The sequence below is a fragment of the Rhodococcus erythropolis NBRC 15567 genome (assembly GCF_001552595.1).
In the GTDB taxonomy this organism is placed as follows: Bacteria; Actinomycetota; Actinomycetes; order Mycobacteriales; family Mycobacteriaceae; genus Rhodococcus_F; species Rhodococcus_F erythropolis.
In genome coordinates this window covers 56,967-168,543 of sequence record NZ_BCRM01000018.1, presented here as the reverse complement: position 1 = coordinate 168,543, position 111,577 = coordinate 56,967, and the positions used below count along the sequence as shown (strand labels likewise).

Annotated in this window: 109 protein-coding genes; 54 read left to right on the top strand and 55 right to left on the bottom strand. The window is 62.2% G+C overall.

Going from position 1 to position 111,577, the window contains the following annotated elements:
* Positions 1-72 precede the first annotated feature (72 nt).
* The 3 genes from RE4_RS21650 to RE4_RS21640 all read left to right on the top strand — a co-directional run bounded on the left by RE4_RS21650 (position 73) and on the right by RE4_RS21640 (position 3,395).
* On the top strand, positions 73-843 hold the full coding sequence (locus RE4_RS21650) for an ABC transporter permease (protein WP_019744508.1): 771 nt from the start codon (positions 73-75) through the stop codon (positions 841-843).
* A gap of 132 nt (positions 844-975) precedes the next feature.
* Positions 976-2,430, top strand: coding sequence for a M20/M25/M40 family metallo-hydrolase (locus RE4_RS21645; RefSeq protein WP_019744507.1), 1,455 nt, complete (start codon positions 976-978; stop codon positions 2,428-2,430).
* Positions 2,431-2,543: 113 nt separating this feature from the next.
* Positions 2,544-3,395 (top strand): adenylate/guanylate cyclase domain-containing protein, encoded by an 852-nt coding sequence (locus tag RE4_RS21640; protein ID WP_019744506.1) that lies wholly within the window; start codon positions 2,544-2,546, stop codon positions 3,393-3,395.
* A gap of 4 nt (positions 3,396-3,399) precedes the next feature.
* Here the strand turns inward: RE4_RS21640 and thiD are convergent, their stop codons facing one another.
* Both thiD and thiC read right to left on the bottom strand, forming a co-directional pair.
* A complete protein-coding gene (gene thiD / locus RE4_RS21635) occupies positions 3,400-4,242 on the bottom strand; it encodes a bifunctional hydroxymethylpyrimidine kinase/phosphomethylpyrimidine kinase (protein ID WP_003945044.1) in 843 nt (280 codons plus the stop codon).
* Positions 4,239-5,870, bottom strand: coding sequence for a phosphomethylpyrimidine synthase ThiC (gene thiC, locus RE4_RS21630; protein ID WP_081098412.1), 1,632 nt, complete (start codon positions 5,868-5,870; stop codon positions 4,239-4,241). The genes thiD and thiC overlap by 4 nt, the downstream gene beginning before the upstream one ends.
* Positions 5,871-6,118: 248 nt before the next feature.
* Here thiC and RE4_RS21625 point away from each other — a divergent pair, with 248 nt between their 5' ends.
* On the top strand, positions 6,119-6,550 hold the full coding sequence (locus RE4_RS21625; protein ID WP_223257849.1) for a GNAT family N-acetyltransferase: 432 nt from the start codon (positions 6,119-6,121) through the stop codon (positions 6,548-6,550).
* A 44-nt stretch (positions 6,551-6,594) separates the two neighbouring features.
* Here RE4_RS21625 and RE4_RS21620 read toward each other — a convergent pair whose 3' ends face one another.
* The 3 genes from RE4_RS21620 to RE4_RS21610 are packed head-to-tail and all read right to left on the bottom strand — an operon-like array spanning position 6,595 to position 8,966.
* A complete protein-coding gene (locus RE4_RS21620) occupies positions 6,595-7,395 on the bottom strand; it encodes an exodeoxyribonuclease III (RefSeq protein ID WP_020906690.1) in 801 nt (266 codons plus the stop codon).
* A 16-nt stretch (positions 7,396-7,411) separates the two neighbouring features.
* On the bottom strand, positions 7,412-8,353 hold the full coding sequence (locus tag RE4_RS21615) for an N-acetylglutamate synthase, CG3035 family (RefSeq protein WP_194273543.1): 942 nt from the start codon (positions 8,351-8,353) through the stop codon (positions 7,412-7,414).
* A gap of 10 nt (positions 8,354-8,363) precedes the next feature.
* Complete coding sequence (locus RE4_RS21610; protein ID WP_060939315.1) at positions 8,364-8,966, bottom strand: peptide deformylase; 603 nt, start codon at positions 8,964-8,966, stop codon at positions 8,364-8,366.
* A gap of 244 nt (positions 8,967-9,210) precedes the next feature.
* Here RE4_RS21610 and napA point away from each other — a divergent pair, with 244 nt between their 5' ends.
* The 5 genes from napA (at position 9,211) to RE4_RS21585 (ending at position 13,695) form a co-directional block, all read left to right on the top strand.
* A complete protein-coding gene (gene napA / locus RE4_RS21605) occupies positions 9,211-9,561 on the top strand; it encodes a nucleoid-associated protein NapA (protein WP_007730120.1) in 351 nt (116 codons plus the stop codon).
* 53 nt (positions 9,562-9,614) lie between these two features.
* Positions 9,615-10,211, top strand: coding sequence for a LytR C-terminal domain-containing protein (locus RE4_RS21600; protein WP_021333972.1), 597 nt, complete (start codon positions 9,615-9,617; stop codon positions 10,209-10,211).
* Positions 10,212-10,306: 95 nt separating this feature from the next.
* Positions 10,307-11,008 carry a superoxide dismutase[Cu-Zn] gene (gene sodC / locus RE4_RS21595; protein ID WP_007730117.1) on the top strand — a complete coding sequence of 234 codons (702 nt, stop codon included), beginning with the start codon at positions 10,307-10,309 and terminating at the stop codon, positions 11,006-11,008.
* An 89-nt stretch (positions 11,009-11,097) separates the two neighbouring features.
* The gene (locus RE4_RS21590; RefSeq protein WP_003945034.1) at positions 11,098-12,222 is read left to right on the top strand and encodes a glutamate--cysteine ligase; all 1,125 of its coding nucleotides are present in this window, start codon (positions 11,098-11,100) and stop codon (positions 12,220-12,222) included.
* A 105-nt stretch (positions 12,223-12,327) separates the two neighbouring features.
* Positions 12,328-13,695: a phosphatase PAP2 family protein gene (locus RE4_RS21585; protein ID WP_060939314.1), complete on the top strand. Its 1,368-nt coding sequence runs from the start codon at positions 12,328-12,330 to the stop codon at positions 13,693-13,695.
* Here RE4_RS21585 and mnhG read toward each other — a convergent pair.
* Genes mnhG through RE4_RS21555 form a run of 6 tightly spaced genes read right to left on the bottom strand, consistent with a single transcriptional unit; the run spans position 13,661 to position 20,000 of the window.
* Positions 13,661-14,005 carry a monovalent cation/H(+) antiporter subunit G gene (gene mnhG, locus RE4_RS21580; protein ID WP_003945045.1) on the bottom strand — a complete coding sequence of 115 codons (345 nt, stop codon included), beginning with the start codon at positions 14,003-14,005 and terminating at the stop codon, positions 13,661-13,663. The genes RE4_RS21585 and mnhG overlap by 35 nt on opposite strands.
* A complete protein-coding gene (locus tag RE4_RS21575; RefSeq protein WP_003945061.1) occupies positions 14,002-14,271 on the bottom strand; it encodes a monovalent cation/H+ antiporter complex subunit F in 270 nt (89 codons plus the stop codon). Before RE4_RS21575 ends, mnhG begins: the two co-directional genes overlap by 4 nt.
* Positions 14,268-14,840, bottom strand: coding sequence for a Na+/H+ antiporter subunit E (locus RE4_RS21570; protein WP_003945063.1), 573 nt, complete (start codon positions 14,838-14,840; stop codon positions 14,268-14,270). The genes RE4_RS21575 and RE4_RS21570 overlap by 4 nt, the downstream gene beginning before the upstream one ends.
* Entirely contained in the window at positions 14,837-16,537 is a 1,701-nt protein-coding gene (locus tag RE4_RS21565; RefSeq protein ID WP_029254784.1) for a Na+/H+ antiporter subunit D, read from the bottom strand. The genes RE4_RS21570 and RE4_RS21565 overlap by 4 nt, the downstream gene beginning before the upstream one ends.
* A complete protein-coding gene (locus tag RE4_RS21560) occupies positions 16,534-17,166 on the bottom strand; it encodes a Na(+)/H(+) antiporter subunit C (RefSeq protein ID WP_019744495.1) in 633 nt (210 codons plus the stop codon). Before RE4_RS21560 ends, RE4_RS21565 begins: the two co-directional genes overlap by 4 nt.
* The gene (locus RE4_RS21555; RefSeq protein WP_019744494.1) at positions 17,163-20,000 is read right to left on the bottom strand and encodes a Na+/H+ antiporter subunit A; all 2,838 of its coding nucleotides are present in this window, start codon (positions 19,998-20,000) and stop codon (positions 17,163-17,165) included. The genes RE4_RS21560 and RE4_RS21555 overlap by 4 nt, the downstream gene beginning before the upstream one ends.
* Positions 20,001-20,190: 190 nt before the next feature.
* Here RE4_RS21555 and RE4_RS21550 point away from each other — a divergent pair, with 190 nt between their 5' ends.
* Positions 20,191-20,616: an NUDIX hydrolase gene (locus RE4_RS21550; RefSeq protein WP_007730102.1), complete on the top strand. Its 426-nt coding sequence runs from the start codon at positions 20,191-20,193 to the stop codon at positions 20,614-20,616.
* On the opposite strand, the gene RE4_RS21545 is transcribed toward RE4_RS21550, so the two are convergent.
* Genes RE4_RS21545 through RE4_RS21530 form a run of 4 tightly spaced genes read right to left on the bottom strand, consistent with a single transcriptional unit; the run spans position 20,573 to position 25,484 of the window.
* Positions 20,573-21,952, bottom strand: coding sequence for a hypothetical protein (locus tag RE4_RS21545; protein ID WP_238077088.1), 1,380 nt, complete (start codon positions 21,950-21,952; stop codon positions 20,573-20,575). The two genes, RE4_RS21550 and RE4_RS21545, sit on opposite strands and share 44 nt — an antisense overlap.
* Positions 21,953-22,000: 48 nt before the next feature.
* The gene (locus RE4_RS21540; RefSeq protein WP_060939313.1) at positions 22,001-23,413 is read right to left on the bottom strand and encodes a hypothetical protein; all 1,413 of its coding nucleotides are present in this window, start codon (positions 23,411-23,413) and stop codon (positions 22,001-22,003) included.
* 13 nt (positions 23,414-23,426) lie between these two features.
* Positions 23,427-24,839, bottom strand: coding sequence for a hypothetical protein (locus RE4_RS21535; protein WP_060939312.1), 1,413 nt, complete (start codon positions 24,837-24,839; stop codon positions 23,427-23,429).
* A gap of 9 nt (positions 24,840-24,848) precedes the next feature.
* A complete protein-coding gene (locus RE4_RS21530; RefSeq protein ID WP_060939311.1) occupies positions 24,849-25,484 on the bottom strand; it encodes a TetR/AcrR family transcriptional regulator in 636 nt (211 codons plus the stop codon).
* A gap of 128 nt (positions 25,485-25,612) precedes the next feature.
* Here RE4_RS21530 and RE4_RS21525 point away from each other — a divergent pair, with 128 nt between their 5' ends.
* Genes RE4_RS21525 through RE4_RS21515 form a run of 3 tightly spaced genes read left to right on the top strand, consistent with a single transcriptional unit; the run spans position 25,613 to position 28,702 of the window.
* On the top strand, positions 25,613-26,881 hold the full coding sequence (locus RE4_RS21525; RefSeq protein WP_020906700.1) for a cytochrome P450: 1,269 nt from the start codon (positions 25,613-25,615) through the stop codon (positions 26,879-26,881).
* A 46-nt stretch (positions 26,882-26,927) separates the two neighbouring features.
* Complete coding sequence (locus RE4_RS21520) at positions 26,928-27,680, top strand: isocitrate lyase/PEP mutase family protein (protein WP_007730096.1); 753 nt, start codon at positions 26,928-26,930, stop codon at positions 27,678-27,680.
* A 2-nt stretch (positions 27,681-27,682) separates the two neighbouring features.
* Positions 27,683-28,702: a DUF2804 domain-containing protein gene (locus RE4_RS21515; protein WP_060939310.1), complete on the top strand. Its 1,020-nt coding sequence runs from the start codon at positions 27,683-27,685 to the stop codon at positions 28,700-28,702.
* A gap of 88 nt (positions 28,703-28,790) precedes the next feature.
* Here the strand turns inward: RE4_RS21515 and RE4_RS21510 are convergent, their stop codons facing one another.
* Positions 28,791-30,029, bottom strand: coding sequence for an HNH endonuclease signature motif containing protein (locus tag RE4_RS21510; protein WP_060939309.1), 1,239 nt, complete (start codon positions 30,027-30,029; stop codon positions 28,791-28,793).
* A gap of 198 nt (positions 30,030-30,227) precedes the next feature.
* Here RE4_RS21510 and RE4_RS21505 point away from each other — a divergent pair, with 198 nt between their 5' ends.
* A complete protein-coding gene (locus RE4_RS21505; RefSeq protein ID WP_060939319.1) occupies positions 30,228-30,380 on the top strand; it encodes a hypothetical protein in 153 nt (50 codons plus the stop codon).
* 90 nt (positions 30,381-30,470) lie between these two features.
* Here the strand turns inward: RE4_RS21505 and RE4_RS21500 are convergent, their stop codons facing one another.
* From RE4_RS21500 to RE4_RS21470, 7 genes are all read right to left on the bottom strand, one after another.
* Complete coding sequence (locus tag RE4_RS21500) at positions 30,471-32,093, bottom strand: amidohydrolase (RefSeq protein ID WP_060939308.1); 1,623 nt, start codon at positions 32,091-32,093, stop codon at positions 30,471-30,473.
* A 9-nt stretch (positions 32,094-32,102) separates the two neighbouring features.
* Positions 32,103-34,280 carry an AAA family ATPase gene (locus RE4_RS21495; protein ID WP_003941536.1) on the bottom strand — a complete coding sequence of 726 codons (2,178 nt, stop codon included), beginning with the start codon at positions 34,278-34,280 and terminating at the stop codon, positions 32,103-32,105.
* A gap of 21 nt (positions 34,281-34,301) precedes the next feature.
* The gene (locus RE4_RS21490) at positions 34,302-35,132 is read right to left on the bottom strand and encodes a CDP-alcohol phosphatidyltransferase family protein (protein WP_060939318.1); all 831 of its coding nucleotides are present in this window, start codon (positions 35,130-35,132) and stop codon (positions 34,302-34,304) included.
* Positions 35,133-35,191: 59 nt separating this feature from the next.
* A complete protein-coding gene (locus RE4_RS21485) occupies positions 35,192-35,905 on the bottom strand; it encodes a phosphatidylserine decarboxylase (RefSeq protein WP_003941540.1) in 714 nt (237 codons plus the stop codon).
* A gap of 72 nt (positions 35,906-35,977) precedes the next feature.
* Positions 35,978-36,997, bottom strand: a complete 1,020-nt coding sequence (locus RE4_RS21480; RefSeq protein WP_060939307.1) for a DNA polymerase III subunit beta family protein — start codon at positions 36,995-36,997, stop codon at positions 35,978-35,980.
* Entirely contained in the window at positions 36,987-37,439 is a 453-nt protein-coding gene (locus RE4_RS21475) for a hypothetical protein (protein ID WP_019744481.1), read from the bottom strand. Before RE4_RS21475 ends, RE4_RS21480 begins: the two co-directional genes overlap by 11 nt.
* A 34-nt stretch (positions 37,440-37,473) precedes the next feature.
* Positions 37,474-37,944 (bottom strand): SRPBCC family protein, encoded by a 471-nt coding sequence (locus RE4_RS21470; RefSeq protein WP_003941500.1) that lies wholly within the window; start codon positions 37,942-37,944, stop codon positions 37,474-37,476.
* A gap of 189 nt (positions 37,945-38,133) precedes the next feature.
* Between RE4_RS21470 and RE4_RS21465 the strand changes: the two genes are divergently transcribed.
* Complete coding sequence (locus RE4_RS21465; RefSeq protein ID WP_019744479.1) at positions 38,134-39,525, top strand: amino acid permease; 1,392 nt, start codon at positions 38,134-38,136, stop codon at positions 39,523-39,525.
* Here the strand turns inward: RE4_RS21465 and RE4_RS21460 are convergent.
* Both RE4_RS21460 and RE4_RS21455 read right to left on the bottom strand, forming a co-directional pair.
* Entirely contained in the window at positions 39,497-40,750 is a 1,254-nt protein-coding gene (locus RE4_RS21460; RefSeq protein WP_007733715.1) for an NAD(P)/FAD-dependent oxidoreductase, read from the bottom strand. The genes RE4_RS21465 and RE4_RS21460 overlap by 29 nt on opposite strands.
* 156 nt (positions 40,751-40,906) lie before the next feature.
* On the bottom strand, positions 40,907-42,052 hold the full coding sequence (locus RE4_RS21455) for a PucR family transcriptional regulator (RefSeq protein WP_021333987.1): 1,146 nt from the start codon (positions 42,050-42,052) through the stop codon (positions 40,907-40,909).
* Between the two features lie 82 nt (positions 42,053-42,134).
* On the opposite strand from RE4_RS21455, the gene RE4_RS21450 reads away from it, so the two are divergent.
* From RE4_RS21450 to RE4_RS31325, 9 genes are all read left to right on the top strand, one after another.
* Entirely contained in the window at positions 42,135-42,920 is a 786-nt protein-coding gene (locus tag RE4_RS21450) for an HAD-IIA family hydrolase (protein ID WP_060939306.1), read from the top strand.
* A gap of 81 nt (positions 42,921-43,001) precedes the next feature.
* On the top strand, positions 43,002-43,559 hold the full coding sequence (locus tag RE4_RS21445) for a DUF6764 family protein (RefSeq protein WP_019744475.1): 558 nt from the start codon (positions 43,002-43,004) through the stop codon (positions 43,557-43,559).
* A 273-nt stretch (positions 43,560-43,832) separates the two neighbouring features.
* Complete coding sequence (gene groL, locus RE4_RS21440) at positions 43,833-45,458, top strand: chaperonin GroEL (protein WP_003941476.1); 1,626 nt, start codon at positions 43,833-43,835, stop codon at positions 45,456-45,458.
* A gap of 744 nt (positions 45,459-46,202) precedes the next feature.
* The gene (locus RE4_RS31070) at positions 46,203-46,901 is read left to right on the top strand and encodes a hypothetical protein (protein WP_127159971.1); all 699 of its coding nucleotides are present in this window, start codon (positions 46,203-46,205) and stop codon (positions 46,899-46,901) included.
* A gap of 714 nt (positions 46,902-47,615) precedes the next feature.
* Positions 47,616-47,747, top strand: a complete 132-nt coding sequence (locus RE4_RS31670; protein WP_255246887.1) for a hypothetical protein — start codon at positions 47,616-47,618, stop codon at positions 47,745-47,747.
* 867 nt (positions 47,748-48,614) lie between these two features.
* Positions 48,615-50,075, top strand: a complete 1,461-nt coding sequence (locus RE4_RS21430; protein WP_019744470.1) for a wax ester/triacylglycerol synthase domain-containing protein — start codon at positions 48,615-48,617, stop codon at positions 50,073-50,075.
* Between the two features lie 136 nt (positions 50,076-50,211).
* Positions 50,212-51,657 carry a wax ester/triacylglycerol synthase domain-containing protein gene (locus RE4_RS21425; RefSeq protein ID WP_060939305.1) on the top strand — a complete coding sequence of 482 codons (1,446 nt, stop codon included), beginning with the start codon at positions 50,212-50,214 and terminating at the stop codon, positions 51,655-51,657.
* Positions 51,658-51,869: 212 nt separating this feature from the next.
* On the top strand, positions 51,870-52,055 hold the full coding sequence (locus RE4_RS21420) for a hypothetical protein (protein ID WP_223304379.1): 186 nt from the start codon (positions 51,870-51,872) through the stop codon (positions 52,053-52,055).
* A 63-nt stretch (positions 52,056-52,118) separates the two neighbouring features.
* The gene (locus RE4_RS31325; protein ID WP_003941503.1) at positions 52,119-52,262 is read left to right on the top strand and encodes a hypothetical protein; all 144 of its coding nucleotides are present in this window, start codon (positions 52,119-52,121) and stop codon (positions 52,260-52,262) included.
* A gap of 94 nt (positions 52,263-52,356) precedes the next feature.
* Here the strand turns inward: RE4_RS31325 and RE4_RS21415 are convergent, their stop codons facing one another.
* Complete coding sequence (locus tag RE4_RS21415; RefSeq protein ID WP_003941534.1) at positions 52,357-52,560, bottom strand: PspC domain-containing protein; 204 nt, start codon at positions 52,558-52,560, stop codon at positions 52,357-52,359.
* A gap of 145 nt (positions 52,561-52,705) precedes the next feature.
* Here RE4_RS21415 and ppk2 point away from each other — a divergent pair, with 145 nt between their 5' ends.
* The gene (gene ppk2, locus RE4_RS21410) at positions 52,706-53,620 is read left to right on the top strand and encodes a polyphosphate kinase 2 (RefSeq protein WP_024487730.1); all 915 of its coding nucleotides are present in this window, start codon (positions 52,706-52,708) and stop codon (positions 53,618-53,620) included.
* Positions 53,621-53,671: 51 nt separating this feature from the next.
* Positions 53,672-54,505 (top strand): alpha/beta hydrolase family protein, encoded by an 834-nt coding sequence (locus RE4_RS21405; protein WP_020906717.1) that lies wholly within the window; start codon positions 53,672-53,674, stop codon positions 54,503-54,505.
* Positions 54,506-54,509: 4 nt separating this feature from the next.
* Here RE4_RS21405 and RE4_RS21400 read toward each other — a convergent pair whose 3' ends face one another.
* The 3 genes from RE4_RS21400 to RE4_RS21390 form a co-directional block, all read right to left on the bottom strand.
* Complete coding sequence (locus RE4_RS21400; protein ID WP_060939304.1) at positions 54,510-56,561, bottom strand: prolyl oligopeptidase family serine peptidase; 2,052 nt, start codon at positions 56,559-56,561, stop codon at positions 54,510-54,512.
* 84 nt (positions 56,562-56,645) lie between these two features.
* On the bottom strand, positions 56,646-57,662 hold the full coding sequence (locus tag RE4_RS21395) for an alpha/beta hydrolase (protein ID WP_060939303.1): 1,017 nt from the start codon (positions 57,660-57,662) through the stop codon (positions 56,646-56,648).
* Between the two features lie 255 nt (positions 57,663-57,917).
* Positions 57,918-58,967, bottom strand: a complete 1,050-nt coding sequence (locus RE4_RS21390) for an alpha/beta hydrolase (RefSeq protein WP_060939302.1) — start codon at positions 58,965-58,967, stop codon at positions 57,918-57,920.
* Between the two features lie 344 nt (positions 58,968-59,311).
* Between RE4_RS21390 and RE4_RS21385 the strand changes: the two genes are divergently transcribed.
* From RE4_RS21385 to RE4_RS21375, 3 genes are all read left to right on the top strand, one after another.
* On the top strand, positions 59,312-60,187 hold the full coding sequence (locus RE4_RS21385; RefSeq protein ID WP_488175587.1) for a dipeptidase: 876 nt from the start codon (positions 59,312-59,314) through the stop codon (positions 60,185-60,187).
* Positions 60,188-60,236: 49 nt separating this feature from the next.
* Entirely contained in the window at positions 60,237-61,640 is a 1,404-nt protein-coding gene (lpdA, locus tag RE4_RS21380) for a dihydrolipoyl dehydrogenase (RefSeq protein ID WP_003941477.1), read from the top strand.
* 183 nt (positions 61,641-61,823) lie between these two features.
* Complete coding sequence (locus tag RE4_RS21375) at positions 61,824-62,816, top strand: iron-siderophore ABC transporter substrate-binding protein (RefSeq protein ID WP_060939300.1); 993 nt, start codon at positions 61,824-61,826, stop codon at positions 62,814-62,816.
* On the opposite strand, the gene RE4_RS21370 is transcribed toward RE4_RS21375, so the two are convergent.
* Positions 62,792-63,241, bottom strand: coding sequence for a winged helix-turn-helix transcriptional regulator (locus RE4_RS21370; protein WP_007735410.1), 450 nt, complete (start codon positions 63,239-63,241; stop codon positions 62,792-62,794). The genes RE4_RS21375 and RE4_RS21370 overlap by 25 nt on opposite strands.
* 118 nt (positions 63,242-63,359) lie before the next feature.
* On the opposite strand from RE4_RS21370, the gene RE4_RS21365 reads away from it, so the two are divergent.
* Positions 63,360-64,211 carry an SDR family oxidoreductase gene (locus RE4_RS21365; RefSeq protein WP_029254805.1) on the top strand — a complete coding sequence of 284 codons (852 nt, stop codon included), beginning with the start codon at positions 63,360-63,362 and terminating at the stop codon, positions 64,209-64,211.
* A gap of 52 nt (positions 64,212-64,263) precedes the next feature.
* On the opposite strand, the gene RE4_RS21360 is transcribed toward RE4_RS21365, so the two are convergent.
* Positions 64,264-65,865 carry an MFS transporter gene (locus tag RE4_RS21360; protein ID WP_060939299.1) on the bottom strand — a complete coding sequence of 534 codons (1,602 nt, stop codon included), beginning with the start codon at positions 65,863-65,865 and terminating at the stop codon, positions 64,264-64,266.
* Between the two features lie 68 nt (positions 65,866-65,933).
* Between RE4_RS21360 and RE4_RS21355 the strand changes: the two genes are divergently transcribed.
* Complete coding sequence (locus RE4_RS21355; protein ID WP_019744460.1) at positions 65,934-66,509, top strand: TetR family transcriptional regulator; 576 nt, start codon at positions 65,934-65,936, stop codon at positions 66,507-66,509.
* 3 nt (positions 66,510-66,512) lie between these two features.
* Here the strand turns inward: RE4_RS21355 and atzF are convergent, their stop codons facing one another.
* From atzF to RE4_RS21325, 6 genes are all read right to left on the bottom strand, one after another.
* Positions 66,513-68,222 (bottom strand): allophanate hydrolase, encoded by a 1,710-nt coding sequence (gene atzF, locus RE4_RS21350; protein ID WP_060939298.1) that lies wholly within the window; start codon positions 68,220-68,222, stop codon positions 66,513-66,515.
* A gap of 17 nt (positions 68,223-68,239) precedes the next feature.
* A complete protein-coding gene (locus RE4_RS21345) occupies positions 68,240-68,941 on the bottom strand; it encodes a GntR family transcriptional regulator (protein ID WP_024487732.1) in 702 nt (233 codons plus the stop codon).
* Between the two features lie 76 nt (positions 68,942-69,017).
* Complete coding sequence (locus RE4_RS21340; protein ID WP_060939297.1) at positions 69,018-69,551, bottom strand: carboxymuconolactone decarboxylase family protein; 534 nt, start codon at positions 69,549-69,551, stop codon at positions 69,018-69,020.
* Positions 69,548-70,354, bottom strand: coding sequence for an SDR family NAD(P)-dependent oxidoreductase (locus RE4_RS21335; protein WP_060939296.1), 807 nt, complete (start codon positions 70,352-70,354; stop codon positions 69,548-69,550). The genes RE4_RS21340 and RE4_RS21335 overlap by 4 nt, the downstream gene beginning before the upstream one ends.
* Before the next feature lie 97 nt (positions 70,355-70,451).
* Positions 70,452-71,648, bottom strand: a complete 1,197-nt coding sequence (locus tag RE4_RS21330) for an MFS transporter (protein WP_060939295.1) — start codon at positions 71,646-71,648, stop codon at positions 70,452-70,454.
* A 9-nt stretch (positions 71,649-71,657) separates the two neighbouring features.
* A complete protein-coding gene (locus RE4_RS21325; protein ID WP_020906723.1) occupies positions 71,658-72,647 on the bottom strand; it encodes an LLM class flavin-dependent oxidoreductase in 990 nt (329 codons plus the stop codon).
* A gap of 227 nt (positions 72,648-72,874) precedes the next feature.
* On the opposite strand from RE4_RS21325, the gene RE4_RS21320 reads away from it, so the two are divergent.
* The 3 genes from RE4_RS21320 to RE4_RS21310 are packed head-to-tail and all read left to right on the top strand — an operon-like array spanning position 72,875 to position 74,748.
* Positions 72,875-73,504, top strand: coding sequence for a SipW-dependent-type signal peptide-containing protein (locus RE4_RS21320; protein ID WP_019744453.1), 630 nt, complete (start codon positions 72,875-72,877; stop codon positions 73,502-73,504).
* A 7-nt stretch (positions 73,505-73,511) separates the two neighbouring features.
* Positions 73,512-74,129, top strand: a complete 618-nt coding sequence (locus tag RE4_RS21315) for a hypothetical protein (protein ID WP_020906724.1) — start codon at positions 73,512-73,514, stop codon at positions 74,127-74,129.
* Positions 74,130-74,139: 10 nt separating this feature from the next.
* Complete coding sequence (locus RE4_RS21310; RefSeq protein WP_021333892.1) at positions 74,140-74,748, top strand: signal peptidase I; 609 nt, start codon at positions 74,140-74,142, stop codon at positions 74,746-74,748.
* 352 nt (positions 74,749-75,100) lie between these two features.
* Here RE4_RS21310 and RE4_RS31065 read toward each other — a convergent pair whose 3' ends face one another.
* The 8 genes from RE4_RS31065 to urtA all read right to left on the bottom strand — a co-directional run bounded on the left by RE4_RS31065 (position 75,101) and on the right by urtA (position 81,676).
* Positions 75,101-75,322 carry a hypothetical protein gene (locus tag RE4_RS31065; protein ID WP_125461331.1) on the bottom strand — a complete coding sequence of 74 codons (222 nt, stop codon included), beginning with the start codon at positions 75,320-75,322 and terminating at the stop codon, positions 75,101-75,103.
* A gap of 267 nt (positions 75,323-75,589) precedes the next feature.
* Complete coding sequence (locus tag RE4_RS31060; protein ID WP_127159972.1) at positions 75,590-75,967, bottom strand: hypothetical protein; 378 nt, start codon at positions 75,965-75,967, stop codon at positions 75,590-75,592.
* Between the two features lie 190 nt (positions 75,968-76,157).
* A complete protein-coding gene (locus RE4_RS21300) occupies positions 76,158-76,847 on the bottom strand; it encodes a GntR family transcriptional regulator (RefSeq protein ID WP_020906727.1) in 690 nt (229 codons plus the stop codon).
* Position 76,848: 1 nt separating this feature from the next.
* Positions 76,849-77,541 (bottom strand): urea ABC transporter ATP-binding subunit UrtE, encoded by a 693-nt coding sequence (gene urtE, locus RE4_RS21295; RefSeq protein ID WP_060939293.1) that lies wholly within the window; start codon positions 77,539-77,541, stop codon positions 76,849-76,851.
* 3 nt (positions 77,542-77,544) lie between these two features.
* A complete protein-coding gene (urtD, locus tag RE4_RS21290; protein WP_019744448.1) occupies positions 77,545-78,381 on the bottom strand; it encodes an urea ABC transporter ATP-binding protein UrtD in 837 nt (278 codons plus the stop codon).
* Entirely contained in the window at positions 78,378-79,484 is a 1,107-nt protein-coding gene (gene urtC / locus RE4_RS21285; protein ID WP_060939292.1) for an urea ABC transporter permease subunit UrtC, read from the bottom strand. The genes urtD and urtC overlap by 4 nt, the downstream gene beginning before the upstream one ends.
* Positions 79,481-80,365 (bottom strand): urea ABC transporter permease subunit UrtB, encoded by an 885-nt coding sequence (gene urtB / locus RE4_RS21280; protein WP_003941514.1) that lies wholly within the window; start codon positions 80,363-80,365, stop codon positions 79,481-79,483. Before urtB ends, urtC begins: the two co-directional genes overlap by 4 nt.
* Before the next feature lie 54 nt (positions 80,366-80,419).
* The gene (gene urtA, locus RE4_RS21275; RefSeq protein WP_019744446.1) at positions 80,420-81,676 is read right to left on the bottom strand and encodes an urea ABC transporter substrate-binding protein; all 1,257 of its coding nucleotides are present in this window, start codon (positions 81,674-81,676) and stop codon (positions 80,420-80,422) included.
* Positions 81,677-81,943: 267 nt separating this feature from the next.
* On the opposite strand from urtA, the gene RE4_RS21270 reads away from it, so the two are divergent.
* The 9 genes from RE4_RS21270 to RE4_RS21230 all read left to right on the top strand — a co-directional run bounded on the left by RE4_RS21270 (position 81,944) and on the right by RE4_RS21230 (position 91,336).
* Positions 81,944-82,738 carry a TetR/AcrR family transcriptional regulator gene (locus RE4_RS21270; protein ID WP_060939291.1) on the top strand — a complete coding sequence of 265 codons (795 nt, stop codon included), beginning with the start codon at positions 81,944-81,946 and terminating at the stop codon, positions 82,736-82,738.
* Between the two features lie 126 nt (positions 82,739-82,864).
* Complete coding sequence (locus tag RE4_RS21265) at positions 82,865-84,049, top strand: ABC transporter substrate-binding protein (RefSeq protein WP_019744444.1); 1,185 nt, start codon at positions 82,865-82,867, stop codon at positions 84,047-84,049.
* A 15-nt stretch (positions 84,050-84,064) separates the two neighbouring features.
* Positions 84,065-84,940, top strand: a complete 876-nt coding sequence (locus RE4_RS21260; RefSeq protein ID WP_046378187.1) for a branched-chain amino acid ABC transporter permease — start codon at positions 84,065-84,067, stop codon at positions 84,938-84,940.
* Between the two features lie 68 nt (positions 84,941-85,008).
* Positions 85,009-85,968, top strand: a complete 960-nt coding sequence (locus tag RE4_RS21255) for a branched-chain amino acid ABC transporter permease (protein WP_223257992.1) — start codon at positions 85,009-85,011, stop codon at positions 85,966-85,968.
* Positions 85,965-86,738, top strand: coding sequence for an ABC transporter ATP-binding protein (locus RE4_RS21250; RefSeq protein ID WP_046378188.1), 774 nt, complete (start codon positions 85,965-85,967; stop codon positions 86,736-86,738). Before RE4_RS21255 ends, RE4_RS21250 begins: the two co-directional genes overlap by 4 nt.
* A gap of 1 nt (position 86,739) precedes the next feature.
* Positions 86,740-87,444, top strand: coding sequence for an ABC transporter ATP-binding protein (locus RE4_RS21245; RefSeq protein WP_020906733.1), 705 nt, complete (start codon positions 86,740-86,742; stop codon positions 87,442-87,444).
* Positions 87,445-87,453: 9 nt separating this feature from the next.
* A complete protein-coding gene (locus RE4_RS21240) occupies positions 87,454-89,094 on the top strand; it encodes a class I adenylate-forming enzyme family protein (RefSeq protein ID WP_020906734.1) in 1,641 nt (546 codons plus the stop codon).
* Positions 89,095-89,162: 68 nt separating this feature from the next.
* Positions 89,163-90,182 carry an alpha/beta hydrolase gene (locus RE4_RS21235; protein ID WP_060939290.1) on the top strand — a complete coding sequence of 340 codons (1,020 nt, stop codon included), beginning with the start codon at positions 89,163-89,165 and terminating at the stop codon, positions 90,180-90,182.
* A gap of 131 nt (positions 90,183-90,313) precedes the next feature.
* Entirely contained in the window at positions 90,314-91,336 is a 1,023-nt protein-coding gene (locus tag RE4_RS21230) for an alpha/beta hydrolase (RefSeq protein ID WP_060939289.1), read from the top strand.
* 5 nt (positions 91,337-91,341) lie between these two features.
* Here the strand turns inward: RE4_RS21230 and ramB are convergent, their stop codons facing one another.
* The 4 genes from ramB to RE4_RS21215 all read right to left on the bottom strand — a co-directional run bounded on the left by ramB (position 91,342) and on the right by RE4_RS21215 (position 95,220).
* On the bottom strand, positions 91,342-92,754 hold the full coding sequence (gene ramB, locus RE4_RS21225; RefSeq protein ID WP_019744436.1) for an acetate metabolism transcriptional regulator RamB: 1,413 nt from the start codon (positions 92,752-92,754) through the stop codon (positions 91,342-91,344).
* A 121-nt stretch (positions 92,755-92,875) separates the two neighbouring features.
* Positions 92,876-94,135: a formamidase gene (fmdA, locus tag RE4_RS21220; protein ID WP_019744435.1), complete on the bottom strand. Its 1,260-nt coding sequence runs from the start codon at positions 94,133-94,135 to the stop codon at positions 92,876-92,878.
* 94 nt (positions 94,136-94,229) lie between these two features.
* Positions 94,230-94,517 carry an FmdB family zinc ribbon protein gene (locus tag RE4_RS30800; RefSeq protein WP_081098410.1) on the bottom strand — a complete coding sequence of 96 codons (288 nt, stop codon included), beginning with the start codon at positions 94,515-94,517 and terminating at the stop codon, positions 94,230-94,232.
* A gap of 79 nt (positions 94,518-94,596) precedes the next feature.
* A complete protein-coding gene (locus RE4_RS21215) occupies positions 94,597-95,220 on the bottom strand; it encodes a hypothetical protein (RefSeq protein WP_020906738.1) in 624 nt (207 codons plus the stop codon).
* A gap of 504 nt (positions 95,221-95,724) precedes the next feature.
* Here RE4_RS21215 and aceA point away from each other — a divergent pair.
* From aceA to RE4_RS21195, 4 genes are all read left to right on the top strand, one after another.
* On the top strand, positions 95,725-97,014 hold the full coding sequence (aceA, locus tag RE4_RS21210) for an isocitrate lyase (RefSeq protein WP_003941533.1): 1,290 nt from the start codon (positions 95,725-95,727) through the stop codon (positions 97,012-97,014).
* Positions 97,015-97,198: 184 nt separating this feature from the next.
* Entirely contained in the window at positions 97,199-98,095 is an 897-nt protein-coding gene (locus RE4_RS21205) for a 3-hydroxybutyryl-CoA dehydrogenase (protein WP_003941541.1), read from the top strand.
* A gap of 91 nt (positions 98,096-98,186) precedes the next feature.
* Positions 98,187-100,493: a 5-methyltetrahydropteroyltriglutamate--homocysteine S-methyltransferase gene (gene metE / locus RE4_RS21200; protein ID WP_019744430.1), complete on the top strand. Its 2,307-nt coding sequence runs from the start codon at positions 98,187-98,189 to the stop codon at positions 100,491-100,493.
* Positions 100,494-100,565: 72 nt separating this feature from the next.
* A complete protein-coding gene (locus RE4_RS21195; protein ID WP_060939288.1) occupies positions 100,566-101,606 on the top strand; it encodes an NAD(P)-dependent alcohol dehydrogenase in 1,041 nt (346 codons plus the stop codon).
* Between the two features lie 37 nt (positions 101,607-101,643).
* Here the strand turns inward: RE4_RS21195 and RE4_RS21190 are convergent, their stop codons facing one another.
* A complete protein-coding gene (locus RE4_RS21190; protein ID WP_020906739.1) occupies positions 101,644-102,438 on the bottom strand; it encodes an RNA polymerase sigma factor SigF in 795 nt (264 codons plus the stop codon).
* On the bottom strand, positions 102,435-102,866 hold the full coding sequence (locus tag RE4_RS21185; RefSeq protein WP_020968899.1) for an ATP-binding protein: 432 nt from the start codon (positions 102,864-102,866) through the stop codon (positions 102,435-102,437). The genes RE4_RS21190 and RE4_RS21185 overlap by 4 nt, the downstream gene beginning before the upstream one ends.
* A 391-nt stretch (positions 102,867-103,257) precedes the next feature.
* Here RE4_RS21185 and RE4_RS21175 point away from each other — a divergent pair, with 391 nt between their 5' ends.
* Positions 103,258-103,701 carry an STAS domain-containing protein gene (locus tag RE4_RS21175; protein WP_020968900.1) on the top strand — a complete coding sequence of 148 codons (444 nt, stop codon included), beginning with the start codon at positions 103,258-103,260 and terminating at the stop codon, positions 103,699-103,701.
* 71 nt (positions 103,702-103,772) lie between these two features.
* Here RE4_RS21175 and RE4_RS21170 read toward each other — a convergent pair whose 3' ends face one another.
* On the bottom strand, positions 103,773-105,041 hold the full coding sequence (locus tag RE4_RS21170) for a glycosyltransferase (protein WP_020906742.1): 1,269 nt from the start codon (positions 105,039-105,041) through the stop codon (positions 103,773-103,775).
* A 120-nt stretch (positions 105,042-105,161) separates the two neighbouring features.
* Between RE4_RS21170 and RE4_RS21165 the strand changes: the two genes are divergently transcribed.
* Positions 105,162-105,575, top strand: a complete 414-nt coding sequence (locus RE4_RS21165; protein ID WP_003941464.1) for a DUF6292 family protein — start codon at positions 105,162-105,164, stop codon at positions 105,573-105,575.
* A gap of 22 nt (positions 105,576-105,597) precedes the next feature.
* On the opposite strand, the gene RE4_RS21160 is transcribed toward RE4_RS21165, so the two are convergent.
* Positions 105,598-106,167 carry a DUF2231 domain-containing protein gene (locus RE4_RS21160; protein ID WP_060939287.1) on the bottom strand — a complete coding sequence of 190 codons (570 nt, stop codon included), beginning with the start codon at positions 106,165-106,167 and terminating at the stop codon, positions 105,598-105,600.
* A gap of 114 nt (positions 106,168-106,281) precedes the next feature.
* On the opposite strand from RE4_RS21160, the gene RE4_RS21155 reads away from it, so the two are divergent.
* Entirely contained in the window at positions 106,282-106,503 is a 222-nt protein-coding gene (locus RE4_RS21155; protein ID WP_020968904.1) for a hypothetical protein, read from the top strand.
* Between the two features lie 16 nt (positions 106,504-106,519).
* Here the strand turns inward: RE4_RS21155 and RE4_RS21150 are convergent, their stop codons facing one another.
* A complete protein-coding gene (locus RE4_RS21150; RefSeq protein WP_019744420.1) occupies positions 106,520-107,374 on the bottom strand; it encodes a polyphosphate kinase 2 family protein in 855 nt (284 codons plus the stop codon).
* 57 nt (positions 107,375-107,431) lie between these two features.
* Positions 107,432-108,166, bottom strand: coding sequence for a TetR/AcrR family transcriptional regulator (locus RE4_RS21145; protein ID WP_003941527.1), 735 nt, complete (start codon positions 108,164-108,166; stop codon positions 107,432-107,434).
* 170 nt (positions 108,167-108,336) lie between these two features.
* On the opposite strand from RE4_RS21145, the gene RE4_RS21140 reads away from it, so the two are divergent.
* The 4 genes from RE4_RS21140 (at position 108,337) to RE4_RS21125 (ending at position 111,440) form a co-directional block, all read left to right on the top strand.
* Complete coding sequence (locus RE4_RS21140; protein WP_046378191.1) at positions 108,337-109,617, top strand: DUF445 domain-containing protein; 1,281 nt, start codon at positions 108,337-108,339, stop codon at positions 109,615-109,617.
* Positions 109,618-109,720: 103 nt separating this feature from the next.
* Positions 109,721-110,227, top strand: a complete 507-nt coding sequence (locus tag RE4_RS21135; RefSeq protein ID WP_019744418.1) for a helix-turn-helix domain-containing protein — start codon at positions 109,721-109,723, stop codon at positions 110,225-110,227.
* Positions 110,220-111,047: a heparin-binding hemagglutinin gene (locus RE4_RS21130; RefSeq protein ID WP_019744417.1), complete on the top strand. Its 828-nt coding sequence runs from the start codon at positions 110,220-110,222 to the stop codon at positions 111,045-111,047. The genes RE4_RS21135 and RE4_RS21130 overlap by 8 nt, the downstream gene beginning before the upstream one ends.
* A 96-nt stretch (positions 111,048-111,143) precedes the next feature.
* Entirely contained in the window at positions 111,144-111,440 is a 297-nt protein-coding gene (locus RE4_RS21125; RefSeq protein ID WP_003941505.1) for a DUF2516 family protein, read from the top strand.
* The last annotated feature ends 137 nt before the right edge of the window (positions 111,441-111,577 follow it).

Here is a 111,577-nt window from a genome sequence, read left to right as displayed (position 1 = left end):
TCCGGGTGCTGGTGCACACCATGCAAATACGCAGCAGGCAAACACACAGCAGGCTATGGGAGGTGCACTGTAATGGCTGTTCTCAGTGCTGAACGTATCAAGATCACCACGACCAAGTCGCCGCTCTGGTGCTCGGTCATCATCGTCGTGCTCGCTCTCGGCTTCGCGGCCATCATGGGCGCGGTTGCCAAGTCGGCTCTGACGTCCTCCGACGTCCAGGGAGCACCGGACCTCGACACCGCCGTTGCCACGGCCGGCATCTCGGGTTTCGGAATCATGGTTCTCATGATCATGGCGGCCCTCGCGGTCACCAGTGAGTACCGCTTCGGGACCATCCGCACCACGTTCCAGGCAGTTCCGAACCGTGCCTCGGTTCTCATCGCCAAAGCCGGCCTCATCGGTGCCTTCGGCGCGGTGCTGACGTTTGTCCTCGCCTTCGGGTCCTATGCGGTGGCCAAAGCCATGGCCGGTACCGAGGCCAGCACGGGCCTGACCCTGTCGACCGGCGATGACTGGCGTGCGATTTACGGCATCCCGGTGTACGCCTTCCTCTGCGTGATTCTTGCTGTCGGCGTCGGATCGATCATCCGCCAGTCGGCGGGCGCTATTGCGTTGCTCCTGCTCTGGCCGCTGCTCATCGAGAGCCTGTTCGGACTGTTCGGCAGTGTCGGCGAGAAGATCACCCCGTTCCTGCCGTTCGCGAATGCAAACCACTTCCTCAGCCCTGGCGGCGGAAGCCTTGATTTCCACTGGGGACCCTGGGGCAGCCTGATCTACTTCGCGGCCTTCGTTCTGGTGATTTTCGGAGCAAGTATTGTCATCGTGAATCGTCGCGACGCCTGATCTTGTCGCTCCCTCGGTAGGTGTTGTCGGGAGACCTACCGAGAACGCGGAGTGACAGCAGAGTAGGGACCCAGTACGAAAAACCATTCGTACTGGGTCCCTTTCCTGTGCTCCGGCCGATATCCTCCGAAGATGAGACTCTTCGGTGTGGTTGTGGTCGGAATGGCTGGAGCACTCGTGGTGAGTGGATGCTCGTCGTCGGGAAGTGAAGCAGCCGTCCCGGCAGATCCGGTGGCATTCGCCGAGACCGTCACGGTCGACGCCGTGACCGGGCATCTGGAGCAACTCGAGAAGATCGCCGGTAACAACGACGGCAATCGATCGGCCGGAACCCCCGGCTACGACGCCAGTGTCGACTACGTGGCAAACCTGCTCGAAGACAAGGGCTTCGACGTCAGTACCCCGGAATTCGACTTCAGCTCCTTCGATCCCGGCACCGAATCCCTGAAAGCTACTGACGGCTCCGATGTTCCGGTGCGGGCGTTGACATATTCCCCCTCCACGGGACCGACCGGAATCACGGCACGCCTGGTGGTGATTCCCGCCGACGAGACACCAGGTTGCGAGGCCACCGACTACGACGGCCGTGACGTGAATGGTGCAATCGTGCTGGTCACCCGCGGAGTGTGCCCGTTCGGCGACAAGCAGAAGATCGCCGCTGACCGCGGCGCGGCAGCGTTGTTGGTTGCCAACAACGAGGACGCGATGCTGGGCGGGGCAACCTTGGGTGAACCCGAAGACGCCCGCATCCCGACCGGCGGGGTGAGCAAGGCGTCGGGCGAGGCTCTTGCCGTAGCGCCCGGAGACCTCACGCTGATTCTCGACACGTCGACGGAAACGACGAAGTCGCGCAACGTGATTGCACAGACCAAGACCGGCGCGACCGACAACGTGGTTGTCGTGGGCGCCCACCTGGACAGTGTGCCGGAAGGTCCCGGAATCAACGACAACGGAAGCGGCACCGCAGCCGTGCTGGAAACCGCGCTGCAGATGGGAAGCTCACCGAGCATCGAGAATGCCGTGCGTTTCGCTTTCTGGGGAGCGGAAGAAGTGGGATTGGTCGGCTCCACCCGTTACGTGGAAGGTCTGAGCGATCAGGAACGGGCCGACATCGCCCTGTATCTGAATTTCGACATGCTCGGTTCGCCCAATGCCGGATACCTGGCTTACGACGGTGACAACTCGGATGCCGTCGGGGAGGGGCCAGGGCCCGAGGGGTCGGCGGGCATCGAGCGCACCTTCGTCGATTTTCTCGCCGGGCGAGGGATTGCGGCGGACGGAACTGACTTCGACGGGCGTTCCGACTACGGCCCGTTCATCGAGATCGGAATCCCGGCGGGCGGAGTGTTCAGCGGCGCGGACGAACGCAAGACGCCGGCTCAGGCCGAGAAGTGGGGCGGCGAAGCGGAGGAGACCTTTGACCCGAACTACCACAGTGCACAGGACAACCTCGCGAACATCGATCGCGAAGCGCTCGCGGCCAACGCTTCTGCAGTAGCCTTCGGAGTTGCGACGTATGCCCAGGATTTGAGCGGGCCGAACGGCGTTCCCGTCGGCGATGCTCGAACGCAGGCCAGAACCGAATGATCGACTGACCGAATGATCGACTGACCGAATGATCGACTGTGCGAGCGACCAGGAGGCCACTGTGCGAGAACGGCGGCAGCACACTGTCTGTAACTCTGAGTTACGCTTGAGTTATGGCTGATCTGTCCCCGGAGGGCACCGACACGACAGGTGCTCCTTCCTCCTCGGTTCGAGGCGTCGTCGACGTCGTCTTGAACTCTGCGGCAGAACTGAACCGTCGGCAGCAGCTCATCGACGCGCTACGACGGCTGAGGCGGGCACTACCCGGTGATCCCGGGTTCGGAGACCCGCTCTCGCTGGCAGGTCCTGGCGGTGCCCGCGCCGTGGCCCGCGTCGCTGACAGATTGCTCGATCAGAAGCCGGCAGCCACTCGCGAAGTGAGCCTCGGAGCACTGCAGGTGTGGCAGGCGGCGCTGGAAAAGATGGGCCGCGGCCGCGGTGATCAAGAACTGACCATCGTCTTCACCGATCTGGTTGGCTTCTCCACCTGGTCACTCGAAGCCGGTGACGGCGCCACGCTGACGCTCCTGCGTGCCGTGGCGCAGGCCGTGGAAACCCCGATCACCGACAACGGCGGACACGTCGTCAAACGGATGGGCGACGGTCTGATGGCCGTGTTCATTCGCCCGGATGCGGCTTTGAAGGCGGTGTTCACCGCGCAGGACGCACTCGCGGAAGTCGACCTCGACGGATACACCCCACGAATGCGCGTCGGCCTCCACACGGGTACCCCGCGCCAGATCGGCGACGACTGGCTCGGCGTCGACGTGACCATCGCCGCCCGGATGATGGGCTTGGGCGGCGACGGCAACGTCATGATGTCGGCGACAACTCTCGAGGAACTCGAAGCCGGCACCCTGGAGGATCTCGATCTCACGATCCGGCCATGGCGGCGAGGGTTTTTCGCGACCACGCCAAACGGAGTTCCCGTCGACCTGGGAATCTGGCGCGTACGCCGGAACTAGCGCACTAGACCTGGAGCCGCCAGAGCGGGGACACCGGACCATGTCCCGCGCCGAGGTCGTACGACGCCTCGAGACACTTGGTCACCCACTCTTTGCCGAACGCCACCGCGTCCGGAACGGAATAGCCATGTGCGAGAGCGCAAGTGATCGCAGCGGCCAGCGTGTCTCCGCCGCCGTGATCGTTGCCGGTGTCGATCCGGGCACTGCTGAATTCGAGGAAACGGTCGCCGTCGAACAACAGATCGGTGGACAACTCCGAAGTACGAAGGTGGCCGCCCTTGACGATGGACCATTGAGCGCCGAGCGCATGCAACGCTTCTGCCGCTTGGCGGGCGCTCTTGTCGTCGACGACCTCGATGCCGGTGATCAACCGAACCTCGTCGAGGTTCGGAGTGACCACCGTGGCAGCCGGAATCAAGGTGTTGCGGACTGCGTCGAGAGCTTCTTCGTGCAACAGCGGATCGCCGTGCATCGACGCGCACACGGGGTCGACCACCAGCGGGATCGGTCGGTCGCGGCCGATCCCCACCTCGGCGGCAACTGCGGCTACCGCTTCGATGATCGTCGTCGAGGCCAGCATTCCCGTCTTCGCTGCGCCGACGCCGATGTCCGAGACCACGACGCGCACCTGGTCGGCGACGATCTCCGGCGGGATCTCGTGGAATCCGCTGACGCCCACCGAATTCTGGACCGTCACAGCGGCGACGGCCACACAGGCGTGTACTCCGCACATCGCCATCGTGCGGGAATCGGCTTGAATGCCGGCTCCGCCGCCGGAGTCGGTTCCGGCGATGGTCAATGCCCGAATCGGGGTCTGTCCGGCGGGGGTCAGGGGCAGCAGCTTCACGACGACGAGCCTACCGACCGGACCTGGGGAAACGGCAGCTCGGTCCGGATGGACTCGGTTTCCGGGATTTCCGCTTCCAGGATTTCCGCGTACTGACGTACGTCCGCCGAGATCCGCATCGAGCAGAACTTCGGCCCGCACATCGAGCAGAAATGTGCGGTCTTGGCGGGCTCGGCCGGCAGTGTCTCGTCGTGGAACTCCCTGGCGGTGTCCGGGTCGAGTGACAAAGCGAACTGGTCCAACCAGCGAAATTCGAAGCGCGCCTTGGACAGTGCGTCGTCGCGGGCCTGTGCATTCGGGTGCCCTTTTGCCAGGTCTGCTGCATGGGCAGCGATCTTGTAGGTGATCACACCGGTTTTCACGTCGTCTCGGTTGGGCAGGCCGAGGTGTTCCTTGGGTGTGACGTAACAGAGCATCGCCGTTCCCGCCCGTGCGATCATCGCCGCACCGATGGCGGAGGTGATGTGGTCGTACGCCGGCGCGATATCGGTAGCGAGCGGTCCGAGGGTGTAGAACGGTGCCTCGTCGCAGAGCTCTTCTTCCAGGCGGACGTTTTCCTCGATCTTGTCCATGGGAACGTGTCCGGGGCCCTCGATCATGACCTGGACTCCTGCGGATTTCGCAATCTTCGTGAGTTCTCCCAGAGTGCGAAGCTCCGCGAATTGGGCGGCGTCGTTGGCGTCGGCGATCGATCCCGGTCGAAGCCCGTCACCGAGGGAGAACGTGACGTCGTATCGGCGCAAGATCTCGCACAGTTCGTCGAAGTGGGTGTAGAGGAACGATTCCTGCCTGTGGTGCATGCACCACGCGGCCATGATCGCGCCGCCGCGCGAGACGATTCCCGTGACGCGACCAGCAGTCAGAGCGATGTAACCGATTCTTACACCGGCATGCACGGTCATGTAGTCGACGCCCTGCTCGCACTGCTCGATTACCGTGTCGCGGTAGATTTCCCATGTCAGAGCAGTGGGATCTCCGTTGACTTTCTCGAGTGCCTGGTAGATCGGTACCGTGCCGACCGGCACGGGTGAGTTGCGCAGAATCCATTCACGGGTCAGGTGGATGTCCTTGCCGGTGGACAGGTCCATGATGGTGTCGGCGCCCCAGCGGATCGCCCACACCATCTTTTCTACTTCCTCTGCAACAGAGGAGGTTACGGCCGAGTTCCCGATATTCGCGTTGATCTTGACGGCGAACTTCTTGCCGATGATCATCGGCTCCAGCTCGCCGTGGCGATGGTTCGCGGGAATTACCGCCCGCCCGCGAGCCACCTCGGAACGCACCAGTTCGGCTGAAACGCCCTCGCGTGCAGCGCAATAGCGCATCTCCGGGGTGATCACACCGTCTCGGGCGCATTCCAGTTGCGTCCGATTGCTTTCCGGGCGTTCCCAGGTGTCCCTGGTCGTCGGGAGCCCTGCATCGAGGTCGATGTCGGCGTCCGTGTCGGTGTAAGGACCTGACGTGTCGTACAGGTCCAGATGCTCACCATTGGTGAGAGTGACGCGTCGAAGTGGGATCCGGAGAGAATCCGATTCGACGTAGTGCTTGCTACTGCCCTCGATCGGGCCGGTTGTCACAGCGGTGTGGACAGTCGCGTGAACAGCCGTACGGACAGACTTCTCCTGCATGGTGCGCTCCCTACGCCGGCATTATCCGGTCAGGTTCATCCGGTCGACGGCCCTAGCCGTCCTCTCAGCCCGCTGGTGCGAGCCCCCGTGGTGGTTGTATGAAATTTGTGCCCGCTGTCACAGCGGCACCGGGCGACTCTATCTCAACCCCGAAAAAGCGTTTCACTGCGATTGCGGTGGAGTCGTTCCCGGTGCAAAAATTGGTCGAACCCGGGACAGCGTCGTCAGTAGCTGATTCTATGAGTGGCATGGATCACAGTTATGGAGAGCGTGCGAACGCAGCAGTCGCAGATCGCGCAGTTGCAGATCGTGCCGTGGAGGTCGCCGCAATGAACGACATCGAAAACTCGAGAACCGGAACCTCACCGGAAGTCACGCTCGTGGACAATCCGTCGCACGAACGATTCGAACTGCTCTCCGACGACGAGTTGGTCGGCATCCTCGGATACCGCGACGAGGACGAGATTTCGGGGAGCGGAGCCGAAGCGGGCGACGTGGTTGCGTACATGCATACCGTCGTCAAGGAGGAGTACGGCGGGCAGGGACTGGCAGCCGTACTCGTGCAGTTCGCGATGGACTGCGCCCGTGAACGTGAATGGTCGGTGCGGCCTGTGTGCACCTATGTTCAGCGGTACCTCGGCGAGCATCCCGAGTATCTGGAACTGCTCGTCGAGGACTAGCCGCCGGAGGTTGCAAACAGACGATCAGGCTCCGAGCTTTACAACTACCCGAGCTTTACGATCACTGGAGCGTGATCGCTGGCGCCCTTGCCTTTTCGCTCGTTTCGATCGATCTCGGCCGCCTCGACGCGCGCTGCGAATGCCGGAGAGCCGAGGATGAAGTCGATTCGCATGCCCTGCTTCTTCGGGAAGCGAAGCTGCGTGTAGTCCCAGTACGTGTACACGCCGGGACCGGGGGTGTACGGGCGAACGACGTCCGCGAACCCGGACTCGGTGAAGGCGGTGAATGCAGCTCGTTCCGGCTCCGACGTGTGGGTCTTGCCCTCGAAGAAAGCGGGATCCCACACGTCGTCGTCCGTAGGAGCGACGTTCCAGTCACCGACCAGGGCGATCTGCGCGTCGGGATCCTGCTTGAGCCAGCCCTCCGCGTCGTCGCGCAGTTTGGCCAGCCAATCCAGCTTGTAGGCGTAATGCGGGTCTTCCAGCTCACGGCCGTTGGGGACGTACAGGCTCCACACCCGCACACCGCCGCAGGTGGCACCGATCGCACGTGCCTCGCGGACCGGGTCTGCCTCGGGATCCTTGTCGAACCCGGGCTGATCCTCGAAGCCGATCTGCACGTCGTCCAGGCCGACGCGCGAAGCGATGGCGACACCGTTCCACTGGCTCAACCCGACGTGGGCGACCTCGTAGCCGATTTCCTTGAAGCGTTCGTACGGAAACTGCTCGTCCTTGCACTTGGTTTCCTGCATTGCCAGGACGTCGACGTCGGATCGACCGAGCCAGTCGATGATCCTGTCGGTACGGGCACGGACGGAGTTGACGTTCCAAGTAGCGATGCGCACGAGGGCAAGCCTAGCGTCAGCCGCCGACAGGATCGGTGGCGTATCGGTAGCGGTGGTGTTCGACGAATCCGAGCCGCTCGTAGAGCGCGATCGCCGCGGAGTTCTCCGCCGAAACCTGGAGGTACGCGTGCGTCGCACCGTTCTGACGACCCCAGGAGAGTAGATCTCCGCAGATCAGCGACCCGATTCCGTGACGACGGTGTTCAGGGGCGACGTGAATGCCGGTCAGTCCTACCCAGCGCTTGCCATCGGGTGCCTCGGTGAGCGCAGCGCGCCCGATGGCAAGCGTCGTGTCGGTGTTTCCGATCGCGCCGAAAGTTGCACTGCCCACGACAGCCGTGAGGACCGCCTCGACGTACGCCGGATCTCCGTGGGCGTCGTACGTCGACAGCCAGTTGTGGTCGGGGCGGTCGGCGAACGAGGTGACCGGAGGACCGAGCGGCAGCGTGACACTGCCCAGATCGGCGGCCATCACGATGGTTTCCTTCTCGCTGGTCCATCCGTCCGGAGCGGTGCCGAGTCGATCGGGGAGGAGAAGCAGGGTCGGCAGGCCGCGGTCACCGAACCACTGGCGTATCCGTTCGAGAGTGCTCGCGTCGAAGCCGGCAACCGTCCCCGCACCACCGAGCGGCAAAGCTGAATTGGCGCGGCCGGTGAAACCGTGACCGGCGCGCAGCAACCAACCGTCGATCCACGCCTGCTCGACCCCCGGCCACGCCGCAGCAGCAGCAGTTTCGAGGTTTCGAATCTCGCCGATGCGAATCGGGCGGGCCGAGAGAGTCTTGAGTGCAATCACCTGATCGGCGGAGACCTGGACCAGCCGACCGTCGCCGCTGCGGACGGCGATGGGATCGGCACCCTCGAGGATGCCGATGACGTCGGTCATGGGATGCGAATAGCCGGGTGGGAGCTTGTATCGCAAAACCACCCGGCTACCGATCGAAATGTTGCCGTTCAGAGCGGAATTCTCAGTCTTCGTAATCGTCGTCGTCGTCGTGACCGAACGGATCGTCGACGGTGCCCGGCGTCCAGGTCAGACCGGGCTTGCCCCAACCGGAACGCTTGATGATCTTCTTGGCGGCGCGCGCGTTGCGGCCGATCAGCACGTCCGTGTAGAGGAAACCGTCGAGATGCCCGGTCTCGTGCTGGAGCATCCGTGCGAAGAATCCGGTGCCCTCGACCTCGATCGGGTTGCCGTCGGCGTCGGTGCCGGTGACCTTCGCCCAATCGGCGCGGCCCGTCGGGAACTGCTCGCCGGGAACGGAAAGGCAACCCTCGAAGTCTTCTTCCGGGTCGGGCATCGTCTGGGGGATTTCGGACGTCTCGAGTACCGGGTTCACGACGACGCCGCGACGACGCTCGCTGCTGCGGTCGTCACCGGGGCAGTCGTAGACGAAGACTCGGAGTGAAACGCCGACCTGATTGGCCGCCAGACCGACGCCGTTGGCGGCGTCCATCGTCTCGTACATGTCTGCGATCAGTTCGGCGATCTCGGCCGGGGACTGAGTGACCGGCTCTGTCGCCTTGTGCAGTACCGGGTCGCCGACGATTCGGATGGGGAGGATAGCCATGCGGACAAGGATAGTGCGGCGCGCCCGCGTAGTTATCACGGCCCGCACACTCGATCATGGTTCAATGGTTGCTGAAGAACAGCGATGTAATTCGTTGCTCGGTCGGAACGTGGGCCGCGGGGGAAATTGTGAGTTACCTTCGGGCCAGGGGACCGGGAAACTCACGGCCGCGAGAATATCGGTCGGAAAAGAACACCGGGCATACGAGTCTCGCTGACGCCGAGCACAGCAGTCGAGGAGTGACATGGACGGCGCAACCGCGCGTAGTCGGAACCAGTCCGAAGGCACTGGCGCCGACGATTCGGTAGTAGATACAGCAGGCATGCACGAGGTGGGCGAAGACGGCCTCACCCGCCGGGAGCACGACATCCTCTCCTTCGAGCGCCAGTGGTGGAAGTACGCCGGTGCGAAGGAAGAAGCCATCAAGGAGTTGTTCGACATGTCGGCAACCCGCTACTACCAGGTTCTCAATGCCTTGGTCGATCGCCCCGAATCCTTGGCGGCTGATCCCATGCTGGTCAAGCGCCTGCGTCGTCTGCGTGCCAGCCGTCAGAAGGCCAGGGCCGCCCGTCGCCTCGGCTTCGAGGTCACCTGAATCACGCGTACATATGATCGGGCTGTCCACACACTGGCGATAAGGTCGACATCGTGAGTACCCCGAAAGAGCAGCCGTCCGGACCTCCGCTTCGCGCAATCGCCATGGTGTTGATCGCGTTGGCGATCGTGTTCATCGGTCTCGGAGCAGCCTCACTGGGTGGATCGAGCGACGGTGGATCGGGCGACGAGAACACCGCAGCAGAGCAGACCGAATCCTCGGCGTCTGCCACGACGAGCGCCACCGCACCGGCATCTGCCACTTCCAAGCCGGCAGCGACGACGCAACCCGCTTCGGGCGATACCACCACTACGTCGCGTCCCTCGGGAACTGCGACGACCACGACTTCCAGCTCCGCGAGCGGCGTCGACACGTCGAATATCAGCGTTCGAGTTCTCAACAACAGCACCGTCTCGGGTCTGGCAGCAGGCACTGCCGAGGAATTGACGGCTGCAGGTTGGAACGTCGAGGAGACGGGTAACTACAGCGAGGGCACCGTCAGTACGACGACGGTGTACTACGGATCGTCCGCGGCGGAGAAGGCAGCGGCGCAGAAGATCGCAGCTGAACTCGGAGTCACCGCAGAACCTCGATTCGCCGGCATCGCGAACGCGTCACCTGGCGTGATCGTGATCGTGACCTCCAACTGACCGGTCGTGAAGGTGGAACTGACCCGTCGGTTCCAGCTACTACACGCGCCGTTATGATCAGAAGCACTTTCTCGCCACCTCAAAGGAGCGGTTCGATGGCCCCCAGCAGCACCCGGCGTATGTCCTGGCGCGTCGTTGCCCCTGTAGTCGCGATTGCCGCTTTCGGCTTGACCGCTTGCAGTAACAGCGAAGAGCCCAGCAGCGTCCCCGGCACGACTCCTCCGGTGTGGACCGGTGCAGCCGATCCCAGCGCGCACGAAAGCGCGGGCGGCCACGGTTCCGAGACGGCTCACGCCGGCGCTTCTGCCGAGACTGTCACCGCAACGCTGAACGGCACCGACGGCGCCAAGGTCGGAACGGTCACGTTCGCGCAGGAAGGTAGCGACGTCAAGGTCACCCTCGACGCCAAGGGCCTCACCCCCGGCTTCCACGGATTCCACGTCCACCAGGTCGCCAAGTGCGAGACCAATTCCGTTGCCCCCAGCGGCGGAGAGCCGGGTAACTTCCTCTCGGCAGGCGGACACTTCCAGGCCGAGGGTCACACGGGCCACCCGGCGAGCGGTGACCTCACTTCGGTTCAGGTCCTCGAAGACGGCACCGCCACACTGGTCACCACGACCGATGCATTCACCGTCGACGAACTGGTCGCAAACGGTGGAACATCCGTCATGATCCACGCCGGAGCGGACAACTTCGGCAACATCCCGACGCGTTACGCGCCGGCACCGGATCAGCAGACCCTCGACACCGGTGACGCAGGCGGACGCGTTGCTTGCGGTGTCATCACCAAGAGCTGACAACTCACCTGAGTTTTGCATCACTTCCGGCGACTACCACGCAGTAGCCAGCACGGTGTTTTTACCGACACTGTGATTGGATTCTCTGCGTGGTAGTTCCATTTCCAGGTTCGCCGCGCCCGACGCTGGGCGTGGAGTGGGAGATCGCGCTGGTCGATCGCAAGACCAGAGATCTCTCCAACACAGCAGCCGAGGTGTTTTCGGCGGTCGAAGAGCTTGCCGGCTCCGAAACCCCGCACATCACCAAGGAACTACTGCGAAATACCGTCGAACTCGTCACGGGTATTCACTCGACGGTCGGCGAGGCGATGAGTGATCTCGACAGGTCACTGGATCTGCTTCGCCGCGCTGCGAATCCGCTCGGCGTCGACCTCATCAGCGCGGGCACGCACCCGTTCGCGCAATGGTCGACGCAGCTGGTCACCCGGACACCCGACTACGACGAACTCATCGAACGCACGCAGTGGTGGGGTCGGCAGATGCTGATCTGGGGCGTGCACGTTCACGTGGGTGTCTCGTCCGCGGATCGCGTTTTCCCGATCATCAACGCACTGCTGCAGCGCTATCCGCACCTGTTGGCGCTGTCGGCGTCCTCGCCGATGTGGGCCGGTGTGGACACCGGCTATGCGTCCAATCGCGCGTTGATGTTCCAGCAGCTGCCAACCGCCGGCCTTCCGTACCAGTTCGAGAACTGGGCCGAATACGAGTCGTTCATCGACGACCAGATGAAGACCGGTGTGATCACCAAGATCGGTGGCATGCACTGGGACATCCGTCCCGCGCCGAAGTGGGGAACCATCGAGGTCCGGGTCTTCGACGGCGTCTCGACACGCGCCGAACTGGGTGCTCTCGTTGCTCTGGTCCACTGCCTCATCGTCGATCTGGACCGCAGACTGAGTGCCGGTGAGACTCTGCCGAACATGCAGCCGTGGCACGTCAAGGAAAACAAGTGGCGCGCAGCGAGATACGGACTGGACGCCGAGATCATCCTCGACTCCGACGCAAACGAGTGCCTCGTCACTGACGATCTGGATCGCCTGCTCGACGACTTGGCGCCGATTGCGGTCTCACTCGGCTGCGCGGACGAGTTGGCGTCGGTGGCGGACATTCCCCGTCGCGGTGCCTCCTACCAGCGTCAACGCCGTGTCGCGGAAGCGACGGGCGGCGATCTGGTTGCGGTAGTCGACGCATTGGTCGCGGAGTTGGGTACTTAGAGCACTCCGTGTTGCCGATGGTTTCGTAGGGTCGAAATACGGGCATACAGACCGATTGTCCAGTCTGCGTCCATATTCGGTTCACACGGCGTTTACTATTGTCCGGTGTTGATAGACAGTTGGTCCCAACGAGGGGGCGTACCCGGACAGTCGGATCGTTCGTGGTCGAGTTCTCATCGACTCCTTCTGATCGGCACAGCAGCATTGGCCGTGCTGGTCCTGGGTGTGCAGGCGTTCGCGTCGTACAAGGGCTATCTCGGTCCGGTGGAAAGCCTGTTCGGTGACTATTTCCTCGTTCCTCGCTCGGCGACCATGCCCTGGGTGGGTCTCGCTCTCGCGCTGGTTGGACTGAACAACAAAGAACGCATCTACGCGGTATCCGCGGCCGTTGTCATCGACGTGGTCGTTGGCGCGATCCGCTGGTTCTCGGGTGGACCGCTGACTATGGGCACCGGCGGCACCTGGGTACTGACGGCCATCGCGGTGTACGCGGTGTGGAAGTTGTCCGGCGAGCGTCGACTCAGCGTTCTGCACGGCGTCGCTCTCGGCGCGTTGCTCATCATCGCCGCCAAGGTTGCCGAGACGTGGCTGGAGATCACCATTCTCGTCGGCACCGACGTGTGGGACGAGTACGTGTTCCTCGCCGACCAGGCTCTCGGGAATCCGTCGTGGGTGATGGGCCAGATCGTCGACGCCATGGGCCCCGTCGGTGCAGCAGCCCTCGACTGGATCTACGTCGAACTGCCCGTCGCAGTGATCGTGGTTGCCCTCTACCAAGCACGTAAGGGATGGCCGTCGCATCACCTGCTGCGAACATTCCTGCTCATCGGGCTGATCGGCCCGATCTTCTACGTCCTGTTCCCGGTGGTCGGTCCGGTGTTCGCCTTCGGTCCGCGTGGGTTCGGATTCCAGATCGGTGACTACTGGCCGAACATCGTGCCCAACTTCGACTTCGCATCACCGTCGTCGCTGCCGTTCGACGACGCCGCACCGCGAAACTGCATGCCGAGCCTGCATACCGCGTGGGCGGTCGCATTGTTCATCCACTCGCGCAGCGGACCGTGGTGGATTCGCAGCCTGGGATCGTTCTGGCTCGTTGCGACCCTGACCGCGACGCTCGGCTTCGGATTCCACTACGGCGTCGACCTCATTGCCGGTGCCGTCCTGTGCTTGACCCTCGATGCGGCGCTACGGGATCCGGAGCGAGGCTGGGGGTGGTTCCGAGTGCGTCTGTTGATCGGTGGTTCGGCACTACTCGCGGGGTTGTTGCTCTCGTACCGGTTCGCTGCGGTGCAGATGGCCGAGTACCCGGCGATCTTCGGACCGCTGCTGATGGCTGTCCTGGTTCTCATGTCGGTCGCGTACTTCGCCACCTTCTTCGCCCGCCCCGGCACTGCTCTTGCGGTGTGGGGCGAGCGCGACGGCGAGTGGGATGCCGCTACAGGAGAGAGTCCGGGTCTTCCAGCTCGTTGATCTTCATGAGGTCGTCCTCTTCGCGCTGTTCGCGGTAGGCGACTCGGCCGACACTGTGCGCGATCACGGGCGCGGTCAGCAGCGTGAAGATGCCCACCAGGACCAACATCCAGATGTCGACGCTCCCACGAAGCAGAAACACAGCGCCCATCAGAACCAGGATAAGTCCGACCACCTGAGGTTTCGTGGCCGCGTGCATACGACGCAGGGTGTCGGGGAAGCGAACGATTCCCACCGCGGCGGTCAGCGCGAGCAGCGCGCCGAGGAAGATGGAGATGGCCCCGATCGTGTCGAGGATGTTGCCGATCACTGGTCACTCACCCGGAAGCGCGCGACGGACACGGAACCGATGAAGCCGACCAGTGCCAGCGCCACGATCGCGGGAACGATCGTGGTGTCTTTGCTGTACGCGGCCCAGACGGCGAGTCCACACATCGAGACCGCGATGATCGTGTCCAGAGCGACGAGGCGGTCGAGTGAGCTCGGACCGTCGAGCAATCGGAACGTGGTCAGTACGGCGGCGATCAGCAGAATCACTCCGGAAATGATCAAGATCGTGGTGATGAACCCGTTCATGGTTGGTCCTCCTGCCGGGGTGCATCGAATTCGTAGTCGCGCTGGTGCCACGGGCTGGGTTGCCAGTCCGAATCACGTTCGAACGACGCGATGAACAACCGCTCGAGATCCTCCACCGAGCGGTAGAACGCGCTGACGGCTTTCTGCGATCCGACGTCGAGCACGTGGACGTAGACGATGCGCCGGTTCTGGTCGATCTCGAGAACCATGGTGCCCGGGATCAGGTTCAGTACGTCGATGCACAGCGTGAGAACCAGGTCGGACTTGATCCCGAGTTGGTAACGCAGAACTCCGGTGACCGGCGGCGGCGACGGACGGATCGCCAGCCACGCGACCTGGATACTCGACTGGATCGCGTAGTACACGATCATCCACAGCAGGCGCAGAATCGACAACAGATGTACCCGACCCTCGACCGGTACGCGAGGGAGGGGAAGCAGGACCATGATGATCAGGCCGACGGCGAGTCCGCCGAAGATGTTGCCGAAACTGATGTTGCCCCACAACAGGATCCATACGACCATCAGCCACAGCAGGATCCCGACGCGGAGTACCTGTTCGCGTTTCATCGCGGAGCCTCCTCGGTGTTCGGGGCGTCGGTGTTCGGGGCATCGGTACTGGGAGCTACAGCAGGGTCGTCTGCAGCGACGGGAGCTTCGTCGACCGGCACGGGTCGGTGGTTGCCGAGAACCGCGTCGATGTAGATGGACCGGTCTTGCAGATCCTTCGCCGCTCTGTCGCTGATGTCGATGATCCGGCCTGCGAACACCGTCAGTGCCAGGCCGACGATGACGAGTCCGACCGTCGGAATCAGCATGAAGACCGGAATCTTGCCGACGTCCTCGCGGTCGACGAACGCGATGTCCTCTTCGGACTCGTCGATCAATGCTGACGGGCTGACGTCGGCGAGGTCACCTTCGGGCGCGTCGGCGCGGGCTCGCCAGAAGGCCTTGGTCCACACGCGGGCGACCGCGTAGAGCGTCAGCAAGCTGGTGATCGTGCCGCCGGCGACGAGGATCCAGGCCAGCGCGCTGGCGTCGGCCGCACCGGCCTGAAGGAGCGCGACCTTGCCGATGAAGCCCGAGAACGGCGGGATACCACCGAGATTCAGCGCCGGGATCAGGAAGACGATCGCGAGGATCGGGCTGGCCGCCGCCAGACCGCCGAGTCGGCGCAGCGACGACGACCCGGCTTGTCGTTCGATCAGACCCACGACGAGGAAGAGCGTCGTCTGCACGATGATGTGGTGGGCGACGTAGTAGATCGCGCCGGACAGCCCGGACGTCGTGGACAGTGCGATACCGAAGATCATGTAACCGATATGGCTGACCAGTGTGAACGAGAGCAGACGTTTGATGTCGCTCTGCGCGATGGCACCCATGATGCCGACCACCATCGTGAGCAGACCGCACACCATCAGTACGTTGTCGAGTTCTCCTTGCGGGAATAACAGTGAGTGCGCGCGGATGATCGCGTACACACCGACCTTGGTGAGCAACCCGGCGAAGACGGCGGTGATCGGTGCGGGCGCGGTCGGATACGAGTCCGGTAGCCACGCCGACAGCGGGAAGACCGCAGCCTTGATGCCGAACGCCACGAGCAGGACAGCGAAGATGGCGGTTCGTGTGCCCGGCGGAATGTTGTCGAAGCGCAGGGCCATGTCGGCCATGTTGAGGGTGCCGGTCGCCGCATAGGCGAAGGCGATGCCCGCCAGGAAGATCAGCGAAGACACCATCGAGACCATCACGTACGAGACACCGGCCCGAACGCGGTCGGCGCTGGCACCGAGCGTCAGGAGCACGAAACTCGCGGCGAGCAGAACCTCGAATCCGACGTACAGGTTGAAGAGGTCACCGGCGAGGAACGCGTTCGAGATACCGGCAGTCAATGCGAGATAGGTCGGCAGGAAGATCGAGACCGGCTGGGCCTCGCTGCCGTCGCGAATACCCTGACCGATCGCGTAGATCATGACGGCGAGCAACACCACCGACGAGACCACGAGCATCATCGCCGAGAGACGGTCGACGACGAGTGTGATGCCGATGGGGGAGTCCCAGCCGCCGACCTGAACGGCCGTCGTACCGTCGCGGTCGGCGAGGTAGAGCAGCAATCCAGACACCGCGACGACGCCGATGAGCGCGATCAGTGTGATGACACGCTGGAAACGCGGACGTCGGCCGACAACCAGCGTCGCAGCTGCGGCCAGCATCGGGATCAGGACGGGCAGGGGCGCAAGGGCTCCCATCAGGTTGTCCGAGATGGTCATGCGCCGCCACCTCCCTCGATCTTGGTCTGGCGAGCGTCTTTGCGCCGCTTCTCGGATTCCTTCTTACGAGCAAGGTCGGTGGCCCAGTCGGGTACCGGTTCGTCCTCGAAGTCGCCGTCGTGGAGGTCGTCGTAGCATTCGATGTCCTCGAGGTTGACCAGTTGTTCGAGGGGAATAGGGTTGCCGTCCTTGTCGAATGCGTCGCCGCCGATGCTCGGGGCACCGGTGACCGGGTCGTCGGAGCGGTCGTGGTCGGGAGCGTCGGCAGGCAGGCGACGCTTGAGGATCTTGGTGTCCTCGGGATCGTCCTCGACGGCGTCGGCGGTGTTGATCTTGTAAGACCGGTACGCCAGTGCCAGAACGAAGCCGGCGATACCCATCGTGATCACGATGGCCGTCAGGATCATGCCCTGGGCGAGCGGATCCGCTATCTCCTCGTGGACCGAATCTCGGCCGACGATGGGCGGATTCCCGTCCGATCCACCTACGGTCAGGATCAAGAGGTTGATGGCGTTACCGAATAGAAGTAGACCGAGGAGCATCCGGGTGATGCTTCGTTCGATCAGCAGGTAGACACCGGCCGACGTGAGGACGCCGATCAGGATCAGCATTCCGATATTTGCGCTCATGGTGCTTTCACCTCGATTTCTGCGTCGAGGCGGGCGCCGAGACTTCGGAGTACGTCCAGGACCAGGCCGACCACGATGAGGTAGACGCCCAGGTCGAAGAACAGTGCGGTGACCAGTTTGACGTGGCCGATGAGCGGGAGCGTGAACTCGAAGACAGCCGACGAGAGTGCCGGAGCGCCGAGGAACAGCGACACCAGGGCGGTGCCCGCGGCCAGCGCCAAACCGAGGCCGAGAATCTTGCCCGCGTCGATGGGTACGGCTTCACCGAGTTCGTAGCGGCCACCGGCGAGGTAACGCAGCACGAGGGCGAGGCCCGCCGTCAGGCCTCCGGCGAAACCGCCGCCGGGGGCATTGTGACCGGAGAAGAAGAAGTAGATCGACAACACCATGATGGTCGGGAAGATCAACCTCGTGGTGACCTCGAGAACCAGCGAACGGTGTCGAGGATCGATGAGGTCTCCGCCGCGCAACCACGTCGTGTCCGAGTTGGCCGCTGCCTTGTCGACGATGACGGAGGGGGCGTCCGCGACTCGCGGCGCGATACCGAAGCGGCGGTTGCGGAACACGAGGCTGGCGACGCCGGTTGCCGCGACCAGCAGGACCGAGATCTCACCGAGCGTGTCCCATGCGCGGATGTCGACGAGTAGGACGTTGACGACGTTCTTGCCGTTGCCCAGGTCGTAGGCCGCGTCGGGAAGCAGTTCGTAGATCGGACGAGTGTTTCTCGCATTGGTCGCGAAGGCCGCGATGGTGGTTACGGTGATACCGACCGCGACGGCGAGTGCGGCACGCGGCCACTTGAAGCCGATTGCCTTGCTCTCGTCGACCTCTGCGGGGAACTTCCGCAGTACCAGCACGAAGATCACGAGGGTCAAGGTTTCGACGAGGAACTGGGTCAGCGCGAGGTCGGGTGCGCCGTGCAGCGCGAACAACACGCCACAGCCGTAGCCGGTGAGTCCGACGAGGATGACGCTGGCGAGTCGGTTGCGCATCAGCGTCGCGGCGATGGCGGCCGAAATCATCATCAGCGCGATAGTGAACTGGATGGGTGAATCCCACATCCGAAGGTCGACTCCGCCGCCATCGGTGTCGATGATCAGCAGGAACAGTGGCACCACGACCAGCGTCGCAAGAATCGTCGACTGCGTGCGGGGGAGCGAACCACGCTGAGTGGCACCGGTCAGGCGCATCGAGATGGTGTCCATGCCGCGCAGGGTCGCGTCGTAGATGCGGTCGGCGTTGCCGAGCGGCGGGTGCTCGAAGTGCAGGCGGCTGATCTGACGCTGCGCGATGTAGAGCGCGATGCCGCCGGCGATGACGATGCAGGTGAGCAGCAGTGGAGTGTTGAATCCGTGCCACAGCGCGAGGTGGTAGTCGGCGTGCGGTCCGGGGGCCAGTGTGGTCGAGTACGGCGTCAGCAGCTTCTCGAGTTGGGGCGAGAGAATGCCGGCGGCCAGACCGAGAACCGCTAGTAGGCCGGGCGCGAACAGGAACAGCCAACCCGGCTTGTGCATCTTGCTCACGGCCGGACTCGGCTTGCTCAAGGTCTTGCGTCCGAAGGCGCCCCAGATGAACCGGACGCTGTAGCCGACGGTCAGGATCGAGCCCAACACGATCACCGTGACGACGGCGATCGACGACCAGTGGCCGAGCGCGTTCGTTTCGAGAACTGATTCGAGTGCGGCTTCCTTGCCGACGAATCCGAGTAGCGGTGGTAGACCGGCCATGCTGGCGGCAGCGAGGCTCGCGATGATCGCGAGAGCGGGTGCCGCTTTACCCAGGTGAGCAAGTTTGCGCAGGTCACGGGTGCCGGTGGTGTGATCGATGATGCCAACGACCATGAAGAGTGCGGCCTTGAACATCGCGTGCGCCACGACCATCGTCATGCCGGCCAAGGCGGCGTCACGCGTGCCGATGCCGACCAGGACCATCATGAAGCCGAGTTGGCTGACGGTTCCGAAGGCGAGGACGAGTTTGAGGTCGTACGCGCGCATGGCTCGCCAACCGGCGAGGATCATCGACAGCAGACCCAAACTGATGATGGTGATGCGCCACGGCGGCGAATCGGCGTACCCGGGAGCCAGGCGCGCGACGAGGTAGATACCGGCCTTGACCATTGCTGCCGCGTGAAGATAACCGCTGACAGGGGTGGGCGCGGCCATCGCACCTGGCAGCCAGAAGTGCAGGGGCACGATTGCCGATTTGGAGAGCGCACCGATCAGGATCAAGACGATCGCGACGGACGGGAGCCACCCCGTCGGCGGGTTCGCGACCAGTTCGGACAGGTTGTAGCTGCCGCCGACCTGGCCGAGGATGATCATGCCGACCAACATCGCCAGACCACCGGCGGTGGTGACCAGCAGTGCCTGGGTCGCGGCGCGGCGACTGGTGGCGCGTTCGGCGTAGTGACCCACGAGCAGGAACGACAAGACCGTCGTCAGTTCCCAGAACACGTAGAGAAGCAGCATGTTGTCGCTGGTCACGAGTCCGAACATGGCACCCGCGAAGGCGACCATCTCGGCGGCGAAGATGCCGAGTCGAGGTTCGTCGTCGTTGAAGTAGCGGGCGCAGTAGATCAGAATCAGCGTGCCGACGCCCAGGACGAGCACGGCCATGATGGCCGAAAGCGCGTCGAACCTGAAGTCGATGTCCATCGACAGGCCGGGAACCCAGGTGATGTGCAGCGTCTCGACGGTGCCCCATTTGTCGATGACCCAGCCGAGGCTGGCGAGGGGGACTATCGCGAGGGGGAAGAAGCCGTTTCGCCCTAACCTGCGCACCACAAGCGGAGCCAAGAGGGCGGCAACGGCATGGGCAAGCAAGATAGCGAGCAAAAGGCACTCCGTCGTGTTGTCAGCGGGCGGCGGGGTGTCCGAACAAAATCGAACCTATCGGATTAACGAGACAATTCACCTAGTCGGAGAGGTTGTCTTTGCGTACATATTACCGGGCGTGGCAGTTTCGATGTGCAGCGAGTCGATTCGGACATCATCGGCACTCGCTGATACACGTAGGTTGGACGACGTGAATTCGTCGACTCCCACCACGATCATCCGTACCGCCGCCCTTGCGCACATTCGTGACCGCAAGCTGATCCAGACCCGGTCCGTGGGCAAGACCGCGTTCTACATGGCCGGCGGAAAGATCGACCCGGGTGAGACGCCCGAGCAGGCACTGCACCGCGAAATTCGGGAGGAACTCGACGTCGATCTGGTCGACGGGACGGTCACGTTCCTCGACGTCTTCGAGGCTCACGCTTTCGGACATTCCGCGGACACGGGACTGCACATGAGTTGTTATCTGGCGGAGATGGCCGGAGACCCGCACCCGACCAGCGAGATCGCCGAGTTCCGCTATTTCACGCTCGCCGAGTACGCAGCGATGGACGAGGTGGCGCCGGGATCGCTCAAAGTGTTCCATCGCCTGGCGTCGATGGATCTGATCGACTGATCGGCGGAGGTCCGGATCGATTGACTCGCCCCAAGCGCAGACTTGCATAGGCGCAGACGGCCACGATGATCAGTGCCACGGCGTCGAGTATCAGGATGTCGGTCGAGATTTCGAACGGGCCGACCGTCGTGATGCCGTTGAACGGCTTGTTCTCGTCGAGCGGCGTGTACGCCGTCCATCCGTAGTCGAACTGCGGATAGACGAGCAGGGCCAGCGCCGTCGGGCCGAAGATGACACCGAGTCCGACGAGGGCTCGTGACGCTCCGGTCCGCGGTGGCTCTCGGTACATCGCGCTGGCGATCGCGTACGTGACGACCGCAGAGGTGAAGGCGACAAGAAGATCGCTGATCGTGAGAACGTCACCGATCTTCGGCGACGGCGACGTGGCGTAGCTGACGATCCCGGCGACCGTCACCGCCAGGAGCAATCCGTAGCCGACGACCCGAGAGGGAGCGATCGCGCCGATTGCTGCCGCGGCGACGATGACGACGCCGATCACGACGGCGGTCGAGGCGGGGGTTTTCGACCATTCCATAGCTTCGGTTGCGGGACGGTTCGCCGACACCGCCGCCAGAGTTGCGACGGCGGCGGTACACATCAGCAGGATTCGACCGCCATCGCCCAGCACCCGCGCGCAGATCACCGTGATTACGAGCGCGACGAGTAGAAGGGGTACGGCCGCCGTGACGGTGGTGATCTCGAACCACCAATTTGCCGCGACCCCGAAGAGAGTGAGCACCGCCGCGATAGTCACCGGCCGAACGGCCATCCGTTCCTTGGGGTGGTCCTTGTCGAAATCGTGGAACCAGAACGCGGCGACGCAGGCGGCGGCCAAAGCGAGCGCGAGCAGTGTTGCCCCCAACACTGGTGGTTGAAACTGGTTGGTGTTGTCGGCGATGTAGTCCGCGTACCGCCGAGGAATTGCGTCTTCGTCCAGGAGCGAATCCGAGACATGCACAGCCGCAATCGTTCCCGCGACCGAGGCAGCTCGAACCCGGGGAGCGGCAGCAACCGTCACCGCGCCGACAGCGACTCCAGCGCCGACGGGCGAGAGTGCCTCGAAGTTGTGATCGTAGAGCCCGGGCAGTTCGAGTAGGAGGCCGCCGAAGACCGTCATGGCCGCGGTCCGCAATCGGCAACGGGCCATCATCGCGGCTGTACCGACCGCGACCACAGCCAAGACGCCGGCGCCGATGGTCGAGATGGACCAGAATCGGTCGCCCGTCGAAATCGACGTCGACTGGCTGTTCACGAACGGTGCCAAAGCGACGACTGTGACGACGAATGCCGTCACACCACTCAGTGCGACGAGCAGCGTCCTGCGGGCGATGGGCACTGCTCCAAAATAGTCAATCCGGTACCAGTTGCACCGCAATAGGAGGTCTCAGTCCGGTGACGGTGTGTCAACGGGGCTGCGGCGGCGGAGCGCGATCCCGGTGGCGACGACGACTACACACATCAGGAGTGCCGCGCCGTCGGAGCGTGGCGGCGCCTCGTACGCGTAGGCAATGGTCGCGGCCTCGGCCCGGAAGGCTGCATCGGGCTCGCTCGCGTCGACGTAGGCTCGCAATTCAGAGTTGTACTCGACGTACGTCGAGGGCGGATCGTGCCGGACGTACGTTGACGACACTGTCTCGATCTCGTGCTGCCCGATCGACATGAAGACCAGGGCAGTGAAAGGAATCGTCAACCCCAGCGTCGCTGCGACGGGATTCGACGGCAGAACGGATCCGAGCAGCAATCCCGACCCGACGCCTAGCGCGACAATGCGGAGCAGTAGAGCAAGTTCGTGTTCGCCGTCGAAGATCCACTCCGACAACGGGATCGCAGCCAGCAGAGCCAGACCTGCAATCGTGCGATCCCGGTGTCGGGAACGCGACAAGCCGAAGACGACCGCGATGATCGCGAGGGCAGCGATCACCAACGGCGAGGTTCGGTCACCGTCGAGAAAGAAGCGGTCGGTCAGATCCGCGAACACCGTCGTGGCGGCGGCTCCAACAGCGGTTGCAGCCCAAAGGAATCCGCCACTGCCTGAAGTTGTGTCCAGTCTCCTCACACAGAACCAGGTCAGGGTGAGGACGGCGACGGTGGACGCGACCATGACCAGCCAACCCGAAAACGTCGGTGGGTTCTCTTGCCGGTCGACGACCGAACTCAGAATCCGTTGGGTGACAGCGAGGCCGGTGACAACTGCCAGAGCGGCTGCGGCGACGCCCGGTTCGCTTTCGCTGATCCGCAATTCGGAGTCGTCTGTCACTGCGCACGCCACTGCGCAGATCAGGGTCAGCAACAGAAGTGCCCAGGCAGGTTCGCCGATGGACGACGTGCTGACGGGTATCAAATCGCCGGTGGACGATTGCGCGGCCAACCACGTCGACACCACGCCAATGATCAGCAGGTTGCGTCCGAGTCGGCTGTCCCACGATGCGGCGACAGCGCCGCCCAGGATGAGTCCGGCTGCAATGGTTTTGGCGAAACCCAGAACGCTCAGCAGATCAAGACCGACTTCTTCGGCGACGAGGAATCTGATCAGAATCAACACGACGACGCCCGTGTACACAAACGCCCACGCACGCCTGCGAGAACCGCGGTGCTGGAGATACACGCAGGCCCCTACGGCGACGATGGCACCCACCACGACGCTGGTGGATTGGCTGCTGATCCATTGGTCGATCTTCGACTGCGGTTCGGTAACAGGCCATCTCATTCGCGCTGGGTTCGTCAGCGCCACGGCGGCAAGGATTCCCGAGAGAAAGGCCGCGAGGGCGCCGGTCCATGACCGGAGGTCGATGGTCATCGGTCTGTCCCGATCAGGCGGTCTCGGTGGGTTCCGATACCTCGACGGGTGGGTGGGATCGTCGAAGGATCGCCGCACCACAGAAGCCGATGATCAGGGCGAAGAGGATTGCAGTGCCGACAGTCTGAGCGGTGACGTAGTCGACGGTGATTCCGATGCCGCGTCCGAATAATCCTCCGTCGCCGTGGGGAGAGACCGCATCGATGTCGAGCTGGCCTTGGATGTATATCGACGTCATCATCGGTGGGAAAGAGAGCTGATCGGTGAGAATGGCGATCGACGAGAAGGTCATCGCGGCAAAGGGAATGGCGAGTCCGAGTGTGGCGTCGACCAGGCTGCCGGGAGCAAGGGAACCGAACAGTAAACCGGCGGCGAGGCCCAGCGCGGCGATCTTCAGCGCGATTGACCAGACGCCGTGCGCGGAGTCGAAGGGCAGTAGTTCTGACAGTGGAACCGCAACGAGAACGGCGATGGGCACGAAGTTTGGCACCTGCTTGTGCAGTCTCAGTCCGACGGCAACCGGCAGGGCCGCGAAAAGCACCAGTACCCAAGGGGACTTCAGGTCTCCCCAGTGGCCGGAACCCTTCGCGATGTCGACGAAGAGCGGGGCCGACGCAGCGGCCAGTGCGGTTGCCGCCCAGAGGAACTTGCCACCAGCACCGGAGGCGTCGCCGAGGCGGTAAGCGGCGATCCACGTCAAGGCGAGCGCAGCGCCTGCCGCCAAAACCATGACGATCCAGGCGGTCGCCTCGGACGCGTATTGCTGGCGGTCGATCACGGCGCCGAGCACTCGATGCCCGATCGCCAGCGCGGTGATCACCACGAGAGCGATGCGGATTTCACCCGAGTCCGGCTTGCGAATCCGGAAGCCGGCTTGCGCGGTCACTGCACAGGCGATTGCTGCTGCGGCCGTGGCGCCGATCAGCCACCACGACGGCTCACCCACCGAAGACGTCGTCATCCTGGCTGTCCCACCGGCGAACGTGCGGATCGCGAGGAAGGTGGCGAGCACGCCGAGGAGTGTCGCGTTCTTCGTGGCAGTGCGGTCCCAACTGACGGCAACCACGCAGCCCAGAATGGTGCCGGCTGCAACACTTTTGACGATGATCAAGGCGATCAGCAGGTCCAGTGACGCAACTTCGGGTACGACTGCCCGAACGATCGCGATGACGGCGACGCCGACGGCGATCGCGATCCACGCCGCTCGACGGGACCCGCGACGCTGTGAGATGGCGCAGGCAAGCACGGCGATCACGGCGCCCAGTCCGACAGCAGTCGGTCCGCTGCTGATCCAGCGATCTACTTCCGACGGGGAGGCCACGATGGCCCAGTCGCGAAGAACGGGATTGGTCAGGGCCAGCGCCGCGAGTATCCCGGACAGGAGTGCAGCGACGGTGGTGAGGATCGCTCGAAGATCGAGTGGCATCGGGCCAACCTATCGCGGCGCCGCAACATCGGTCGTGGGCGGCGTGAGTGCCGGAAACCAGATGTCGGTGAGAACGTCTGCTGCGACGTCCGCACCCGCGGTGATCGCGCCCTGTTCCGCCCACCGAATGAAGAAGCGCTCGATCTGTGTCAGCAGGAGCTCGACCCGGAGTTTCGCCTCGTCGTGTCGGCTCTGCGGCCAGCGTGCCAGGTACGACGGCATCGCGTTGGGCAGTGCGGAGATGCCTTCGCGTGCCAGTGTTCGGAATTCGGGTTCGAGGACCATGGCCTCGTCCCACGCCCGCATCATGTGGTGGTGATCGCGGCACCAGTTGAGAGCGCGGTTGATCCAGCCGGCGAATTCTTCGCGCGAACCGGAATCGAGTACGTGGTCGAGATCCTGGAATATCGCGAGCGTGCTGGATACGACCGTGTTCGAGCCGAGGGCCTTGAGTATGTCGATCTTGCCGGGGAAGTGCAGGTAGAAGGTGGCGCGGCTGCAACCGACCCGGCCGGCGATGTCCTCGACGGTGACAGCTGCGTATCCGCGTTCGGTGAAGAGCGCGCCGGCGGCATCCACGAGGTCTGCGCGGGTTCGCTGCTTCTGCTTCTCTCGCAGCGTCAGTCTGCCGGAGGTATCTGTCATTACCGGGATCCTAGTGCCGCGGGGGCTCTCACGGGTCAGTTGCACGAGACTCTCCGTCTTTCACTTGACAGCCCGTTAGTGAAAGCTACTCTGTGGTGTAGCGCACAATCGACCGATCAGAGGACGCCATGACCATCTCGGACACAACTCGCACGCCTGACCTACCGGCCGGATTCGACGTCACCGATCCTGCTGTCCTCGGGGAGCGGATCCCTTTCGAGGAATTCGCCGAACTGCGTCGAAGCGCGCCCGTGTGGTGGTGTGAGCAGCCGCCGACCGTTGGTGGATTCCAGGACGAGGGCTACTGGGTGGTCTCGCGTCACGCTGACGTCAAAGAGGTCAGCCAGCGCAGCGATGTGTTCTCGAGCTGGGAGAACACCGCGATCGCGCGTTTCGCCGACGACATGCCACGTGAGGCCGTCGAGATGCTCCGGCATCTTCTGCTCAACAAGGATGCACCGGAGCACACCAAGCTCCGCAAGCTGATTTCGAAGCTGTTCACGCCTCGCGCGATCAACGGCATGCGCGACGAGTTGGATCGTCGTGCACGGAGCATCGTCGACACCGCTGTGAGCGAAGGCCCGGGCGACTTCGTGAAGCAGGTTGCCAGCGAGCTGCCGCTCCAGGCGATCGCGGATCTGATCGGTGTACCGCAGGACGATCGAGACAAGCTGTTCAAGTGGTCCAACGAGATGATGGGCTACGACGACCCGGAATACCAGGGTGATCCGGCAGTCGCGTCCACCGAGGTCCTCGGATACGCGTACCAAATGGCAGACGCGCGTCGTACCTGCCCGGCAGACGACATCGTCACCACACTGGTCCAGGCCGACATCGACGGCGACTCCTTGAGCCCGGAAGAGTTCGGGTTCTTCGTGCTCATCCTGGCGGTCGCAGGGAACGAGACCACCCGCAACGCCATCACGCACGGAATGATCGCGTTCCTGGACAACCCCGAGCAGTGGGAGCTGTACAAGAAGGAACGTCCCAAGACGACGGCCGACGAGATCGTCCGTTGGGCGACACCCGTCACCGCCTTCCAGCGCACCGCGCTCGAGGACACGGAATTGGCAGGAGTGTCGATCAAGAAGGGGCAGCGCGTGGTGATGCTGTACAGCTCCGCGAACTTCGACGAGGACGTGTTCGAGAACCCGATGACGTTCGACATCACTCGTAACCCCAATCCGCACTTGGGCTTCGGCGGAACTGGCGCGCACTTCTGCATCGGTGCAAACCTCGCTCGCATGGAGATCGACTTGATGTTCAACGCCATCGCCGACAACGTCCCGGACATCACCAAGATCGGTGATCCGCGCCGTCTGCGCTCGGGTTGGATCAACGGCATCAAGGAGTTCCAGGTCGATTACAAGAGCACAGGCTGCCCGGTCGCTCACTAGAGTCGGTAGGTGAGAGGTACACCCCACGATCTCGAGGAGCCACCGCATGACTTCGATCAACGACAAAGCAACTGCTCTACTGGCGTTGCACCAGCCAGGTAACCCGGTCATTCTCCCGACGGTCTGGGACGCGTGGTCGGCGAATCTTGCGGTGGCTGCCGGTTTTGCAGCCCTGACGGTGGGCAGCCACCCGGTTTCCGATTCCATCGGCAAGCCGGACAACGAGGGCATCACCTTCGACGAACTTCTGCACCGGATCAAGCAGATCACCGGTGCGGTCGACGCCCCGATCTCGGTGGACATCGAGGGTGGTTACGGGCTTGAGCCGGCAGTTCTCATCGACGGGTTGATCGATGCCGGCGCTGTCGGACTCAACATCGAGGACACCGTCCACAGCGAAGGCGGACGCTTGCGTGAGGCGCAGGAGCACGCCGACTTCGTGGGTGGGCTTCGTCAGGCCGCCGACGCAGCCGGAGTTCACGTTGTCGTCAACGCGCGCACCGACCTGTTCGTGAAGCAGGTCGGTGACGAGTCCGATCGTGTCGATCGCGCCATCGCACGCCTCAAGCTGGCGGCCGACGCCGGCGCCGACGTTCTTTACCCCGTCGGGCGGCATGACGACGCGACCCAGCGCCGCCTGACGTCCGAACTTCCACTTCCGATCAATGCGATCGGAATCCCGGACCAGGACGATCCGGCAAGTTTCGGTCCGCTCGGAGTGGCACGTGTGAGCTTCGGTCCGTTCTTCCAGATGGCATTGGCCAACCGTGCGAACGAGATCTTGGGACGCTGGAAGTAAGAATGCAGACACTGATGTCGCCCGGCCCGCTTCTCGACGATCGCGGACATTTGGTCGAGACGGGTTGGGCCCCATCGGAGATTCGCAAGTATCGACGCTCTGCGATCACCGCTCCCAAGTTCCGGATCAAGGAGTGGGACTACTACTGCGTTCTCACTGCGGATTACGGCATCGCGTTGACCGTCGCCGACAACGGGTACATGGGCTTGCTCGGAGTCTCCTGGCTCGATTTCCGAACACCACACGAGATCACCGAAAACGTGATGCTGCCGTTCCCGATGGGAAGGCTCGGTCTGCCCGAAAGCGCGGACGACGGTGATGTGGTGGTGTCGAAAGGTAAAGCTCGCTTCGAGTTTCGCCATGTGGACGGTGGGCGCCACCTGATTGTCGACTACCCGGCTTTCGACGGTGGGCGAGGCCTTCATGCCGATTTGTTCCTGGCGGGTCCTGTCGATGACCGGATGGTGATCGCTACACCGTTTCCGAAGGCGTCCCGATCGTTTTACTACAACCAGAAGATCAACTGCCTGCCCGCTGCCGGGACCGTGCGAATCGGGAGTGACGACTTCACATTTCGCTCGGAAGACTCGTTCGGCGTTCTCGATTGGGGCAGGGGAGTCTGGACTTACGACAACACCTGGTACTGGGGTTCTGCATCCGGACTGGTGAACGGCGAGCGGTTCGGATTCAACATCGGTTACGGCTTCGGCGACACGACGGCGGCCAGCGAGAACATCGTGTTTGTCGGCGGTCGGGCACACAAACTGGACAGGATCGACTTCGGCATCCCGCAGGGAACGTACGACGGCGCTCCGTGGAACTTCTCGAGCAACGATGGTCGCTTCGAGATGACTTTCGAGCCGATCATCGACCGTGCCGCGACTTTCGACGTCGGGGTACTGCGTTCGATTCAGCATCAGGTGTTCGGAAAGTTCTCCGGCACAGTGATCCTCGACGACGGTACCTCCGTGGTCGTTCGAGATCTCCTCGGATTTGCCGAGGAGGTTCGGAACCGCTGGTAGGCCGTACATCTCCGCGAAGATGACGGAACGCAGCATGGGCACCGGGGCATGATCGTGCCCCGGTGCTCGCGTCTCGAGTTATTTCACTTCAGGCTGCTGTTGGTGGGCTGTTCCCGCCGATCGGCTGCTGATACGGATCAACCGACATCGGCGGATAGAACACCGTCTTCCGATCCGGGCCGATCTCCACCCGCCACTCCGTGTGATGCATCGTCCGATGATGATGACCGCACAACAGAACCAGGTTGTCGAGATCCGTTGGGCCACCATCGTTCCAGTGAACAATATGATGAGCATCGCACCACCCCGACGGAGTCCCACACCCCGGAAATGCACACCCACCATCACGAACCGCCAACGCCCGTCGCTGCGGAACGGTCGCTGTTCGCACTTCCTTACCGCAGTCGAGCGGAACACCATTCTCATCCAACAAGATTCGGGTGACAGTGCAGTCGCAGGCCAACATCCGGGCAGTGTCGATACTGATCGGGCCCACCCAATCCGTCCACGCGAACCCGAGTTCCTCCGTGGACGGCAGGAGGTCTTTCAAGGCTTGCAGATCGGTCATGTCTTTCGCACTGGCAGTGACCGTGATGTGTGGTTTCACCCCGCCTTCGACCGGGCCCAACCCCGCCCGCTCGTACCGGCGCAACAACTCGCAAAACCCGTCCGCACGCCGTAATGCCGGAGTACGCGTGTCCTTCACGCCGTCCTTCTCCGGTGTCGGAGCGGACAGGCTCGACAGCAGCGTGATCAGACGGGCCCCGTTGATCGCATCCAAGTCGCCCTTCACAGTTACTCTGCCGTACAGGCCTTTCGAGGCGTAGAACTCGTTACGTTCGGAATCCTCGCCGACCGGGACGCCGTCCTCGCGTTTTCCGTACTGCTTCTCGATCCGCCGAATCGCTGCCCGTACCGCATCACAATCCGCGATGTTCTTCGACGCCAACCCGAGCAGAATCCCACGGGCCTTGTCCACATCCGCCGGCGTCATGTTCTTCGGTGGATGCTGACAAAACGACGCCACCTGACGCGCCTTCAACGCATCGACATCACCGCGATGAAACGCATCGCCCACAACGGGTTCGAGCATCAACAACCGCGCCAAACCGACCAGCAGACTGCACTCACCGATCTCCAGATTCGTCGAACCATGCAACCACTGCGCGATCGCCCGAAAACCCTTCCCGCCGAGAATGTCACGGGAAAACATTTCGACGATCAGCAACACCATCCGCGACTGCAACTCGTGTCGGGCGCGCACCAGGTCCAGAACCTCACTCTTGAGGCCCTCGTCATCCAGCTGCCACGCTTCCCGACTGTCCATGCTCAAAGTCTAATCGAACAAAGTTTCGAACACAAGACTTGGATCCCGAAAACGCTTCCTATGCAATCATTTTCGACAATTCCGATTTTTGGGACTTTTCGGATCTTCATTCGATTTGCGGCAGGCAATCTCGACTGCCTCATTGCATGGACTCTGCTGACGCCGAGCACTCGGCGTACATTCCGGCTTCGTGTTGACGTGGACGAGGGCACTTGGACGCGTGGCCGCGCATGGGCTCTGTCGATTGCATTGGTTGCCTTGCCGTACTACCGCGACACGAACGAGCAGATCACGGCTTGGGCGAAACATGCGATTGCCCAGGTCATTGACGACATCCGCACTGAACCCTGAGACCACTTGCGCCGTCTCCGTTTTCGCAACAATCCTTGGAACTCGAGCAGAGAAGGTTATCGGCCTTTGTCCACGGCGTTCGGCGACCGATCAGCCGATCGCGCTCAGGTCTCCGTACACCGCCCGACCCTCCAGGATGGTGGCGAGCACCGTGATGTCGGCCAGCCTGGTCGGCTCGACGTCGAGGGGATTTGCCGACAGCACAACAAGATCCGCGTAGGCGCCGGGAAAGATGGACCCGATGTGATCTTCGCTGAACAGCTGCCACGCGGCGTTGACCGTATGGGCGCGAACAGCGGCGTCCACGGGGATCCGTTCCTGGGGTGCCACGACGCGGCCGCTGGGCGAAAGCCTGGTGACGGCGTCCTGCATATTCCGTAGCGGATTGGCGGGGGTGACGGGACCGTCGTTGTGGAAGGTGAACCGTTGCCCAGCCGCGAGTGCAGATCCTGCTGCGGCCCAGACGGATCCGTATTCGGGGCCGAACAGGTCATCCACCAGAACGTCACCCCAGTAGTGCAAGTGGTCGATGAAGATGCTGACCGTGACGCCCAGTTCCGCTGCGCGGGCGAACTGATCCGGACGCATCGCGCCGACGTGTTCGAGACGCAACCGGTGATCGGGCCGGGGGTGCTCCTTCAGAAGTCGTTCCCACGCGTCGAGAACCATGGTGATCGCGTCGTCACCGTGGGCGTGGCACGCCATCTGCCACCCTTTGGCGAAGTAGGCGGAACTGATGTCGTGGATCTGTTCGCCGGTGTAGTTGGCATGCCCGTGTGTGCAGGCGATCCCGAGCGCGCGGGTGGCTTCAGTATCGAGATACGGGAAGCTGGTGGCGATGTTACCGACCCACGGTGAACCGTCGGACCAGACCTTGATGCCGATCTGGCGCACCAGGTCGTTTCCGTCGCCCGGTGACGCCTCGGTAGTGCGCGCGTCGTTGGACATTTCGTAGAGCCGCAAGCGTGTGGTGAGCAGTCCGGCGTCGGCTATCGCTGCAAGGGCCGGTCGCATCTTGGGGTCGAACGACAATTCGGCGATGGTGGTGATACCCGCGGCGTTCAGCCGGGCGCATTCGGCCGCCACCAGTGCGGGGAAGTCGTCACCGATGGTGACTGCGTGGCCCGCGACTGCGAACACCGCAGGCATTTCGTACGCGGCTCCGTCGAGTGCGCCCGTCGCGTCGTGGCCGTACGATCCGCCGATCGGATCGGGGGTATCGCGGGTGATGCCGGCCTGCACTGCTGCCGCCGTGTTGAAATACGCGACGTGTCCCGAGTTGTGCATGATCACGAGGGGGTACTCCGGCGCTACGGAGTCCAGCCAGTCGATGGTCGGATCGGGTAGGCCCTTCTGCAGCAACGGGTCCCAACCGTTCAAAGAAGCGCCGGCAGCGCCTCGCGAACGAACCGTGTCGACGACGGCAGCAACTACGGCATCCGCCTCGGCGATCGTGACAGGCCGGATGTCGACGACGTCAGGCCCGAGCACGATGGCTTCTTCCAGGGGGTGACCGTGCGGCTCGATGAACCCCGGCAGAACAGCGGCACCTCCGACGTCGACGACGCGGGTATCCGGCCCCACCAGTTTCTCGACGTCCGTGCGCGCGCCGACGGCCGTGATCCGGCCGCCCGTCACGGCGAGCGCCTGGGCGCGTGGTGATTCCTCGTGCATGGTCACGATGTCGCCGTACAGAACCAGATCAGCAGCCATGGTCAGTCCTTATCGGTTGTCCGCGTACGCCTGTAGGTGTGCCACCTGCTCGGGATCGAGTGAGGGACGTACCTTCTCACGGGCGGTTGCCACGTCCGCGGCCGTCACGTCGGCCGCGTCCATGCTCCGACGCATGGCGGCGAGTGCAGCCTCACGCAGGAGAGCCGAGCAGTCTGCTGCCGAGTATCCCTCGAGATCGACGGCCAGAATGTCCAAATCGACATCTTCGGCGAGCGGTACCGACTTGCCGGAAGCACGCAGAATCGCTTTGCGAGCCTCCGCATCCGGCGGCGGTACGAATACGAGACGTTCGAGTCTGCCGGGGCGCAGGAGAGCCGGGTCGATCAGATCCGGTCGATTTGTGGCGCCCAACACCACGACGTCGCGTAGCGGTTCGACGCCGTCGAGTTCGGTCAACAACGCGGCTACGACGCGATCCGACACTCCGGAGTCGGAGCTTTGACCACGACGCGGTGCAAGGGCGTCGATCTCGTCGAGGAAGATCAGCGAGGGCGCCGAATCGCGTGCGCGCTGGAACAACTCGCGCACGGCCTTTTCGGAGGCGCCGACCCACTTGTCCATCAGCTCTGCCCCTTTGACGGCGTGGACGCTGAGGTGACCTGAGCTGGCAAGGGCACGAACGAGATACGTCTTACCGCAGCCGGGAGGGCCGTAGAGGAGCACGCCGCGGGGTGGGTCGACACCGAGGCGTGCGAAGGAGTCGGGGTGCTGCAGCGGCCACAACACCGCTTCGGTGAGGGCCTGTTTGGTTTCGACCATATCGCCGACGTCGTCGAGGGTGACGCTGCCGATCGACAGTTCTTCGGTACTCGAACGAGACAGTGGCCGAATCACTTCGAGGGCCCCGACAAGATCTTCCTGCGTGATCTCCGGAGAATCACCGGATTTGGACGCCCGCGTCGCCGCTCGCAAGGCAGCTTCACGGCAGAGTGCCGCGAGGTCGGCGACCACGAATCCGGGTGCGCGCGAGGCGATGGCGTCGAGTTCGAGGGTTCCGGTGGGCACGCGGCGGAGCAGGAGTTCGAGCAACGCCTTGCGAGTTGCGCCGTCCGGCAGGGTAAGTGCGAGTTCTCGATCGCAGAGATCCTGGCCGCGAAGGCGCGCGTCGACGGTCTCCGGATGGGCGGAGGTCGCGACGAATGCCACGCCCGGGGTTGCGACGGCGCTGCGCAGTTGTTCGAGGATCAGTGCGGACACCGGTTCCGCGGTGGCCGGAAGCAGAGCGTCGATGTCACTGATCAGCAGTACACCACCGCCGCGCACGGCAGCAACGGCGTCGACGATTCGCTGCAGGCGGGTATTCGCCTCGGTGGCACCGACTCCCGGGCCGTCGAGTTCGACCAGTTTGCGCGAGGACAGGACCGAGCGGGCCAACGTGGCTTTGCCCACGCCGGCGGGGCCCGTGATGAGGACGCCGAGGTGCGGGGAGGCGCCGAGCGTACGGAGCAGTTCTGGTTCGTCGAGTGCCAGGCCGAGCCACTCGGTCAGCTTGGCTGCCTGCGCTTGCGCGCCGACGAGGTGATCCAGCGGAACCGACGGTGCAGGCTCGATCGCGACGGCGGCCGGACTGGAAACAAGCGCACTCGGTGTCAGTGTGCCCGCCGAGCCGGAACCCCAGTTGACCGCCGAATTCGGCTGGACGCTGACCGGACCACCGGCAGGCTCGACGGCCGTGACGGTGAGCAGTTCGGATGTCCACGCGACGCCGAAGGTGCGGGAAAGCGCTTGGGTGGCTTCGGAAGTGCTCGTACCCGGACCGAGATCGCGGGGGAGGAGCGAGACCGTGTCGCCGACGCTGACGACCTTGCCCAGAAGGGCTTGTCGCAGAACCGTCGAGCTGATCGAATTTGTCGCCATGGACGAGCCGGTAACGGAGACGGATCGCGCTCCGTACACCGTCACCGGACCGACCACGACGGAAGAGTTCTCGGTCAGGCCGACGTTCGACATGGTGACGTCGTCGAGAAGGATCGTGCCTGCCGGGGTTCCGGTGGGCGCACGGCCCGCGACGGTCGCGGTGCCGCGGGCTCCCATGAGTGCGATGGCATCCCATTCGCGGATGCCCAACGCCGCCAACGCTTCGGGGTGCAAGCGCACTACCCCGCGGCGTAGGTCGGCGGCAGAGGTGTTGAGTCGAACGGTGAGGGCGAGTTCCGGCGAAGTCACCTCTCGAGAGTACGTCGTGGACTAGCGGGGTCGCCGCAATCCGAGACGAGCGGCCGAGCGGCGGCCACCGACGTTGGGTTGGCGTCGGATCGCGCGGCGTTCGGAAGGCTTGATGTCCCAGGTTTCGGGACGTGCTGCCACCCACCGCTTCGAATGCACGGCAAACGGGATGTGCACCAGGTAGATCGTGATGAGAACGATCAGCAGGATGTACGGGTAGGTGATGAGTGCGGCCGCAGCCAACGTCACCAGTACGAGCAGGCCGGCCGCCATGTGCGGCGGCACGGATACCGACTTCATCGCCAGCGTCGGGATGCGGCTGACGATCAGTGCAGCCGAGAAGAGCGTCCACACGATGACGACGAAGTGCGAAGACCACCAGCCGTCACCCCACTGAGCCGTCGCGGCCAGGGGAGTGAGGGCGATGAGTGCGCCGGCCGGAGCCGGAACGCCGACGAAGTACTCACGTGCATACGCGGGGACGTCGTCGTCGTCGAGCAGAGTGTTGAAACGTGCGAGTCGCAACACGATGCTGACCGCGTAGATCAACGCGATGATCCAGCCGATGCTGGTGCCGTCCAGCAAGGTCACGTACAGGACCAGGGCCGGGGCGACGCCGAAGGAGATGGAGTCGGCCAGTGAGTCGAGTTCGGCGCCGATCTTGCTGGTGGCGTCGAGCAGTCGCGCGATGCGGCCGTCGAGTGAATCGAGGACGGCAGCTGCGCCGATCATCGCGAGCGAGGTACCGGGTTGTCCGTCGAGAGCGAATTTGACGGCGGACAGCCCGGCGCACAGCGCCAGGATGGTGATGACGGACGGCAGCAACCGCACCGCCTGGGTGCGTTTGGGCATCTTCGCGCCGGGTTGGGCTGCTCCCGGCTTCTTCACGGCTGACTTCATCTTCGGCGTCTTCACGGCAGTTGCGCGATAACTGTTTCAGCACCGATCGTGCGTTGTCCCGGCTCGACCAGGAGTGTGGTTCCGGCGGGGAAATAGGTGTCGACGCGTGAGCCGAAACGGATCAGTCCGTACGTGTCGCCGATCGGCAGGACGTCACCGACACCGGCGTAGCAGACGATGCGGCGCGCGAGCAGTCCCGCGATCTGGACAACCGCAACGTCGTGACCATCGGCGGTTTCGATCAGCATGCTGTTGCGCTCGTTGACCTCGCTGGCGTCGGCGAGATCTGCGGAGAGGAACTTGCCTGCCTGGTGAACGACCTCTTTGACCGTTCCACCGACAGGGCTGCGCTGGACATGCACGTCGAGAACAGACAGGAAGATGCTGACGCGCGGGCGCGGCTCGCTTCCGAGATTGAGCTCGGCGGGCGGAACGGCGTTGTCGACCAACGCCACCTCGCCGTCGGCGGGCGCGACGACGACGCCGATGCGGTTCGGCGGCACCCGGTGCGGGTGACGGAAGAACGTGGCGCATGCGGCGGCGGTGGTCAGACCGGCTCGGCGCACCCACTTACGGTTGCGGCCCAGAGCTGCAACTCCCAGCGGGGCCAGCACGAACGGCAGGCCGGCGGGATGAAGTGGCGGAATCGCATGGCGAACCAGATCGACGATATGTCCGATCCCGGTGGGTTGCGGGGTTCCGGGGGGTGTGGGTCGGCGTGCCACAGGCTCCTCTAACTACTCGGTAGGTCTTCTGCTGGTCGCACTGACAGTACGGGGTGGTAGAGCATCCATAGATTACGTGAACGCCTTCTCTCCTACAGGCTGTAGTGGCATCAAGTACGAGTAGTACCCGACACAGTCGCCGGTGCGTATCGCCAGCGGCAGCGCCGCACCGCTTACTCGGATCACCAGTTGCCGCCCCGGTTGGGCTGCGGCGGCGTCGCGCAGTCGCTGTCGGTCGACCAGTACTCGGAACTGTTCACGGGGATCCATTCCGCCCGGATTCACCCGTGCACCACCGTCTTCGCCGACGCTGACGACGGCGCTGTCCTCGGTGCCGTTGAGCAGGGCGGCAAGTTGGTTGCCGCTCAGTTCGACGGCGTCGTTGTGCTCGCGCAGGATTCGGTGATCGGGGAACTCGCCGTCCTCGATCAACGGGCTGGACACCTCACCTCCGGGATACGACGCAGTCACCGTGCGCGCGGAGAAAGTCAACGTCACGACGCCGGCGACGTCGCGCAACAATCGCGCGAAGGTGACGGGAACGACAGCGGACACCGTCAGAGCGGAGTGAACTTTCACCTCGGCGACCGCGAGCCGGAATTGATCAGTGGTGACAAACGCAGCGACGCCGTCGTGAATGTCGAGGTGGACGCCGCGAAGTATCGGGAACTCCGATTCCTCGTTCACGGCGAACAGCACGGCGTCGAGTGCGCGTCGTAGATCCCACGAGTCGATGTCCACGACGCCGGAGGCAGGTAGCGAATCGATCAGCCGGTGAATTCGCCCCAGTTCGGCCCGGGCGTCGGCGAGACCGTCCTCGAGGTTGCGCAGATGGGCGTCCAGGCACGAATGGGGTTCCGGCCCGGTCAGGACGGCCATCATGTCGCGGATCGGAACACCGACGCGTCGCATACCGGCGATCACGCGTGCGTCGCGGAGTTGGTCGTCGGTGTACCAGCGGTAACCGGTGTGCGGATCGACGGAATGCGGGACAAGCACGCCTTCCTTGTCATAGAACCGCAGCGCGCTGATCGGGAGCGCCGACGCCCTGGACATCTCGCCGATCGTCAAGAGGGCGGAACTAGTGGTCACGGATCAATTCTGCCCGCAGTCGCTCGATAGCGCCCCTGATCATCCGGCCGTAACCGTCGTCGGCGAGTGTGCCGACCGACGCCTCGGCCTTCGTCAGATGTTCGACGGCCTCGGTGTCGCGTCCGAGTTTGCGGTAGTCGGCAGCCAGGTTGAGGTGCAGTGATGGATAGAAACCGGCGACCTGCAGCGATGCGTGGTGCTCCTGGGCTCGCGCGTCGGTCAACGAATCGGCTGCGTCGAGGGCGCGCAGGTCCCAGCAGAGCTCCTGAGCCGGATCGTCTTGAACGTCGGCCATGTAGTGCGCGAGGGAGACGATGTGGAGCGCATCGGGGGCGGCGCTGATCTCTTCCCACATCTTCTCGAACGCAGAGCGAGCCCCGGCTCGATCGCCGGAGCTCGCCAATTCTTGTGCCTGCGCTATCTGTGTCATCACGGGATCCATGGAACGGATCCTGATGCCTCGACCAGGTCGAGGGTCAAGCAGAGGTGCGTGCAGCCGCCTCGGCCTCGCTCTTCACACGCTTCAAGGTGGCATTCATGCCTTCAACGAGCTCGACCTCGAAGTCGGCGTTTCCGCCCAGGACGGTCTTGACGAGGAACTGCGAGACCTTCGACGTTCCGGTGGGAGCCTCGCGACGCTCGGTCACTTTGGTGCCGGTAGCGGTCGGCTCGAGTTCGTAGGACCAGATCGTGCGGTTCTCCGCGATGCGGAACGCCACCGACTTGTTGGGCTCGAAGCGAACGACCTTCGACGAGGTCGGCCAGACCAGCAGGCCCTTGCGGTTGACGTTGATCGTCTTGGCACCCTCACGCACGGTCCCGCCGATTACCTTCATCACCTTGCACTGGGGGCTCCATTCGCCCATGCGCTGCAGGTCGGCGACGATTGCCCACACGTCCTGCGGTGATGCGTCGATGTCGATGCTTGCTTCGAGGGTGTTGGACACAGTCTCTCCAGTCGAGTTGATGCTACGTAAAGTTACAAACACTTTTGTCGATCGTAAGCGATCCGTCAATGGACCATGTGTGTCAGGTCACTGTACGGCCGTCCAACAGGGTCGTGCGGGAACACGCGCGGTGGTAGCGGACAATGGTTCGCGCACGTATGACGATCCATCCGACTGGAGTACCGAGAAGTGAACAGCGACGCCGCGACGCAGGATGGCCTCAAGCGAGGGCTGACAGCGCGCCATATCCGCTTCATCGCCCTCGGATCAGCCATCGGAACCGGACTGTTCTACGGCAGCGCCGAGGCCATCAAACGAGCCGGCCCGTCGGTGCTCCTGGCCTACCTGATCGGCGGTATCGCGGTCTACCTGGTGTTGCGAGCGCTCGGCGAGATGGCGGTCCGTAACCCGGTTTCCGGTTCGTTCAGCGAGTACGCGAACAAGCACCTCGGACCACTCGCCGGTTTCATGACCGGGTGGACGTACACGTTCGAGATGGTGATCGTGTGCCTCGCCGACGTCACCGCCTTCGGCCTGTACATGCAGTTCTGGTTTCCGGACGTACCGAGATGGATCTGGGTTCTGGCTGTCGTCTTCTTCATCGGCGCGATAAACCTGTTGAGCGTCAAGGTGTTCGGCGAACTGGAATTCTGGTTCACGCTCGTGAAGATCACCGCCATCATCGCGATGATCGCCGGCGGCATCGCGATCATCGTGTTCGGATTCGGCGTTCACGACACCGATGCCGGAATCAGCCACCTCTGGTCGGACGGCGGGTTCTTCGCGACGGGCTTCGGCGGATTCGTCGCGTGTTTCGCGATCGTCATGTTCGCGTTCGGTGGCACCGAGATCATCGGTATCACCGCGGGCGAAGCCGAGGATCCGGCGCAGACCATCAGGAAAGCCGTCAACACGGTCCCGGTGCGCATCATTCTCTTCTACATCTGCACCCTCGCCGTCATCATGGCGATCATTCCGTGGCAGACCATCAACTCCGACAACAGCCCGTTCGTCCAGATCTTCGAGAACCTCGGATTGGGAACGGCCGCATCGATCCTCAACATCGTTGTCATCACCGCGGCCCTGTCCGCCATCAACAGCGACGTTTTCGGTGCGGGTCGCATGATGTTCGGAATGTCGCATGCCGGTCAGGCCCCGCAGGTGATGAAGAGAGTCTCCGCCAACGGTGTTCCGTGGATGACCGTTGTCATCATGACCGGTGCCCTGTTGGTGGGAGTACTGCTCAACTACCTGATCCCGGACCAGGTGTTCCTCGTCATCGCCTCGCTGGCGACCTTCGCCACCATTTTCGTCTGGATCATGATCCTGCTCTCGCAGTTCCGTTCCCGCGCTCAGATGAGTGCAGACGAAACAGCGGCACTGAAGTTTCCAGTGCCGCTGTGGCCGTACGGTCAGATCTTCGCGATCGTGTTCCTGGCTTTTGTCATCGTGTTGCTCGGCGTCATCGCCGATACCCGAGTTGCCTTGCTCGTCGGTGCCGGATGGCTGGTTCTGCTGACGGGCGCGTACTACAAGTGGGTGAAACCGGCTGTCAGCGCAGCGGATCGAAGTGGCGCATGACGGTCGGCGTCTGAGCGCCGGTCATCGAGTCGGCCACCATCTTTCCGGTCAACGGACCCAGGGCGATTCCCCACATCCCGTGACCACCGGCGACGTGCACCCGCGGCGACTTCGTGGCTCCGATCAACGGCAAGCCGTCGGTAGTGCACGGTCGTGATCCCACCCATTCCTCTTCCCGCGCAGTCCAGTCGATGCCGCTGAGCATCGGCTTGGCCGCATCGATGATCGCCTGCACGCGGCGCGGATCCAGCGGCGCGTCAGGGCTGCGGAATTCCATCATTCCGGCCACTCGGAAGCGATCGTGCAACGGAGTGCATGCGACGCGCTGGGTGGGGAAATACACAGGGTTCTTGGGGAGGTGCTCGGGCTTGACACTGAAGCTGTATCCGCGTCCGGCCTGCACCAGTTTGCGCACACCGAACGGTGCTGCGAGCTTGTTCAAGCGGGCACCGCTCGAGATGACCACGGCGTCGCCGTCGCGTGAATCACCGTGTGCACTGCGAACAGTGACTCCGCCGACCCGATCGTCGATCTGCGTGACGTCGAAACCGCTGACGATTTCTCCACCGCGTTCACGAACCGCGTCCGCCAACGAGTTCACGAACAACGGGGGATCGATGAAACGCTGATTACGCAGACGCAAACCGGCTTTCACACCCTGGCCGAGTGAAGGCTCGAGCGAATGAATCGCGTCGTAGTCGAGGAGGTCGAAGTCGACCTCGCCGCCCGCGGCCTCGACGTGATGGAACTCGTCCACCAAAGTCTGTCGGTCCTTCTCGGACGCAAACGCGGCGAGGAAAGGATCGGCCAGGCGGGTCAGCTCTTTGACGCCACCGTCGGCGAGTTCGTCGTACGCGCCCAAGGCTGTTCGGTTGACCTCGGTGTAGACCGACATCGCTTCCTGCCACTTCGACGGCGTGCAGTGGCGCGCGAACCCGACCAGGAACCGAATCAGCTTCAGATCGGTGGTCAGTGGCACGTACACCGGGGACGACGGGCTGAGCATCGCGCGCAAGCCGTATTGGAGCACTGCGGGTTCGGGCAGCGGAAGCGTCAATGCGGGGGCAAGCCAACCGGCATTGCCCCAGCTCGCGTCGGCTGCGACGCCGTCGCGATCGACGACGGTGACCTCGACTCCACGTTCCTGCAAGAACCAGGCCGTCGACAATCCGACAACACCCGCACCGACCACGACCACACGATCGGGGCTCTGACGAGTTCCCATGACGCACTCCTTCTACAGACTCTGCTCGAACCGAGACGCCGGTCACATCCGGCTCTTCTCTCAAGCATGAATCGCGGGGGCGGCAAAAGGACTGGCCGTTCGGCCATCGTCGGAGCTACCTCGTTGTGGATTCGCACAACGCACCGCCGAGCCTGCTCAGCGAGCGAGTTTGAACTGCAGCATCAGAATCAAGCGGGTGTCGGCGTCGGTCAGGTCGACGCCGCACATCTCCTTGCCTCGACGCAGGCGGTTGCGGAGCGTGTTGGGGTGAACATGCAGTGCGGCAGAAGAATTCGCCACGTCACCGCCGTGCTCGAGAAAGGCCTTTGCCGTCGCGACCAGATCGCTGCCGTGCTGAGAGTCGTGACGTTCGAGGCTTCCGAGTGGTGTGGAGTCGCCGAGTCCGTCGATGATGTCGGCGACGTGCAGGGCGAGTACGGAGGCCAACGTGTCCCTCATTCCCGCGACGGTTCCGCCGGACCGGCCATGACGAAGCGCTCCGAGAACATGGTCGGTGTCCGAGCGCGAAAGATGTGATTCGCTTGCAGACTTCACTGTCCGACCGACGGCCACTGCCAGGAATTCGCGACCGCGGGCGCGGGTGAGGAAGTCGGCGGACAATCGGCGAGCGTTGGTCTCGTCGGTCGCGATGACAAGGTAGATGGTCTCGGACAGTTGAGCTGCAACGGCGTCGACGGCCAGAGTGTCGAGGTACAAGCTCAAAGAGGCGACCAACCCCGCCGGCAGTGGTCCCGCAACGGTTCCGACGGCGACGACGGTGAGCGGGCCTGCCAACCGCAAGTCGTCGGCGGCGCGGAATGCGGGTTCGCCACCGCCGATCAGAGCTTGGACGCGCTGGGATTGGCGACGGCGTGTGCTGTCGACCCGGTCACGCTCCGAGGCGATTCTCTCGGCCACGACAGATACCGCGGATCGAAGTATCGATTCCTGTGTGGGCGTCGGTGTTCCGGCGAGTGCGACCCAGATCGAGCCGACGGGGCGATCGTTCTCGCGAACTGCGATGACCAGGCGCGGCGTGATCGCAGGGTCTTCGAGATCAACGTAGATTGGGTCACTCTCTCGGTGGAGACGATCGAATACTCCTGCATCGGAGAGTAATTGGCGGAATCGGCTGGGTACCTGCCGGCCGAGGATCGTGCCGATGCGAGCTTCGTCCACGGCCTGCTCGCCGCCGGAGTACGCGAGGACAGTCGAGTTCTCGTCCTCGATCGTGACGGGAGCGCCGAGCAATTCGGCCAGAGAACCGGCAACGGAGAAGAGGTCGTCGTCGCGCAGGTCCATGGGTGGGAGCCTACTGAGCGATCGACGGATTTCGGGTTACGACGCCTCGGCAGGACCTCGATGGCGAATATAGGCTGGTGCAATGGCCGACATCGAAGGTGTTCTGTTCGATATCGACGGAGTCCTGCTCACGTCCTGGCAGCCGATCGAGGGAGCAGGGGAAGCAGTACTCGAAGTTCGGCGGCGCGGATTGGCCTGTGGATTTCTGACCAACACAACCTCGCGCAGTTCGACGCTCATCGCGCAGGGGTTGTGCGACGCCGGTATCGAGGTCGAGGCGAGCCAGATAGTTACTGCCGCCAGGCTCACAGGGGAGTACGTGCGGGCGACCTACCCGGACGCGCGGGCGTGGGTCCTCAATCACGGTGACGTGTCTGCCGATCTCGAGGGAATCGAATTCGACGACGCCGATCCGGAGGTCGTGATTCTCGGCGGCGCCGGCCCGGAGTTCACCCACGAGGCGCTGAGCCGAGTGCTCGAACTTCTGCTCGCCGGTGTGCCCGTCGTCGCGATGCACCGCGGGATGATGTGGGAGACCGTAGACGGCCTTCGGATCGACACCGGAACGTACTTGCCGGGCTTCGAGGAAGTGGCAGGTGTAAATATCGCCGCAGTGGGTAAACCGTCTCTCACGGGGTTCCTGACAGCCACGGAACTGATGCATGTCGAACCTGAGGCGACGGTGATGGTCGGCGACGACCTGATCGGGGACGTCCTCTCCTCACAACGAGTCGGCTTGACCGGAGTTCTGGTGCGCACAGGCAAGTTTCGGCAAACAGTGCTCGATCTGTCGGTTCAGAAGCCTGATCATGTCATCGATTCGGTCGCGGATCTTCCGGCCCTTCTCGGGGTCGTCCTCGAGGCTTGACCAGGCGGGGGTGACGGACTTCACTCGAGCGGGTACTCTCGCGCCCGAATCCAATGAACTTGTTCCACGAAGGAGTTTTCTATGCCCTTGATCTCGTCAGTCTGGTTCCGTCGCTCATCCTCTCGAGTCAGCGGAATTTCCAGTAGTCGGTTGGGGGGCCGCCTGGCGAGAACAGGGGCTGTGATGACTGTAGGTATGGGGCTCGCCGCCGGGCTGGCGCTGACCGGTGCGGGAGCTGCTTCGGCAGCCCCCGTCACGTGTGTCTCGCCGCCGTCGGCCAATGACATCCAGGTCTCCGAGACCGCGAGCTGCGGCGCGCAGTCCGTCGGAGCCGGCCGTTCGCAGGCCGGTGCTGCCGAGAGCGGTACCGCTGTGAGCGTCGCCGCCGACAACGGCTACTCCAATTCATATGCAAACGGCTTCGGAACCGCGCTGGGGGCTTCTCGCGGTAACGGTCAGGCGCAGGCATTTGCGCTCGGCGGCGGTATCGCGCGGGCCGGGGCGGCTGACGGAAACGTCACCTTCGCTATCGCCGGTTACGGAGCGGGCGCTACGGCCGATGCCAACGGCGTCGACTGCGTCGGAGTGCTCTCGTTTGCGGTCAATTTGAGTAACGGACAGTTCTGCATCGCGGGCTGAGGCTCAACCTTGCACTCGGCACGCTCGAGTGCTAAAAATGCAGTTGGCACTCGCGAACCGTGAGTGCCAGGTCGAGGCAGTGAGACCGGGAACCATAGACACCCCCGGTCGTCCGTCGCGGGCACTGACTAGACCACAGGCGTAGATGGGTGACCAGGCAAATCGGTCGCCCGTGTAATGAGGTGACTGGTCAAACGGTCGCCTTGTGCCGATGAGGTGACCCGACGAGCGGTCACCTTGTGTGTCACCCCCTATCCGGAGGATCACTTCGCAATGGCAAAGATCATCGCGTTCGACGAAGAGGCACGTCGTGGCCTCGAGCGAGGCCTCAACGCCCTCGCCGACGCTGTCAAGGTGACGTTGGGCCCCAAGGGTCGCAACGTCGTTCTCGAAAAGAAGTGGGGCGCCCCCACGATCACCAACGATGGTGTTTCCATCGCCAAGGAGATCGAACTCGACGACCCGTACGAGAAGATCGGCGCCGAGCTCGTCAAGGAGGTCGCCAAGAAGACTGACGACGTCGCTGGCGACGGCACCACCACCGCTACCGTTCTCGCACAGGCTCTGGTCCGTGAAGGCCTGCGCAACGTCGCAGCCGGCGCGAACCCGCTCGGCCTCAAGCGCGGCATCGAGAAGGCTGTCGAGGCTGTCACAGCTCGCCTGCTCGAGACCGCCAAGGAGATCGACACCAAGGAGCAGATCGCTGCTACCGCCGGTATTTCCGCCGGCGACCCGTCCATCGGTGAGCTCATCGCCGAGGCTATGGACAAGGTCGGCAAGGAAGGCGTCATCACGGTCGAGGAGTCCAACACCTTCGGCCTGCAGCTCGAGCTCACCGAGGGCATGCGCTTCGACAAGGGCTACATCTCGGCGTACTTCGCCACCGATGCAGAGCGTCAGGAAGCCGTCCTCGAAGACGCGTACATCCTGCTCGTCAGCTCCAAGATCTCCACGGTCAAGGACCTGCTGCCCCTGCTGGAGAAGGTCATCCAGTCCGGCAAGCCGCTCCTGATCATCGCCGAGGACGTCGAGGGCGAAGCTCTCTCCACCCTCGTGGTCAACAAGATCCGTGGCACCTTCAAGTCTGTTGCCGTCAAGGCTCCCGGCTTCGGTGACCGTCGTAAGGCTCAGCTCGCCGACATCGCCATCCTCACCGGTGGCGAGGTCATCAGCGAAGAGGTCGGACTCTCCTTGGAGACCGCAGGCCTCGAGCTCCTCGGCCAGGCACGCAAGGTCGTCATCACCAAGGACGAGACCACCATCGTCGAGGGTGCCGGCGACGCCGACGCAATCGCCGGTCGTGTCAGCCAGATCCGCGCCGAGATCGAGAACAGCGACTCGGATTACGACCGTGAGAAGCTGCAGGAACGTCTGGCCAAGCTGGCCGGCGGCGTTGCAGTCATCAAGGCCGGCGCTGCTACCGAGGTCGAGCTCAAGGAGCGCAAGCACCGCATCGAAGATGCAGTGCGTAACGCAAAGGCAGCCGTCGAAGAGGGCATCGTCGCCGGTGGTGGCGTTGCACTTCTCCAGGCAGCTCCCGCACTGGACGACCTCAAGCTCGAAGGTGACGAGGCAACCGGCGCGAACATCGTTCGCGTTGCACTGTCCGCTCCGCTCAAGCAGATCGCATTCAACGCAGGCCTCGAGCCCGGCGTTGTTGCGGACAAGGTCTCCAACCTGCCCGCAGGTCACGGCCTCAACGCTGCGACCAACGAGTACGGCGACCTGCTCGCTGCAGGCATCAACGACCCGGTCAAGGTCACCCGCTCGGCACTGCAGAACGCAGCGTCCATCGCGGCTCTGTTCCTGACGACCGAAGCCGTTGTCGCTGACAAGCCCGAGAAGGCCGGAGCGCCTGCAGGCGATCCGACCGGCGGCATGGGCGGCATGGACTTCTGAGTCCATCTCCACCTAGCTCCTAGAGCCCGGCCCACCATTCGGTGGGCCGGGCTTTTGCTTGTCTGGAGACGGCATCCTAACGGCGGTCAATCGCATCGGTTCACGACCGTTGGACAAGTTCTTTAGTGCTAAAACTTTAGTGCCAACATATCCAACAAATGATTGAATTAAGTAAGTCTTTAGTGTGAAATTAACTAGTTCTTTTGGTGGAAAAATGCAACTAAAATAGAATATTTCCGACAATCTTCACAAAACTGATACATGTTGCAGTGATCTGGGTTACAGTATTGCGCATCGAGGAGGAAAGTTCCGGTCTGAAGCAATTGAAATGTATCGAAGCAGATGGCTTCATGTCTACGCCTTTTGGTGTATACAAGTACTATTCGCTACGGGTTGCAAATTTCAATTTCCCGAAATCGTGATTGAAATATTTGCGGGAACGATTCGTTGCTCAGCGCATATAATGGAATATTTATCTCTGGCGTCTTCGGCCGGATGGTGAAGCTTATCTAATATTGTTGTTAAATTCTTCACGATACAGGTGAGTTTAATGAATGGATCCACTGCGTGTTGATTAAAGGCTCGGAGTGGGTGACTGCATCTGTTGCCATTTCCGACTCGGCTATGAGTCGATGACTTCCACCCGGGATATCCGCGGGTAGGGGGAACTGACGACACGGAACGCTGCGAGCGTAACCGCGTCGGACAGGCAGTTCGATCAAACCGCCTTACGAGGAAATAGGAGTGAAGAACATGACTGTATCACTGGCGCGACGTACTACGATTGGTCTCGCAGCGGTAGCTGCATCAGCAGGTTTGGTGTTCGCGGCCGTTGCTCCGGCGTCGGCAACAGCGGGGCCCACGACAACAAGCTTTAAGAACGCGTGTTGGGCCGGTTCACCTGGAAATGTTGCGCAGTTGGAAAAACTTTCTGTCACCGTTGACCATACGGTCGTTGCGCCGGCCGGTCAGCCGAATACCTACACAATCCAATTCGGGGACCAGACTACGCCGAGCTCGTTCCCGGGTTATACTTTCAAGGGATTGAGTGATATTCAGTACAAGCTCTCGTACAATACCGCGACGTTGACAAGTGCGACCAAGACGAGTTCGGGTACGAATATCAGTTCGGGTAGTCCTACTGTTTCGGCTTCAGGCGGAATTATTACTCTTGGGAAGTTTGGAGTCGGCCCGAGCACGACATTCAAGGCACCTCAGATCACCGTTGTGACGACGTCTCCGGTGTTCGATGTAAAACTCTCTACTTCGGGAACCGCGGCCGAGTTCGGTAACTTTGCGAATAACTACTTCAGCTTCAAGGCGAACGGAGTAGCCGTTGTGATTCCAGTCAGTGCATCTACCTCTTGCGTTCCGTCTGACGACATCACGGGGGCGGTTGGAAGTTACCCGGCACTCAATGCGGGCGCCGGCACGCTTCACTAACATTGGATGCTCTGTCTCCGTCGTGAATTAGTCTAATTGGTCGCGGCGGTGATATGCGGCGAGAACGTGGCCGTCCGTGCAAATTGGCACAGGCGGTCACGTCTCTCGGTCAGCTGTGGTGCGCGGCTGTGGACTTGGTTTCCTCCACAGACATTCCTGTGCTCAGATCATTTGGTGATCCAGCAACGTGGATTCAATCTTATTGGCAGTCATAGCCGTTCGGACTCGGATGGTTGAGAGCTAGCACTTTTGTCGGTGCGTCGGAGTTGAAACGTCCTCTAGTACTAGTACTTTCGCGGGACGTTTTCACCTTCGGATTGCGTAGTCGAACGGTATTGGTAGACAGATCGATTGCACTCGTCGGCAGATACGTTGCAGTGTGTAGTGCCGCGTTGCCGAAGCTATTGAGTGCGGTGTGTTGATGGATTTCAGTAGAAATTGTGGCCGGCTCGGGCCCGCGACCTGCAAAAATGGAACAGGTTTCAGAAAGCTTCAAAATGTTTAGCCGAAAGTTCCCCAAATCGGGCTCTTCTGCACTACCTTGATGTCACCCCACAGCCGCGAAAGGGCGCGTACGCCCCGAAGAATATCGGTTACCTGGTTTGCAAAATCTTTCTCTCTGCTGCTCGGACCAGTTCTTTGTGGGCTACTGCAAGCGGTCCGATGTAAACGTCCTATGAGTAATCCAAGACCTACGAAAGGGTGGGAATCAGTATGATCGTCATGTTCCTCCAAGCGACTGCGCAATTGTTCACCGATCTGCTGGCCAACACATGGAGCGGGTCGATGCTGCCGGGCGTAGAGGCCGGCACAGGCTCGTTGGTATCCGCTATCGAACTCAGCTGATCGATAGTTTCAATTTCCGAGGATCTTTCTGACAGTGGGAGTGAATGATGGGTAGTTTGGGATCGGTCGCTGATGTGCTCGAAGGCGAAATGGGAGGGTTGATCAAGTCGGTCATTGCGGGCATCATTTTCGCGCCGATAATGTCGTCGATCGACCTGGGGTGGCAGGTTCCCCCTCTGCCGTAATTCGGAATCGTCAAGACCCGCGTGTTTGGATAACGGCCACGCAGATCTGATGGACTCCGCTGTTTTCTTTTCGAAACCCGAACGAACGAATTCCAAGGAGTGTGGAAGTACAGTGGATACAGCAAGTTTGATCGACGCGGTCGGCAGTATTGACGCGAACTCGGTCCAGTTGCCTTTGGCGGCTCTCAAGGGAATTATCGAGGGAGTTTTCGCAGCTATCTCTTCTTTCATTGAACTGGGTGTCACAGGATCCGCTGCGTCAGCCGGATCGATCCAATCCGGCCTCGGCTCCATAGCCGGCACCTAATCCGAAGAGGAGAAAGAAATGTTGAACGGATCATTGACGTACCTGTCCGATCTCGTCAGTTTCGGGTCGGTTGATCTCGTGGGCACGATCGGGAAATACCTGAACGCGCTTTCGTCCTTCCCAGTGTGATGAAAGGAAATGCACAATGCTTGAAAGATACCTGACTTCGATCGTGCAATGGGTTATCGACACAGCGGGCCTCACCTCCGCCGGAAGCAAGATGCTTCAGAATCCGAAGTAGGAAATTCTTGGTGGAGTCTGAATTGGAATACGCCACCGAGTCCGAATGATCCCCGAGGCTGACGTACGCCTCGGGGATCATTCGGTTTCGAGTTCCGGTCACGATTACCGATGCAGTGAGACGAGGTAGTGTCGATGCGATTGCCCAGCAAATTTGCGGTGCAGTTGGCGCGGTTGAGCCCGCGTGATGCCGATTTCATCTACAACGAGGCGGACGGCCATCTGGGGCATTTGATAGGGGTGTATTTCTTCGATACTTCTCAGCGCCCTGAGTCGGAGTTCTCGCGCGAGCAAGCAGTCGAATGGGTGACCGCACGGCTCGGCCACCATCGCATGTTCACCCACAAGGTACGACGTATCCCGCTCGGACTCGATCATCCGTACTGGATGCCAGTCAATGACTTCGACATCCGTGACCACGTACACGTCACAGACCTCACGGAGCCTGGTTGGGCGTCACTCGAGAAGCCTTTGAGTGCTTTGATGACTTCACGGATGGACTTGACCCGTCCGCCATGGGAGTTGCACTTCTTCAACGGAATCGAAGGTCTCGACGATCTGGACGGGAGGCTGACCGCCGTAGTGCTCAAGTCCCACCACAGCGCAGCGGATGGGATAGCAATCCGGATGTTGGGTGAATCCATCTTCTCGGGCGAAGAGCGAGCCGCCCGACACGTTCCAGTACCTCGACTATTGAAGGTGCGTGTACTCCTCGAATCGTTGGCGAGCATTCCCAGCCAGATGTTCAGATTCGCCCGGAGCGTTCCAGGGAATCGCGCTGCTCAACGAAGTGCGAACGCGGCCCAATCGGCCGGTGAATGGGTCGAGAGCCTCAACGAACGTCCGGCTACCAGGTTCAACGGCAAAGTCAGCGGATCGGGAACGCTGCAGCAATTAACCCTTCCCGGTGCCGTAATCGGTGGGGTCAAACACGCGGTTCCAGGCGCCACTGTCAACGATGTTCTCCTGGCGATCGTCGGTGGTGCGCTGTCGCGGTATCTGACAGAAAATGGTGAGCCGCCAGGGGGATCCTTGGTGGCAATGGTGCCTCGCTCGATGCGCAAGGTCGAGGAGTGGCAGTCTGCCAATCAACTGGTGACCTTGTCGGTCGATATGCACACGTCCGTTGCGGCGCCGCTGGAACGATTGGCACTCATCGCGCAATCCTCGCGTTCGGAGAAGGTACGTACTTCCCACCCTGCCACTCGCCGTGTGGATGCCGCGATCGAAACGGCGCCGGCATTCCTGCTGAGATTCATTGCTTTTGCGCGAAGTAGGAATTCCCACGATGTCACTCGTCCCCGCTACCAGCACACAATGGTGAGCAATATTCCGCTCTCTGTTGAAGGGCTGACATTGAACGGTGCACCGGGTGCAGCCGTGCTGGCAACCCAGCCCCCGGTTGACGGCGACGGGCTACGGCATTTCATGGTCGCCGCAGCAGGTGGGGGACTGACCCTCAACGTCATCGCGGATACCGCGACCATGCCCGATCTCCACCATTACATCGAACTACTGCGAGCAAGTTTCGATGATTTGGCGGCGGCAGCCGCGATGCAGACTGCGGATTCACCTGACCAAGAGGTTGCCTCCTGATCGATCGGAATCGCAGGCACCTTTTCCGATTGCTGGATTTGGTGATACCCAACGATTCCGAGCAGAACCCAGAGGATCTGCATGTCAGCTCGCTACAATTCGGACATTCGTTCAGCGTCGGAATTGAGGGGCATGCATGATCTTTCGGAACTCGTTGCCAGCCGCGGTATCTCAGATGGGACCGCGAGACGCGGAGTTCGTCTACAACGAGTCCGGCGGACATCTGAGCCACATGGTCTGCGCCTACTTCTTCGACACTACGGGCCATCCGCTCGCAGAGATGACGCACGACGACGCGGTTCGGTGGATCACCGAAAGATTCGGGTACTGGCCACTGTTCACGAGTCGACTCCAGCGAGTTCCGCTGGATCTGGACTATCCCTATTGGGTCCCGGCCGATTTCGACGTCGATGATCACGTGCACGTCCATCGTGCCCCTGTTGCCGGGTGGGCCCCGGTTCGTGAATTGCTCGGGCGCTCGCTCGGGGAGCCGATGGACCTTTCCCGGCCGCCCTGGGAGTTGCACGTCATGACCGGCGTGCGCGGGATCGACGAGCTACCTGGCAATCTGACGCTGATCATGCTCAAGACCCACCACGGGGCCGGTGACGGTCTGGCGATCCGCGATCTGACCAACCTTCTGTTCTCCGGTCCGCCGAAACCGGAGACGAAGCGTGCCGGTTCGGGGCTTTCGTCGCTGGATTTGATCGGGCGCACGGTCGTCGGTTTGCCCGGCCAGGCGATCCGCTTCGGCCGGGGTCTGTCCGTGACAAAGGTTGCGGCCGAGACGGTTCGGGAGGCGGAAGAGGCCGGAGAGCTACCTACGTACTCGGCCGACCGCCTACCGACCCGATTCAACGGCGTGCTGGGTGGAGACATCACGATCGATTTCCTGACGCTGGACGGCGCAGACATCAAAGCGATCCGAGCGGCCGTTCCGGACGTGACGGTCAACGACATCTTCCTGACCGTCGTCGCCGGTGCTCTCGACGCATACCTGTCGGAGAAGGGCGAGAAATCGGCCAGTGGGTTGGCGGCGATGGTTCCCCGATCGATGCGGAAGATAGCCGAATGGGAGTCGGCCAACCAACTGGCGCTGTTGACGGTCGATCTGCACACAGACGTCGAAGATCCGGTCGAGCGGCTGACACGAATCAGAGATTCGGCGCTGAGGGCCAAAGGGCGGAGTTCACACCCAGCCGTCCGTCGTTACGGCACGCGCATCGAAACTTCGCCTGCGGCTCTGCTCAGACTCACCGGTCTCTCGCGTCGGCTCAACAAGCTGGACCCTTCGCACAAGGTCATTCAGAACACGACGATCAGCAATGTCCCGGTATCAGTTGACGGCAACGTTTTCGAAGGTGCGCCGGCGGTGGCAGTTCTCGGTGGGCAGGCGCCGGTCGACGGAGACATTCTGCGCCACTTCCTCATTGCCGCGCGTGGAGGTTCTCTGACGCTCAATGTCATCGTCTCGCAAGAGACGATGCCGGATATCGAGCACTACGTCGAATTGTTGCGGGTGGGGTTCACGACGCTTTTGCAGGCAGTTTCTGACCAAAATCGTGAGGTAGGCGAACGATAAAGAGCAACTTGCGTCGGAACTTGTGGTGAATCGACGATTTGTGTTCGGGAAATTTCTGTCGAATTCATCCTAATTAAGGTAATTGTCCGTAGTGGTGTCGAGTCGTTATCTCGCGGATTAATGTGACTGTCGACACGTCGAGTGTCTACCGCCGGACTGGTTCGATAATCGTCACCGACGGTAAAAAGAATCACCTACGCGAGGAGCTGAACATGGGTTCGTTGATGGATATTCTCGGTGGTCCGAATGGGGACGGTGCACCGATGCAGGCTTTGCTGACAATGCTGCTGGGATTGGACAATGTCGGTGCAAACCTCTTCGGTTCACTGGCTGACACCGCCGGTGGAATCTTCGGATCTCTCGACACCCTCAGCTTTACGCCGCCTGTCGTTCCCTGAGTTTTCTGATCGGCGTCATTTGCTCGTCCCAAGTGAACCACTGAACATCTAAAGGAGAACGTCATGCTTGAAGGATCTGTCATGGACGCTGCCGGCTCAGTCGGTGCGATCATCGGTCAGGGGTTGGGCAGCGTCAGTGGCCTGGCCGTCAAGGGTCTCGAGGCCCTCGCTGCGCTCAGCGGTGGAGAGTTGAAGGCCGCCAAGTAGATTGTCGATTTCGGGGCCTGCTCGTGTTGGCGCGTAGGCCCCGAAATACCTTTTTGTCGGCGCGTAATTCTCGCCATGTCAATTGCCGGAATTCTCAACCTAACGGCATGAGCATCCAGGCGGCGAGATATACCAAAGCCGCGGTTCCACCCGTGCAAATAGCGGCGATAACCGCGAGTAGACGGACAAGATTTACGTCGGCGCCGAAGTAATCTGCAATTCCGCCGCACACTCCGGCGAACATTTTCTTGTCGTTGGAACGGGTGAAGGGGCGAGGTGTGTTGCTTTCGAATGTCATGCTTCAATTCTGAAGCGAGATGGCGCCGCGCACCATCGGGGACGACCCCCATCTGCACCCTGATCTTTTGAGGCCGCCGTGTCATACCCCGGTAGTTCATCCCAGCTTCACCGAACAGTTGCTGCGGGAGACTAACTTGTCGGCGGTGACCGATTTAGCAGAACGCCGACCGTTCCTCAGCGCCTTCGCGGATCTCTCGACCGCCGTCGATCTGGCCGACACCGCCGCCTTCACCGTCGACGACAATGACGACGACGATCCGGTGCTGCTGACGTCGCCGGACGGTTTCGAGGTCGACACCTGGCGGGAGGGCTACCCGTACGACGCACGGATGCCTCGGGACGAGTACGAAATGTCCAAGCGTCTGCTGCAGATCGAACTCCTCAAGCTGCAGAACTGGTCGAAAGAAACCGGCGCACGGCACGCCATAGTGTTCGAAGGACGCGACGCCGCCGGCAAGGGCGGAACGATCAAACGATTCATGGAGCACCTCAATCCTCGCGGCGCACGGGTCGTCGCATTGGAGAAGCCGTCGGCTCGCGAGTCGACGCAGTGGTACTTCCAGCGCTATGTGCAGCACCTTCCCGCAGCCGGGGAACTGGTGATGTTCGATCGGTCTTGGTACAACCGGGCCGGGGTCGAGCGGGTCATGGGCTTCTGCACCGACGAGGAGCACGAGCGTTTTCTGCGCCAGGTGCCGTTGTTCGAGCAGATGCTCGTCGACGACGGCATCAGCTTGATCAAGTTCTGGTTCTCGGTTTCACCGCTGGAGCAGCGCACGCGGTTCGCGATCAGACAGGTCGATCCCGTTCGGCAGTGGAAGCTTTCGCCGATGGACATCGCTTCTCTGGACAAGTGGGATGCGTACACAGCGGCGAAGGAAGAGATGATTCGGTTCACCGATACCGACACCGCTCCGTGGACCGTCATCAAGAGCAATGACAAGAAACGCGCGCGGATAAACGCGATGCGTCACGTGCTCAGTCAGTTCGATTACGACAACAAGGATTACGAGATCGTGGGTACTCCGGATCCGCTGATCGTGGGAAGCCTCGAATAGTCGGCGCGTGGGCTCTGCCCATCCGCGGCGTGGGTGGTTAGTGTGAGTTGAATGGAGACCGTACCGATCCAACTCCCCGACGGCACCGTGACCCCGATCCGTCTGTTTCCCGGACCGAACGACGACGCACCCGTGGTGGTGATGTTGCCCGGGCTCGGAGTTCCCGCCGGGTTCTACGATCCGGTGGCGCAGGCCCTGGTCGAAGCCGGCTTCAATGCGGCCATCGGTGAACTGCGTGGCCAAGGTGACAGCAAACCGCGCCCGAGCGCGTCGAGTGTTTTCGGATATCAGGAACTGGTCTCGATCGATTGTCCGGCGACGTTCGAGGTGGTGCGTGAGCGGTTTCCGGCCAGCACACCATTTCTGATGGGGCACAGCATGGGCGGCCAGATCGGGGTCATGTACGCGTCCAGGATTCGGGGCCGGCTCGGCGGACTGATCCTGGTTGCCTCCGGATCGCCGTATCACCGCGGATTCCCCGGAATCCGTGCGCCCGGACTCTATCTGGGCTCGTCCGCGATGTCGGTGACAGCCAACATCGCCGGCTTCTGGCCGGGAGACCGGGTCAACGTCGGCGGCTTCGGTCGACAGTCGAAAGTACTGATCACCGATTGGGCCCGGTTCGCCAGGACCGGTCGCATGGAACCCGTCGGTGCGGATATCGACTACGAGGAGCGGATCGCTCGCCTGACCTTGCCGGTTCTGTCGATCACGATCGAAGGGGACGATCTCGCTCCACGCCGGTCGGCAAAGAACCTGGTGGACAAGCTCTCCGGGGCCCAAGTGACGATGACGCACATCGACGAACCACTCGGTCACAACGGTTGGATACGCAATCCCACCGCTGTGAGCGAGCGCGTCGTCGCGTGGTTGCGCGACCGCTGAAAGATCAGCCGAGTTTCTGCCAGAGGAACTCGTAGGTCAGCGCAGTCTTGAAGGCCAGCTGAGCATTGTCCGCGGCGCCGCCGTGGCCACCCTCGATGTTCTCGAAATACAGCACCGGCTTGCCCAGCTCTTCCAGCCGTGCGGCCATCTTGCGGGCATGCGCGGGGTGGACGCGGTCGTCGCGGGTGGACGTCGCGATCAGGATCGGTGGGTACGACGCGGCGGCGTCGATGTTCTGATACGGCGAGTACTCCGAGATGAATGCCCACTCCTCCGGGACATCGGGGTCACCGTATTCGGCCATCCACGAAGCGCCGGCCAGCAGGAGATGGAATCGCCGCATGTCCAACAGCGGAACCTGGCAGACGATGGCGCCGAAGAGCTCGGGGTACTTGGTCAGCATGATGCCCATCAGCAGGCCGCCGTTGCTTCCGCCCTGAGCTGCCAGAAGATCCGGGGTCGTGATTCCGCGATCGACGAGGTCCCTCGCGACGGCAGAAAAGTCTTCGTGCACCTTGTGGCGCCCGGCCTTGAGAACCTGTGTGTGCCAACCGGGTCCGTACTCGCCGCCACCACGAATGTTCGCAACCACGTAGGTGCCGCCCTGCGTCAGCCAGGCACGGCCCAGAGAACCGCTGTACGACGGCGTCAGCGAGATCTCGAATCCGCCGTACCCGTAGAGCAGGGTGGGGCCGGGCTCGTTACGCGGACTGCGCACCACGAAGTACGGAACTTGGGTGCCGTCGGCAGAGGTGGCGAAGAACTGCTCTGTGGTGATGCCCTCGGCATCGAAGAACGAGGGAGCCTGCTTGAGGGCAGTGGGTTCGGTTTCGCCGATCACGCCGTGCAAAAGAGTTGCAGGGGAGGTGTATCCACTCGAGTTGACGAAGTATTCATTGCTGACATCGGGGTCGGTGTCGAGAATTTCGATACTGGTCAGTTCTGGAAGCCCTTCGAAAGGTCGATCCTCCCAGCCGTTTTCGCCCGGTGTCAGGATGCGCAGCGTGGTGCGGACGTCGGTGAGTACCACGAGAATCAGATGATCGCGTGTCCAGGTGTAGTGCTCGAGTGAGGAATGTGCGTCGGGTTCGAAGATCGATGTCAGTGCTCGTGAGCCGGCAAGGAAATCGTCGTAACGGATGGCAAGCAGTGCGCCGGTCGGATATTCGGTGTCCTCGACGGCCCACACGGACTTGGTGCGGATCAACAACCACTCGTGGTGAATCGAGATCCCGGCGTCCTCGGGGACGTCCACGAGCACCAGCTCACCGTCGGGGCGAACTTCGAAATGCTGAGAGTTGTAGAAATCGACCGAGCGAGTGACGAAGTCTCGTTCGAACCCGGGCGTCGGATCGTGCGAAGCCGAGATGGCCACGTCCGTGGCCTGGCCCTCGTAGACGGTCTCGGCACTGGAGAGGGGAGTGCCGCGCTTCCACCGCTGGGCCAGACGGGGATATCCGGAATCGGTGAGCGACCCTGGTCCGATATCCGTTCCGACGTAGACGGTATCGATGTCGATCCAGTCGATGTCGGTCTTGGCCTCGGGAAGGTAGAAGCCGGGATTCTCGCCCTCGGGAGCGAGGAACTCGCGCTTGTCGATGTCGAACTCGCGAACGACCGCCGCGTCTGCCCCGCCGCGGGAGAGGCTGATCAATGCACGGTTGCGGTGTGGCCGTAGAAGTTGCGTGCCCTTCCAGACCCAGTTCTCGCCCTCGGCCTCGGCCAGGGCGTCGAGGTCGACCAGGACGTCCCATTCCGGGTCGTCGGTGACGTACTGATCGAACGTCGTGCGTCGCCACAATCCGCGAACGTGGGTGCTGTCGCGCCAGAAGTTGTAGAGGAACTCACCTCGACGGCGGACGTAGGGGATTCGCGCGTCGGTATCGAGAATCTCGCGCACGTCGCTCTGCAGTCGATCGAAGCGCTCGTTGTCGGTGAGCTGCTCCTCGGTCACGGCATTGTGCTGACGGACCCAATCGAGTGCAGACTCACCGGTCACGTCTTCGAGCCAGAGGTAGGGGTCGTCGCCGGTGGTGGGCTGCTGATCGGAAGTCATACGTCCATTCTTACTGCTCGCTCCCGACAGCACTCGACCCCGCTCCCGAAACACTGGAGCGGGGTCGAGTGAGAACGAATCGGGTCAGACGCCCAGGGAGTGAGCGAGCATCGGCCAGGAGTTGTGGAGATCGTCTTGCCAGTAGCCCCACGAGTGGGTGCCGGTCGGCTTGAAGTCGAAGGTGGCCGGGATCTTCAGGTCGCTCAGGCGGTAGGCGAGGTTGTGGGTGCAGTAGTTGACCGCTGCCTCGATGATGCCGCCGACGATCGCCTGGTTGGCGAGCGCACCGACCTGACCGTTGATCGCGGGATTGGCGAGAGTGTCGTGTGGGCCGGGGAGTCCGGAGCCGGTGGAGACGTAGAGTTCGGTGCCGCGGAGCTTCTCGGCGTTGAGGACCGGATCGTTGTCCTTCCAGCCCTGACCGTCGAGGGGGCCCCACATGTTGGTGATGTCAGCTCCGCCGCGGGTACCTGTGACAAGTTCGATCGCACTCTGACCGACGGGAGTGCTGGTCTCGGCACATCCGCTGTACGCGCCGACGCCCTTGTAGAGGCCGGGAGCCGCGATGGCGAGGTTGAGGACCGAGGTCGCGGTCATGGAGATCGCGGAGATCGACTGGACCTTGTTGGTATTGAACTCGGCGTCGATGACGGGCGGGAGTTCCTGGGTCAGGAACGTCTGCCACTTCTGGCGACCGAGAACCGGATCGTCGTTCACCCAGTCGGTGTAGTAGCTGAATGCGCCTTCGAGTGGAGTGACGACGTTGACGTTCTTGTCCTGGAAGAAGTTCATGACGTCGGTCTTGCGTTGCCAGGTCGCCGAGTCTTCGCCGCCGCCTGCACCGTTGAGCAGGTAGAGCGTCGGGCGGGGTTCGCTGCCATCTGCTGGGAGGATGACCTCGAGCGGGATGTTGCGATCCATCGCCGGGGAGAAGACCGAGATGGTGACCTTGCGGTCGCCGGTCTTGGTGTTGCTCACGACGTGCGATCCGGACGTGTCACCGCCCGCAGAAGCTGTCGCCGGACTGATCAGCATCGGCAGCACCGTGGCCACTGCGAGAGCTGCGATCACACTGCCACGCTTGAAAATTCGAGCACGCATACGTTCGGATCCTCCACCTGAATGTCTTCGGATCCGGAACGGATCGAAGTGCCTGTGAGCCCTTACTGGAACAGGTTCACTTTTTGTTATGTGTCAGTAAAGCAGAGCGGGCGCAGAAAGTGACGCGATTCGATTGCCTGACAATTGAATTGGCCCCGGAATTAACCCCCGAATTAACCCCCGAATCGGCCCAGACAAGCACTCGACCCCGCTCCAGGAAGTGCAGGGAGCGGGGTCGAGTCGGAACGATTTCGGTCAGATGCCCATCGAACGAGCGAGCATCGGCCAGGAGTTGTGGAGATCGTCTTCCCAGTAGCCCCACGAGTGGGTGCCGGTCGGCTTGAAGTCGAAGGTGGCCGGGATCTTGAGATCGTTGAGGCGGTAGGCGAGGTTGTGGGTGCAGTAGTTGACTGCTGCCTCGATGACGCCGCCGACGATCACCTGGTTGGCGAGTGTGCCGACCTGTCCGTTGATCGCCTCGTTGTTCAGGGTGTCGTGCGGGCCGGGGAGTCCGGAGCCGGTGGAGATGAAGAGCTCGGTGCCGCGGAGCTTCTCGGCGTTGACGACGGGGTCGTTGTCGATCCAGCCCTGGCCGTCGAGGGGGCCCCACATGTTGGTCACGTCAGCGTCGCCGCGCATGCCCACAACCAGTTCGATGGAGGACTGGCCGACCGGTGTGCTGGTCTCGGCGCATCCGCTGTATGCACCGACGCCCTTGTAGAGGCCCGGAGCTGCGATGGCGAGGTTGAGGACCGAGGTCGCGGTCATCGAGATCGCGGAGATCGACTGGACGCCGTTGGTGTTGAACTCGGCGTCGATGACGGGCGGGAGTTCCTGGGTCAGGAACGTCTGCCACTTCTGACGGCCGAGGGACGGGTCGTCGTTCATCCAGTCGGTGTAGTAACTGAATGCACCTTCGAGCGGGGTGACGACGTTGACGTTCTTGTCAGCGAAGAACTCGTTGACGTCGGTCTGACGCTGCCACGTCGCCCGGTCTTCGCCGCCGCCTGCACCGTTGAGCAGGTAGAGCGTCGGGCGGGGTTCGCTGCCGTCTGCTGGGAGGATGACCTCGAGCGGAATGTCGCGTCCCATGGAAGGTGAGTACACCTTGATGGTGGCGATGCGCCCGTTGTCCGTGCGGCTCGAGAGCTTGGAACCCGTTGTGTTTGCCTTGGCAACAGTTGCCGTGGTGGTCGACGGATCTCCGCCTGCGGACGACACTGCAGGGCTGATCAGCATCGGCAGCACGGATACTGCGGCTACAGCGGCGACCAGACGGCCACGCTTGAAAGTGCGAGCACGCATACGTTCAGAAACCTCCACCTAAAATTCCTTCGAATCCGCCCAGGAGTGAACGGTCCTTTGTTGCTGTTCCCGTACGGGAATTCATGCTGGATACATGCCCTGTCGATAGGTACAGGGCGTGTGAGTCTTGTAAGTTCTACCGCATCGGTGCGTTATCCGCCAGTGAACCAGAGATTTGCTGAACGTACGACCAGTTTCAGGTGAATTTCCCTGATCATCGACGGGATTAGTGAGTGAACCGGACATATCCACTATGGGAACAACATTGTTGCCTACCTCTGCAGTCGAACGCGTCTGTCGAAGATCTTCTCCGATATCAGCGCCCAGCGGGGAGTTACGTTTCGGTGAACGTCGGTTACTCGCCGCAGACTCGCGCGGACTCGACGGCAATCGCCAAGAGTTTCGCGTGGCAGGCGCGGGTCGAGTTCCCGGAGATAACCCCTGTCTTCACCGTCGACGGCGTCGTCGAGATTCAGGAGTCCGGCGGAATCGCCCTGGCCTTCGACCTGGAGGACTCGAATCCGCTGGAGGGAGACCTGGCCAACGTCTCGTACTTCTACGACCTCGGAGTCCGCTCGATGTTGCCGACGTATAACTACATGAACGCTGCCGGCTGCGGCTGCTTGGACCTGGCGGACACGGGGTTGAGTGGATACGGCCGTGACCTGGTTGCCGAGATGAATCGCGTCGGAATGACGGTCGACGGCTCACATTGTTCGGTACAGACGGGGTTGGACATCTCAGCTATCACCCAGCGAGCAATGATCTACAGCCACTCGAACCTCCGAAGGTTGTGGGAGCATCCGCGCAACATCACCGACGATCAGGCCAGAGCGTGTGCGGAGACCGGCGGCGTCATCGGGATCAACGGCGTGGGTATATTCCTCGGCGTCAACGGACCGGATGACGACCAGGCTCGGCTGTCCGCGATGGCCGACCACATCGAAGAGGCTGTGGGACTCGTCGGCATCGATCACGTCGGGATCGGCTCCGACTTCTCCTTCGACGCCGACGACTTCCGCGAAGAGATCGAGCAGAACCCGTCGTCGTTCTCCGAGGCGTACACCGCGTGGGGGCCACTGCAGTGGACTCCTCCGGAGGACGTGCTGACACTTGATCAGGTATTGCGTGAGCGGGGCTTCGACGAGCCGTCGATCGAGGCCGTGTACGGCGGAAATTTCGCCCGAGTTGCCCGAGAAGTGTGGGCTACCGACGGGTAATGCGACCATCTGGGGACAGCGAAACGATGCAGGACTACCCTGGTGAATCGTGACCTCACACTATGACGTCGTTGTCCTCGGAGCCGGCCCCGGTGGGTACGTCGCTGCTATCCGCGCGGCACAACTGGGCCTGAGCACCGCCATCATCGAGCAGAAGTACTGGGGCGGTGTATGCCTGAATGTCGGCTGCATTCCGTCCAAGGCGCTTCTCCGTAACGCCGAACTCGCGCACATCTTCACGAAAGAAGCGAAGACGTTCGGCATGTCCGGAGACGTGTCCTTCGATTTCGGCTCCGCTTTCGATCGCAGCCGCAAGGTCGCGGACGGGCGAGTCAAGGGCATTCACTTCTTGATGAAGAAGAACAAGATCCCGGAGTACGACGGCAAGGGCACGTTCGTCGACGCCAACACCATCAGCGTGGAGCTGAGCAAGGGTGGCACCGAGACGATCACGTTCGACAACGCGATCATCGCGACGGGTTCGTACACCAAGCTGCTGCCCGGCACCTCGCTGAGCGAGAACGTAGTGACCTACGAAGAGCAGATCCTCACCCGTGACCTTCCGGGTTCGATCCTGATCGTCGGTGCCGGCGCGATCGGCATGGAGTTCGGTTACGTCCTCAAGAACTACGGCGTCGACGTCACGATCGTCGAGTTCCTCGATCGGGCACTGCCCAACGAGGACGCCGACGTCTCGAAGGAAATCGCCAAGCAGTACAAGAAGCTCGGCGTCACCATCAAGACCGGTGCCGCTGTGCAGTCCATCAGCGACGACGGCAGCAAGGTCACCGTCTCGATCAAGGACAACAAGTCCGGCGAGATCGAGACCGTGGTCGTCGACAAGGTTCTGCAGTCCGTCGGCTTCGCACCGCGCGTGGAGGGCTTCGGTCTCGAGAACACCGGTGTCGCGTTGACCGATCGCGGCGCCATCGCGATCGACGACTACATGCGCACCAACGTCCCGCACATCTTCGCCATCGGTGACGTCACCGCCAAGCTGCAGCTCGCGCACGTCGCAGAAGCTCAGGCTGTCGTCGCTGCCGAGACCATCGGCGGCGCGGAGACGCAGACACTCGGTGACTACCGGATGATGCCGCGTGCGACGTTCTGCCAGCCGCAGGTCGCCTCGTTCGGTTTGACCGAGGAGCAGGCCAAGGCCGAGGGCTACGACGTCAAGGTCGCGAACTTCCCGTTCGCCGCCAACGGCAAGGCACACGGTCTCGGTGACCCGACCGGTTTCGTCAAGCTGATCGCCGACAAGAAGTACGGCGAACTGCTCGGCGGGCACCTCATCGGACCGGACGTTTCGGAACTGCTGCCCGAGCTGACCTTGGCCCAGAAGTGGGACCTCACGGTCAACGAGTTGGCACGCAACGTCCACACCCACCCCACACTCAGTGAGGCACTGCAGGAAGCGATCCACGGCCTCGCCGGCCACATGATCAACTTCTGACGGCAGGGCCTTCGGCCCCGTGCGCCTTTTCGGTCGTTCGCACTACCGGAAAGGCACACGGGGTTTTTCGTCTTTTGTGTCGAGTTGTGTTGCGAAACCGCCATCTGAGGCCTTCGAGTCGGGGTGTAGGCGCGCAACGCATTAGCGTCCCGAGTCGACCATCCGGCTTTCGAAGGACCACTCATGAAAACTCGTTCCGTACTGCTCGCGGCTTGCGTCGCGCTGACGCTCTCCGCCTGTGGAACCTCAGGTGACTCCGGATCGGACACCGAAGCTTCGGGTGCCGCCGAGGCGGGGGCGTTCCCCGTGACCGTCGACCACGCCTACGGTTCGACGACGATCGACGCGGAGCCTATCCGCATCGTGACCATCGGATGGAGTGGCCAGGATGCGGTGATCGCGCTGAACAAGGTTCCGGTCGCCATGGAGAGCTTCTCCGGCGACGGCATCGAGAACAACATCCTGCCCTGGGACGCTTCGCGTCTGAACGGTGCCAAGCCCGTTCTCATGACGACCAATCCCGATATCCCGTTCGAGCAGATCCTCGGGCTCGATCCCGACGTGATCCTCGCCGTCTACTCCGGCATCGACGAGGGCGAGTACAAGCGCCTCAGTGACATCGCGCCGACCGTCGCGTTCCCCGACCAGCCGTGGGATACCGCGTGGGACAAGCAGATGAGCATGATCGGGGCAGCGCTCGGACAGCCGGCGCAGGCTCAGACGCTGATCGACGAGACCGGGGCGTACTTCGAGAAGCAGGCCGCTGATCACCCGCAGTTCCAGGGCAAAACCGCAACGTATGCAATGCGCACCGACGAGGGCCTGATCGTCTTCTGCGGCACCGACCCGCGGATCCGTCTTCTCGGCCAGCTCGGGGTGAAGACCTCGCCCGGTGTCGACGCAGTGTGCACTTCCGGCGACAGTTCGGTGTCCGTGGGCATGGAATCCATCGACACACTCGACGCCGACGTCTTCATTCTCGTCGACGCCGACGGCACCAACCTGGACAAGCTGATATCCTTCGGTCCGTTCGCGAACATGACCTCGGTGTCGAACGGCCGTCTGGTTCGTCTGGTCGGAATGGACTACGCGATGGCTACGTCCGCTCCGACGGTGCTGAGCGTTCCCTACGCATTCGACGAGTTCATCGCTCAGCTTTCGGACAAGTTGAGCTGATTCCGAGCGTCGTACGACGCTTGTGACGCAACGATTTTCGGAACCTGCGACTCGAGTAGTTCGATCAGGGCCGTGATCTTTGCGGCGACGTCGGCGCCGAGTTCGGTCAGGCTGTATTCCACTTTGGGCGGGATGGTTTCGAGTACCTCACGGTGCACGAGGCCATCCCGCTCGAGTGTTTGCAGGGTCTGCGAGAGCATGCGCTCGCTGACTCCGTCGACGCGTCGGCGCAGGGCACTGAACCGGTACGGGCCCTCGTTCAATGCCGCCAGCGCGAGTGCGCCCCAGCGTCCGGTTGCATTCTGCAATGCCGCCCGAGAGTTGCACCCGCGAGCGAAGACGTCAGCCTCGAGCGTTGGGTCCACGACGTCGGCATTCGGATCAGGGGTCTGGGCAGCACGTGAAGGTGAGTCGGTGCTGGTCATGAACCCAGGCTACTACTGCACGATCCCATAGCGCTAACTCGACGTGTTGCACTTACGAAAAATAAGTGCATGATGGTTGCAGAACGCATTTACGCTTCAACCTGGATCGGGAGTTCGCATGAGCATTGCAGTCACCGGCGCAACCGGAAACCTCGGACAACTGGTAGTCGAGTCGTTGATCGAGCGGGGAACCGCCGCGTCCGACATCGTCGCTGTCGTCCGCAATCCACAGAAGGCGGAAAGCCTCGCCGCCCGCGGAGTAGTTGTACGTCAAGCGGACTATGCCGATGCCTCGGCGTTGGAAACCGCATTGGCGGGCGTCGACAAGCTGGTGCTGATCTCGGGAAGTGAAGTGGGGTCACGGCTCGCGCAACACACCAACATCATCGACGCGGCGAAGGCTGCCGGCGTCGGATTCATCGCCTACACGAGCATCTTGAATGCTCAGGACACGCCGATGAAGCTTGCTGCCGAGCACAAGGCGACCGAGGACGTGCTCACTCGGAGCGGTATTCCGTTCGCGCTGTTGCGCAACGGTTGGTACTGGGAGAACTTCACCAACGACCTGGCCGGTGTGATCGAACGCGGCGCACTGGTCGGTGCGGGAGCGGAAGGCAAGATCGCGGCTGCGGCGCGTGCGGATTACGCCGACGCCGCAGCAGTAGTCGCGACCACCGATGGTCATGAAGGTGCAGTGTACGAGTTGGGCGGTGACGAGAGGCTCACCTACGCCGAATTGGCCGAGAAGATCAGCGAGTTTGCCGGCAAGCCTGTCGCGTACCAGTTCGTGAGCGAGGACGCATACAAGGGGATTCTCGAGAGCGTCGGCCTGCCTGCCCCGGTCGCAGAGATTCTCGCGGATTCCGATGCTGCAATTGCCAAGGGGGCGTTGGACACCGAGTCTGGTGACCTGCAGAAGTTGATCGGCCGCAGCAGCACTCCGGTGGCTGAGGTGTTGAGGAAGGCCTGACCTGCTGTGCGCCTTTATTAACCGCGGGCGGTTAATAAAGGCGCACAGGGGGTTATCCCATGTGGACTGCACCCTCGGCGGGCAGATCACCCTTCTTGGCGCGGACCAGAACCAGCACTACCGGTGCGATGATCGCCAACAGGATTGCCGCCCAACCGAATGCGGCCGAGTATCCGGACACCTCGGCGCCGAAGAAGTAGTCCGTCATCGAGGCGACGAAGTCCTGCACCGGCTGGGGGAGTAGCGCCAATTGGTCCCCGGTCGGGATGGTCGCATTCGACATGTCGACAGGAATGCCTTCCGGCGGGATTGGCGCCGCGTTGTCGGCGGTGAAGGCCGACTTGGCCGAAGCGTAGATCGTGGTGAACAGTGCGGTTCCGAGTGCGCCGCCGATCTGCAGGGTGGCGTTGACCAGGGCACTGGCAGCGCCGGCGTCGTGGTCGGGAACGCCGATCAGTGCGAGGTTCTGCATCGGCACCATCAGCAGGCCCAGTCCGAAGCCGAAGATCGCGAGGCCGGGGAACACGTGCGTCCAATAGGAGCTGTGTACCTCGATCTGGGTCAGCATGAGCAGTCCTACTGCGGCCACCAGCGGGCCGGCGACCATGAGCGCCTTGGGGCCGATCTTGGTGGACAACTGCGCTGCGATGGTCGATGCCAAGACGATGAAGAATGCCATCGGCAGCGATCCGACGCCGGCCATGACCGGGCTGAATCCGAGCACGATCTGCAGGTAGAACGTCAGGTACAACGTGCCGCCGAGCAGGGCGGCGCCCACCAGCATGGAGCCGATCAGAGCAGCGCCGCGATCACGATGCCACGGAACGCTCAGCGGTAGAAGCGGATTCTTGCTGCGGCTCTCGACGACCACGAAGATGGCGAGGAAGACCAGGCCCAGTGCGATGAACAGCAAAGTGTCTGCCTGACCCCAGCCGTGCTCGGCGCGTGTGAATCCGTAGACCAGTGAGCCGAGCCCCAGGGCGATGAGGACAGCGCCGGGAAGGTCGTAGCTCGTGTCGCCGTGCGCTTTGGTTTCCTTGACGATCGGGACGGCTGCAGCGATGGCGATCAGCGCGATCGGGATGTTGACGAGCAGGCACCAGCGCCAGTCGACGTACTGCGTCAGCACTCCACCGAGGAGCAGGCCGATGGCAGCGCCACCGCCGGAGATCGCGCCGTAGACGGCAAAAGCCTTGGCGCGCTCCTTCTCTCCGATGAAGGTGGTGGTGAGCATCGACAGCGCAGCGGGCGCGAGCAATGCTGCGAAGACGCCCTGGCCGGCGCGGGCGATGAACAGTTCGATACCGCTCTGCGCGATGCCGCCGATGCCGGAGGCAACCGCGAAGCCCGCCATGCCGACGATGAAGGATCGCTTTCGGCCCCAGTAGTCGGCGATACGTCCGCCGAGGAGCAGCAGCGCACCGAACGCCAAGGCGTACGACGTGACCACCCACGCGCGGTCAAGGTCGCTGATGCCCAGTTCCTCCTGGGCTGCCGGTAGGGCGATGGAGACGATGGTGCCGTCGAGCACCACCATGAGTTGAGCGAACGCGACGATGCAGAGCACCAGCCAGCGACGTTGATGATTCGGATTCTCGGAGACAGCCGGGATCGGTGGCAGAGTGCCGCCGTCGACGTGGGACGTGGTGGTCATTGGAAAAAGGTATTCCAGCCTTCTCAGGTGAGTCAAACGAAATAGTTCGTTCGGTTACCATCATCACTATGGCTCCCACTGACGTGACCGCGACGAAACAGCGAATCCTCGACGCTGCGCAAGAAGAATTCGGTACCTACGGGCTTGCCGGTGCGCGCATCGATCGGATTGCGAAGAACGGAAACGCCAGTAAGGAGCGCCTCTACGCCTATTTCGGTGACAAGGTCGCGTTGTTCCACGCGGTGCTCGACGTCGACTTCGAGCAGGCGATGGAGTCCGTCGAGTTCACCGGTGAAGACATGCCCGCGCATGCCGTCGAACTGTTCGACGCAATGCTCGCCAAACCACAGATTCAACGGATGATGATCTGGGGTCAATTGCAGGGTGAGGCACCACGGATGAAGAAGCTGGCCGAGGAACATTCCAGCTGGGTTCCGCGAATGGCCACGATCCGCAAGGCTCAAGAAGACGGCCTCATCTCGAAGCACTGGGACCCCCAGGACCTGATCACGATGCTGTTCGGCCTCGTGTTCGGTTGGGTAGTGGCCCCCGGTGTGGCCGACAACCAGAACGTCGACGCCGACGAGATCGCGCGCCGCCGTGAAGTGGTGCGCGAGGCCGTCACTCGAATCTGCAAGCCCTGACTGTCAGCGAGAGAGGTACGCGGCCCAACCGCCGTAGTCGGTGATGTCAGCTGCGCCGTTTACGGCGTCATGAGTGCAGCTGAAACCGACTGTCGTTCTGCCGTCCGATAACTCGACGCTGGTGAGCGCCATCGGTGCAGGCAAGGCGGCGAGGAACGTTCCCAGCCCGGCCGGTGAGATTCGGAAGATCTCGCCGACGACCGGTGCGCCGAGTCCAGGGCCACGGCGTACCAGGCCGGGCTTCGGTGGCGTCGTGTCGAGAGCGAAGAGCCGGTAGGCATCCGAGGTCGTGACGGTTTCGACGTACCGCGCGCCGAGGTCGACCAACTGTGTGTTGAGGGGTTGCCCGCGCAGGTGAGCGCCGAATACTGCGAGGTCGATTCCGGTATTGACGAGGGCGGGTGAAGGCACACCACCGAGTCGCGCAGCGAGGTCGATGGCGATCTGGTCGTCGAAAGCGGGTACGACGAACATGACGCCGAACGGGTGATCTTCGGCAGTGCGGTGTCCGGGCGCCGCGACGGCCGCCATGTCGAGCAGGTTGCAGAAGTTGGTGAAAGTTCCCATCCGGCGGTTGATTCCGAACGCATCCTCGGTCACGGCGGCGATCGTCGGATGTTCGGTGGTGGTGGGAAGCAGCAGGGCGTCGAACCCGGCGAGGAGTGCCCGGGCAGCTGCCTTGGCGCGGGTGAGAGCGTCGAGATCGTCGACTAGCTGGTATCCGGTGGGGTGCTTCGCGCCGAGCACGATGTCGGACACCGCGGGATCTGCTCCGGCAGGGCGGGTTTCGAGGAACTCGCCGGCAGCGGCGTACCGCTGCGCCACCACGGCGCCGTCGTAGAGCAATCGGGCCGCGTCGAGCAGCCCGGAGATGTCGACGGTCTCGGTCTCGGCGCCGCCGGCTACCAGAGCAGTCACAGTGTCCTGAAATGCTGCCAGATACGACGGGCTAAGTTGAGCGAGATCCTCGATTCGGGGGACCGCGACGCGGGGATTCGGCGCCGCCGCGAGACGAACGTCGGAAGGCCAGACGCGGCTGCGGGGATCTCGAGGTTCGTGGCCGACCATGATTGCCGCTGCCGCGGTTGCCGATTCGAGGTCGCCGGCGAACACCGTCAGAGCGTCGTAGTCGATGCAGGCGGGCACTACTCCGTGGACGGGAATGACACCGAGCGAAAGCTTCAGTCCGTAGATCCCGTGAAATGCCGCCGGTACCCGGCCGGAACCGGCGGTGTCGGTGCCGATTCCGATGTCTGCAATCCCCAGCGCGACAGCGACGGCGGATCCGGAGCTACTACCGCCCGAGATCAACTCTTCGTTCCAGGCGCAGCGAACGGCTCCGTACGGACTACGCGTTCCGACCAGCCCGGTGGCAAACTGGTCCAGATTGGTCTTCCCCAGAACAACAGCGCCGTGCTCGATCAACCGTGCAACGGCACTGGCAGTTTCGTCCGGCGCATACGCGAATTCGGGGCACGCCGCTGTGGTCGGCAGACCGGCGACGTCGACGTTGTCCTTGACGGCGACCAGACGCCCAGCCAGAGGAAGATGCTCGCCCGCGGCGATTCTGGCTTCGGCCGAGGCGGCATCGGCAAGCACATCTTCCTTGCGGCGCAACGTGATCCAGACTTCGGGGCGATCTACTTCCTCGATCCGCTGGAAGGCCTGCTCGACCCGGGCTGTCGGGGTGAAAACTTCTGCTGCGATGGTCATGCTGTGTACTGCTCCGATCAGTCCGTGATGGTGGCGAGTGAGAGCGCGGTGATCGCGCGGGTCACCCGGTCGAGGACGACGTCGAGAGACTCGCCGATGTGCTGGTGCAAAAGCGTGCGGGCCTCGGGCAGATTGCCGGCACGTAGTTCTTCGAGGATTCGAATGTGCTCCGCGATCGAGGTGTCGATGCGGCCGTTGACCATGAAGTCGTACATCCGAACGTGCCGGATACGGGAATTCACCGACAGCAGCGACGCGACCAGTTCATTGTTTCCCGACGCCCTCAGTACGGCGACGTGGAATTCCTCGTCCAGTTCGACGAACCCCGGTTCCTGAGCGGGCGGATCGAGAGCCAGGGCACGCCACCGCACCAATTCGTCGTCGAGGATTGTTCGGTCGTGCCGGATCGTCGGATCTGCGATCGCCCGGGTAATTCCTTGTAGTTCCAGAGTGATTCGGAGTTCGTACAGGTCTCGGATCCGCGGGATGCTCGGGCGCACGGCGGAGAACCCGTATTCTTCCCGGCGCAGGAGTCCATCGGCGCACAGCATCGTCAACGCTTCCCGTACTGGTGTGCGAGAAATGCCGAAACGCGTGGAGAGTTTCGGTTCCGTCAGGCGCTGATCGAACCCGATGGTCCCGTTGACCAGTTCGGTGCGTAGTTCCCGGTAGACCACCTCACGCAGTGGCTCCGGCGCCGTATTCATCCCTGTCGACATACCTGTATACGCTATTGATCAGGTGTTTCGTCCAGATGTCTTCGGGTAAGAGCTGAGTTACGGCCGCCGCGGAACTTCAGGAGAAGTCGCGCTGAACCCGCAAGGTTCCGATCGTGGTGGCCAGGCCGTCGTACTGAGTGACCAGCAAGGTGAATTCGATCAACCGACGATCGTCGAGATGCTGCGAGAGCGTTCCCCACGTGTTGTCGGTGATGTCCTTGGTGGTGACCAACTCGTCGACCGCAGTCAAGATCGCACGGTGACGCGGACTCAACTCGGAAGCGCTAGGGCCCTCGATGATTCGGGCCAGTTCTTCTGCGTCGATTCCGGCTTTGCGGCCGAGCCTGATGTGGTGATCCATCTCGTAACCGCAGTCCCGCAGGTGCGCGACCCGCAGGATGATCAGTTCGGTGTCGTGGCGAGAGATCTTGCCGCCGGGCATGAGTGAGCCGGAGTAGTGCAGCCAACCGCGGAAGAGCCCGCCCGTGCGCCCCAAGGTGCTGAACAGATGCGCATCGGGTGCTCCGGCAGCCTTCGACAGGACACGCCAGATTCCCCAGTTGATCGGACCGAGGTCCTTGAATCGGCCGGGCGGGATGCGGGGGTTCATGCGACTCCACGGATGTGAGAGGGACGGAGGTCGATAGCTCGTTGCGCGATGTGGCGAACCGCAGCGCTGCGGCGGGGCGCGTGTACGCGTGACTTCCGGCCGACGATACCGCGCTCGAACGCGTCGACGGCGTCAGCGACGGTCGTGGTGCCGGCGCTGGCGAGGGTTCCGCGAGCGCCGTCGAAAGAGAGTGCGGTGGTATCGGTGTCGATGTCTCCGATATACGCGACGCCCACCTTGGTACCAAGGTGTTTCATTTCCAGGCGCAACGCGTCACCCAACGCTTCGACACCGGCGCGCGAAGCACCGAACGGTCCGCGAAATGGGTGCTTCGCCGCGCCGTGGGCCGAGGCGACCACCAGGGCGTAACCATCTTCGTGACTGATGTGGGGCCCCGCTGCGCGCAGGGTGTAGTACGTGCCCATGAGGTTGACTTCGACTGCGCGACGCATGTCTTCGACGTCTCCGCCGAGGATCGACGAATTCGCCTCGACGCCGGCATTGGCCACGACGACATCGATGCCTCCCAGCCTCTCAGCGATGCAGTCGACGCCGCGAGATACCTGCTCGGGATCGGCGACATCGCACAACTGCCACGGCGCGCGGCCGCAGGAAGTGGCGACTTGCTCGAGAAGTTCCGGCTCGAGGCCGAGCAGTCCCACGGACGCGCCACGGTCGTACAGGCGTCTGGCCAGCGAAGAACCGATATTGCGGGCAGCGCCGGTGATCAGGATGCGCCGACCCGTCAGATCGTCGCCACTGCTCTTGGCCGATTCGGCCTTGCCCGCCTCGCTCTTGCCCATGTGCTGTGTCCCTACGCAGTTACCTTCTGGTCCTCCGACGCTAACACCGCCGGGTAGCTGCGACTGCAAGTACCGCCAACTCCGTCCGAACGGGTGTTCAGACCGATGCGGCTTCGAGACGCGGATGTGGCGTGGAAGCCTGGGGTGACCGCAATCGACGGAATCGGACCACGGCAACGACGGCGGCAACAGCGGCGAGGATCACCAACGGCAGTGACGGACCCATCGTGGGTTCGATGACAACCAGTAGCACCGGCAGTCCGAATCCGAGATAGGTGCCGACGTAGAAGATCCCGGTCAAAGCGCCCCGCGAGGCCGGGGGAGCCAGCGACTCGAGGTCGAGCAGTCCCTCACGCAGACACAGTCCGTAGGCCGTACCGAGGACGAGCGCGCAGACGATGAACAACCCGAGCGCGGGGTGCGCGCCGCCGACTGCGACCAGGCAGTATCCGAGTGCCGCCAGTGCGGCGCCTGTCGTGCCGGCCTGAGGACCCCAATTGCGATGGCGCGCAGCGGTTTGAACCAGGATTCCAGCACCCAGAGTCAGCGCCGCGGCGAAACCCGGAAGGAGAGGACCTGAGTAGCGGTCCCCGAGCCTGGCCGTCATGGTCACGAAAGACACTGTTGCGCTGGCGAACACCCATGGAGCCAACGGAAGTGCCCAGAGCAGTGCGACCTTCACGCCGGTTCCCGACCGCTCTGCGCGGTCGGGAACCGGTGTGAACGTCGCAGCCTTGGTGGGAGCAGGAGTACGACTCCACGAGGCAGCAGCGGCAACCGAACCCACCGACAAGACGGCCGAGACGACAAAGGGCGTAGCGAGTGGGAAGGCGGCAAATTGTGCCAACAGACCCGAAAACAGTGGTCCCAGTGCAAAACCCGAGGTGAGTACGACGCCCGCCATCACGGTTCCGGACTTACCGCGAAGGTCAGCTGCCCACGCGGTACCGGCGCCGATTGCCAGACCGGCACCGATACCGACTACGAGGCGCCCGACCATGAGCCCGGGCGCGTCGTGCCAGAGAAGAAGAATCAAGGTTCCGAGCGAGGCTATGAGTGCTCCGGGAAGGACGACTACAGCTCGGCCGACGCGGTCCGACACTGCTCCACCGGTCAACAGGCCGGGTAGGAGTCCGAGCGCATAGATACCGAAAACACCGTCGAGCACGGTATGCGAAAGGCCCTCGTCCACCCGGAGAACCGGGATGAGCGAAGCAAAGTGGTTGGCGGCCCAACCCGTCGAAAGTAGTACGGCCAGTACTGAGATGAACCCGCGACGGGATGGATCGCCCATACCGGCAGCTTAGGCGGGCACCAGATCGCTCACGTCGGCGAGGAGTTCGAACGTGCGCAACCATGCCTCGCGGTTGGTGCCGGTCGACACCGTGATCAGCTCGTCGGCCTGCGCATGCTCGGTGAACTCGTCGAGGTACGCACGCACCTCGGCGGGCGTGCCGATGGCGCTGTACTTGGTCATTTGCAGAACCTGCTGACCGGCGGGGGAGTCGAGCAGCATGTCCGCTTCGTCGTCCGTGAACTTGCGTCCACGCCCGAGAAGAAGACTGACGCGCGAACGCTTGGCTGCGAGGAAGTCCTGCTGAGCCTGCTCATGGGTGTCGGCGGCGATGACGTTGACGCCGGCGATGACGTACGGCTCCGCCAACTGCTCCGACGGCTTGAACTCGCGTCGGTAGATTGCGACGGCGTCGCGCAGGGCGTTGGGGGCGAAATGCGAGGCAAATGCATACGGCAGACCGAGCATCGCGGCGAGCTTGGCCCCAAACAGCGACGATCCGAGGATATAGAGCGGAACGTGAGTGCCCTTACCGGGAACGGCATTGATTCCGGGGACGCGCGAGGTGTCGCCGAGGTAGCCCTGAAGCTCGAGTACGTCCTGCGGGAAGCTGTCCGAAGAACTCGGGTCGCGTCGCAAAGCCTGCATCGTCTTCTGATCACTACCGGGCGCGCGGCCGAGACCGAGATCGATTCGACCGGGGTGCAAAGTCTCGAGGGTGCCGAACTGCTCGGCGATCGTCAGCGGTGCGTGGTTGGGCAGCATGATTCCACCGGCGCCGAGGCGGATTTTGCTGGTGTTCGCGGCGACGTGGCTGATCAGAACGCTGGTTGCCGAAGACGCGATGGAACCCATGTTGTGGTGCTCGGCGTACCAGATTCGCTTGTAGCCCCACTCCTCGGCACGCTGCGCCAAGGTCACGCTGGCGTCGAAGCTGTCTTTGGCGGTTTCGTCGTCCCCGATGTGGGCGAGGTCGAGGATGGAAAGTGGTACGGCCATGGAGGTGGAGCCTTTCTCAGCGAATAGAACGCAAGCGTCGTTGGAAGGTGCAACCATCTGGCCGGCTTTCCTATTTCCCCCTGGTCAACGCCCACAGATGGCGGCGAGGAGGAGAAGGCGTCAAGTCTTTGTCTCAATTTCGGTCATTTCGGATATTTCGGGTGAAAGTGGGGGCTAGATTTCCCGAATCGGAGGTTCTTTCGCATTCCAAGTGAATCGAGACCAGCATGGCCACTGATCGGAAGGCTGTAAACAAGCGCAAAGTACGTGCATTACTAGCCGGAGGACTTGTCCTCGGTATCGGCGCCGCGGTCACCTTGGCAGCGTGGACAGACAATGTTTTCGGCGACGCGCAGTTCAAGACGGGAAGTTGGAATCTCCAGGGCAGTTTCGACGGACTGACGACCTGGGGTGAGTATCAAGTCGACGCTTCCGCCGGCCACTTCCAATTCAGCACGGGATTCAACACACTCGCACCCGGAACGACGGTATATGCGCCGGTAGCGCTACGGATCGGTCCCACGGCCAGCACTTTCGGCGCGACGGTACAACTACTCGGTGCGACGGGCGGTGATGCCGATCTCAAACCCGCCCTGCGGTACTCGGTGTATCGAGGTGTCTCCTCCACGGCCTGCACGGCGGCGGGAATTGGAGCAGGCACAGCATGGGTGGGCACGACAGCTAGTCCGGTGGCCTTGACGGCAGGTTCGGGTTCGGATGTCGCCTTGCTAGGCACGGGTGTGCCGGTCGAACTGTGCTTCGCGGTCACGCTGCCCGCCGGAGTCGACCCCTCGATCGTGTCGGGCAAGGACACCGGGCGCTTGCTCTGGCAGTTCACCGGCCAGTCCACCCCCTGACGCCTGCGTGGTCACACGGCGAATGCGTCAGGTGTACGCACTGGCGGCCTCGGGACTCGTCCTGGGTATCGGTGCAACCACCGTGGCTGCCAGTTGGGTGGACAGCACGATGGGCGATGCATCGTTTCGCACCGGAACCTTCGGAATCGAGTCGAACGTCGGCGGTGGATGGTCGTCGCATGCATCCAGTGCCCCTGGCATTTTCACGTACACACCCTCGGCGCTCCTGATTCGCCCCGGTGCGTTCTCGTACGGCCCGATATCTCTTCGAACAGTGCCGGTCTCGCCGGCAGCATCCGTCACTCTGCAGGCGGCCACGGTTGCCGGCGACTCCACTCTGGCGTCGGCGCTTCGGTATCGGGTGGTCAAGTCGACGACCTGTGATGCGTCAGCCTTCTCCACGGGAACACCACAATTCGTGGTGGGAAGTGCGACGGTGTTTCCGTCGCTCTCAACTGGTTCCGCAGTCGGGGCCATCGCGCTACCCGCCGGTGGAGCGTCCCCGGGCGCCGCGGTGGCGCTGTGCTTCGAGATTTCGCTGCCCGGAACCTCGGCTAATTGGAGTAACTCGGCGTTGATCGGTAAAACGGCAACTCCCACTTGGCAGTTCAGTGCAACACCCTGAAGGAGCTGCAATGCCAACACATGCCCGGGCAACACATGTCCGGACGAAGAAGCGTTCGGTCCCCACGATCATCGGGGACTGCATCCTTCAGGTTCTCGCTGCCGGTGGGGTTGTTTGTATCGCTTTGGTGATCTGTGCCGTCGCCTTCGACATCACACTGATCATGTTCAAGACCGGATCGATGTCGCCGACCATTCCGACCGGATCTCTGGCAGTTGTGCGGGAAGTACCGGCAGATTCCGTCGAGGTGGGCGACGTCGTCACCGTCGATCGGGGAGTGTCCGAACTGCCGGTGACCCACCGGGTCGTCTCCGCTCGTACCCAGGACAACGGCATCACGATTCTCGATCTCAAGGGTGATGCCAACGCTTCGGCTGATCCCGCGGTATACGAGGTCACCACGGTCCGAAAGGTGCTCTGGCACGTTCCGGGATTGGCGCGGGTGATCGTCTACTTCTCGAATCCTCTTGTTCTGGGGGCGATCACGCTGACCATGGCCGCTTTGGTGGTTGCGGTATTCTGGCCGCGCAATACCGATGACGACGATGATGCCGAATTGGCCGAACCGAAAACCGAACCCATTCAGGTTCTTCTACCGCCGGACGGCGGGAGGCAATGAAGCGTCGCCACCTGTTCTCAGTCATCGTATTGGCAGTTGCGGTTGTTCTGGGCTCCGGTTTCTCGTCTCACCCGCTGTTCGGAGAGACCGAAGCGGCGTGGACAGACTCCGAACACGTGACCGGTCCGATTTCCACCGGTTCATGGACGACGAGTGGGTACGGCAGAGGCGCCGGCGGGCTCGGGTTGTCCAGTGGCGGAATCGTGATAGATCTTTTCGGCAGTTCGATGTTCGAAGGTGTCTCACAACAGAACACGATTGGAAAGGACCTGGACACAACCAATCTTGTGGTTGCAAAGCTGCTGGGCGTCAACTCGTTGTCCCGGACCGGATCGATCTCGTCGTGCGCTGCCTACTCGGTCGGGCAGCCTGCGAGCGGCCGCTGCCAGTCGGCAATTGTTTCGGATACCGATGCGACGTCGACACTCACCTCGATGACCGTGACAGTGAACTTGCTGTCTCTACTGGGGATTGATCTGGTAAGTGCGCCGATAGTCACTGTGGCATCGCCGATTACGGCAGGGGCTGCGTGCGATACCTCGAACAGGGCATCGGTATCGGCGAGTAGCCCCACGAATCAGGTGACGGTGGGATCTCGCGTCCTCACGATTCCACAGCCTGCCGAGAACGGATCGGTGACGGTGACAGGGGCGGACGCCACTGTGAACGCCGCTGGCTTGGCGACGATTCAATACACGAACATCAAGCTCGTGAGCACGCGAACGTCCACGGCAACAACGGCGCAATCGACGCTGAGCGTGAGTCTTTCGATGGCAGCTTTTGCGATTCTGGGGGCGCAGATACTGGGCACCACAAACGTGACGTTCAATCTTGTAACGGCTCAATGCGGAATTGGCACCGCGACATACCCGGTCACGCCGCTGAGCCTCCCAACCGGATTTGCTGCGCGTGCGGTCAGCCCGACGCCTACTTCGGTGAGCGAACCCCCATCATCGACGACTTCTTCGACCACAGCAGCTGAGACCACAGCAGCTGAGACCACGGCAGCTGAGAACACTGCAGGGATGACGACCACCGCGTCTGTGCCGACACCGACAGCAATCCCGACATCGACAGCAACGCCGACATCGACAGCAACGCCGACAACGACGGCTACACCAACCACGAGTACACCGGCTCCGGCGGACCCAATCGGGACAGTAATCCAGGGGCCCGTCGGTTCGAGTATCTCCGCCTTCACCACGGATGACGGACTCACCTGCGACGTTGCGCCTGATGCGGACTACACGAGCGAAGTTGCAGTCGAATGCTCGGACGGCACAACGGGTACGGTCCCCGGTTCTGAACTCGGCCCGAAGCCAACCGCACCGGGGGAGTACCTCAGGATCCCCCTGACGAGAGACCACGTCACCGAAGTCTTGACTCTGAACTCAGCGACACGACGCTGATCAGTTACGCACGGCATTGGCCATGGCGGCCAACGAGAGGGCCTGACGAGCACGGTCGAGGACAACCGCACGAGAGATGTCGATGTGCGATACCAGCGCCTCGTGGGCTTGCGGAATCTTGCCGTCCAGAACCAGTTCGACGACGGAGATATGTTCCTCCACGGTGGCCTTCATGCGGTCGGGAGTCAGGTAGTCGAACATCCGCACGGGGCGCAGCTTCGAGTTGACGGCCTGCAAGGCGTCGACCAACGCGTGGTTTCCGGACGAGGCGAGGAGCGCGATGTGGAACTCCTCGTCGAGCGTCACGAAACCGGCGTCCGGTACCGGCATCTGTTTGAGAAATGCGTACCACTTGTCGAGCTCGGAACCGAGCGCGTCTCGATCATGAGCGGGGGCCTCACCGTCGAGTACCCGACGAAGCCCGTGCACCTCGAGGAGTATGCGCAGCTCGTAGAGGCCACCCAACTCGTCGAGGTGCGGTCGGTACGGAAAGAGTCCGTGTTCGTCGCGCTCGACCAGCCCGTCGGATTCCAACTTTGCGAGCGCTTCGCGCACCGGTGTTCGCGAGACACCGTAGAGATGGGCCAGGCGTTCCTCGCCTAGTCGTTCCGAGGGCGCGATCTGACCGGACATCAGATCGTTTCGGATCGACCGGTAAACCTGTTCGCGCAGCGGCGGCCGCACACTCATGTCAGATTGCCATCGCTCGACGAACCGCCTCGGTGGACGTGGTGCCGCCCTCACCGGTCGAGGTCACGTGTCCGGCCGCGAGAATGCTGTAATGCTGAGCAGATTGGAGCGCGAAACCGATGTGCTGCTCGACAAGGAGGACACCGAGATCGCCGTGCTCGGTGAGTTCCATGACGGTTCTTTCGATTTCGGCGACCACGTTGGGCTGAATGCCCTCGGTTGGTTCGTCGAGGATGAGGATCTTGGGCTCGGTGATCAATGCGCGGGCGATGGCAAGTTGTTGGCGCTGCCCGCCGGAGAGAAGTCCCGCGCGACGGTCGAGGAGTGTGGTGAGCGCGGGAAACAGATCCAATGCCTCTGCGATGAGTGCCTTTCCGCGTTTGCGCCCGTCGGCGACCACCCGAAGATTCTCGGCAGTTGTCAGTTGTCCGAACGACTGCTGACCCTGCGGTACGTAGGCAAGTCCGCGAGCGACGCGGGCGCTCGGCCGTAGTCCGGTGATGTCCTCACCGTTCAGAAGTACCTTTCCCCGCGTAGGTTTGATCAGACCGACGGCGGCGCGCAGCAAGGTGGTTTTACCCGCACCGTTGTGACCCATGACTGCCGCAACTCCGTCGCTGGGAACCAGCAGGGAAACGCCGTGGATCACTTCGGTGCGTCCGTAGCCGGCGCGGATGTCGACGAGCTCGAGCATGATTCAGTCCTCCGGGGTCGGTTCGGTGTCGGCGCCGAGATCGGTTCCGGCAGCGGCTGTGCCGAGATAGACCTCTTGCACCTTGGGGTCGGCTTGAACCTCCGCCACAGTTCCTTCGGCGAGTACTTTCCCAGCGGCGAGCACTGTGACGGACGTGGCGAACGATCGCATGAAGTCCATGTCGTGCTCGACCACGACGACGGTTCGTGCACCGCCGATGCGACGCAGAAGGTTTCCGGTCTCCTCGCGCTCCTCCAGGCTCATCCCAGCGACGGGCTCGTCGAGTAGTAGCACGGAACAGTTCTGCACCAACAACATTCCGATTTCGAGCCACTGTTTCTGCCCGTGCGCCAGAATGCCCGCGGGAGTGTCTCTGAGGTGCTCCAAGCCGGTTGTCTCCAGAGCCTCCTCGATCTCGGGGAGCACACCTTTGCGCCTTCGGAGCAGGTTCCACGCCGAGCGACCGGCTCCCGCCGCGATGTCGAGATTCTGCAGCACCGAGAGTTCTTCGAAGACGCTTGCCGTCTGGAAGGTTCGCCCGACGCCGAGGCGGGCGATCTTGTGAACCTTCTTGCCGAGCAGTTGCTCGCCGGACTTCGTGATCGAACCCGTCGCGGGAACGAGTCCGGTGATGGCGTCGACCAGCGTTGTCTTTCCAGCCCCGTTCGGGCCGATGAGAAACCTGAGGTCGCCCTGCATGAGGGTCAAGTCGACGCCGTCGACGGCCTTGAAACCGTCGAAGCTGACCGAAAGGTTCCGTACTTCGAGGTACTCGGACGACATTCCGGCGTTGCCGCCCAGTGCCGGTGTGGGTTCGCTGGTGGCGGTTGTGTTGGTCATGACGACACCTCCACTGGTTCGGGTTGGGAGACCTTGACCGGCGGGCCGGCCGGGGTCTCACGCTTCTTGCGGTGGCGCATCAGGGCGAACAATCCGGCCACACCTGCCGGGAAGAACCCGACCACGACGATGAACATCAACCCTTGTGCGTAGATCCATCCCGAAGGGAGTTTCTCCGAGAATGTCGACTGCGCCCACGCGACGCCGATCGCACCGAGTACCGGACCCAGAAGCGTTGCGCGGCCACCGATCGCGACCCCGATGAGGAAGGCGATTGACGGTACGATCCCGACGTCGGCGGGGGAGATGATGCCCACGATCGGAACGAACAGCGCACCGGCGATACCGGCGAGGAACGCCGCGGTCACGTAGGCGACCAGTTTGATGTTCGCCGGATCGTATCCGAGGAAACGTACGCGCTCCTCTTGATCGCGGACGGCGACGAGGAGTTCGCCGTATCGGGAGTTCATCAGCTGGCGAATCAGAGCGACCGATGCGAGAAGAACTCCGGCGGCAATGAAGAACAACATCTGCTTGTTCGCCGGATCGTTGAGGTTGAAACCGAAGAACGTGCGAAAGCGGTTGAGGCCGTTGCTGCCACCGATCGACTGCTGGCCGATCAGGAGGATCGCGAAAGCCGCGGCGAGTGCTTGCGAGAGGATCGCGAAGTACGCGCCCTTGACCCTCCGCTTGAACACACCGAGTCCGAGGAGAAAGGCAACAGCGGCCGGCAGGAAAAGGATGGCGAAGATCGCCACGAATGGCGAGGCGAACGGTTGCCAGTATCCCGGAAGTTCTGTTTTGCCGGCGATGGACATGAAGTCCGGTACCGCGTCGCCCTTGAGTTCGGCATCGGCGATCTTGAGGTGCATCGCCATCACGTATGCGCCGATTCCGAAGAAGACGCCCTGGCCGAGCGTGAGCATTCCGCCTCTGCCCCAGGCCAAGCCGATGCCGACAGCGACTATGGCGAAGCACAGGAATTTGGCCAACAGTGACAGCCTGAAGTCCGAGAGCACAGCCGGAGCGATGGCGAACAGCACGATCGCGGCAAGTGCAAAACCGCCCCACACCCGAATTCGGGAATTGTTCAGGATGCTCATACGAGGCTCCTCGTCTTGACTGCGAACAGGCCCTGCGGCCGAACTTGAAGGAAGACGACGATGATGACGAACACGATCACCTTCGCGATCGATGCCGTCGTCGAGTACTCGATGAACGAATTCAAGATGCCGAGGGCGAAGGCTGCGATCACGGCTCCCTTCATCTGACCGAGACCGCCGACGACAACAACCAGGAAGGCGTCGATCAGATAGGACTGGCCGATGGTCGGGCTGGTGGAACCGATGAGCGTCAACGCGACACCCGCGACGCCGGCGAGCCCGGAACCGAGGAAGAAGGTCGTGATGTCCGTACGACGAGAGGAGATTCCGCTCGTCTCGGCCAGATCGCGATTCTGCACGACGGCCCGGATGCGTCGACCCATCGACGACTGCTTCAGTGCGACCGAAAGCGCGATCACCGCTGCGATCGCCAACACCAGAATGAAGATGCGGGTTTTCGGTACCACGGCGCCGAAAATATCGACCCCGCCCGAAAGCCAGCTCGGCGCCGAAACATTGACTGCCGGCGCGCCGAAGATGTCGCGCGCCAACTGCTGAAGGATCAATCCGACGCCGAATGTCACCAACAGGGTGTCGAGGGGTCGGTGGTACATCCGCGATACCAGGACCACTTCGAGCACGACACCCATCAGTCCGCCGACGACAAAACCGACGAGCAGAGAAATGATCAAAGATCCCGTTGCATTCGAGATCACCTGCTGCACTACGTATGCGGTGTACGAGCCGGCCATGATGAACTCGCCGTGTGCCATGTTGATGACACCCATCTGCCCGAACGTGAGAGACAATCCCAACGCTGCCAACAGGAGAATCGATCCGATACTCAAACCCGTGAACAACTGTCCGATCACAACATCCATGACAGACGCTCCACCTCTCTACTCGTCGATTCCGTCAATTCCGCCTTTCGTCGATCAGCTGCCGAGTCCCTCGGCCCAGGGGTAGTTCTTCAGGTACGGATCCGGCTCGATCGGCTGTCCCGAATCCCAGACCGTGTAGATCAGTCCGTCGGAACGGATTTCGCCGATTCGGGCAGTCTTGGTGATGTGGTGGTTGTCGCCGTCGATGGTGACGAGTCCTTCGGGTGCCTGGAAGGTCACACCGTCGGCGTTGTCCTGAATATCCTTGACCGCAAACGAGTTGGCCTTCTCGACTGTGTTCTTCCAGAGGTAGACGGAGGTGTATGCCGCTTCCATCGGATCGGACGTGGGCTTGTCCTGGCCGAACTTCGCCTTGTACGCCTCGACGAACTTCTTGTTCTCGGGGGAGTCGATGGTCTGGTAGTAGTTCCACGCCGTCAGCTGGCCTTCGACGTTCTGGACTCCGATACCGCCGACCTCTTCCTCCGCAATGGAGACGGAGACGACGGGCATGTCGGCGGGCTTCAGGCCGACATTCGAGTATTCACGGAAGAACGCGACGTTGGAATCACCGTTGAGTGTGTTGAACACGGCATCGGCGTCGGCTGTGCGGACCTTGTTCACGATGGTGGAGAAGTCGGTCGAGCCCAATGGCGTGTAATCCTCGCCCTTGATCTCGATGCCGTTCGCTGCCGCGTACGCCTTGATGATGCGGTTCGCGGTCTGCGGGAACACGTAGTCGCTGCCGACCAGATACAGCGACTTGACGCCCTTCTCCTTCAGGTAATCCAGAGCGGGGATGATCTGCTGGTTGGTCGTTGCACCCGTGTAGAAGATGTTCTTCGAATCTTCCAGCCCCTCGTACTGGACCGGGTAGTAGAGCAAGGAATTGTTGTCCTCGAACACCGGCAGCATGGCCTTGCGGCTCGAGGAAGTCCAGCCACCGAAAACTGCTGCGACGCAATCGCTGCTGATCAGTTTCTCGGCCTTCTCGGCGAACACTGTCGGCTCCGACGCGCCGTCCTCTGCCACGATCTGGATCTTCTTGCCCAGCACACCGCCGGAATCGTTGATCTCCTGCACCGCCAACGAGATGGAGTCGCGGACCGTCACTTCACTGATGGCCATGGTGCCCGAGAGTGAATTCAGAGAACCGACCTTGATCGTGTCCCCCGAGGTGTCGACGCACGACGTAGCCGTCGAATCTCCCGATGCGGTGTCTGTCGCCTTGCTTCCGCAGCCGGTGAGAACCAAGCCCAGCGCGGCGAGAGCGGCCGGCGCGGCAAGGGTGCGCTTCGAGAAGGTTCGCATGTACGGGCCTTTCGTGTCGATGGCTCTGGCAGACAATGGCTCTGACAGATCTGTATCCGGAGTGCGTATACAACGCTGTATTCGTCGAGTGCACAGAGTAGGTGGAAGTTGTTGCGGTGGAATGACTGTCGGTGACAAGTGTGTGTCCGGTGTTTCGATTGGATGTCCAGGACCTCACACCGCAGGTCAGCGAGGGTGCGGTGTTAGCATCGACGAGAAATTGATCAAGCACTCGCTTGACGATCGGAACGTCGGAAGGATCTTCTCGTGCGCTCGACCCGACGGGACGAAATACTCGCTCATGCGGCCAAGCTGTTCAGTGAGCGGGGAATCGCCGCGACGACGGTACGCGACATCGCCGACGAAGTCGGGATTCTCTCCGGCAGCCTCTACCACTACTTCGACTCCAAGGATGCGATAGCCAACGAGATCGTCGTCCGGTTTCTCGAAGACCTCAACGTCAGGTACGAAGACTCGATCGAGCCGGGAGGTTCGGCCCGAGATCGCCTGGCAACGATGGTCTCGGTGTCTTTTGCATCGGCGGTGGATCACCCGTATGCCACGGAGGTCTATCAGGGAGAAGCCATACTTTCGTCGCAACCGGCGGACGCGCCCATCACCATCCTGGTTCAGAAGGCACACAGCTACTGGCGATCGGCTATCGCTCGCGGAATTGCCGACGCGGAGTTTCGGGAAGACATCGATCCCGAACAGTTTCACCGTCTCCTGCGTGAATCCGTCTGGTCCACCGTCGCGCAGTATCGCCCGCAGCTTTCCGAGTTGGCGGATGATCTGCAGCGCAATCTGATTTCGGTATTCCTGGACGGCTTCGCCGCACGTTCCGTCGACGGCGAGCCGGTGGCACGCATTGCGCGGCGCACGGCGAAGAAGGAAGCGCAGACCGTATCTCCTGCCTCCGAATTTGCCGAACTCCGTTCGGACTCCCAAATGGCCGAACTCCGTTCGGACTCCCAAATGGCCGAACTCCGTTCGGACGTCGACGAATTGAAGTCCGTCATTCGCGAACTCAGCTCCTCGATCCGGCAGCTGCAGAAGCCGTAACACCGCAGTTCCTGCGCGTGTAGTTCGAATTTTGACTATCGGTGTGACCCAGTGCATACTTCTGTCCACATTCGTAAATCAAGCGCTTGTTTGATTTGCCAAGCAGAGTTTGGACGGGAGATTGATGTGAGACTCGGAAAGGCGATTGCCGTCTGCGCGGCAGTGGTCCTCGGGGCGAGCGCGTGCGCATCTGCCGGTGTCATTCCCGAAGACACCATCGTCATCGGTTTGGACGAGGACTCCACCGGGCCCGGTGCGTCGTACAGCACGATCGCCGGCAAGACCGTGCGTATGACTGTCGACCTGATCAACCAGGCCGGCGGAATCAACGGCAAGCAGGTCGAATTGGTTGTCGAGAATGACGAGAGCAGTCCCACCAAGACCCCGTCGATCATTCGGAAGTTGGTCGATCACGGATCAAGTGCGGTCATCCTCGCCACCGGCAGCGGGTCGGTGCTGCAGGCCAAGTCGATTCTCCAGCAGTCGAAGATTCCCGCGATAGCTCCGGTCGTTCTCAGCGACGCCTTTGCCTCGGCGCCCGACAACGACTTCTCGTTCATGATTCCGAACTCGTTGAAGCAGTACGCCCAGGTGTACTGCGGGGCTTTCGAGAAGATGGGGTACAAGTCCCTGGGAATTCTCGGTGACGCGAGTGCGTCCATCGACGGAATCATCAAGACCCTGCGGCCGGCGCTCGAGAAGTGCGCGAGAGTGACGGGCGTTGAAAAGGCGCCGGTCGATGCCGCGGACATCACCGCACAGGTCTCACGTCTCGCGGAAACCGAACCGGACGCGATTCTGGTCGCCAGTATCGGCGGGCACTTCGAAATCCTCGCGCACAACACCTTGTCGAAGATCACCCCACAGACGCAACGCTTCTCACTCGCTTCCATCGGAAACCAGCCCGCATCTTGGGCTTTGGCGGACCCGAAGGCGTTGAGCGGCATGGTGTACATGGGCTCGCTCAGTGAGAACAACCCGAGAACCGCCGAACTGCGTCGCAAGGTTCAGGCGGTGAAGGGGCCTGATTATCAACTGACTGCCTACGACGCACAGGCGTACGACGCCGTCATGATGTTGGCCGAGGCAATCGAAATTGCCGGCGACCACCGAGATCGGACGGCCGTTCGTGATGCTCTTCAACAGGTTTCGGCACTTCCCGCCAGCTTCGGCCAGGACGGATTGACACTGTCGTTCTCCTCGCAGGATCACCTGGCTCCGGACAGCCTCTGCGGACTGGTGCTCGTCGAATTCGGTGAGGACAACAAGCCGGCCCATCCGTGGGATTCCTACCAACCCCCGTGTGGATAACCGAGGAGCCTTGACATGACAGACGCACAACTGTGGCTCGCTGCCATCGAGATCGGTGCATTCTTTTCACTGATAGCCCTCGGAATGTATCTCGTGGTGGTCGGCGCCGATTTCTTCAATTTTGCGATGGGTCCGTATGCGATGGCTGCGGCCATGGCGTCGAGTTGGGTCGCGATCAATTACGGGCTCGCTCTCTGGATTGCCATGCCGCTAGGGATCGCGGTAGCGGTGGCGCTGTCGATCCTGACGGAAAAGCTTGTGGTCAAACAGGTTCAGAAGCGATCGGGTCGTGGGGAACTACCGGCGTTGGTGGCTGTGACCGCAGTACTGTTCGGGATCCAGCAGCTCGCCGGCACTGTCTTCGGCCGAACACCACTTCCCGGGCAGAAGATCTTCGACTTCGATCCGATATCGGTGCTCGGTGCCACCGTCGACAGTTCGACCGTTGTACTCGTCGTCGGAACTGCCGGGATCTTCGTCGGTATCGGACTGTGGCTGAACCGGTCCACCTCGGGCCGTCTGCTTCGCGCCGTCGGCGACAGTCCGGATGCCGCCCGCGTCCTGGGCTTGCCGGTGGATCGGGTACGCCTCATCGCGTTCACCCTCGCGGGTGTGATTGCCGCCGTCGCCGGACTTCTGTTCGCTCCCAAGGCCGGTGTTCAGTTCACGAGCGGTCTGTCATGGACGCTGACGGCATTCATCGCACTCGTCATCGGTGGTACCGGCCGGAGTTGGGCTCCGCTGATCGGCGGAATGGTGTTGGGCGTCGTCCAGGTATTCGCCCCGTACTACTTCGGTGCGAGTGCTGCTCAAACCGCGATTCTGTTGATTGCCCTGGTGTTCTTCGCTTTCCGTCCGGAAGGCTTGCTCTCGAGGAAGGTTCGCGTCTGATGGCCTCGCTTTCTACCAGTCCGCTGACGTCAAATCCGCCCGCTACATCCGGCGGTCCCCGGACGAGGATGCTCGCCGTGTCACGAGAAGCACTGATCACCGTGGTCGTGGTTGCTGCCGTGCTGCTGTGGATGGGGCCGAGTCTGTACCGGCAGGATCTGGTGTTCCTCGCTGCGACGTATTCGCTGATCGCACTCGGCATGTACGTGCCATTCGTGCTCGCGGGATCACTGTCGATGGCGTACAGCGCGTATGCGGCGATCGGCGCGTATGCCGTTGCGCTGATCTCGGTTCGGACCGGGTTGTCGATGTGGTGGGGATGGATTCTCGGCGCCCTCGCCGCTGCAGCGGTTGCAGTACTTCTCAGCTTGGCAACGCAGAAACTCTCCGGCTTCTACCTTGCCGCGGTGACCTTGTTGTTCGGTATCGCTTTCGAGCACTGGTTGATCGACGGACCGAGTTTCACCGGCGGATCGGCCGGGATCTCGGGTGTCGAGACTGTGACGATGTTCGGCTGGGAGCCACCGCGCTACGCATTGGTCGTGTTCGCGATCTTGTTCGTGTGTCTGATCGCGGTCGCTGTCGATCGACTCCGGAAATCGGTGTGGGGGCTGATGTTGCAAGCTGCCCGCGACAATCGTAATGTCGCACGGTCTTCCGGCGTCAATCCTGCGCACCTGACCGTCGTGGCGCTGGCGATCGGTGCCGCGATCGCGTCAACCGGCGGATCGCTGTTCACTGTGTCGGTGCAAGCTGTCACTCCTGAAACCTTCACTCTCAGTATTGTTTTCCTTGCAATCTTCATGCCGATCATCGGCGGTCGCGGTTCGGCGTGGGGTGCTCCGCTCGGTGCATTGATCGTGGTGATCGTGACGCTGAACATGCCCGGCTACCAGGGAAGCGGCGAACTCCTGCTTGCCGGAGCCGTCCTGGTGATCCTCATCGTCGCGCCTGGTGGGGTGATCGGTTGGAGTCAGAACGTTCTGGGTCGAATGAACCGTCTGTACAAGGAGCGTGGCAATCGATGACTCGGCTACTCGAAGTGAGCGGGCTCCACAAGTCCTACGGCGGCGTCCGCGCTGTCGACGATGTCTCGTTCAGCGTCGGACCGGGAGAGGTGATCGGACTGGTCGGCCCGAACGGGGCAGGCAAGACCACACTGGTGGACTGCATCTTCGGCACACAGCAAGCAGATTCCGGAACCGTCGCGCTCGCGGGTGCTGCCTTGACCGGGCCGTCGGAGCGCCGTGCACGGCAAGGGCTCTCGCGCACGTTTCAACATCCGCAGCTCGCGGCGGAACTCGACGCCGTCGACAACATCATCCCGGGACTGTACGGGCACAAGATCACCTCACCTCTGCACTCGCTGTGGTGGGCGATCAAAGGACCTTTCGAGAACTGGGACCGGACAGCACAGCGGGCCCGGGAGATTGCTGCGCGATACTCGGTCACCGACGTCGAGAGTGCTTGCGGGGATCTCAGTTTGGGGGCGCAGCGTCTGGTCGAGGTGGCGCGGGCGATGGCGACCGAACCCGATGTTCTCCTGTTGGACGAACCGTTTGCCGGCGCGGATCACGACGGCATCGCTGCCATCTCCGGTGCCGTGCGATCGATTGCCGCGCAGGGCAAAGGAGTAGTCCTGGTCGATCACAACGTCGATCTCATCGCGGCGCTCGCCACCAAGATCGTGCTGCTCAATTTCGGATCAGTGGCGTTCTACGGACCACCGCAGGAGTGCTTGGCCAGCGACGCGATGCGAGAAGTCTATTTCGGTTCCGAATACGAGGAAGGCGCCTGACATGCTCGAACTCGACAGAGTCACAGTTCGATACGGATCCGCTGTCGCCGTCCGGGAAGTCTCCCTTGTCGCCCCCGCCGGTGAAGTGACAGCGATCGTCGGGCCGAACGGTGCAGGCAAGACCAGCTTGGCGGGATCCATCTACGGCTCGGTTCCCGCCACCGGGACAATCAAATTCGATGGTCGAGAGATCCAGAAATTATCGGCACTGGATCGTGTCCGCAGCGGATTTGCCTACGTACCCCAAGGCAGGCAACTGTTCATGCGAATGTCCGTTCGCGAGAACCTACGCGTCGGCGCAGACCTGCTGGGATTGAAAGCCGAAGCCGTGGAAACAGCTTTCGAGAGGTTCCCGATCCTGCGTGAACGCTCCGAGAGTTATGCCGGGGTCCTCAGCGGTGGTGAGCAGCAGATGTTGGTTCTGGGGCGGGCCCTTCTGGAAACCCCGAAGGTGTTGCTCCTCGACGAGATGATGACAGGACTGGCACCGAAAATCGTCGCGGAGCTGCGAGCGCTGGTCGGGGGTCTGGCCGCCGAGGGTGTGACCGTCATCGTGACGGAACCGGCACTTACTGCACTGAAATCGGTTGTCGACCGCGGATATGTCATGCAGCGCGGCGAACTCGTCCGCGAATGCGATTCCGCAGCGACACTGGACAACGCGTACAAACAATCGATGGGCGTCCTCAGCGCCGACGGGAGATGATCGACGATCATGCTTGAAACGAAGACACTCGACTTCACCGTCGGTGAATTCGCCACGAATCCGGACCGGTTCGCCGGCGTCAGCATCAGCGAAATGGTCAGGCATTGGTCTGAGACCATCCCGGACGAAACCGCCTTCGTCACTCCGGAATCGAGGGTGTCGTGGAAACAGTACGACGCGGCTGCCGATGCGATCGCGTCGGCGCTGGATCTAGCTGGTGAGGGATACGGACATGTAGCCGTGTTGCTCCCCGACACCGCTGTATTCCATGCGGCTCTCTGCGCAGCATTTCGTACCGGCCGCGTCGCGGTCGGAATCGGTTCGCGCTCGGGCATTCGCGAGATCTCTCATCTGATCGCCCGCTCGGAAGCCTCCGTACTCGTCACCACTCGCACGCTGCGCGGCGTCGATACCGCCGAACTCGTGGCGAGTCTGCGGGCAGAGCATCCCGGACTGGACGTCGTCTTCGCCGACGAACGCGCCGACGTGAGTTTCGAACGCGTGAGTGCAAACGGCGAACTCACCTCGTTGCCGGTCGAGCTAAAGCAGTTCCCCGCAACCAGTCCGTGTTTTGTCACGTCAGCCGTTTCGATGCTGAACTCGACGTCCGGCACAACGGGCCTACCCAAACTGGTCACACAAACCGAGGATCGTTGGGTTGGTTTCTCCGAGATTGCCGCCGAGGCGGCGGCGATCGGTCCGGATGAGGTGTTCCTCGGCGCGGTTCCGGCACCTTTCGGATTCGGCCTCTGGACTTCGCATTTCCTGCCGGCGCTACTCGGTGCTCGCAATGTCGTCATGGAACGCTTCGACGTTTCGGTGATGATCGAGTTGATCGAGCGCGAACGGGTGACTGCTTTGAATTGTGTGAGTACACAATTCAAGATGCTGTTGCGTTCGGAGGCCGCGGAATCGGCCGATCTCTCGTCACTTCGTTTCATGTTCACCGGTGGTGAAGCCGTGCCGTATTCGGAGGCACTGGCCTTCGAACAACGTACCGGAGCGGCTGTCCTGCAGTTCTACGGATCAAACGAAACCGGCGCCGTCTCGGTGACGACGGTTTCGGACGGCTCCGATACCCGACTGAAGACGTGCGGCCACGTCATCGATCGCATGCAAGTTCGTGTATTCGACGATGCGGCAAAGGAAGTGACCGGCTCCGTCCGTCGCGGTCAGCCTGCGGTCAACGGCCCGCTGATGTGCCAGGGTTATTGGGGCGACGTCGATGCAAACGACGAGTTGTACACCGACGACGGTTGGATGCTTCTCGGCGACATCGTCGAGATCGACGAGACCGGGCGGGTGCGTGTGGTCGGGCGCAAAGCCGACATCATCATTCGAGGCGGCAAGAACATTTCCGCGGTCGAGGTCGAGGAGTACGTGCGCGCGCATCCTTCGGTGGAACTGGTCGCCGTGGTCGGAGTCGACGATCCGCTGTTCGGTGAGAAGGTCTGTGCGGTCGTCGTGTCCGCCGATGACGATCTGAGTTCGGTGGACCTGACCGCCTGGCTGCAGAGCCGAGGAGTGACCCGCGAGTACATACCCGAGTACGTGATGACGGTCGCCGAATTGCCGATGGCGGCAGGCGGCAAAGTAGCCAAGGGCGAAGTCAAGGCACTCGCGCAGCGGCGGATCGCTGAACTCGGCTGATCGCGCCTGACAGTACCGGCGCCGCGTTACGCTGATCCGGACATTTTGCCGAGAGTGAAGGAAACCCGATGACGAACCCTTCACCGCATCGGTGGCGCAGGCGCTTGCTGTGGGCTCTGGCAATTGTGTTCGTTCTGATCGGAGCCGTGGTTCTGGCCTTCGTTCTGAGCCCGAGACCTGGCGCACTCACCGTGCGATGGGTCTTCGATCGTGATGCCGTGAAAGTCACCGAGGCGCTCGAGAAGCACGCGCCCGAAGGCGTCGACTCGATCAAGGACCAGCAGTACCGCGCCGAAGACGACGACGCATACCTGGATGTCTACTTTCCCGCAGCGACGACGACCGCATTGCCTACGGTGATCTGGACTCATGGCGGTGCCTGGATCTCGGGAAGCAAGTCCAACTACGCGCCGTACTACGAGTTGCTGGCCTCTCGTGGCTACACCGTTGTGTCCCTGGACTACTCACTCGGACCCGAGCACCACTATCCGACAGCGGTGCGGCAGCTCAACGACGCTCACGCGTACGTCGTTGCGAATGCGGAACGGCTGCATGTTGATCCGACGACGGTCGTTCTCGCCGGTGATTCTGCGGGAGCGCAACTCTCGAGTCAGCTCGCCACTCTCGTCACTGATCCCGCGTATGCGAACCGTGTGGGCGTGGTCCCGTCGCTGCGGCCGGATCAGTTACGTGGAGTAATCCTGAACTGTGGAATCTACGACGTCGGGAACATGGTCGGCGGACCCGGCATCATCGGTTGGGGGGTTGATCGGTCCCTCTGGGCGTATACCGGCGTGCGTGACTTCATGAGTACCGACGCAGCGGATCAGATGTCGACCTTGAACTACGTCAGCGCTCAATTTCCGCCTGCCTACATCAGCGGCGGCAACGCGGATCCTTTGACAGATTCTCAGTCGAAACCGTTGGCTGACAAATTGACGGGGTTGGGAGTTGCGGTCGACACACTGTTCTATCCGGCCGATCACGTTCCGGCGCTCGGTCACGAGTATCAGTTCGATCTGGACAATGCCGACGGTCTCACTGCCCTCGATCGCACGGTTCAGTTTCTCGACGCACACACCCGCTAGTTGTCGGATGATGCTGAGACGCTGAAGAAAAGGTCATTTCAGACAAAGCGCCGCGGGTGTGTTGCCGGGGAATTCTCGACTAGTCCTTTTGGTCTAGCCTGGGTGAATCCGACCCGACCCCAGGAGTTGTTGTGCGCGCGTCTTCCCCCGACAGACGGCGAAGGCGCATTGGCGGAATCGCGGCGGTATTCGTCGTCATTCTGCTGTCCGGGGTAACCGCGGCACTCGTCAGTCCGTGGCCAGGAGTTCTCCTCGTACGGTGGATGTCAGCGGGTGGCTCCGAAGCGACTCACGCACAACTCGACAGGCATGCACCGTCAGGAATCGTCTCGATTCTCGATCAGTCGTACCGCGACGGCGACGACGATGCACAACTGGACGCGTACTACCCGTCGGAGTCCACTTCGGCGCTACCCACGGTGGTCTGGGTGCACGGCGGTGGCTGGATATCAGGATCGAGAACTGATGCCGACGGTTACTACAAACTGTTGGCAAATCAAGGCTTCACTGTGATTTCGGTGGACTACTCACTGGGACCAGATGCGTATTACCCCACCGCAGTGAATCAGCTGAACGACGCGTATCGATTTATCGTGAGCAACGCGGACAGGTTGCATGTCGATTCGAACAATCTCTTTCTTGCGGGAGATTCGGCAGGCGCGCAGTTGTCCAGTCAGTTGGCGACGGTCATGACCAGCCCGGACTACGCGTCGGAAATGGGTGTGGAACCGGCATTACGTCCCGAGCAGATACGCGGAGTTGTCCTCGACTGTGGGGTCTTCGATCTGAAACCCCTGCTGTCACAGGGGAAGTACTTCGGTTGGGGCGTCGACAAGCAATCGCTGTGGGGATACCTCGGAACGAGGGACTTCGACGGGTCGACTGCAGTGGGTCAGATGTCGACACTGGGCCATGTGACCTCGGACTTTCCAGCGACGTTCATCACCGGCGGAAATGTCGACCCACTGACCGCCAGCCAGTCGAAACCCATGGCAGAACGGCTCGCCGATCTGGGCGTCGAAGTAGACGCACTGTTCTACCCCGACGATCACGAGCCTGCGCTGGACCACGAATATCAGTTCGACCTCGATACCGTGGACGGGAAGATCGCATTCGATCGCACAGTCGCGTTCCTGCGCAACTACGTGCGTTAGCGCGGTCAGCGAATCACGTAAGGCGAAATCGAACTTCGGTGCTCGCTGATGTCGAGGTCTTTACCCAAGGGCGGGAAGGCACGCTGCGGACAGTTGAGGCGTTCGCAGACGCGGCAGCCCGAGCCGATCGGCGTTCCCGGATTCGACTCGTCCAGATCCAGACCGTCGCTGTAGACGAGTCGGTGGGCGTGTCGAATCTCGCATCCCAATCCGATGGCGAAGATCTTTGCGGGCTGTCCGTATCGAGCCGCTCGACGTTCGACCGTGCGAGCAACCCAGAGGTATCGGCGGCCGTCGGGCATCTGTGCGATCTGGGGCATGATCTTGCCCGGATACGAGAACGTCTCGTAGACGTTCCACAGCGGGCACGTACCGCCGCTGGTGGAGAAGTGGAATCCGGTGGCGGACTGACGCTTCGACATGTTTCCGGCACGGTCGACACGGACGAACATGAACGGAACCCCGCGAAGTTTGGGGCGCTGCAGAGTCGAGAGGCGGTGGCAGATCGTCTCGTAGCTCGCGGAATAGAAGGCGGACATGCGCTCGATGTCGTACCGGAAGTCCTCGGCGACGTCGTGGAACTGGCTGTAGGGGAGCACGGTGGCCGCCGCGAAGTAGTTGGCCAATCCAAGTCGCGCCAAAGAGACCGACGCTTCGCTGGTGAAGTTGCCTTCGGCCACCAACGAGTCGAGCAGATCGCCGTGCTCGAGGTACGCGAGTTCTGTCGCGAACTTGAAGACCTGTTGCCCGCCGGAGAGCCGTGCGGAGATTTCCAGGACCCTGGTATCCGGGTCGTAACGATGAAGTATGTTCTCGCCCAGGTCGACTCGTCGAACGATCTGCACGCCGTGGACGGTTTCCAGGCGCCTGGCGATCTCGCCGGCGACGTCGCCGCGATGAAAGCGCATCCGGGCAGTCAGTTCTTCGGCCGCGGTGTCGAGATCGTGAATGTAGTTCTGCCGCTGATAGAAGTAGTCGCGCACTTCCTCGTGCGGCATGGTGATCGAACCGCTGCCGCTGCCGTCCGAGAAGCGGTCTTCCGTCGCTGCGGCGAGCTGCGCCGTCGTGTTGCGGAAGCGGCGATGCATGTTGACCATCGCCTTTGCCAGGCCCGGGTGTGTGGAGACCATCTCCGCGATTTCGTGGGCGTCGGCGTCGATGCCCATCTCCTGATCGAGGGCAACTTCACGCATTTCCGCGATCAGGCGCGTGTCGTCCTGTGGGGAGAAGAAGGTGGTGTCGACGCCGAAGACTTCACTGATTCGCAGGAGGACCGGCACGGTGAGTGGCCGGACGTCGTGCTCGATCTGATTGAGATAGCTTGCCGAGATCTCCAGCGTCTTGGCCAGCGAAGCCTGACTCAACCCGCGCTCGGTCCGCAGTTGGCGGAGCCGGACACCGACAAAGGTTTTCGACATTTTCCCAGGATACGAGTGACAGTCCGGCTTCGCAAAGGTGGGTTTGCAGAATTCGCACCGGTACCCCCTGTGAGTGGTTGAGGAGTCCTCACACTCCTCAACCACTCACGGGGCCGGAGGCCTAGACCCTGTTCTCCGAACGCGGAGCGCCGATTCCGGGATCGATCTGGAACGGTCCGCTCGACGAGGGTGCGAGGGGGAAGTCGAAGATCGCAGTCGGGAGATACACCGTCGAACACGAGTTGGGGATATCCACGACGCCAGACAGGCGGCCCTCGATCGGTGCCGCACCCAGCAGCAGGTACGCCTGCTCTGGCGCGTACCCGAACTTGGTCAGGTACTCGATCGCGTGCAGGCACGCACGCTGGTAGGACAGATGTGAATCCAGGTACTTCTGTTCGCCGTCCAACGTGACGGAAGTGCCCGAGAACGCAAGCCACTCGGAGTACTGCGGATCCGTGTTGCCCGGCATGAAGATGGCGTTCTCGGAAACGCCGTAGGTATCCATTCCGCCCTTGATGATGTCCACACGAAGATCGATGAAGCCGCCCATCTCGATGGCACCGCAGAAAGTGATCTCACCGTCGCCCTGGGAGAAGTGAAGATCGCCGACCGACAGATTCGCACCGTCCACGAATACCGGATAGAAGATTCGGCTGCCCTTGGTGAGGTTCTTGATGTCCTGGTTTCCACCGTTCTCGCGAGGGGGAGCGGTGCGCGCCGCCTCGCCGGCCACGCGTGTGTACTCGTCACCGGTCAAGGTTCCCAGTACTGCATCGCGGGGCTCGGGCGGAAGTGCAAGCGGGGGAACCCGATTGGGATCGGTGGCAATGAGAGCGCCCTCGCGGGCATTCCACTTGGCGAGCAACGCCGCCGACGGAGCAGTACCCATCAGCCCCGGGTGGACGATGCCCGTGAACGAGACGTGCGGAATGTGACGCGACGTCGCCGTTTGGCCGGAGAAATCCCAGACGGCCTTGTACGCGTCGGGGAACTGTTCGGTGAGGAAGCCGCCGCCGTTGTTTCGCGGGAAGATGCCCGTGTACCCCCAGCCTTGGCCGGCCAACGGACCCGAATCCTCTTGGGGGATAGGCCCGATATCCAAGATGTCGACGATCAAGAGGTCGCCGGGCTTTGCGCCTTCGACGGAAAAGGGGCCGGACAGCGTGTGGACGGTCGTCAGAGGTGCATTGAGAATGTCGTCGGCCGAGTCGTCGTTGTGGATTGCGCCGTCGAACCATTCGCGGCAATGGACACGAAACGCATCACCGGGTTTCACCGTCACCGCCGCCGGGATGTCCGGGTGCCACCGATTGTGGCCGACGATCGCCTGGTCGGTGAATTTCTTGGCGGAATCGAGTGGAAACAGCAGTTCAGGCATATGCACTCCTCATTCTCGAAGAAACGGAAAACTCGTGGCGGCAGGACTTTCGTGTCGGATCGGGACTCACGGCCAGGACGCGCGGTGAGGACGCTCAGGGGCGAGGTAGCTTGCGGTGCAACGGATTGGACGTCGTCGGGGCAGATTGTCGGCCACGGCCGGGTAGTGACCCACTGACCACGGCAGGCTCGTGAGCTGATCGGGCAGTGCTGTCCAGTAAACCCATCGCGGTTGACGAGCTGTGACTCAAACGGGGAGACGAGACAACACGCTTCGATTCGAGACTGCACTGGGGGCAACGGATCGACTGGGGCACTTCGGCCATCGCGAACGACCGCTCGAGCGGGCCGCAGACGGTACAGCGAAACTCGTACAGAGGCATGCGGTCACGCTATCGGAGGATCCGTAAGTGCGACACTGGAACGACACGCACCGGGTTGCCGATGCCGCAATTGCGCCCGTCAGCGCAAGTACACAACCGCGTTGTCGCCGCCGGTACAGGTGACGATGCCGGAGGTCACCTTGCATGCCATCGTGTACTCCTTGCCGGTCACCGGACTACGTGCGGACACGGTGCTGGAGGCACCGGTGGCACCGGAGTTTCCGTAGGCGATCCGAACTGCCTCGGCAAACTCGCACGAAGTTTTGCCCCCACTTGTCGCGGACTCCTTGTAACTTCCGGCCGGCTGCCCGCCGGGGCAGGCGGACGCACCGGCCGGGAAGTTCGCGGCGCGTGTGGTCGTCGGGGATGTCGTGCTGGGAGCGGTTGTCGTGGTGCCGGGTGTGTTCGCGGCGGTGATGGTGGTTTGGGCCGCGCCACCGGCGGCTGAGTTTGGGACGTCCTTCGGCCAGAGGACCCAGGCAAGCCCGCCGAAGAGAGCCAACACAGTGATGACTCCGATTACGGATACCGGAATCACCCAGCCGGGCCGACGCGGCGGCGGATTTCCACGTGGCGGTGCAGGCGGGAATCCCTGGGGCGGGGGATACGACTGCGGCGCGGCCCGGTAGCCCAACTGCGGCGGCTGTGGACCGGATTGCGACCATGCCTGGTTGTTCGGTGGCCGCTGATAGTTGTCCGGCACCGCTTTATCGCCCGGTCGGGGGCGTCGAACGACAAGTCATGGTTCGACAGCATATGGCCGGCGAATGGGTTGTCTGTGGCTTTCTGGCGGGTAGATCCCTGGAATTGCCCGAGCGAAGCCTGTTGCCACGAAGTGATTGCGGTCACTTGCGAGTCGTGAAGTTGGCTCCGAAGTAGCGGATGGGCCTGTTCCGAGTGCCGCGCGAACTGCCGGAATTCGCAAGCGGCGGAGTTGAGTGCATTTCGTTCACAGCCTGCGGTTTCTTTGCTACTCGCCAGTACGGAACCTGTCCGATTGGGTAGTACCAGCCGTGTAGGAATCTTCACAGACTTAGCAAAGTGTGTTGAAAAGGTAGCGAAGATTGGCATTAGCAACAGGTAGACGGCACTTTTTCGATGTGCCATTCTCGGTAAGTACACAAGAAGGGCCTGGCAAGTATGTGAAGTAGTACGCACGTACTGCTCACAACAGGCCGGACCAGCAGATCAAAGAGATGGAGTCTTGATGTCGACCACCGGCACCCCGAAGACCGCAGCTGAGCTCCAGCAGGATTGGGACACCAACCCTCGCTGGAAGGGCGTTACTCGTAACTACACGGCCGATCAGGTCGTCAAGCTCCAGGGCACCGTCGTCGAGGAGCAGACCCTCGCTCGTCGCGGATCCGAGATCCTGTGGGATCTCGTGAACAACGAGGACTACATCAACTCCCTCGGTGCACTTACCGGCAACATGGCTGTGCAGCAGGTTCGCGCCGGCCTGAAGGCCATCTACCTCTCCGGTTGGCAGGTTGCCGGCGACGCTAACCTCTCGGGCCACACGTACCCGGACCAGAGCCTCTACCCGGCCAACTCGGTTCCGACCGTCGTTCGTCGCATCAACAACGCACTGCTGCGCGCCGACGAGATCGCCAAGACCGAGGGTGACACCTCCGTCAGCAACTGGCTCGCTCCGATCGTTGCCGACGCCGAAGCCGGCTTCGGTGGCGCTCTCAACGCTTACGAGCTGCAGAAGGCCATGATCGGCGCCGGCGCTGCCGGTGTCCACTGGGAGGATCAGCTCGCTTCGGAGAAGAAGTGCGGCCACCTCGGCGGCAAGGTGCTCATCCCCACGCAGCAGCACATCCGCACCCTGACCTCGGCTCGCCTGGCTTCCGACGTTGCGGACGTTCCGTCCGTCATCATCGCCCGCACCGACGCTGAGGCTGCAACCCTCATCACCTCCGACGTGGACGAGCGTGACCGCCCGTTCCTCGACGGAACCCGCACGGCTGAAGGCTTCTACGGCGTCAAGAACGGCATCGAGCCCTGCATCGCTCGCGCCAAGGCTTACGCACCGTACGCAGACCTCATCTGGATGGAGACCGGCGTGCCGGATCTCGAGGTTGCAAAGAAGTTCGCCGAGTCCGTTCGCAGCGAATTCCCGGACCAGCTCCTGGCCTACAACTGCTCCCCTTCCTTCAACTGGAAGGCGCACCTGGACGACGCGACCATCGCGAAGTTCCAGAAGGAGCTCGGCGCGATGGGCTTCAAGTTCCAGTTCATCACGCTGGCCGGCTTCCACTCGCTCAACTACGGCATGTTCGACCTGGCCTACGGCTACGCCCGCGAAGGCATGACGGCATTCGTCGACCTGCAGGAGCGCGAGTTCAAGGCTGCCGAAGAGCGTGGCTTCACCGCCATCAAGCACCAGCGTGAGGTTGGCGCCGGCTACTTCGACACCATCGCCACCACCGTTGACCCCAACACCTCGACGGCAGCTCTCAAGGGCTCCACCGAAGAGGGCCAGTTCCACTAAGAACTGACTTCGGGTGGGGGAGAGGCTCGGCTTCGGGTCTCTCCCCTGCTTGTATCACCGCACTACTTTCTCTCGTCTTCAAGGCAGTTCCGATTGCGTCGGCCACCAGCGTCGACGCAGTTCGAAGTGCTTCTTTTACAACACCTTCACCAGACAAACTCCACGAGACAAACAAGGAGCTGACGTGACCAGCGAAAAAATTCAGCGCGTCGGCGTTATCGGCGCCGGAATCATGGGTGCCGGAATCGCCGAGGTGTGCGCCCGCGCACATGTCGATGTTCTGGTCTTCGAGCAGACTCGCGAGCTTGCAGCAGCCGGGCGTTCACGCATCCTGCGTTCGCTCGACCGCGGTGTGAGCAGCGGAAAGATCACAGAACGTGAGCGTGAGCAGGCCGCATGGCGTCTGCGTTTCACCTCCGATCTGGGAGATTTCGCGGACCGCCAGCTCGTCGTGGAGGCCGTCGTCGAAGACGAGAAGATCAAGAGCGAAATCTTCGCCGAGCTCGACGCGGTCGTGACGGATCCGGATGCGGTTCTCGCGTCCAACACGTCGTCGATCCCGATCATGAAGCTCGGCATCTCGACCAAGCGTCCCGAGCGAGTCATCGGTATGCACTTCTTCAACCCGGTTCCGGTTCTGCCGCTCGTCGAATTGGTGACGACGCTCAAGACCAGTGCCTCCGTCTCGCAGCGCGCCGAGGCTTTTGCCAGCGACATCCTCGGCAAGCAGGTCGTCCGCAGTGCCGACCGCTCCGGCTTCGTCGTCAACGCACTCCTGGTGCCGTACCTGCTCTCGGCGATCCGCATGGTCGAGTCTGGCTTCGCGACCAAGGAAGACATCGACAAGGCAACGGTTCTCGGCCTCGCGCACCCCATGGGTCCGCTGGCTCTGACGGACCTGGTCGGACTCGACACCGTCAAGTCCATCGCCGACTCCATGTACGAAGAGTTCAAGGAGCCGCTGTACTCCGCTCCGCCGCTGCTCCTGCGTATGGTCGAAGCCGGATTGACCGGCAAGAAGTCCGGCGCGGGCTTCTACGAATACGCCGACAACGGTCGCTCCACCAAGCAGGCAAGCTAAGGCCCAAAGCCCCTGTGCGCGTTTGTGGAGTGTAGAGACTCCATAAGCGCGCACAGGGCGCTCGCGCCCCTCGGTTAGAAAGGTCGACCGCATGTCCAGCAGCACTGCAGCATTCGGCTCCAGCGTCCTGGGGTATCCGCGCATCGGGCCGCGCCGTGAGCTCAAGCGCGCCCTCGAGTCCTACTGGCACGGCACTTCGGACAAGGACGCACTTCTCGCGGTCGCCAAGGAACTCCAGGAATCGACCTGGAGTGAACTGGCTGCGACGGGACTGAGCCAGGTTCCGGGCAACACCTTCTCCTTCTACGATCACGTCCTCGACAATGCGCTGCTCTTCGGCGCAGTGCCGGAGCGGTTCAAGCCGCTCGAGGGCGCCCTCGATCCGCTCGATTTCTACTTCACGATGGCCCGCGGTCGCCCGGACTTCCCGCCTCTCGAGCTGGTGCGCTTCTTCGGCACGAACTACTACTACCGTCAGCCCGAGATCGACGCGAACACGGTGTTCTCGCTCAACTCGGAGGCACTTCTCGACGAGTTCGAACGCGCTAAGGCGCGCGGCATCGAATTGCGCCCCGTCATCATGGGGCCCGTCTCGCTGCTTCTGCTATCGAAGGTCGGACCTGCCACCGAGAAGTCCGATCCGAACTTCACCCCGCTCGACTTGTTGGACGCGCTCCTGCCCGAGTACGAGAAGCTCTTCGAGCAGCTCGCCAAGGCCGGTGCCACCTGTGTTCAGTTGGACGAGCCTTCGGTGACCGAGGACCGCACCCCCGAGGAGCTAGCCGCTCTTGGACGTGCGTACGAGAAGCTGTCGACGGCTCCGCTCCGCCCACGCCTGTTGGTGACGGGTCCGTACGGCAAGTTCGGCGAAGCCCTCAACATTTTGGCGCCCACCAAGATCGAGGCCTTCGGTCTGGACTTGGTGCACGGCAAGATCACGGCCGAGGAACTGGCCGCGGTGCCGAACATCAAGCGCAAGCGCATCTACGCGGGCGTCGTCGACGGTCGCAACGTCTGGCGCGTCGACCGGTTCAACACCTTGACGTACCTGAACGAACTCAAGGACGTTGTGCCCGACCTCGTCGTCTCCACGTCGTCGTCGCTGCTGCACGTGCCGTACGACGTGCTCTCCGAGTACGACATTCCGGGAGACGTCGCAGACCGTCTGGCTTTTGCGAAGCAGAAGGTCGGCGAGGTCGTCTCCCTGGCGAAGGCACTCACCGAAGGTCCTTCGGACAAGTGGCGTAAGCGTCCGACGAAGGTGCACTTCAAGCTCAAGCACGCTGTCCGTGCTCGGGTCAACGCGATCAAGCCCGAAGATCGTGTGCGTGCACCGTACGAGGAGCGTCGTAAAGCCCAGCAGGAACGGTTGAACCTGCCCTTGGTTCCGGCCCAGACATTGGGTTCGTTCCCGCAGACCGACGCGATTCGCCAGGCTCGTTACGAACTCGGCCAGGGGCGTTTGGAGTGGGACGACTACTACAAGCGCATCCAGGAAGAGATCGAGCGCACAATCCGTCTGCAAGAGGACATCGGTCTCGATGTCTTCGTGCACGGCGAGCACGAGCGCAACGACATGGTCCAGTACTTCGCCGAACTGCTCGAGGGCTATGCCTTCACGCACAACGGTTGGGTTCAGGCCTACGGATCTCGTTGTACGCGTCCGCCGATTCTCTACGGCGACATTGCACGTCCGAAGCCGATGACGGTCGAATGGATTGCGTACGCGCAGTCGCTGACCGACAAGCCGGTCAAGGGCATGCTGACGGGTCCGGTCACCATGATCGCCCGTTCGTTCGTTCGTCAGGATCAGCCGCTCTACGAAACGGCAGAGCAACTGGCACTTGTCATTCGAGACGAAATCGCGGATCTCGAAGCTGCCGGAATCGCCATCATCCAGGTGGACGAGCCGGCAATTCGTGAACTGCTGCCACTGCGTGAGGACGGCCGGGAGGCCTACCTGGAGTGGGCCGTCGACGCGTTCCGTCTGGCAACAGGTGGAGCGAAGCCGGAAACACAGATCCACACACATCTGACGTACTCCGCTCGGTCGTCGGTGGTCGACGCCATCGAACGGTTGGACGCCGATGTGACGGCTATCGTCGCGACCCGCTCCATCACGTGGGTTCTCGAAGCACTCAAGGAAGGCGCGCTCACGCACGGCGTCGGCCCCGGTGTGTACGAATCTCGTTCGGCTCGGATTCCCGACATCGACGAGCTCGACGAATTGCTCACCGAGGCAAGCGAATCGATCTCTCTCGATCGTTTGTGGGCCAACCCGGACGGTGGCCTCAAGACCCGCCATCCATGGCAGCTCGAGCCTTCGCTGCGCAACATGGTTGCGGCCGCGAGGCGCCTGCGTCGTCGCGCCGAACAAGCGGAGCGCGACGCCGGGTAAGTCACGTCAAGAACACGTCATGGAGGGGCCTGCGATTTGCAGGTCCCTCCATGCACGGGTAGGCATGTGTGCATGGTTACTGCTGCTGCTTACGCCGCGACGTCCGCTGACGGTCCGCTCGAGAAGACCACCGTCGAACGCCGCGAGCTCGGTCCACTCGACATTCTCATCGACATCAAATTTGCCGGCATCTGCCACTCCGACATCCACACCGCTCGCAACGAGTGGGGCGGAGCCAAGTACCCGATCGTCCCCGGACACGAAATCGCCGGCGTCGTCGCCGCGGTGGGTTCGGATGTCACCAAGCACAAAGTCGGCGACCGCGTGGGCGTCGGCTGCTTCGTCGACTCCTGCGGAGAGTGCGACGCCTGCCTGGCCGGCGAAGAGCAGTACTGCCGCAAGGGTGTGACCGGTACATACAACGCCACCGGACGCGACGGCGAGCACACTCAGGGGGGCTACTCGACGCACATCGTCGTCACCGAGCATTTTGTTCTCTCGATCCCCGAGGGCATCGAACTCGACGTTGCCGCGCCGCTGCTGTGCGCCGGCATCACCTTGTACTCACCGCTGCGGCACTGGAATGCCGGCCCCGGCAAGAAGGTCGCCATCATCGGGTTCGGCGGCCTCGGTCACGTCGGTGTGAAGATCGCCAAGGCGCTCGGCGCGGAAGTTACCGTCCTGAGCCAGACGCTCGGCAAGAAGGAAGACGGCCTTCGTCTCGGTGCCGATCACTACTACGCGACCAATGACCGGGAGACGTTCAAGGCTCTTCGCGGCGAGTTCGACCTGATCCTCAACACGGTCTCGGTCAATCTCGATATCGACGCCTACATGTCCTTGCTCGGTATCAACGGCACTCTCGTCGAACTGGGCCTGCCGGAGAAGCCGATCGAAGTTCGAGCATTCTCGCTCGCCGCAAACCGTCGTAGCCTCGCCGGCTCCATGGTGGGCGGGATCCCGCAGACGCAGGAGATGCTCGACTTCTGCGCCGAGCACGGCATCGGTGCAGAAATCGAACTGATTCCGGCGAGCGACATCAACGATGCTTACGAGCGCGTGATCAAGAGCGACGTTCGATACCGATTCGTGATCGACACCGCAACAATCTGACCCGCTCGATCCCGCTCAGTCGAGTTGCTCTCGGAGCTCAGTCGAGTTGCTCGCGAAGATTACTCAATGTCTTCGCGAGCAATCTCGACACGTGCATCTGGGACACACCGACCTTCTCGGCGATCTGTGTCTGCGTCAGGTTTCCGAAGAATCTGAGCATCAACACCGTCCGCTCTCGCTCGGGCAGCTTGTCGAGAAGTGGACGTAATGCCTCGTGATTCTCGACGTTCTCGAGTGCGGCGTCGTAGTCACCGAGTGTTTCCACGAGCGGAAGATCGTCGGTGTGATTGGACGCGGCACCATCGACCGAGACGGTCTGGTACGCGTTGCCGGCGATCAGCGCCTGGGCAACTTCTTCACGTTCGATCCCCAACGTCTCGGCCAACTCGTCGACGGTCGGCGCGTGCCCGAGTTGTTGTGACAGCTCGCTGATGGCTTGCCCGAGTTGGAAGTGCAACTCCTTCATCCGGCGTGGAACCCGCAATGCCCAACCGGTGTCGCGGAAGTGTCGTCGAACTTCGCCCATCACGGTGGGAACCGCGAACGAGACGAAATCGGATCCGCGCGTGGAATCGAAACGGTCGACGGCGTTGACCAGACCGAGGCGCGCCACCTGAACCAGATCGTCGTGTGCCTCGCCGCGCCCGTCGAATCGTCTGGCGATGTGTTCGGCCAACGGTAGGCACCTGGTGATCAGTGCGGTGCGCACTCGTTCGTACTCCGGACTGTGGGGCTCGAGGGTCCGCATTTCCTCGAAAACGGGTATGACGTCCCGATATTCGTCGGTGGACCGCCGGCGCGGGCGTGACGGGCCGTCTGCGGAAGCGGTCACAGGCGCCCGCTGAGGGCCTTGGTGAACTTCATGGTCGTGATGTAGCCGACGCCGCCCAGGTTCTCTTCCTGGTCGAGCGAAATCGAATCGGTGAGTTCGGTGAGGATGTGCCACCCGAACGATCGCTGAGTGCTGTCCTCGTACTCCGTGGTTGTCGTCGATACGGATACGTGCAGTTGCGGGGGAGTGAACACGAACCGACACACCAGAACCGAATCAGGCGCAGCACGAACAATCAGATGCGTACAGATTTCGTCCATGGCCAATTTGATGTCGGCGATGGCGTCGAGGTCGAAGTTTTCCTGAATGGCAACAGTGGCGGCCAGTGCACGCAAAATCGACAGCTGATCGAGAGTCGCTTGAATCCTCAACTCCACAACTGGCTGAGTCTGATCCTGATCGGGCTCGAGTGCGCTGAGGTGTGCCATAAGTTCTCCGGATCGTCGTACCAGGGGTCGCGGTGAAGTCTGGTGCCGAGAACGATACCCATCTCGACCTTCACAGTGACCCCCGAACACGAAATTTGGTCGATGGTGGTGCCGGGGTAAACGACACGATTCTGCTCACGACCGTTGGCGATCGCAACATCGGATTACCTCGCGGAACCGCAGACCAAACCACATTTTTGTTCGGAACACCGAAACGAATGGTCGCAACGCACTTGTGACGCCGGTCATGCTGGCGTACTGTTTCAAACCGAGGTTGAGCACACAGCCGATGAGGGATTTATCCGTAATTCTGGAGACCCGTTCATCGTGCGGCTCCTTCGGAGGTCCCTTCTCTTTTGCAGAGTGTAAACCGTTGCGGGATGGGAGAACCATGACTGTTGTTCCAGGATCATCTATTTCAGGCTTTACGAACGCGGCGAAGGGATCGGTAGATTACGGACCTCCCGCGACCGGGACAGCGACCGCATCGTTTCACGCGCACCGCATCAGTGCACATACCGCTGTGATCCACGTTCGTGGCGAGATCGACCTGATGAGCGCCAATGCTTTTCGTGACTTCTTGACGTACCACGTTGCCGCGGACCGGACGCTGGTTGTCGATCTCTCCGAACTCGAATTCATGGGGACGTGCGGCTTGTCCGTGCTGTCGGTCCTGTCGACGCGATCACGCGACGTGGGCGGCACACTCGCGCTCGTCTGCGCCCGCCCGGTTCAGAGGCTACTCAAAGCAGCTGGTCAGGAGTCGATGTTTGCCTGCTACGAGTCGCTGGATCATGCAATCGGACTCGAAGAGACCCGACGTTTCCCGGCTTGATACCGCCCTTTCGCCGATAGTTTCGAGTCACCTACAGTTTCGAGAAATCAGCTTCGTAGAGCCCGTCAGCGTCAGTGCACTTCACTTCGGTGAGTGCCCTTGTGTTGGCGGGCTCTCGGCGGTGCTGTGACGCAGCGGCCGTAGGTTCGGACCACCTCGGTGGCGACGTGATCCCATGAATACGATTCGCACGCTCGGGCCCGACTCTGCCGTGCAAACGCCGCGCCCTCGTCTTCGTCGTCCAGAAGATGCCGGACCGCGCGCGCGGTTTCCACGGGGCTGTTCACCGGCACCCGACGCCCCGTGAGTCCGTCGATCACCGTATCCCGCAGTCCGCCAACAGGAGTCGCGACTACAGGAACTCCGCACGCCATCGCTTCCAGCGCCGCGATTCCGAAAGGTTCGTATCTGGGGGTGCATACGAGGGCGTCGGCCGACCGCATCAGTTTCGGTAGTTGGCGGTGCGGAACGCGTCCCAACAATTGGACTCGATCTGCGACGCCGAGCCGCTCGGCGAGCTTGACCAAGCGGATCGCAACCTCGTCGGTGCTCAGTTGCGCGACGGGTGGCCCGCCGATCACCACCAACTCCGTGTCCGGCAGCGAAGCCAGCGCGGCGACGGCAACATCGAAGCCCTTCTGCTCCACCAGCCTTCCGACGCAGATCAATCGATGCGGCGCGGTCTTCTTCGCGGCGGGTCCCTCCGGGGTGAACGCTTCGGTATCGACGCCCGAGGGCACCATCGTGGTCCGTGATCGTGGTGATCCCTGCCGAACCAGATCGAAGATTTCGTCCGAACTTGTCGCGATGACATGGGTTGCGCCCCTGGCGATCAATGGTTCCAGGTGAGTCCGCTCCGATGGGCTGTCGTCGGCTGCTCCGAGGTGTCGGTGCGCCGCAGATCCCAGGGAATGGAATGTCTGAAGTACGGGGATGCCGAGTGAGCGGGTCGCGAGTTCCGTTGCCACACCAGACATCCAGAAGTGCGAGTGCACCACATCGGGTCGGTCGGTACTCCACTGAGCGCGCAGAATGCTGGCAAAGGTGCCCAGGTGGGGGAGTATTTCGGCGTCCGGGAGAGCGTGTGTCGGGCCGGCTTCGAGATAGTCGACGGAGTACCCGGCGCGGGCGCGAACGCGGTCCGGTCCACCGACGTGTGCCCGCCTGGTGAAGACGGTGACATCGTGTCCGGCGCGAACCAGGGCCGCGGACAGTTCGTCGACGTGCAGGTTCTGTGCACCGGCTGCCGAGCAGCCCACCGGTGCGAGTGGATCGGCGTTCACCGACACCATGGAGATCTTCAGCATTCGTCCGGGAGCCATAGCGGGCGAGTACTTCATCGGGTCCCCTCTCCACTTGATCGGTTCGTCTGGGGATACCCGGAGTCCGTGATCTGAACCGGGTTTCGGCGCGGTCAGCGCTGGGCACATTCCAAACACGATGGCGAGGAGTGAGGTTCGATGACAGAACAAATGCTGGTCGACGCAACCGTCGGACTCGGGTTCGAGCGGTACGTACAACGGGTGGCGGTCGGCGTGGGGGCCGGCATAGAGCAATGGTGTTGCAGGCGCGAGCATCCTCTGGAGGCCTACATCGCGTTGGATCGAACTGTGCCGCGTTTCCCTGGGCGTGAGGTGGCGTTGCTGTGGGAGGAGACGTGCGGTTGGGCCCTGGCCGTGGAGACTCGTTCAGGGGAGGACCTCATCGTTCTCGGATATCTGGGCGAACACGCAGTGCCGACCCCGGACGCCGTCGCCGACTTTGCCGCGACACTGGGCACGCGCAGCCCGCACTGGGTCATGAACAGGCCACTGGCGGATTCGGACGAGACCGCGCGAGAACTACGGAGCTACTCCGGAAGTGCTTACGCCTGAATAGTATTGAGGTCCGATCAGCTCAGTTGACCACATCCAGGATGGGATCGAGAACCGGAGTCGCTGTAGCCTCGACGGCAGGATCGTCCATGAGTTTGAAAACGATGTGACCGCCGAGCGCGCCACCGACACCGACCGCGGTGAGGCCCAGCACCGACAGAACTCGCGCCAGCGCGAGTGAATCCTTGCCGCGCAGCCAGTACGACGCGGCAAAAGACCAGATCCCCACAGCATTCGACGCGGCGTGTACCAGCCCCACACGGCGTGCGACGTCGCCACGTTCGGACCAGTCCAGCCAGCCCGTCAGCAAAGCCGGCGGCGTCGAGACAAGCCCGAGCCCGATCAACCGTCGTGCAGTCTGCGGATCGCCTGACACGTCGAAGATCAGCGAAGCCGTCCACGCGCCCGCGGGAATGGTCACGAGGGCGGGATGGATGGGATGCCCGACGAGGGCGCCGCGCAGAAGTGCGGTGACAGTACGCGATCTGTCGGATCGCTCGGTGATCTGGAGGATTCTGCGTCTGATGCCAGTGGACGGACCGTCCAGTCCGCGCGCCGATTCGATTCCGCGGTAAAGAGTTCCGATGTCCATGCAATTCGGCTACCCGGCGTAGACGTCGGGAAACCTCACGACAGGAGTGTCTTGTCGACCGTCATGCTCCGGCGTACGGTCGAAACGAAAGAGATCCGACCGGAGGAGCGAACGATGAAGCTCAATCTCTTTGCAGCGTGGGCGTCGTATTTCCTGGTGCTGGCCACAGTTGTCTGTCTCGGCAGCTTTCTCGTGGCCGCCGGTTCAGGGCACGGTGGTTGGGCGTTGATTGCCGGGCTCGCCGGCGTCGCGTCCATCGGACTGGCGGTTGCCCTGTACACCAGCACCGTTCATCACGACCACAAAGTGCACCGCGAATCCCCACACCTGTTCTGATCAGGACTGCTTCTGATCAGGACTGTGCCAGTCGCGCCTTCTCCGCCTCGATGTCGAAGTTGGCAGGCGGCCAGTCGAGATCGAGCTTTTCCAGAGCGTCGATCAGTAGCTCCGTGACCGCAATTCGGCTGTACCACTTCCGATCACACGGCACGACGTACCACGGCGCGTGCTCGGTCGACGTCTTGTCGAGCATTGCCTGATACGCCTGTTGATATGCAGGCCACAAACCGCGTTCGGTCACGTCACCCGGGTTGTACTTCCAGTACTTGTCCGGGCGGTCGAGCCGCTCTTCGAGCCGCTTCTTCTGCTCGTCGAGCGAGACGAACATCGCCACCTTCACGATGGTGGTTCCGGCGTCGACGAGTTCCTTCTCGAACTGGTTGATCTCGTCGTAGCGCGCGCTCCAGACATCCTCAGGGACAAGATCGTGGACACGCACGACCAGGACATCCTCGTAGTGGGAGCGATCGAACACACCAAGATAGCCGCCGCGGGGGAGTTCCTTCTTGATCCGCCAGAGGTAGTGATGTTGCTTTTCCTCTTCGGTCGGGACGCCGAAGGCCGCGTGCTGAACTCCCGAAGGATCCACGTGACCGATCACGTGTCGGACCATGCCACCCTTGCCTGCGGTGTCCATTCCTTGCAGGACCAGCAGGATGGAACGGCTGTCCCCGGACCTGCCGTTGGCGTAGAGCAACTCCTGCAGGTCGGACAGGACCGCGCCGCGCTCCTCGAGTAGACGTTCGCCGTCAGCTTTGTTTCCGGTGAATCCCGGAGTGCTGTTGCGATCGAGTTGATCGAGTTCGAACCCGGGCTCCGCCCGCAGTGTCTTGGCGGCCGGTGTTTCCCACAGCGAGTCTTGTGCCATGCCGAAAGAGTGCCACAGGATCGACCCCTGTGGCTCGAAAGTTCGGTCTCGGGCGAGTCAGTCCTCGGCAGGCTTGACGAGGGGATGCGGAACCGACTTGAACTTGGCCGGTGATCCGTTGACCGCAGCAATGCCGGTGATGCCGCCCCACGTCATCATGGTGAGGTAGTCGATCAGCGATTCTGCGGACATCGACTTGTTGGAGATCCACCAGTGCGTCGCGAGCTGAATTCCGCCGACGATCCCGAACGCCCACGGCAGGGAACCGCCGGAATCCATCTCCATCTCGCGAAGACGATTGCCCAACACCGTGGAGAGCAATTCGGCGATCATGCGCTCGGAATCGGCAACGACGTCGCGGTTGGCGCCGGCGCCGTTGGCCATGACGTAGAGGTAGATGTCGGGGTCGGATGCCACCGTCTCGACGTACGCGGTGATGCTGGCCTGGGTGAGTTCGAAATCGTCGAGATCACCGCTGATCGCTTCGTAGATACGCGGCGACAGGATGGTCTCGACGTACCGCATCATCGTGGCGGTGGTGAGGTCGCTCTTGTCGGCGAAGTACCGGTAGAGCACGGTCTTGGACACACCGATCTCGGAGGCGATCTCGTCCATGCCGATCTCACGGCCGCGTGCCCGGATAGCAGCGATGGTGCCGTCGACGAGTTCCTCGCGGCGAGCGATCTTGTGTTCGCGCCACCGACGCTTGCGACCGTCGGATTTCTCGGGCTTCGCATCAGCAACGACTGGGCCGTCTACCTGCTCGTTGTCCTGCACGGCATTCTTGGCCACGAGTCATCTCATATCTGTGGTGCGAGCCACGTCCGATCGGTCTACTTTCTGGTCCAGCTTAATGTCCGTGCCTTTATCTCGGGCACTCACATCCGCGGTTCGGGGGATTAAGTCCTAGCGAATCGGACATCGTGTCGCTCGCGCTACGCCGCGTCACACCTTTCGGCACAATGGCGAGGGTGCAGCAACTGAGCCTCTCCGCCTTCGACGACGCCGCCAAGCGTCGGGACCTTCGCAAGATGAAAGTCTTCGCCACTGGCCTCCTCGGCTTCGCGACGGTGGTCTACATCTTCTGCCGGTGGCAGGAATCCCGCGGCGCCGGAGAGTGGGTCGGGTACGTCCGGGCCGCGTCCGAGGCGGGCATGGTCGGCGCGCTTGCCGACTGGTTTGCCGTCACCGCGCTCTTCCGTCATCCGATGGGGCTTCCCATCCCGCACACTGCCATCATCAAGCGTAAGAAAGACCAGCTCGGAGCCAGTTTGAGCTCGTTCGTCGGTCAGAACTTCCTGGCTCCCGAGGTTGTGTCGGCCAAGGTGCAGCAGGCGCAGATTCCGCTCCGCCTCGGTACGTGGATGGCTGAACCTGCCAATGCCGCTCGCGTCGCCGCCGAGACGTCGACGGTATTGCGCGGGATGGTCGAGGTTCTTCGCGACGAGGACATTGCCCAGATCATCGACAACACGATCGTGAAGCGGCTGGCCGAGCCCATGTGGGGACCGCCGATCGGCCGAGTGCTCGGGGAGTTGCTCAAGGACAACAAGCAACTGCCGATCATCGAATTGCTTGCCGAGCGCGCGCATCAGTGGGCACTCGGCAGCCAGGAGACGATCGACCGTGTGATCGTTCGCGATTCGCCGGCGTGGTCGCCGAAATTCGTCGACGCGATGCTGGGGGAGAAGATCTACAAGGAACTCGTCGAGTTCACCTGGAAGGTCCGTTCCAACCCGGAACACGAGGTACGTCTCGCCGCCAACCGCTTCCTGATCGACTTCGCCGATGATCTGCAGAACGACCCGGAGACCATCAAGAAGGCCGAAGGGATCAAGGCGGAGATCATGGGCCGCGAGGAAGTGACGGGTCTGGCGTCCTCGACGTGGCAGGTCGCCAAGCGCCTCATCATGGAGTCGGTCGACGATCCGAACAGCACCCTGCGGACCAAGGTCGCCGAGAACGTGGCCGGCTTCGGAATCAGGCTGCGAGACGACGAATCCATGCGTGAGAAGGTCGACGGCTGGCTGGTGCAGGGCACCAAGTACATCGCGGAGAACTACACCGACGAGATCACCGGAGTCATCAGCGACACGGTCGAGCGGTGGGATGCCGACGAAGCGAGCCAGAAGATCGAGCTGCAGGTCGGTCGAGATCTTCAGTTCATCCGTATCAACGGCACCGTTGTCGGATCTATCGCCGGGCTGCTGATCTACACGATTTCGACGCTCATCTTCGGCTGAGCTGTCCGGTATGTGACGTCCACCACGAGTGCTAGCAGTAGTGCTTGCAATAGTTAGCACCCTCTCCTATCCTGGGAAATGTCCACTGGAAAGGGAGGACGCAATGCCAGCGAAGTCGACGAACTCCGATGACGGAGATCGTGAATTATCCGGTGCCGCAGCCGGAGCAAGCGACTTGGCAGCTCGCGTCGTCAGCTCTGCGGCACACGACATCGGGGGGTTCATTCGTGCACAGCGGGAAGCCGCCCAAGTTTCGATGCGCCAACTTGCTCAACTCGCCGGCGTCAGCAATCCGTATCTGAGTCAGATCGAACGCGGATTGCGCAAACCGTCGGCAGACGTACTGGCGCAAATTGCCAAGGGTCTTCGGGTCTCATCAGAAGTCCTGTACGTCCAAGCGGGATATCTCGAACAACGCCCGCACAGTCCCATCAGGGACGCGGTGTTGGCCGAGACGGCCATCAACGAACGGCAGAAGCAAGTACTGCTCGAAATCTACGACTCGTTCTGTCGCGAGAACGAGTCGTCCAGACCAGCCGCAGCGCCCGATTTCGCTGAATCGGCCGCAATTCCAGACACCGAGACTTCACTAGGAGAACAAGATGACTGACAAGAACGCCATCGACAGCGTCAAGACCTCGCTCTACGCCGCTGTCGGCGCAGGCGACCTGGTTGTCCAGGCCGTGGCCGATGTAGTCGCTCAGGTTCGTGAGCGCGCCGAGAACACCCAGGGTGACGTCAACGGCCGTGTCGACGGTGCCCGCGAGAAGCTTGCTTCCGTTCAGGGTGACGTTGCCGAGAGCGTCGAGGCACTGCGCGAGCGTCTCGCCGGCCTGCCGTCCGAGCTGCCCGAAGAGCTCGCCGAGCTGCGAGAGAAGTTCGCACCCGAGGAACTCCGCAAGGTCGCCGAGGCATACCTCAAGGTTGCCGGCGATCTGTACAACTCCCTCGCAGAGCGTGGCGAAGACGCAGTCGAGCGCATCCGCAAGCAGCCCGCAGTCGAAGAGGGCATCGCTGCTGCAGAGTCGGCACTCGGCGACGCCGTCGAGCTGACCGAAGATGCACTCGGAACCGTTGCTCGTCAGACGCGCGCCGTGGGCGAGCAGGCTGCCAAGCTGGCCGGCCGCGCCGCCGGACGCATCTCCGACACCGCAGAAGAGGTCGGCGAGAAGATCGCTGACGCCGGCGAGAAGATCGCCGATGCAGGCGACGAGGCTGCACTGAAGGTCCTCGACCTCGGTGACCAGGCAGACGAGGCTTCCAAGGAAGCTGCCGCTCGCGTGACCGCTGCTGCGTCCGACGTCCAGGAGCGCGCAACCACCGCCGCCAAGAAGGCTGCTCCGGCCAAGGCTGCACCGGCCAAGGCTGCTCCGGCCAAGGCCACCGCGCCGGCTCCGGCCAAGAAGGCTGCTCCGGCCAAGAAGGCCTGATTTTGCCCAGCTCCACCTGACGAAGGCTCCCGCGCTCAGCCGAGTGTGGGAGCCTTCGTGTTCGTCGGGAACCGGATGAGAACTTAGGATGTAGTTGTGACTCAAGTCGATGGGCTAGTCGGTCTGATCTTTCTCGCACTGAAAGTGCTCGCGTTGGTGGGTGCTGTCTACGCGATCGTTCATGCCGTCAGGCAGCGTCCGGACGCCTTTACCGCGGTCAACAAATTGACCAAGCCGATCTGGCTCGGAATTCTGATCGTTGCGGCGTTGATCCTGCTGGCGACATCCCCAGTCGGTCTCCTGGGCATCATCGCGGTTGTTGCAGTGTGTGTATATCTCGTCGACGTTCGACCGCGCGTGGACGACATCCAGCATGGCGGTTCCCGCTGGTAGTGGGCCGCGGTTTCTGCTCATCCGGTGACGCGGTTCCAGGTCACCGTGTGTTGCCCCACTCTTCGCTCCAACGCTGACAACGCGCGTTGTTCGAGTGATAGTGTCGGTTAACGGCAGTCACACATAGATTGCATCCG

Excerpts from the sequence above, each read along its gene's own strand:
- RE4_RS21645 (WP_019744507.1), top strand. The coding sequence starts at position 976 with ATGAGACTCTTCGGTGTGGTTGTGGTCGGAATGGCTGGAGCACTCGTG.
- RE4_RS21515 (WP_060939310.1), top strand. The coding sequence starts at position 27,683 with ATGCAGACACTGATGTCGCCCGGCCCGCTTCTCGACGATCGCGGACAT.
- RE4_RS21400 (WP_060939304.1), bottom strand. The coding sequence starts at position 56,561 with ATGACTTCCGATCAGCAGCCCACCACCGGCGACGACCCCTACCTCTGG.
- RE4_RS21390 (WP_060939302.1), bottom strand. The coding sequence starts at position 58,967 with ATGCGTGCTCGCACTTTCAAGCGTGGCCGTCTGGTCGCCGCTGTAGCC.
- RE4_RS21255 (WP_223257992.1), top strand. The coding sequence starts at position 85,009 with ATGCTCGCCGTGTCACGAGAAGCACTGATCACCGTGGTCGTGGTTGCT.
- RE4_RS21150 (WP_019744420.1), bottom strand. The coding sequence starts at position 107,374 with ATGGCACAAGACTCGCTGTGGGAAACACCGGCCGCCAAGACACTGCGG.
- metE (WP_019744430.1), top strand. The coding sequence starts at position 98,187 with ATGTCCAGCAGCACTGCAGCATTCGGCTCCAGCGTCCTGGGGTATCCG.
- RE4_RS21415 (WP_003941534.1), bottom strand. The coding sequence starts at position 52,560 with ATGACATTCGAAAGCAACACACCTCGCCCCTTCACCCGTTCCAACGAC.
- RE4_RS21540 (WP_060939313.1), bottom strand. The coding sequence starts at position 23,413 with ATGACCATCGACCTCCGGTCATGGACCGGCGCCCTCGCGGCCTTTCTC.
- RE4_RS21340 (WP_060939297.1), bottom strand. The coding sequence starts at position 69,551 with ATGAACCCCCGCATCCCGCCCGGCCGATTCAAGGACCTCGGTCCGATC.
- RE4_RS21535 (WP_060939312.1), bottom strand. The coding sequence starts at position 24,839 with ATGCCACTCGATCTTCGAGCGATCCTCACCACCGTCGCTGCACTCCTG.
- RE4_RS21425 (WP_060939305.1), top strand. The coding sequence starts at position 50,212 with ATGATCTTTCGGAACTCGTTGCCAGCCGCGGTATCTCAGATGGGACCG.
- napA (WP_007730120.1), top strand. The coding sequence starts at position 9,211 with ATGGACGGCGCAACCGCGCGTAGTCGGAACCAGTCCGAAGGCACTGGC.
- RE4_RS21365 (WP_029254805.1), top strand. The coding sequence starts at position 63,360 with ATGAGCATTGCAGTCACCGGCGCAACCGGAAACCTCGGACAACTGGTA.
- RE4_RS21245 (WP_020906733.1), top strand. The coding sequence starts at position 86,740 with ATGCTCGAACTCGACAGAGTCACAGTTCGATACGGATCCGCTGTCGCC.
- RE4_RS21430 (WP_019744470.1), top strand. The coding sequence starts at position 48,615 with ATGCGATTGCCCAGCAAATTTGCGGTGCAGTTGGCGCGGTTGAGCCCG.
- RE4_RS21610 (WP_060939315.1), bottom strand. The coding sequence starts at position 8,966 with ATGGCTATCCTCCCCATCCGAATCGTCGGCGACCCGGTACTGCACAAG.
- RE4_RS21320 (WP_019744453.1), top strand. The coding sequence starts at position 72,875 with ATGGCCACTGATCGGAAGGCTGTAAACAAGCGCAAAGTACGTGCATTA.
- RE4_RS21460 (WP_007733715.1), bottom strand. The coding sequence starts at position 40,750 with ATGGGAACTCGTCAGAGCCCCGATCGTGTGGTCGTGGTCGGTGCGGGT.
- atzF (WP_060939298.1), bottom strand. The coding sequence starts at position 68,222 with ATGACCATCGCAGCAGAAGTTTTCACCCCGACAGCCCGGGTCGAGCAG.
- urtC (WP_060939292.1), bottom strand. The coding sequence starts at position 79,484 with ATGAGCATCCTGAACAATTCCCGAATTCGGGTGTGGGGCGGTTTTGCA.
- RE4_RS21240 (WP_020906734.1), top strand. The coding sequence starts at position 87,454 with ATGCTTGAAACGAAGACACTCGACTTCACCGTCGGTGAATTCGCCACG.
- RE4_RS30800 (WP_081098410.1), bottom strand. The coding sequence starts at position 94,517 with ATGCCTCTGTACGAGTTTCGCTGTACCGTCTGCGGCCCGCTCGAGCGG.
- RE4_RS21135 (WP_019744418.1), top strand. The coding sequence starts at position 109,721 with ATGCCAGCGAAGTCGACGAACTCCGATGACGGAGATCGTGAATTATCC.
- RE4_RS21520 (WP_007730096.1), top strand. The coding sequence starts at position 26,928 with ATGACTTCGATCAACGACAAAGCAACTGCTCTACTGGCGTTGCACCAG.
- aceA (WP_003941533.1), top strand. The coding sequence starts at position 95,725 with ATGTCGACCACCGGCACCCCGAAGACCGCAGCTGAGCTCCAGCAGGAT.
- RE4_RS21260 (WP_046378187.1), top strand. The coding sequence starts at position 84,065 with ATGACAGACGCACAACTGTGGCTCGCTGCCATCGAGATCGGTGCATTC.
- RE4_RS21640 (WP_019744506.1), top strand. The coding sequence starts at position 2,544 with ATGGCTGATCTGTCCCCGGAGGGCACCGACACGACAGGTGCTCCTTCC.
- RE4_RS21325 (WP_020906723.1), bottom strand. The coding sequence starts at position 72,647 with ATGGCCGTACCACTTTCCATCCTCGACCTCGCCCACATCGGGGACGAC.
- RE4_RS21650 (WP_019744508.1), top strand. The coding sequence starts at position 73 with ATGGCTGTTCTCAGTGCTGAACGTATCAAGATCACCACGACCAAGTCG.
- RE4_RS21475 (WP_019744481.1), bottom strand. The coding sequence starts at position 37,439 with ATGGATCCCGTGATGACACAGATAGCGCAGGCACAAGAATTGGCGAGC.
- RE4_RS21450 (WP_060939306.1), top strand. The coding sequence starts at position 42,135 with ATGGCCGACATCGAAGGTGTTCTGTTCGATATCGACGGAGTCCTGCTC.
- RE4_RS21570 (WP_003945063.1), bottom strand. The coding sequence starts at position 14,840 with ATGAAACGCGAACAGGTACTCCGCGTCGGGATCCTGCTGTGGCTGATG.
- urtD (WP_019744448.1), bottom strand. The coding sequence starts at position 78,381 with ATGACCAACACAACCGCCACCAGCGAACCCACACCGGCACTGGGCGGC.
- urtE (WP_060939293.1), bottom strand. The coding sequence starts at position 77,541 with ATGCTCGAGCTCGTCGACATCCGCGCCGGCTACGGACGCACCGAAGTG.
- RE4_RS21565 (WP_029254784.1), bottom strand. The coding sequence starts at position 16,537 with ATGACCATCTCGGACAACCTGATGGGAGCCCTTGCGCCCCTGCCCGTC.
- RE4_RS21165 (WP_003941464.1), top strand. The coding sequence starts at position 105,162 with ATGACAGAACAAATGCTGGTCGACGCAACCGTCGGACTCGGGTTCGAG.
- RE4_RS21375 (WP_060939300.1), top strand. The coding sequence starts at position 61,824 with ATGAAAACTCGTTCCGTACTGCTCGCGGCTTGCGTCGCGCTGACGCTC.
- RE4_RS21300 (WP_020906727.1), bottom strand. The coding sequence starts at position 76,847 with ATGAGTGTGCGGCCGCCGCTGCGCGAACAGGTTTACCGGTCGATCCGA.
- sodC (WP_007730117.1), top strand. The coding sequence starts at position 10,307 with ATGGCCCCCAGCAGCACCCGGCGTATGTCCTGGCGCGTCGTTGCCCCT.
- groL (WP_003941476.1), top strand. The coding sequence starts at position 43,833 with ATGGCAAAGATCATCGCGTTCGACGAAGAGGCACGTCGTGGCCTCGAG.
- RE4_RS21420 (WP_223304379.1), top strand. The coding sequence starts at position 51,870 with ATGGGTTCGTTGATGGATATTCTCGGTGGTCCGAATGGGGACGGTGCA.
- RE4_RS21525 (WP_020906700.1), top strand. The coding sequence starts at position 25,613 with ATGACCATCTCGGACACAACTCGCACGCCTGACCTACCGGCCGGATTC.
- RE4_RS21395 (WP_060939303.1), bottom strand. The coding sequence starts at position 57,662 with ATGCGTGCTCGAATTTTCAAGCGTGGCAGTGTGATCGCAGCTCTCGCA.
- RE4_RS21575 (WP_003945061.1), bottom strand. The coding sequence starts at position 14,271 with ATGAACGGGTTCATCACCACGATCTTGATCATTTCCGGAGTGATTCTG.
- RE4_RS21175 (WP_020968900.1), top strand. The coding sequence starts at position 103,258 with ATGACTGTTGTTCCAGGATCATCTATTTCAGGCTTTACGAACGCGGCG.
- thiC (WP_081098412.1), bottom strand. The coding sequence starts at position 5,870 with ATGCAGGAGAAGTCTGTCCGTACGGCTGTTCACGCGACTGTCCACACC.
- RE4_RS21500 (WP_060939308.1), bottom strand. The coding sequence starts at position 32,093 with ATGGCTGCTGATCTGGTTCTGTACGGCGACATCGTGACCATGCACGAG.
- RE4_RS21625 (WP_223257849.1), top strand. The coding sequence starts at position 6,119 with ATGGATCACAGTTATGGAGAGCGTGCGAACGCAGCAGTCGCAGATCGC.
- RE4_RS21345 (WP_024487732.1), bottom strand. The coding sequence starts at position 68,941 with ATGTCGACAGGGATGAATACGGCGCCGGAGCCACTGCGTGAGGTGGTC.
- RE4_RS21140 (WP_046378191.1), top strand. The coding sequence starts at position 108,337 with ATGGCGAGGGTGCAGCAACTGAGCCTCTCCGCCTTCGACGACGCCGCC.
- RE4_RS21360 (WP_060939299.1), bottom strand. The coding sequence starts at position 65,865 with ATGACCACCACGTCCCACGTCGACGGCGGCACTCTGCCACCGATCCCG.
- RE4_RS21455 (WP_021333987.1), bottom strand. The coding sequence starts at position 42,052 with ATGGACCTGCGCGACGACGACCTCTTCTCCGTTGCCGGTTCTCTGGCC.
- RE4_RS21335 (WP_060939296.1), bottom strand. The coding sequence starts at position 70,354 with ATGGGCAAGAGCGAGGCGGGCAAGGCCGAATCGGCCAAGAGCAGTGGC.
- RE4_RS21490 (WP_060939318.1), bottom strand. The coding sequence starts at position 35,132 with ATGCCCAAACGCACCCAGGCGGTGCGGTTGCTGCCGTCCGTCATCACC.
- RE4_RS21195 (WP_060939288.1), top strand. The coding sequence starts at position 100,566 with ATGGTTACTGCTGCTGCTTACGCCGCGACGTCCGCTGACGGTCCGCTC.
- RE4_RS21445 (WP_019744475.1), top strand. The coding sequence starts at position 43,002 with ATGCCCTTGATCTCGTCAGTCTGGTTCCGTCGCTCATCCTCTCGAGTC.
- RE4_RS21250 (WP_046378188.1), top strand. The coding sequence starts at position 85,965 with ATGACTCGGCTACTCGAAGTGAGCGGGCTCCACAAGTCCTACGGCGGC.
- RE4_RS21370 (WP_007735410.1), bottom strand. The coding sequence starts at position 63,241 with ATGACCAGCACCGACTCACCTTCACGTGCTGCCCAGACCCCTGATCCG.
- urtA (WP_019744446.1), bottom strand. The coding sequence starts at position 81,676 with ATGCGAACCTTCTCGAAGCGCACCCTTGCCGCGCCGGCCGCTCTCGCC.
- RE4_RS21170 (WP_020906742.1), bottom strand. The coding sequence starts at position 105,041 with ATGAAGTACTCGCCCGCTATGGCTCCCGGACGAATGCTGAAGATCTCC.
- ramB (WP_019744436.1), bottom strand. The coding sequence starts at position 92,754 with ATGTCGAAAACCTTTGTCGGTGTCCGGCTCCGCCAACTGCGGACCGAG.
- RE4_RS21185 (WP_020968899.1), bottom strand. The coding sequence starts at position 102,866 with ATGGCACACCTCAGCGCACTCGAGCCCGATCAGGATCAGACTCAGCCA.
- RE4_RS21310 (WP_021333892.1), top strand. The coding sequence starts at position 74,140 with ATGCCAACACATGCCCGGGCAACACATGTCCGGACGAAGAAGCGTTCG.
- RE4_RS21560 (WP_019744495.1), bottom strand. The coding sequence starts at position 17,166 with ATGAGCGCAAATATCGGAATGCTGATCCTGATCGGCGTCCTCACGTCG.
- RE4_RS21405 (WP_020906717.1), top strand. The coding sequence starts at position 53,672 with ATGGAGACCGTACCGATCCAACTCCCCGACGGCACCGTGACCCCGATC.
- RE4_RS31325 (WP_003941503.1), top strand. The coding sequence starts at position 52,119 with ATGCTTGAAGGATCTGTCATGGACGCTGCCGGCTCAGTCGGTGCGATC.
- RE4_RS21130 (WP_019744417.1), top strand. The coding sequence starts at position 110,220 with ATGACTGACAAGAACGCCATCGACAGCGTCAAGACCTCGCTCTACGCC.
- RE4_RS21160 (WP_060939287.1), bottom strand. The coding sequence starts at position 106,167 with ATGGACATCGGAACTCTTTACCGCGGAATCGAATCGGCGCGCGGACTG.
- RE4_RS21330 (WP_060939295.1), bottom strand. The coding sequence starts at position 71,648 with ATGGGCGATCCATCCCGTCGCGGGTTCATCTCAGTACTGGCCGTACTA.
- RE4_RS21155 (WP_020968904.1), top strand. The coding sequence starts at position 106,282 with ATGAAGCTCAATCTCTTTGCAGCGTGGGCGTCGTATTTCCTGGTGCTG.
- RE4_RS21510 (WP_060939309.1), bottom strand. The coding sequence starts at position 30,029 with ATGGACAGTCGGGAAGCGTGGCAGCTGGATGACGAGGGCCTCAAGAGT.
- RE4_RS21235 (WP_060939290.1), top strand. The coding sequence starts at position 89,163 with ATGACGAACCCTTCACCGCATCGGTGGCGCAGGCGCTTGCTGTGGGCT.
- fmdA (WP_019744435.1), bottom strand. The coding sequence starts at position 94,135 with ATGCCTGAACTGCTGTTTCCACTCGATTCCGCCAAGAAATTCACCGAC.
- RE4_RS31670 (WP_255246887.1), top strand. The coding sequence starts at position 47,616 with ATGATCGTCATGTTCCTCCAAGCGACTGCGCAATTGTTCACCGATCTG.
- RE4_RS21530 (WP_060939311.1), bottom strand. The coding sequence starts at position 25,484 with ATGACAGATACCTCCGGCAGACTGACGCTGCGAGAGAAGCAGAAGCAG.
- RE4_RS21355 (WP_019744460.1), top strand. The coding sequence starts at position 65,934 with ATGGCTCCCACTGACGTGACCGCGACGAAACAGCGAATCCTCGACGCT.
- urtB (WP_003941514.1), bottom strand. The coding sequence starts at position 80,365 with ATGGATGTTGTGATCGGACAGTTGTTCACGGGTTTGAGTATCGGATCG.